Below are 112,506 nucleotides of genomic sequence, written 5' to 3'. Positions count from 1 at the left end.
TATTCAACGTAATCATATTAGTTGGGCATTTTTAGTTTGGGCATTTCTCAAAAGGACTGCAAATACAATCGGTAAAACGGTTTACCAAATAAAGTTAGGGCTTTTAGATGACTATATGCAACAACAGCTGTGTTCTCCATCTTTACGATATTTAGAACCAAACATAGCGTAAGTTTTGAGTAGAAAAACTACTTAAATCAAAATTAAATCCTAAAAAAAGAGAGAACATTATGAAAAGTATAGCTCACCATTGGATGCAACAAGGAAAGGGAGAAGCAAAAGCTATTATGGCAAAGAAGATGCTAAAAGAAAGTATACCATTAGATGAAATAATATATTTTACAGGTTTAGACAAAGAAGAAGTTGAGAAGTTAATGTAAGATATAAGAAAAAATTGAAAAAAAATTATTGAGCCTATAAAAGATTTTCTGAACTCTATAACAGATATTAATGGATTAGCTATTAAAGATATTTCTTCAGAGATTGCAGCAGAAAACATTTCCCTTGTGGATGATTTTCATGGCGATCCAGCCGATAGAATCATTGTAGCAAGGGCAAAATGTCTTGCGGCTACATTATTACTTGGGATAAGTTAGGGCATATTAAATCAATATCTATTTAAACATTGTAATTAATAACAATTGATTATTGCCCTAATATCTAATAAAATTCTGTTTTAAAATCAAATATAAAATAATAATGCACAATACTGATGTTTTAATAATAGGAGCAGGACCTAGTGGGTTATTTGCCATTTTTCAAGCAGGAATGTTAGGAATGAAGTGCCATGTAATCGATGCACAAGAGGTTATAGGTGGTCAGTGTATTACACTTTATCCTGAAAAGCCTATTTACGATATACCAGCCTACCCTAAAATTGCCGCAGCAGAGCTAATAAAACAGCTAGAATTACAAGCAGCTCCGTTTAATCCGGTTTATCATTTAAACCAACAAGCAGTAGAGTTAAAGAAAGAAAATGATTTTTTTGAAGTAAAAACCTCAAAAGATATTATTATTAAAAGTAAAATAATCATTATTGCAGCTGGAGCTGGCTCATTTGGTCCTAATAAGCCTCCTCTTGCAAATATTGAAAAATTTGAGAATGAATCAGTTTTTTACTTTATTAATAACCGCAGTAAATTTACAGGTAAAAATATAGTTATAGCAGGTGGCGGTGATTCTGCTGTTGATTGGGCTATTTCTCTTTCTGAAATTGCTAATAAAATATATCTAGTCCATAGGCGGGATAAATTTAGAGCAGCAAATGATAGTTTAAGACAATTAAAAGATATAGTAGAAAGTGGAAAAATTGAGTTAGTCACCGGCTATCAACTAGATTCATTAGAGGGAAATAATAGCGAACTTCAAGCTGTTATAGTTAGAGACTTACAAAATAATACACGGAAGCTAGATGCTAATATATTATTGCCGTTTTTTGGTTTAAAGCAGGAATTAGGTAACTTAGTAAATTGGGGATTTGATATAAAGCTTCACCATATCGAAGTTGATCCTGTGCATTACCAAACTAATATTCCAGGTATTTATGCTATTGGTGATGTCGCTCATTATGATGATAAGCTTAAACTAATTCTTACTGGTTTTGCCGAAGCAGCAAGCAGTCTTCACCATGCTTATGGTAAAGTATTTGATGGCAAGGCTCTACATTTTGAGTACTCAACTACTAAATTTGGAGAAGCAAATAAGAGTGAATAACGTAATTGACGGCAAAGCTTTAGCAAATGAAATATTGAGTGAATTAAAGCATGAAATTCAAAAGCTTAAGGATAAAACAGGAGAATCACCAAAACTGGCAATAGTCTTAGTTGGTGACAATCCTGCAAGTATTATTTATGTCAAAAATAAAATAAAACATGCTAATAAAATAGGTATTGATACGCTGTTATTAAATCTTCCTAATACTATAAAAACAGAAGATTTAATAGCAAAAATCAGTGAATTAAATCTTGATCAAAATGTTTCAGGAATTATAGTTCAGCTTCCTTTACCGGAATCTATAGACAAAAATAAAATTTTATCCGCTATCTCGCATTCTAAAGATGTTGATGGTTTTCATCCTTTGAATATTGGTTATTTACATAGCGGAATTGATAACGGTTTTGTACCCTGTACTGCTCTTGGCTGCCTTGAAGTAATTAAAAAACATGAACCGAATTTAAGCGGTAAAAATGCCGTAATTGTTGGACGCTCAAATATCGTCGGCAAACCTTTGAGTGCATTACTCTTAAAAGAGGATTGTAGTGTAACTATTTGTCACTCTAAATCACAGAATTTAAGTTCTATTACCTCTAAAGCTGATATTGTTGTTGCGGCTATCGGCTCACCTCTAAAATTAACTTCTGAATACTTTAAGCCAGATGCATTAGTAATTGATGTAGGAATTAATAGAATCGGCGGTAATAAAATTATTGGCGACGTCGATTTTGAAAATGTTAAATCTAAAGTCAAATATATTACCCCTGTTCCGGGCGGCATCGGTCCCATGACTATTGCTTTTTTGCTCAAAAACACAGTACAGGCATTTAAGATATGTAACTAAGAATATTGTTGGAAGTCTTCTATGTTATTCCCGCATAAGGCTTACTTGCATAGATCAAGAGTCGTCTGAACTATGCGAATGAAATGAGCGTGGCAATCCAGAGAAAATAATAAAATTGTTATAAAGTTAGCATTTTTTACTGGATTGCTTCGTCAATTACTTCGTAATTTCCTTAGCTCAGACGGAAAAACTGATCCACGCAGGCAATGCATACAAGACTTAAGAATCGTCATTGCGAGAAGAAACTGTAAGTTTCAATGAATTAATTTGTAAACCTTCAGATTTGATCTGACATATTAAGATTGAAATTAGATGAGTTTGTGGGTATGTAGATAACTGAGAAGTTATATATCATATCCATAAACTAAATATAAAAATCAATTAATAGGAAAAATATGTCAAACTATGATCAAAAAATAATCAAACCTAAATTAGGATTATTAGAACTTGCAAAACAACTAGGCAGTGTTAGGCACTGCGTGTAAAGTAATGGGCTATTCAAGAGATAGCTTTTACCGATTTAAAGAACTGTATGAGACAGGAGTAGAAGCTGCACTTACAGATATAAGTCGTAAGAAACCTATACTTAAGAATCGTGTATCAGAACATATAGAACAAGCAGTAATAAATCTTGCTATAGAAAATCCTGCTCTTGGTCAGCTTCGTGCGAGCCAAGAGTTATTGTGAAAATGCAAGGACTAAGTAGAACAAAACCTATAAATTTTCTGCCCAAATTTCATTGGGGGTTTTATAACCAAAAATCTTTCTTGGCATGTTATCAAAACTTACGCTATGTTTGGTTCTAAATATCGTAAAGATGGAGAACGCAGCTGTTGTTGCATATAGTCATCTAAAAGCCCTAACTTTATTTGGTAAACCGTTTTACCGATTGTATTTACAGTCCTTTTGAGAAATGCCCAAACTAAAAATGCACAACTAATATGATTACGTTGAAGACGCTGTTTCCTGCATTGACAACGTTCTATCCCAGTAAGTTGCTTAATTTCTCTGTGCATGCTCTCAATTACCCATCGAAAGCCACACTCATCTTGTGCAGCTTTAGAAGATTTTTGAGTTTTCAAAACTTACGCTATGTTATAGCAAATATGCTAAAAACTCTTATTACACAGCAATGTTTTATAGTGAAGCACTTCATAATATCCCTTAATTCATGGGCATTATATCAAACATAGCGTAAGTTTTGTTTTGTTATTGGTAACAACATACTCAACTCTGTTGGTAGAAACAGTAAATTTAAACAAATTAACATGCTTATTTTTAGCAAAGCCTTTTATATGAATCTCTACTCCATGCCTGATCTCTTCATCTGAAAATGTCAACTCTTTTACAGCTTTATAAGGTTTAGAATCGTGTGTTTTACTAACGTTTCTATTGGCTTTAATAGGGGCATAATAATATTTCCCCAAAGAGTCAACATGTTGCATAATTTTGTGTGTAGAATACCATGTGTCAAAAAGTACTGTTTGAAAAGGAATCTTCTTGCTATAAACAGCATTATTTAACATGTTTAATAGGTGTTCTAGTTTTGTTGCTCCATCATGATCAGGTGCAAAAATTCGATAATCTATTACCCAAAACTTATTAATATCAGGGTTATAATATACCAGACTCACTACTCCTATACCTTTAGTAACTCTACCTGTAGCTCCACTGTACTGCGATCTTGCAATTTCTATTTGCTTCGTATTCCTTTTAATAAAAGTAATCCCCGCCGCAAGCAGCGGGGTATTTTAGAAGAAAGCTAGCTGATGATCCTCATGCAGTTTCTGATATTCCTTGCCTTGGTTTTTTACGTATTTTCCTATCATATTCTCATTTCCATGCTTACCTACCGTACTCGTAAAATATCCATCAGTCCAAAATTCTCCACCCCATAATTGTTTCTTTACCTGTGGACACTGTCTAAATATTTGACGAGCTGTAACACTTTTAATTGTTGTTACTATTTTTGTTACGCTATAGGTTGGTACAGATTGTACCAAAAAATGGACATGATCTTCATCAACCCCTATTTCTAAAAATTTTATTTGATATCTCTTTTCTATCTCTAAACATATTTCTCGTAATACTTGATCAACTGATACGTCAAACACTGCTCGGCGATATTTTGCTGGAAATACCATGTGATACAGCAGTACCGTAACATTATGACTTTTATGTATATATTTGCTCATTCCGCCATATTACGCCGCAAGCGGCGGGGAATATACCCAAAAGAGATTTAAAACCGTATCATCAAATATTGTATATCCATTAGATGAAAAAATAACATCATTCTTGATGTGTTCCCATAACAAAGAAGGTGTATATTTTTCATTCCTTAAAAATCTATTAATAACATCATGACTACATTTCTTTGCATGTTCAGCGTAGTAGGTTAAACTATAATTCTTTTGGCTAACTATTAAAAATTGACAATAATCTGTCCTATTAATTGGTATTGCTTGCAACTTTATCCTCTTTGACATGTTTAATTATTTTTACAATAATTTATCACTTTTTTACTCATAGCGTAAGTTTTGTTATTTAAAATCTCAGCAACATTGTCAAGACCTCTTTGTGTAACGGTAGTAATATCTGTATTTTTAGGTACAATTCTATGAATCATAGAATTCATTTTTTCCACTAATGCTTTTTGTCTAGGGCGGTATGGATCACAAAAGAAAGTTTGAAACCCAGATAGTCTATAGGCAACATGCCCCACAAACTCTTTGCCATTATCCATAGTAATAGTCTTTCTCACACTATTTGGAAGAGTTTTTATCTTTCTTAAAAAACCATTGGTAACTGTTGTAGCTCTCTTGGAGTTATTCAGCACTAAAATAATCTTTTGACTCTTTTTATCCACCAGTGCACCAATATTCATACTTTGATTACCTTTATGAAATGTAAGATCTGCCTCAAAATTCCCTACTTCTACCTTTTTCGTAGCTATTGCATCACGCTGATGTATTGAGATCCTTTGTGGTATAATGATCCTTTGACACCTCTTCCCTCTTTCTTGCCTTTTATATCTTTTAGAAGGTAAATAGCTATATAACTTTAACAAAACTTACGCTATGTTATAGCAAATATGCTAAAAACTCTTATTACACAGCAATGTTTTATAGTGAAGCACTTCATAATATCCCTTAATTCATGGGCATTATATCAAACATAGCGTAAGTTTTGTCTTAAAACAAGTGCTTCACAAACTGCTTGTAAATTTTTATTGAGAGCTAAATATAAAGGTGTGTTTCCGTAATTATTAGGTTTAGCTAATTCCTCATTTTTCATTTTTGGAATTAACTCTAGAGCCTCTAAAGACCTTTCTGATTTTATTGCCTGTATTAATTTATTATATAGCACTGTATCTGATAACTTTTCTTCTACTTGCAATGGAGACGGTGTTTCTGATTTTTTAAAAAGATTTATAATAGATTGCATAATTTATTTATATTAAGTTTTAAAACCTTATTAACTTAAGGTTAATAAAATATTATGAAAGTAGATTTATAAATGCAATAGAAATTTAATTAGGAGTATAAATTTTAGTATTATCTAATTTTGCTATAAATACTAAAAAGCCTTTAGCTAGCGTTAACCGTGATATGTGTGAATTGAAAAAATAAGAGATGGTGGGTTTGAGAAGACTTGAACTTCCGACCTCACGCTTATCAGGCGTGTGCTCTAACCAGCTGAGCTACAAACCCATAGTTAATTGATGTTTATAGGTTTATCATCACACCTGTCAGCAAGCTAGGCTGAATTAACTATAGAATACGAAGTTAGGATAAAAAATTATTTTAACTTCGATAAAATGGTTAAATAATGTGGTGAGCTCGCCGGGATTTGAACCCGGGACCCTTTGATTAAAAGTCAAATGCTCTACCAACTGAGCTACGAGCTCTTAAATATATTTATATACTAGGTATTATTCCCTTGCGGATCAATTCCCCGTCATTGCGAGAAGCGTAGCGACGAAGCAATCTCACGAGATTGCCACGCTCCGAGCAAATGCTCGCAATAACGATTTTTGAAATTAATCAAATATTGATATATTTAAAAATTATGTTTTACTTTATCGCTGAAAAAGGCTAATCTGTCAACAATTATTTTCGGATTTAATTTAAATAAGGTAAATTCATGAAGCATCAAGACGTTGCTATAATCATCCCTTCCCGTCTTAGCTCAACTAGACTTACACGTAAACCTCTACAGCTAATCGGCTCATCTACTTTAATCGAACGTGTATTTAAACAAGTAAATCAAACTAATCTTGAACATATTTATGTTGCGACTGATTCACAGGAAATAGCAAGCATAATTGAAAAGCTTGGCGGAAAAGTTATATTTACCGATAGTAATATTCCAACCGGTACTGACCGCAGCTATGAAGCTTTTAAGTTAATTCCAAATAATCAAAATATTAATTATATAGTTAATATGCAAGGTGATATGCCTTTCATTGAACCGGAATCAATTTTAAAGGTAATAGAATATTTAAAAAATAGCAAATATGATATTGTCACTCCTGTAGTAAAAGTAGAGAAAGATTCAGTAGAAGCTGCAAGTAATGTTACTGTAGCTATTGACTCTCAGGGAAAAGCCATATATTTTTCACGCAGTCTTATTCCAAATGGTGCGGAAGAATTTTTATATCATGTGGGGATGTACGGCTTTCGTAAAAATGCTTTAGAAAGATTCATTGCTCTTGAACCAACGTTTTTAGAGAAAACAGAACGTTTAGAGCAGTTACGACTTCTTGAAAATGGCATGACGATTGGTACATGTTTAGTTAATAACGTCCCTATTTCAGTTGATACACCTGAAGATTTAAGAAAAGCAGTAAAATTTTATGAAAAGAGTAAATTAGTTTAAAGAATGGTGCGTTTTATCTTTATTACAGGCGGAATAGTTTCATCTTTAGGTAAAGGTCTAACTGCCGCTTCTCTTGCAATGCTTTTGCAAGCAAAAGGTTTTAAAGTTTGTTTACGGAAACTAGACCCTTATTTAAATGTTGACCCTGGAACAATGAACCCTCACCAACACGGTGAAGTATATGTTACCGATGACGGGGCTGAAACTGATCTTGACCTTGGACATTATGAGCGTTTTACAGGAGTCCCTGCTTGTAAGTTTGATAATATCACAACAGGAGCTGTATATTCAAAACTACTTAAGGAGGAAAGATTAGGAAATTATACCGGTCTTACAGTACAGGTTATTCCGCATGTTACAAATATAATAAAAGATTTTATACTTTCAAATACTAAAGGTTTTGATTTAGTACTTTGCGAGATAGGTGGTACAGTAGACGATATTGAAGGGTTACCTTTTTTTGAAGCTATAAGACAAATTGGAAATAAGTTAAAAAGCAAACAATGTTTATTCATTCATCTAACTTTATTACCATATGTTAAAACTGCTCGTGAGCTAAAAACTAAACCTACTCAACATTCTGTAAAAGAACTTCGCACTATTGGTATTTCGCCGAATATTTTAGTATGCCGAGCAGAACGCAAAATTGCTAAAAGCGAAATAGAAAAAATAGCTCTATTTTGTAATATAGACCCTGAGTATGTTATTCCAGCAATAGATCAGAAAAATATATATTTAGTACCTCTTGCTTATCATGATTATGGGTTTGACAATAAAATATTAAAATTTTTTAATCTTACTATTGCACCTTCTAAATTAGATAGATGGCATGATATAATTGAAAGATTAAAAGAATCTCATTCAAAAATACGAATCATCGCTATTATAGCTAAATATCATAAATTAAAAGATGCTTATAAATCAGTAATCGAAGCTCTTGACCATGCTGGTATATATCATAAATATAAAGTTGATTTAGTATGGATAAATGCAGAAAATGTAACCAATGAAAATATTTCTAAAAAATTATTAGGTGTTGACGGAATATTAGTTCCAGGCGGATTTGGTGAGCGAGCAACTGAAGGAAAGATTTTAGCAGTAAATTATGCTCGAACTAATAATATACCTTTTTTTGGCATATGTCTTGGGATGCAGCTTGCTGCTATTGAAATAGCTCGTAATTTAATAGGTCTTAAAGACGCTATAACGGAAGAGTTTAAAACAGCTGGTACAAAAATTATTGAAAGAATAAGCAAAAATGATGAGGATTTTAATCCATCAGATATCACAATAGAAAATGTAAAAAAGACTATGCGTCTTGGTTCTTATACATGTAATTTAGTATCGGATAGTATTGCTGCTAACGCATATGGAGAACTTAAAATAAGTGAACGACATCATCATAGATATAAATTTAATAATAATTTTCAAGATATTTTTGAAAAAAATGGCGTAAAGTTTAGCGGATTTTCAGAAGATAAAAAGATTGTGGAAGCAATTGAATTACCTAAACTACAATGGTTTGTAGGAGTACAATTTCATCCAGAATTTAAGTCAAAACCTTTTGAAGCTCATCCACTATTCATTAAATTTATTGAAGCCGCAATTAAATATAATAAAAATAATTAACAATATACTATGACCTTATTTAAAAATCTTGACATAATTTTTATTATAGTCTAGGTTGCATTAGAGTTCTTTAACATTCTATAAAATAAGCTCATAGGTAAATTAATGGACGCCGTGAATTCTAACTTCACCTTTTGGAACAGAGCAAGAAACAGTAAATTTAGGCATATAGTATGGCCGATTAGATCATATGAATTAACCAAATTCATACCTATGGCTTTGTTAATGTTTTTTATTTTACTTAATCAAAACCTAGTTCGCAGTATTAAGGATAGTTTTGTTGTTACTTTAATTAGTACAGAAGTACTTAGTTTTATCAAGCTTTGGGGTGAAATGCCAATGGGTGTTTTATTCGTTATTCTATATTCTAAACTCTGTAATATAATGACTACGGAACAGGTTTTTAGAATAATTACCGGTACTTTTTTGCTTTTTTTTGCTATTTTCGGTTTTGTTCTATTTCCATACAGAGAATTTTTTCATCCTGATCCTGAATTAGTCAAACATTACATAACATTACTTCCATATTTAAAATGGTTTATAATTATTTGGGGACAATGGAGCTTAGTATTATTCTATATTATGGGTGAGTTATGGCCTGTAATAGTCTTTACTCTTTTATATTGGCAACTGGCAAATAAAATTACTAAGATCGAAGAAGCTCCTAGGTTTTACTCATTTTTTACTTTATTTGGGCAAACCAATCTACTAATTTCCGGAATAATAATTATCTATTTTGCTAAAAGCGAACATTTCCTATTGCCATTATTTTCTCATTTAAGTGATACTAATGAAATTCTTTTAAAATCTTTTGTTAGCATTATTTTAGTCTCAGGATTAATTTGTTTAGTGCTGCATAAATTTATTGACAAAACAGTCGTAGAATCAGACAAAAATATTAAATTTAAAAATCAAAGAACAGATATATTGAAATTAAGCTTAATTGAAAGTGCAAAAATAATATTAACTTCTAAATATCTTGGTTTTATTTGTATTCTTTTGATTTCTTATTCGATGAGTATTAGCTTAATTGAAGGACTATGGATGTCCAAAGTAAAACAATTATATCCTGATACAAAAGATTTTATTTCATATCATGGTAAGGTATTTTTTTGGACAGGAATACTTACTTTAGTTAGTGCATTTTTAGGAAGCAGTTTAATCAGATTATGCGGTTGGTTCTGGGGAGCAATTATTACACCTATTATGATGTTTGGAGCGGGCGTGATGTTCTTCTCCTTTACAGTGTTCGAAAATCACTTAAAAAATATCATAGATACACTGGGTTATAGCTCGCCACTAGTTGTTATAGTTTTCATTGGTGGCTTATGGCATGTGCTTGCTAAATCAGTAAAATACTCTCTTTTTGATGCTACCAAAGAAATGGTATATATTCCACTTGATAGCGAAATGAAAACTAAAGGTAAAGCTGCAGTCGATGTTATGGGAACTAAGATCGGTAAATCGATAGGTGCTATTATTCAATTCATATCCTTTAGCGTCTTTCCAAATGCCGTCCATAACGATATAGCTGGTTTATTAATGTTTAGCTTTATTATTGTATGCCTCTTATGGCTATATGGCGTAAAAGTCTTAGCAGAATATTATAACAAGCTAGTAAAACGTTAAAAACATTTTCATTCTGTCGCAGCTCTGCCTGCATGGATCGTTTTCCCCTCTATCACCCCGTAGCTTGTCTAATAGTATCGGACAGTTTTTATTATATCAAAACTTACGCTATGTTATAGCAAATATGCTAAAAACTCTTATTACACAGCAATGTTTTATAGTGAAGCACTTCATAATATCCCTTAATTCATGGGCATTATATCAAACATAGCGTAAGTTTTGATATGTCATTCCTAGCTGCAGCGGGAATCCAGCATAAAGCGAGATAACCTAAGCTTTTAATTTTAAAAACTTACTGCTTTTATGTTTATTTTTCTGGATTCCCGCTTCTAGCTAAGAATGACATATAAGGTCACCTACACCTGAATAAAATATAACATTTTTTTAATAACTGTACGGTACTATTGGCTTGTCTACGGGGACCAGCTAAAAAATGCTAATTTTTATAGTCAAAACTTACGCTATGTTTGATATAATTCCTATAAATTAAAGGATATTATAAAGTGATGCACTGTAAAAACATAGCTTTGTAGTAAGGGTTTTTAGCATATTTGCTATAACATAGCGTAAGTTTTGTAGTATTTTTTATTATTTTTCCTAGATTGCCACGCTCATTTCATTCGCATAGCTCAGACGACTCTCGATCCAGGCAGGCAATGCCTCCCGTGGCTTACTAACTAAGTCCAGCTAAAAATACTAATATTATTAGATCTAAATATTTACTTTTACCTAAACTACACTTTAGATTAAACGCAGCTAATTTAAAGTATAGTATAAATGAACGAGTATATATACCCTGATTATGATTTATTATCTGGAAGCATAATTAAAAAACCAAAAATCTATTTAGTAGATTGGTAATTAATAAAGAATAAAAGTAAGAGGTTTAAAAATTTTATTACCTCTCATTTATTGAAAGCACTAAATTGTTGGAGTGATAGAGATCTTGGAAAACATGAATTATATTTTATCAGAAATAAAAACAAACTTCCCAGCTGTTAAAATGATATATTATGGTTTTTAGTACCAACTTATTTCTTTCTCAGTTTATGCAATGACAGATATTATTGCCGAGGGGTGACAGTTTTCTTTGCCGATAATAAAATAGACATCTAAACAAATTAATTAGTTGCAAAGATGTCTGGGAAAAGAATAACACACCAACAAGTAAAGGTATATATGACATTAAGAAAAGCAGGTTTAAACCAAGTTATTGCATCAGCTAAAGCAGGATTTTCAGAACGTACTGCTAGAAATATAGAAAGAAGAGGGCTACCACAAAAACAATATAAAAAAGTTTCTAAACGTATTAATGATCCTTTAGACAAAGTGTGGGAACCAATTATAGTGCCTTTATTAGAACAAATACCACATTTAACATCATTAACATTATTAGAATATCTACAGGATCATCATCCTGGAGAATATAGCATAAGTCATTAAGGTACTGACAGAGCGAGAGTATCATGTTATAGTAAGCAAATATTAACAAGCATGTAAAGAGATATGGCACGAGCATATGCAATAGAACTAAGACTAAGAGTTATAAAAGCTGTAGAAGCAGGGATACGAATAAGTAAGGTAAGTAAATTATTTAATGTAAGTCGTGATACTATACAAAACTTACGCTATGTTTGGTTCTAAATATCGTAAAGATGGAGAACGCAGCTGTTGTTGCATATAGTCATCTAAAAGCCCTAACTTTATTTGGTAAACCGTTTTACCGATTGTATTTGCAGTCCTTTTGAGAAATGCCCAAACTAAAAATGCCCAACTAATATGATTACGTTGAATACGCTGTTTCCTGCATTGACAACGTTCTATCCCAGTAAGTTGCTTAATTTCTCTGTGCATGCTCTCAATTACCCATCGAAAGCCACACTCATCTTGTGCAGCTTTAGAAGATTTGTGAGTTTTGTTATTGGTAACAACATACTCAACTCTGTTGGTATGAAAATGCAAGGACTAAGTAGAACAAAACCTATAAATTTTCTGCCCAAATTTCATTGGGGGTTTTATAACCAAAAATCTTTCTTGGCATGTTATTTAAAATCTCAGCAACATTGTCAAGATCTCTTTGTGTAACGGTAGTAATATCTGTATTTTTAGGTAAAATTCTATGAATCATAGAATTCATTTTTTCCACTAATGCTTTTTGTCTAGGGCGGTATGGATCACAAAAGAAAGTTTGAAACCCAGATAGTCTATAGGCAACATGCCCCACAAACTCTTTGCCATTATCCATAGTAATAGTCTTTCTCACACTATTTGGAAGAGTTTTTATCTTTCTTAAAAAACCATTGGTAACTGTTGTAGCTCTCTTGGAGTTATTCAGCACTAAAATAATCTTTTGACTCTTTATTATCCACCAGTGCACCAATATTCATACTTTGATTACCTTTATAAAATGTAAGATCTGCCTCAAAATTCCCTACTTCTACCTTTTTCGTAGCTATTGCATCACGCTGATGTATTGAGATCCTTTGTGGTATAATGATCCTTTGACGCCTCTTCCCTCTTTTTTGCCTTTTATATCTTTTAGAAGGTAAATAGCTATATAACTTTAATTTAGCTGCTACTGCAGAAGTGTAAACAAATCTATATATACTTTCTGTACTGATACACAAAGCTGTATTTTTGTCTAGTTTTAACTTTCCGGCTATAGCATCCGGCGACCATTTCTTGCGAATCATAGCATTTTTAATATAATCTAACAACATAGGGTTCTTTTCTATTTTTAATAACTCTTGCTGATACATCCTGTTTTCATATTTTTCCTGAGCAATACAAGGCATATACTTATCTTTTACCTTATTTCTTTTTAGCTCCATACTAATAGTGCTTTTAGACCTCGTAAGATGTTGTGCTATAGCATAAATCATTAAGATACTGACAATTTAATAGTATTAAAAACAGCATCATAAAATGTTTCAAAATCTCCTACAACTTTCCTAATTTCATTTTTTATCTTAAACCAGTAATGCTCTATAGGATTTAAATCAGGAGAGTAAGTTGGTAAATACAATATGGTACAACCAATGGATTCAATTAACTCTTTAACTTTAGAATTTTTATGAAAATTAATGTTATCCATAATAACGGTTTGCCCAGGTTGTAATTCTGTAATTAATACATCCCTAATATAAGTTTTAAAGACCTCTGTATTACAATTACCTTCAAATATTACAGGAGCAATAAGATTACCATTACAAAGACCAGCTATCATACTTATTCTAAATTTATGTTGATACACCTTTTCTCCATAACACCTTTGTCCTATAATGCTCCATCCATACTCTTTGCAAGCATTATCCTCTATTCCAGATTCATCAAGATATACTAATTTGTCTTTTGTGATGGTTTGTATCTTTGCTATAAATTCATTTCTTAATTTAATATCTCTTTTCGGATGAAAATGAGTTTTGTTTATAGCTTAGCCAAGTTTTCTGATTTGTCTTAAAATAGTTACAGATGCAATATTACCCCATTGCTTTGCTAACTCCTTTGATGTTTTATTCATATTAGCTTTAAAAAATTCTTTAAAAGATTCTGAATCTTTTATCTTATGACTATGTCCTTTCTGATAACCAGTTGCTGCTTCTAAAGTACCTTGCTTATCTTTTAATTTTTTCCATTTATATATAGTATCACGACTTACATTAAATAATTTACTTACCTTACTTATTCGTATCCCTGCTTCTACAGCTTTTATAACTCTTAGTCTTAGTTCTATTGCATATGCTCGTGCCATATCTCTTTACATGCTTGTTAATATTTGCTTACTATAACATGATACTCTCGCTCTGTCAGTACCTTAATGACTTATGCTATATCTTATTAATACTGACTCCTAGGTCATACATTCTTTTTATCTCATATCTCTCTTCTCGAGATAAGTGTCTATATTTTCTGTTCATCATTACCTATTGTCATTGTCAATTAAAAAGGGACCAGTAAATTGCACGAAAAAGGAACCACTATATTTAAAAATTTTTATGCCATATTACCTCCAGATTTATAGTTATTAATACGATAACTTTTACCTTTTATGTTTAGTATATGAGCATGATGTACCACTCGATCAATAATTGCATGAGTTAATACTTCATCAGCAAATATTTCATTCCATTTTTCAAAATCCTTGTTTGTGGTAATAATGGTAGATTTATTTTCATATCGTTTAGCAATAATATTAAAAAAGTCTTCTACTGAATGTTTTGGCAATTGCTTAAACCCGAGCTCATCAAGAATTAATAAATCAAACGATAGGAGTAATTTAACCTTTTTGTGATAACTATTATCTGCTCTTGCAATATGTAAATTATAAAGCATATCCGATACCGTAGTAAAATATACAGAGTATTCTCGTGTTAAAGCTTTTAATGCTAGCCCAATGGCAAGATGAGTTTTCCCAGTTCCTGAATCACCTATGAATATTACATTTCCCTTAGTATTAATATAATCACAAGTTGATAAATCACTTATTACTTTGGCATCAACACTTGGTTGGAAATTAAAATCAAAGTCTTCTAAATTTTTAGTTACCGGCAATTTAGCAGCACTTTTACGGCGACGGTAATTATTATCCTTACGGTTAGATTTTTCATCTTCACATAATAGTGATAGAAATTCTTTAAATCCTAGTTTATTATTTTGAGCATAAATAATCCTTTCATTTAAACTATTGACTATACCTGATAATCTAAAGCTTCGTAGGTCATTAAATAAGTTCTGCATTATTACCTCCAAACTCTGGTAATGGTAAGTTTACTGCATTACTATTTAAAATATTCTTAATTTTAGAGTAAGAACTTATACCATAATGTAGTGCTCTATGACAGGCTTTATCTATTAAGTCATCATTGTAAACCTTACGTAAAGAAATGATACCTCGTGCACAACGTTGCCAATCATTCACTCTTGTTTGTTGTAATGATTCTAATAATAAACTGCAATTATTCCCTATCTGCTGCATTTGTTGTTGATAATGTTCACTATATTCTATAAAACCTGGGCATAGACGTTTGTATTTAGCATAATGAGACGGATTAGTGGTAAATATCCCCTTGCCCTCTGTTCTAACGTGTCTTGCTATTAAATCATTTTGTATAGAAAATATTTGAACAAGTTTTGGGGACAATTGTACCATTACCTCACTGTATATATATTTTGCTGGTACAGAGTAATAATTATTATCTATGGTAATATGACAATCTTTTGCTACTTTTCGATTATGCCAAGATGACAAATCAAAAGTTTCTAATGGTAAAGGAATCAAACTACTTCTTTCCTCTTGCTCAAACAGTTCTCTAGGTATTCTCTTAGTAGTACCATGTATTCGGCTATTGGCCTTATTTAACCAATTTGCAAGACCATTTGTTAATTCTTCATATCTATCAAATTTACGACCAGCAAAAAAATTATTTTTAACGTATTTTATTCCCGACTCAACTTTGCCTTTTTCTTGCGGTTGATACACTCGACAAGGAGAAAGTAAAATTCCATAATGATCGGCTAAGCACTTATATTCCTTCTGATATACTGGCTCATAAAAATTGGCATCTACTACTCCAGCTTTAAGATTATCAAGTTTTATTACTTTTGGACTACCAGCAAAATAATTAAATGCATTGATATGACATTGAATCCATGTTTGACAACTTTGATCAAACACTACTTCATAATAATCAAGGCGACTATAGCTTAAACGCATATTAAATACATATGCTTTAACTCTACGCCCTTTAGAATTATACTGTAAGCCTATGTCACCAAAATCTACTTGTGCTTCCTCTCCTGCTAAAGTATGAAAACGAATGCAACTGTTATCCTTAATTTTATATTTTTTGATATAACGGGTCAAAGAAGTATAACTGCTTGTATAACCTTGATTTTTTAACTCCTCAAAAATTCTTATGTAACTCAGATTTTTTTCTAATAACTCAATTATTTTTTCGTGCCAAAAATCCAAAACTGAAGATCGTTCATAGATTGCTGGGGATTCTGTACCAGCCTCTACATAGCGGTTTATTATTTTTCGTACTGTTTTGCGGTCTGTTCTTGTTAGTTTGGCAATATTCCTTTGACTATTGCCTTGTTTATAAAGGGTGATAATTGTTGTATACATATTTATTCTTATCATTGTATCACTAGATATTTACTTGCTTAATTATCTAGTGAATATTGCACATTAACCTTATTAGGTCACACCAACTTCTCTGGTCCCTTTTTCGTGCAATTTACTGGTCCCTTTTATTTTAGCAATGACACCTATTTAAAATCTTATTATTTTAAATAGGTTCTGTTCTACTTACTTATAGTATTTTCAGTATGATTGCTGGGCTGTATGTCAAAGATATTATTGCCCCAATAATATTTGATGGGACATGTAATAAGGACATTTTTGAAACTTATGTACAAGAGATATTGATCAAGGAATTAAAGGCTGGTCAGATAGTAGTAATGGATAATATTAATTTTCATAAAAGTACAAAAGTGAAAACGTTAATTGAATCTGTTGGTTGTAGTATTTTATTTTTACTAACTTACTCTCCTGACTTAAATTCTATTGAGCATTACTGGTTTAAAATCAAGAATGAAATAAGAAAAACTATTTCTAATTTTGAGCACTTTTTTGATGCTGTTTACTATGCTCTTAAAAAAGTCACTACCTTATCGCATTAAGCTATATGTGCTTCTTTTCCAAAAAAAATTTAGATAATAATGAACGTCTAAGGTGAAAAGCAAGTTTCACCTTAGATGAAGTTATTTAATTCCAAATAAAAATAAAGTATATTTTAAAAAATTTCAGACAAGATAAATTTCAAAATAAGTCTACACAATGCAAATTCACTTGTATCAAACTTTATAAAATATGCCGTACCATACTGGTTAATGGTTCTGTGTACAAAGTTTAAATTACTCAAATTAACCACCAAAGAGCATAACGTTGGTGGCCGGGGAGTTAGAAGAACCGTCACAGAACAGTTATAACAACCTTTAGGTTTAAAACCTTGTATATAGCTACTATCTCCCTAACCATGACAAAGTTGAGGAGCATTTTTAAATGGATGATGCTAACCATCTGTGATCAAGGGCTTCTATACCCTAGGATAGCATTACTGCTATCCTTGCAAATGATTCTAGCTAACTTTTCTAAAATGTCAACTATATTTTCTATTAATAATAGAAAATATAAATTATTTTTTAATCTCTTTTGGGTATATTCCCCGCCGCTTGCGGCGTAATATGGCGGAATGAGCAAATATATACATAAAAGTCATAATGTTACAGTACTGCTGTATCACATGGTATTTCCAGCAAAATATCGCCGAGCAGTGTTTGACGTATCAGTTGATCAAGTATTACGAGAAATATGTTTAGAGATAGAAAAGAGATATCAAATAAAATTTTTAGAAATAGGGGTTGATGAAGATCATGTCCATTTTTTGGTACAATCTGTACCAACCTATAGCGTAACAAAAATAGTAACAACAATTAAAAGTGTTACAGCTCGTCAAATATTTAGACAGTGTCCACAGGTAAAGAAACAATTATGGGGTGGAGAATTTTGGACTGATGGATATTTTACGAGTACGGTAGGTAAGCATGGAAATGAGAATATGATAGGAAAATACGTAAAAAACCAAGGCAAGGAATATCAGAAACTGCATGAGGATCATCAGCTAGCTTTCTTCTAAAATACCCCGCTGCTTGCGGCGGGGATTACTTTTATTTAGCTACTTATTTGCAAATAGAAAATATATTTTCGGTAAATGAAGAATTGATAGACGAGGTTTAATTACTCGTCTCTTACTACTAAGACTGATACACTAGAATGACGGACGATTTTAGAGGCATTAGGACCAAGCATATAATCTCTTAGCTGCGGTCTAACTGCTGAGATTATTATTAAATCAGCTTTGATATCATTGGAACGCTTAATTATTTCATCATAAACAGCACCGCTACCTATGTAATAATCGGCTTCAATTTCATCCGGTACATATTGTTTTATAAGCTCTTTTACCTGAGTTTGATATTTTGCTTTCTTTTCTGCAATCCAGTTTTTAGGTAAATAATCTTCGACCATTTTCATACCAAAATCAGAAATCACATATATAAAATGTAGCTTTGCTTGAGAAGCCGTTGCAAACATTAAAGCTTTAGAAAGAAGAGCTTTCACAGATTTTTTATCTGCTAAATCTATAGGTATAAGTATATTTTTAAACATAGTATTGCTATATAATACTCTAATAAATAGTTATTCTCTATTTCTGACCGAATCATGTTTTGGTAACACAAAGTTTTGAGTATCGGCAAAATAGTTAATGTTAATATTGTTCAATAAATAATTAGAAAGTTTAAAACTTGCAACATTTCTATGAAAAGCACCAATAAATTTATCTAACATATTAGAATCTACATCATTTCTAGTTACTAAAATTGCTGATACTTTTACAGTTGTTTGATCATCTGTAATGCCTGGATATAAGCCTTTATGAAGCTCTGCTTTGCGAAAAGCTCTATTTTGTTGTATTAACTCTGCTATTTTATCGTTTTCAATTGAAACAAAATCGATTTCACATCTATTAGCAATTAAATTCACTAAAGTGTTTGGATGTCCAACCATCATGATTATAGCATCTATTTCTTTTTGGCAGAATTTATCGATAGAATCTTCATAGTTAATATCAATATTTATTGGTTCTTTAGCAAAATTATATAGAGAACACATTGTATCATAAGTAATATTGCTGCTGGAATATTCTGGACCACTAGTGATTCTTTTTCCATCAATATCAGCAAAAAGCTTTATTTTGTCCTCATCTTTTACGATAACTGTAAAAAATTCATTGTGCAAATTTAGTAGCTGACGTAGATTTTGCATTTTTCCTTTATCGCTATAATAACCTATCCCATCATATGCTTCTACTGCAATATTTGCCTGCACTAAAGCTAAATTGATTTTACCTTGTTGCAATAATTTTAAATTTTCAATACTACCATTTGTTGCAACAACTTCGCATACTATATTTTCGTTATTTTTTTCATCTCCTATAATTGTTTTGCATAAATCAAGACCTATAGAATAATAACCTTGCAAAATAGAGCCAGTACCAATCTTAAAAACTTTTTGCTTTTGATCAGCATAAATATCACTACATGTAAGAATTATACTAAAAACAAAGCTATATAATACTAATTTAAGGTTATTCATATAATTAATTTGCATGATTTTCAGACTACTGTTCTTCTTTACTATCGCCAAGTTTTAACTCAAGTAAATTAATAGAGCCGATATTTATTCCTTTTTCAGAAAATTCAACATCAAACTTAGCTTTTTCTATATTAGAATAATCAGGATTTAAGTTATCTGATTCTTTAACTACAGCTTCATCGGAAGCTTTATTAACTGCTTTAGCAATAACTGTTTTAATAAACTTTTTAGAAAACATAATATTATTAGGTAATAACTTATCAATAATAGAGTGATAATTTTCAAGCTCAAATGATAACTTACCTTGCGGTAATTTATTAGCAAAAAATTGTAAAGCACCATTTAGATTGATTTTAGAGTTATGATCACAACTAAAAACAAATTTTTCTATATTAAAATTTTGTAAAATAGCAGAATTTTCACCATCTGGGGTAAATTTTAATAAAGCAGCAATATCTAAAGTAGCATTTTTAAAATTAGCTATGTTCTTTTCAGAATCATAATTCATATTTAAAATCAATGAAATATCTTCGCTATCTGCTAGATTTTTCTTAGCAATAAAGAAAGCTAAATCATTAATTTTAAAAATCTCTTCATCATCTTTGAATATTAATAATGATTTATTATTAAGCTGAATCGATTTTATTACTTCTTTTAAATCATCATCTTTCGATATTTTATATAAAGGTTTATTAAATTTCCCTATTCCTTTTATATCCTCTTCACTACGCATATCATAGGTGAATGTTTTATCCCCATAATTATCTACTTCTTTAATAAATGGTCCAAAATTTAAAGTAGCTTTTTTATTACTAAACTTAATATTTAAAACAATATTTTCGCTTGAAAGCTCTTTAGAATTTACATGATCTATTAATTTTACTTTTGGATCTGTTATAGTAATTTTCCAGTGAAACGGATATCCTGAAAATTTAACTGTATTATAGGATATTTTAAGATTATCCGATTCAGAATTTTTAATTAAATTTATTACATTGTTTTTTAAAGTATAAGCAGCAGCAAACCATACTATAGTAAAGGCTAAGAAAACAAAAATAAGTATTTTACGTATCACTTTTTTAATCCATCATTTTATGTTACGAGTAGCAGAAGGAAGACGTACTTTTATACCGTCTAATTTTTCAGTTAAAATAATCTGACACCCTAATCTAGAAGTATCTGTAAGACCAAAGGCTAAGTCAAGCATATCTTCTTCTTCTTCCTTAGGTTTTTCTAATTTGTTGTAAAATTCTTCCTCTAAAATAACATGGCAGGTAGCACAGGCAAGAGAACCTTCGCAAGCACCCTCAAGATCTATGTTATTACTATGAGCCACTTCTAAAATAGAAAGCCCCAGCGGTGCTTCTATTATTTTCTCTTCCCCATTATTTATAATAAATGTAACTTTTACTGTTTTCGATATTATAGACATTATACGTTTTCTTCCTTAGATTTTTCATATAACTTATCTTATAAAGAGGAATTTGTAGGAAACACGGTACGCAGCACCGCAGCGTACACACATAGTACGAGTTACTTTCTTGACGTACAAATTACCTTTAGAAGTAAGTTATTTAATTTGATTGATATTTTTACCTTTCAACAAATCACTAATTACTACATTAATCTTTGTATTTAAAGATTTTTTTGTTTTAGATTTAAAATCTTTAACAGCGTTATTAATTAAAGCACGATCTCGTGTATCTATTGCGTGCCTTATATTATTTAATAAACTACTGATTGTATGCTTTTCATTTTCTGATAGTAAATCTACTAATTCTTTAATAGCATGTTCTATATTAAAAATCAAAGATTCAGCTTCAATAACTGTTTCTTGCAATAATCTTGTAGCATGATCCAGTTTAGCATTTTTATAAGCATTTTCTAAAATTTTATCAACTTCGCTTGCATCAATCCCATAATCCGGCTTTACTTCTATGATATACGAGGTATTACTAATTTTTTCATAAGCAGAAACGGATAATATCCCATCAGCATCAATAGAAAAAGTAACTTCTACTCTAATACTCCCTGCTTTCATAGGAGGAAGTCCCCTTAGCTCAAACCTAGCCAAAGTACGGCAATCTGCTACCATTTCACGTTCACCTTGTAATATATGAAATTGTATGCCAGTTTGATTATCAGCATAAGTTGTAAACTCTTTTATCACAGAAATAGGAATTGGGGTATTTCGCATGATAATTTTTTCAACAATGCCGCCATACAATTCCATACCTAAAGATAAAGGTACTACATCAATCAATAATGAATCGATGTTCGGTGTTGTTAGATTCTCTGCTTGCAGTGCAGCCCCGTATACAATAGCTTTATCAGGATCAATATCTGAAAGAATATTTACTTTAAAAGCTTTATATAATTCCTCCTTAATTAATGTAATACGAGTTACACCACCCACCAAAATAATACCATCTATGTTCGGATTTCCTGCTATTTCCAAACATTCTTTGGCTATATTGATTGTACGACCTATTATAGAGGTAATTAACTGTTCAAATGTTTGTTTATCAAGCGATATATTATTGAACTCAAAATTATCTTGGTTCGATAATGCTTCTTTTGCCTTTTTAGCAAGCTGCAGAGTATTAGTGTTATCAGGTAAATTAAATTTACTGCAAAAATAATCAGCAATGATTTTATCTATATCATCCCCGCCAAGCATATTATTACCATTTGTTGCTATAACCTGAAAAACACCTGCTGTAATATTTAGAATTGATACATCAAAAGTACCACCGCCTAAATCATATACAAGATAGCAACCTTCCTTGTTCTTATTCAATCCATAAGCATAAGCAGCTGCAGTAGGCTCTGCAATCAGCCTTAGAACCTCTAAACCTGCAAGCCTTGCTGCAAGCATCACCTGCCCTCTTGCCGCATCATTAAAATGAGCTGGAACAGTAATAACAGCTTGAGTTACTTCGATTGCAAGCTCTTTTTCTGCTTGTTGTTTCAAATATATAAAAACTTCTGCTGCAATTTCAGCAATCCGCATTTGCTTATTGGCAAAATTTAATTTAAGTTCCTGATTATTTACATCTATATAATCTTTAATTAAAGAAAAAAGAGCAGGAGTATTTAGAATTTCATTTAATGTTTTGCCGAATAACCTTTTAATTGAACGTAAACCTTTATTACTACCTACTATAATATTGTTATTCGTAAATTCTATAGTAGTTGGGATTAATTCTTTATTATCTTTAGTTTGTATAATTTTAACTTTTCTACCAGCTGAAATAGCTATTAACGAGTTAGTAGTGCCAAAATCTATACCCACAGCTATTTTAGCTTCTTGTTTAAATTCTGCTTGCCCTGGTTCTCTAATTTCTATTATTTGCATAATTTCATTTTTTCCTGAAGCTTACTCATCAATGTATGAATATATTTAAGTTTACTAGTTTTGATAGTCGCATCTGATAAATCTTGCTTTTCAAAAGACTCTGCTAGAAAATTTATTTCAGCTTTTTCCATTAACTCATATTTGCTTTTTATTTCTTCTAAACTTTTATATGAGTTAGTATTTTCTATAAGCTCCATTTCATCCCAGAACATACCTAACTCAAAAGCTGAAAGCTTGCTGCGTACTTTCTCATCATTTAAGTTTACGCCATACAAAAGCAACATATATTCAGCACGCTTTAAACTATCTTTAAGGATAGAATAAGCTTTATTTAGGTTTGATGCTATAATAAGATTTTGCTCTTTTTCCTGCAGATTTTTGGCTTTATCAGGATGATATTTAATCTGCATAGCAAAATATTGCTTTTCTAATATCTTCAAATCAATATTATAATTCTGCTCTAACCCTAATAATTCAAAATAATTTTGCACTTTTACTTTTTTGTAATCCTAAACTGCTTTATCATACATTAAAAATATAAAATATACAATTATGGAAATAGATATATTACATTTTGAGAAAAAATACCCAAACTTCATTTTAGCGGGTATAGATGAAGCTGGCAGAGGACCATTAGCCGGACCAGTAGTAGCTGCCGCTGTAATAGTGGATCAAAACAATATTATAGCTGACATTAAGGATTCTAAAAAACTTTCTAAAAAGAAGAGAGAGTTATTATATGAACAGATAACTGCTAATTACATTTGGGCAACAGGTATTATTTCACATACTGAGATAGATAAAATTAATATATTAGAGGCAACAAAAAAAGCTTGTATACTTGCTGCAGAAAGCCTTAGCATCCAGCCAGAAATAGTTTTAGTTGATGGTAATATGCAATTTAGCGATAAAAGATTTATCAGTATCATAAATGGTGATAATTTATCACTATCTATTGCTGCGGCTTCTATTATAGCAAAAGTTACTAGAGATCGATTAATGCTAAAATTAAGTGAAGAATTTCCACAATATTTATGGCATAAAAATTCAGGCTACGGCACAAAAGAACATGCTCAGGCTATAAAAGAATATGGCTTATCCCCTTATCATCGCCTAAGTTTTACTAAAGCTTTATGTAAATAGAAGTTTATTTTTGTATTATTGATTTCATCGAATATGTACCAAATCTTGAAGTATTAAAGGTATACTTCTCAAAAAACAACACGTTATTGTCATAATTAAATATAATCTTTATAATGTTAGTTATTCAAACTAGCAAAAACATTTATGAAAGAATTCCCGAAAAATTATAATTTTATCGAAAGCGAAAAAAAATGGCAACAGATTTGGCAAGAAAAGCAAATTTATGCGTACGATGAGAATATTGCTAAAGATGAAACATTTGTCGTAGATACGCCTCCACCGACTGTTTCAGGACAGCTTCATATCGGACATGTTTACAGCTATACACAGACCGATTTTATAGTACGTTTTCAGCGTATGATGGGAAAAAACATTTTCTACCCTATGGGCTTTGACGATAACGGACTGCCGACCGAAAGACTTGTTGAAAAGCAAAGACAAGTTAAAGCATCTAATATGGGTAGGGAAGAATTTATCAATATTTGTAATGAAGTAGTAGCAAGTGAAGAAGAAAAATTTAGAAGCTTGTTTAACAAAATCGCTTTATCGGTAGACTGGAATTTAGAATATCAAACAATTAGCCCTTTATCTCGTAAAATCTCACAAATGTCTTTTCTTGATTTAGTAAAAAAAGGCGGGGTTTATCGTAATAATCAGCCAATTTTGTGGGATCCAGTAGATGGCACAGCCCTTGCCCAAGCTGATATTGAGGATAAGGAAAAAACCTCATTCATGAACTATATCACTTTTAAAACTGAAGCAAATGATGAGTTTATTATAGCAACTACGAGACCTGAACTATTACCCGCTTGCGTTGCCGTATTCTATCACCCAGACGATAAGCGTTATCAGCATTTAACGGGAAAGTTTGCCGTTACTCCCCTGTTTAATGTTAAAGTCCCGCTTTTAGCTGACCCGTTAGTGCAGCAAGATAAAGGCACAGGTCTTGTTATGTGTTGCACCTTTGGTGATCAAACGGATATTATTTGGTGGAAAACGCATAATCTGCCTCTAAAAACTATTATTACTAAAAAAGGTACGATAGATTTCTCTCATGAAATTGGGATAGATGGCTTAAAAATAAAAGAAGCAAGAAGCAAGATAATAGATATTTTAAAAGAGCAAGAATTGCTTGTTAAGCAAGAAGAGATTACCCAAACTGTTAAATGTGCTGAGCGTTCAGGTGCACCTCTTGAGGTACTAACTGTGCCACAATGGTTTGTTAAAACAATATCGCATAAAGATGATTTATTAAAAAGAGCAAACAAACTAAATTGGCATCCTAAAAATATGAAGATTCGTTTAGATAATTGGATTAATGCCATATCGTGGGATTGGTGTATAAGCAGGCAGCGTTATTTTGGCGTTCCATTTCCTGTTTGGTACTCTAAAAGAATTGGTGAAGAGGGTAAGATTTTATATGCTGATATTTCGCAATTGCCTGTTGATCCTTTAAAGGATTTGCCTGCTGGCTATAGCAAAGATGAAGTAGAGCCTGACTTAGACGTTATGGATACTTGGGCAACTAGTTCTGTTTCGCCGCAACTTTCTACATGGGGTATTTCTGATGAGTTTGCCGTGAATAAGGATAGGCATGATAAATTGTTCCCAATGGATTTAAGACCGCAAGCACATGAGATTATTAGAACTTGGGCATTCTATACTATCTTAAAAGCTCATCTACATCAAAATACTCTACCATGGAAAAATATCATGGTAAGTGGTTGGTGTTTGGCTGAAGATCATAGTAAAATGTCTAAATCTAAAGGGAATGTATTAGTACCGGAAAAATTGCTAGAGCAATATGGTTCTGATGTTATACGTTATTGGTCAGCTAATTCGAAATTAGGAGCTGACACTGCCTATTCAGAAGACATAATGAAAAATGGCAAAAGGCTTGTTAATAAGCTGTGGAATGCTGCTAAATTTGTGTCGCAGCATTTTGATAAATTATCTGATGAAGACAAAAGAGCAAATCTTATAGATGTGAAAGAAAAAATTACTCATGAATTCGATCAGTGGATAATTAATAAGTTAGTAGAGCTAGTAAATAATGCAACAAACGAGTTGCAAAATTATGAATATGCTAATGCTATGCATTTAACGGAAAAATTTTTCTGGTCAGTATTTTGTGATAATTATTTAGAAATCAGTAAAACACGTGCTTATGATGAAGAAAATAAAAACCCTGGCGGACAATATAGCAGTATATTAACGCTTTATCACGTTATGCAAACCCTACTTAAACTATTTGCACCATTTATGCCACATATTACCGAGGAGTTGTATCAAATATTATATAGTGAAAATTCTATTCACATTAAAGGTAATTGGATTAATTATGGTAATTTAAACTACAAAATAGATGCAACACAGCCGGAAGGATTGCTTGAGATTTTAGATCATGTTAGAAAATTTAAAGCTGAAAAGAATCTATCCATAAAAGCAGAAGTACAATTGCTTGAAGTTAGCGGCATTGAATTATCCAAAGAATTGACATTAGATTTAAAAAATGTTACATCAGCAAAAGAAGTAAAATTCAAACCAACAAATGATGAAATTAAAGTCAGTATTCTTACCTAAAAATATTTTAGGCTCTATTCTCTTGCTTTTTGCTATTATATTTTTTTATACTCACGTGCTTGAGCATGATTGGCGTTATAAAGTGCCAACCGATGAAGAAGTAAAAAAATATAGAATTAGTGAGAATACGGCTCTCTCACTCTATCAAATAATGAAAGATACTCATGAATTGTTAACTAAGCACAATATTAATTATTGGATAGACGGAGGCACCTTGCTTGGAGCAGTTCGTCATCAAGGGATAATACCTTATGATGATGATCTTGATATTGGCATAATGCAGGAAGATGAGATAAGGCTACAACAAATATTTCCAGAGTTTCAAAAACTAGGTTATTCTATTTCTCATGACCTAGCTTATAAAATATGTCAAAAAGGCTGCATCGATATTTTTACTTTTCAAAAAGAACAAAATGAATTTATTCATGCTAATATAAAAACACGCACTCAATATCCTAATGATTTCTTTTATGATCATGAATTATTACCTTTAAAAAAATATAAATTTGGTGATATAGAAGTTTATGGTCCCTATAACCCAAAGGAAAATTTAAATAGACAATATCCACGGGAGAAATATGTGGTAATACATCATCCGCACAATTTTCATTTGTTTTTTCTATCAAATATCGAGAGAAAAACTAAATTCATATTAACGCCGGAATTATTAAAACCAGCTAAAGCACTCAAACCACTAAAAAATAGAGTAGATTAATGTTATTAGATGATACACATAAACTAAAATTATTAGAAATAGTAGAGCAAAATCCTTCAGATATAGCATTATTGTTAGATTATTTAAAAGAAAAATTAGACGTTTTACCTAGCGATCTAGAGGGTGAAGATCAAGAAACTTTGAAGTTTTTTGTAATAAAAAGCTTTGCAGATGAAATTTCTAATTTTCAATCAGAAAAAAAACTTGAGAGCGTTAATGAATTACTAGAAGAATTAGAAGAAGCATGGGATGCTTATTTTGATGAAAAATTAAATTATAAAAATGAATATAGCTTAACAATTAAAGATACAACTTATTATACAGAATTAGACTTTAGTGGAAGTGAAGAAGAGATGGTTTGTGACTCTGATAATATTTTATCATCAGAATTAGCTAAACCTGAACTCATTAAGGAATTACCAGAGGTTAGATTTAATTTAGCTCAAGATATTGACCTTAAAAAAGAAATTACTTTAGAACAATTAAATATTTTATTAAAAATATCATTGCTTCCAGAATCCAGTATTGCTTTCCCCACTTTGAACCAATATGTTAAAACATTAGCGATGAAAATCTTTTCTATAGGCGATAGTAGTGCTAATATTTTTAATAATAATTTAGAATTTGCTAATGCAATAATATATTTAACTGATAAATTTAATCAAAATCAGCAAGCTGATTATAACACAGGTCTAACTTTATGCGTCATTGATAGTGAAGTTACCTCTCAAGACATATTACCTCTTAGTGGTGAAGCCTATTAATTTTACCTAAAAATTTTATAAAAAATAATTGCATTATAAATTGCTATAAATCATGATAGTTAATTTTAATTAACTATCATGAGATGTTATGAGCAATAACTTTGAAAAAATATTAAATTACTATAATATAGCATAAGTCATTAAGGTACTGACAGAGCGAGAGTATCATGTTATAGTAAGCAAATATTAACAAGCATGTAAAGAGATATGGCACGAGCATATGCAATAGAACTAAGACTAAGAGTTATAAAAGCTGTAGAAGCAGGGATACGAATAAGTAAGGTAAGTAAATTATTTAATGTAAGTCGTGATACTATATATAAATGGAAAAAATTAAAAGATAAGCAAGGTACTTTAGAAGCAGCAACTGGTCATCAGAAAGGACATAGTCATAAGATAAAAGATTCAGAATCTTTTAAAGAATTTTTTAAAGCTAATATGAATAAAACATCAAAGGAGTTAGCAAAGCAATGGGGTAATATTGCATCTGTAACTATTTTAAGACAAATCAGAAAACTTGGCTATAGCTATAAACAAAACTCATTTTCATCCGAAAAGAGATATTAAATTAAGAAATGAATTTATAGCAAAGATACAAACCATCACAAAAGACAAATTAGTATATCTTGATGAATCTGGAATAGAGGATAATGCTTGCAAAGAGTATGGATGGAGCATTATAGGACAAAGGTGTTATGGAGAAAAGGTGTATCAACATAAATTTAGAATAAGTATGATAGCTGGTCTTTGTAATGGTAATCTTATTGCTCCTGTAATATTTGAAGGTAATTGTAATACAGAGGTCTTTAAAACTTATATTAGGGATGTATTAATTACAGAATTACAACCTGGGCAAACCGTTATTATGGATAACATTAATTTTCATAAAAATTCTAAAGTTAAAGAGTTCATTGAATCCGTTGGTTGTACCATATTGTATTTACCAACTTACTCTCCTGATTTAAATCCTATAGAGCATTACTGGTTTAAGATAAAAAATGAAATTAGGAAAGTTGTAGGAGATTTTGAAACATTTTATGATGCTGTTTTTAATACTATTAAATTGTCAGTATCTTAATGATTTATGCTATATATTATAACCCTGATATTAATAAGTTTTGGGTAATAGATTATCGAATTTTTGCACCTGATCATGATGGAGCAACAAAACTAGAACACCTATTAAACATGTTAAATAATGCTGTTTATAGCAAGAAGATTCCTTTTCAAACAGTACTTTTTGACACATGGTATTCTATACACAAAATTATGCAACATGTTGACTCTCTGGGGAAATATTATTATGCCCCTATTAAAGCCAATAGAAACGTTAGTAAAACGCACGATTCTAAACCTTCAAAACTTACGCTATGTTTGATATAATGCCCATGAATTAAGGGATATTATGAAGTGCTTCACTATAAAACATTGTTGTGTAATAAGAGTTTTTAGCATATTTGCTATAACATAGCGTAAGTTTTGCCTTATAAAGCTGTAAAAGAGTTGACATTTTCAGATGAAGAGATCAGGCATGGAGTAGAGATTCATATAAAAGGCTTTGCTAAAAATAAGCATGTTAATTTGTTTAAATTTACTGTTTCTACCAACAGAGTTGAGTATGTTGTTACCAATAACAAAACTCACAAATCTTCTAAAGCTGCACAAGATGAGTGTGGCTTTCGATGGGTAATTGAGAGCATGCACAGAGAAATTAAGCAACTTACTGGGATAGAACGTTGTCAATGCAGGAAACAGCGTATTCAACGTAATCATATTAGTTGTGCATTTTTAGTTTGGGCATTTCTCAAAAGGACTGCAAATACAATCGGTAAAACGGTTTACCAAATAAAGTTAGGGCTTTTAGATGACTATATGCAACAACAACTGCGTTCTCCATCTTTACGATATTTAGAACCAAACATAGCGTAAGTTTTGGGTAAATACAATATGGTACAACCAACGGATTCAATGAACTCTTTAACTTTAGAATTTTTATGAAAATTAATGTTATCCATAATAACGGTTTGCCCAGGTTGTAATTCTGTAATTAATACATCCCTAATATAAGTTTTAAAGACCTCTGTATTACAATTACCTTCAAATATTACAGGAGCAATAAGATTACCATTACAAAGACCAGCTATCATACCTATTCTAAATTTATGTTGATACACCTTTTCTCCATAACACCTTTGTCCTATAATGCTCCATCCATACTCTTTGCAAGCATTATCCTCTATTCCAGATTCATCAAAATATACTAATTTGTCTTTTGTGATGGTTTATATCTTTGCTATAAATTCATTTCTTAATTTAATATCTCTTTTCGGATGAAAATGAGTTTTTTTATAGCTATAGCCAAGTTTTCTGATTTGTCTTAAAATAGTTACAGATGCAATATTACCCCATTGCTTTGCTAACTCCTTTGATGTTTTATTCATATTAGCTTTAAAAAATTCTTTAAAAGATTCTGAATCTTTTATCTTATGACTATGTCCTTTCTGATAACCAGTTGCTGCTTCTAAAGTACCTTGCTTATCTTTTAATTTTTTCCATTTATATATAGTATCACGACTTACATTAAATAATTTACTTACCTTACTTATTCGTATCCCTGCTTCTACAGCTTTTATAACTCTTAGTCTTAGTTCTATTGCATATGCTCGTGCCATATCTCTTTACATGCTTGTTAATATTTGCTTACTATAACATGATACTCTCGCTCTGTCAGTACCTTAATGACTTATGCTATATTGTTTAAACATCTAAAAAAAAGTGATCTTAATGAACAGAAATTACAAGCAATATACAAAAGACTTACAGATCAGGATATAGATTTTAATAATCCTGAATTAAATAATATTCATACTTATAGTAATTGGCAGGATGTTACTAAATATCTTGCTATGGCTACATTATTAGTTGATTATATTTGTTTTTATTTCCGAGACCCAGAAACTATATTCTGTGAAGATCCTATGTTTTATGCTTCAGTATAGCTTAATGCGATAAGGTAGTGATTTTTTAAGAGCATAGTAAACAGCATCAAAAAAGTGCTCAAAATTAGAAATAGTTTTTCTTATTTCATTCTTGATTTTAAACCAGTAATGCTCAATAGAATTTAAGTCAGGAGAGTAAGTTGGTAAAAATAAAATACTGCAACCAACAGATTCAATTAACGTTTTCACTTTTGTACTTTTATGAAAATTAATATTATCCATTACTACTATCTGACCAGCCTTTAATTCCTTGATCAATATCTCTTGTACATAAGTTTCAAAAATGTCCTTATTACATGTCCCATCAAATATTATTGGGGCAATAATATCTTTGACACACAGCCCAGCAATCATACTAATCCGTGATTTATGTTGATAGACCTTTTCACCATAACATCTTTGACCGATAATGCTCCACCCGTGTTCTCTACAGCTATTATCTTCTATCCCAGACTCATCGATAAATACTAAATCTTGTTTATCTATAGTTTTTAGTTTCAATATAAACTCATTCCTTAGACCAATATCCCTTTTGGGATGAAGAAAAGTTTTTTTTATAACTATAACCTAATTTATTAAGCAATCTTGATATCGTACTTGCAGATACTTTTTGACTCCAGTTATTAGCTAGCTCCATGGTGGTTTTATCAAAATTTAATTCTATAAATTTTTTAAATCCCTCTATGTCTCTTATTATTCTACGATGTCCTGTATGATAACCACTTTTTGCTTTGACATCCCCAGTTTGTTTCTTTAATTTTTTCCACTCTATTATAGTCTTCCTACTAATAGAGTATATCTCTGAAGTCTCTTTTATTGTTTTACCATCTGTTAAACTTTTTATTACTCGTATTCTTAAATCGTATGAATATGCCTTTGCCATAAGTTTTTCATTTAGTATAATCCAACTCATACTATAAGTCACTACCTTATCGCATTAAGCTATATCTATTAAATTCGCAAGGCTTGCTTCATTATTAGTATCGTCTTACTATGGTAATAAAATTACTCAAGATGTTACTGGAGAGGAGTTAAGTAATAACATATTTTTCCAAAATTTTTATTATAATGATGCAGCAAGATTAAATATGGCTATAATCCCTCTAATAATGTTTGAATCGATAAAAGATTTAAAATTTTTAAGTCTTGCAACATTAATAGATGTGCTTACTACTGCTATATCGGATCTAAATGTTGGCAAAGCTATTAGTAATGCCGATCAAATTATTGCCGAACAAACTGCCATTACTATCACTGAAATTAGTAAAACTTTATCTAGCCATAATGCCACATCTTCGAACGAAGATACTCAAATAGACCTATTAGGGGAGTAAATTTTATCACTATCCAATAAAAACTTAAATAACTAATTCTAAAATTAATGTTGCTAAAAGATTTTTAATGTTAGACTCAACATATTAATTATTATTAAATTCAAGGATAAATTATGATTAACTATGATTTAAATACTAATTATACATACTATATGCTGGAAGGGTTAAGAGCACAAATAGCCCCTATGCATTTAGGCATAAAGATTTTGAAAGAAGCATATGAGCGTGAATCATTAGAGGAGAATGGTTTTGCTAGAATCATGCATTCTTACTTAACGCTTTGTGAGCGTATGACTAGAAAATATGAAAAGCCAGAATTTAATATTATTGAAACTACTATTGATAACAAAACCTGTAAGATCAATGAAAAAGTTATATTGAAGAAGCCTTTTTGTGAGTTACGTCATTTTGAAAAATTAGGTTTTAAAAATGCACTACCTAAATTGTTGATAGTAGCACCTATGGCAGGTCACCATGCTACGTTACTTCGCTCAACTGTGCAGGAATTATTACCATATACGGATGTCTATATTACCGACTGGACGGAAGCAAGCTATGTACCGCTTGAAGCAGGTTCTTTTGATATGGATGATTACATTGATTACGTAATGGAGTGTATTAATTTTCTAGGACCAAATGTTCATACTATGGCTGTTTGTCAACCGACTGTACCTCTACTTGCTGCTATTAGTTTGATGTCAAAAGATAATAGCCCAAACGTTCCAAGCTCAATGATTTTAATGGGCGGTCCTATTGATGCTAGAAAAAATCCCACCGCAGTAAATGAATTTGCTTTAAGCAAAAGTTTAGAATGGTTTTGCAAAATTGTTACGATGCAGGTGCCACCTAATTATCCTGGTCATGGTAGAAAGGTATATCCAGGATTTTTACAACTAGCTGGTTTTGTAAGCTTAAATCTATTCCGTCATATAGATTCGCATTTGGAATTATGGCAAAATTTATTAAATTGCGATTATCAAAAAGCTGATCATACTATTAAATTCTATGATGAATATTTAGCTGCTATGGATATGCCGGCAGAATTTTACCTACAAACTATTGATGAAGTATTCCAACAATTTTCACTAGCAAGAGGCAAATTAGTTTCAGAGCAACGTCCTATTGATCTAAAAAATATTACTAAATGTGCATTACTTGGTATAGAGGGAGAACTTGACGACATTGCAGCAGTTGGTCAAACCAAAGCTGCTTTAAAGCTTTGTGCCAATATTCCTGAATCAATGAAGAAATATCATTTACAAAAAGGTGCAGGACATTATGGCGTATTTAGTGGAAGCAAGTTTAAACAGTTTATAGTACCTATTATTAAAAGTTTTATATACAATTTTGATAAAGCTAATTTTAAACAAACTAAAACCAAAATGGTTTAACAAAACTCTAATAATAGTATGTCATACTGCAACTCGATTGCGATATCTTAAGGAATAGTACCGGGGACAGTTTTTATCGATGTCATTCTTAGAAATGGCGGGAATCCAGCATAAAGCGAGATACCTAAGCTTTTAATTTTAAGAAGTTACTGCGTTTATGTTTATTTTTTCTGGATTCCCGCTTCTAGCTAAGAATGACATATAAGGTCACTTATACCTGAATAAAATATAACATTTTTTTAAACTGTCCTGTACTATTATAGCTTAATGCGATAAGGTAGTGACTTATAGTATGAGTTGGATTATACTAAATGAAAAACTTATGGCAAAGGCATATTCATACGATTTAAGAATACGAGTAATAAAAAGTTTAACAGATGGTAAAACAATAAAAGAGACTTCAGAGATATACTCTATTAGTAGGAAGACTATAATAGAGTGGAAAAAATTAAAGAAACAAACTGGGGATGTCAAAGCAAAAAGTGGTTATCATACAGGACATCGTAGAATAATAAGAGACATAGAGGGATTTAAAAAATTTATAGAATTAAATTTTGATAAACCACCATGGAGCTAGCTAATAACTGGAGTCAAAAAGTATCTGCAAGTACGATATCAAGATTGCTTAATAAATTAGGTTATAGTTATAAAAAAAACTTTTCTTCATCCCAAAAGGGATATTGGTCTAAGGAATGAGTTTATATTGAAACTAAAAACTATAGATAAACAAGATTTAGTATTTATCGATGAGTCTGGGATAGAAGATAATAGCTGTAGAGAACACGGGTGGAGCATTATCGGTCAAAGATGTTATGGTGAAAAGGTCTATCAACATAAATCACGGATTAGTATGATTGCTGGGCTGTGTGTCAAAGATATTATTGCCCCAATAATATTTGATGGGACATGTAATAAGGACATTTTTGAAACTTATGTACAAGAGATATTGATCAAGGAATTAAAGGCTGGTCAGATAGTAGTAATGGATAATATTAATTTTCATAAAAGTACAAAAGTGAAAACGTTAATTGAATCTGTTGGTTGCAGTATTTTATTTTTACCAACTTACTCTCCTGACTTAAATTCTATTGAGCATTACTGGTTTAAAATCAAGAATGAAATAAGAAAAACTATTTCTAATTTTGAGCACTTTTTTGATGCTGTTTACTATGCTCTTAAAAAATCACTACCTTATCGCATTAAGCTATATCTTAAGGACACGATTAGGAAATATTCATTTTACTATATTATTATTTTGGTCTTCCCATCTCAATAATAGTTGAATTTTTAAAATCAGTATTTATTAAAAAAGGTACAGTAATATAAGCTTGTATTCTATTATTAGCTACTTCTTGTGCTATACTATCATCAATTGGCTCGCTAAAGCTTTTGCTATATTTAAGAAGCTTCGTAGCAGCTTTTAAATTTACTAAATAACCTGTAGAAGTATAAAAATACCTTTGGGTATTAATTTTTTTAAGATAAGGATTATTATAAATTTTATAAAATTTTTGCCTCGGTAGATGCATCAAAAATAAATAAACTAGATCCCAGTCACTAGGTAAAGATTTGATTATGGTTGAGAATTTCTTATAAAAATTTTCTTCTAATATAGTATCGTCTTCTAAAATTAAGGCATATGGAATATTTTCTTCAACCATTTTAAGCCAAATTTCTCTATGGCTACAATAACATCCAAATTCACCTGCGGTTAAGGTACGATTTAATATCTTACTATTTGCATAATAATTTATATTCTCTGATGGACAAACAATAGCATAATTATTATCTAATGATAAAAGGGAAGGATTATTCTTTAGATCCAAACCAGTAAACTTTTCTCCTTTCTGATTTGCTATAGATACTTCATAACCGTTTACTGCTCTAAATCTTTCATAAGGTAAATTAATATGAATAAATTGTTTATTTATATTATTATATCTATTGGTACTATGATCTAGATTGATTACAAAAATTTTAACATCTTTTTCGCTAATTGGAGTGGTTTTTAACTGATAAGTAATATAGAATAAAGAAATTTCATTTGATCCAAATTTACAAAATATTAATAGACAACTGATTATAATAAATAATATAAAAAAATATTTTTTTATGTAATAAATTTTATTTTTCATTTAATAAAGGTAAAAGTTTTTCTTTTAATTTCTCTTTTATTATAGGGTAATTATTTAAAGAATCAGGTACAATTGAGTTATTATATATTTCACAATATTTTTCGTCATTTTGATCAACAGAAATAATATAGTTATATAGATCTTCTTCTGAAGCAAAATCTTTAGCAAATATTACTGCCTTAGGATTTACGTCTTTAACATAGCTTTCATATGTCTTTTTTCATAAATAATTACAAATTTGCATTCAGATAACCACTCTCTAGTATTTTCTTTAGGTACTACTCTAGATTCACTATTTAAGTGCCTACCTCTGCTTCTTATTCTTTTATATGATGATAGCTTACAAAAAAATTTATCTCTATTTTTTCTGATCAAAAACACTCTCAATTATAAGATCATAATTTTTATGACTATAATAATTTTTCTTAACATTTGAATTATTGATTTATTCTTCTATTTGTTGTGGTTGAGAATTTTCTGCTTCTACCTCAATAATTTCAGATTTGGAAGAAACAATTTGATAGCGTTCGAGGCTTGCAGGTAGCGTTTTATTTCCTGAATCAATACCAAGTTTTTGTATATTCTTAACTCTTGACATAAAATTACGATTAAAAGAAACTGCGAACTTATCATAATTAGTAACCATATTATGCAGATTATTGCCAATTTTTTGAGAATAATCTGCTATAGTACCAATAGAGCTTAATAACTTTCTTACCTCTTCAATGATTATTTTATAATTTTCTGAACGACGATGATCGGTAATTTGAAATTTTGCGAATGACAGCATATTCATAAGCCCACTAGGTCCTACTGGGAAAATACTACAGCCCCAAGCTTTTTGTAGAAAATTAGGATCAGCTGCAATAACTTTCTCAACGGCTTGTTCAGTGGGTAAAAACATCAAAGTAATGACGTTGTTATAATTCTGCTCTTTTTTATTTAAGTCAGCTAAAATATTTTCAGCATAATCTTTATTGGCTAACGACTTTAAATGATAATTCATGGTTTTGCTAAGATTTCCACTATTATCCTGCTCATCAACCAAAAATTTGGAAGCTTTTGAATCAATCACCATCAAATTACCGGACGGCAGAAAAATAAGTGCATCAGGTCTTAATTTAGTACTATCTGAGGTGGTTAAGCCATATTGCATGATGAAATCTAAATTAGAACGTAATCCTGATGATTTTAAGATATTTTCAAGAGTAATCTCAGCAAGTAGCCCTGCCCCAATAGGCGAAAGTAACGACTGTTTGATTAAGTCCACTGTGCTTTTAGACTGCTCAATATCTTTGTTAAGTGTCCCTACCATAGTAATTAAACGCTCAAACTCGCTATTGAACTTTCCGGAAGCTGTAGCAATATTTTTCTCAGCTAGCTCTCTTGCTGCTGTGTTTTCCATTTTATGGATCTCGATAAGCTGCTTGGATAAATCCTTGCCTAAATCAAATAAAGCAGCTTTAGCCGAAGAAAAGGACTCATTGCGTATTTTTTCAGAATCCTTAATAGATTGCTCTTGATATTCTACTCTACATTTTAGCTGCTCGATTTTTTGTAAGTAAGCTATTTTTTCTTGATTAAGTAGCTGATTATTGTTAGAGATTTCTAAATTTTGATCTGTTAAGAATTGTAACTCTGTTTTTAAAGTTTTAGTTTTTATGTAGAACCAAATTATTAAAACTAATAAAATAAGTGCTGTAGTTATGATAGCAGGTATTAAATAAGGCATAAAATGAGGTTAGATTTTTATTAGTGTTTTATGTAATTCTTGTGTAGGCGTGGCTCACTTATGTCATTCCCGCTTAAGCGGGAATCCAGAAAAAAACCATAAATACAGTAAATTTTTAGAGCTAAAAGCTCGATTTTATCTCGCTTTATGCTGGATCCCCGCCTATGCGGGGATAACATTGGGGCATTTTTCGCGTCATACAACAACCTAGGTACAAGTACAGATACTACGCCGGTATGTCTTCAACAGCTGCTTGCTTTTTACTTGTTTTTGCTGTTGGGGTAATAATAGAAGTAATTATTGGCTCTATTAGCCCTTTAACTACATCTTCTGTAATAGTAACACGCTGTTTCTTCAGCTCGGCAACTTTATACATACTATCAAGTAAAAGATGCTCAATTATTGAACGAAGACCTCTTGCTCCAGTTTTTTTAGCTAAAGCTTTTTCAGCGATAGCTTCTAATGCAGAATCCTCAACTATTAACTCAGCTTCATCAAGCTCAAATTGTTTTTTAAACTGCTTCACTATAGCATTTTTTGGCTTAGTTAAAATTGTAACTAAAGCTTCTTTATCTAAATCATCTAAGGTTGTAACGATTGGTAATCTCCCGATGAATTCAGGAATTAAGCCAAATTTTGTTAGATCCTCAATCTCTAAAGATTTAAGAATCTCTCTGTTAATTTTTTCTTTGTCAATATTTACATTTGCTGCAAAACCTATAGAACTATTATTTGTTCTAGAAGTTATGATGCTATCAATTCCCATAAAAGCACCACCGCAAATAAACAAAATATTTGAGGTATCGAGCTGCACAAAATCTTGCTGTGGATGTTTTCGACCACCTTGCGGAGGAACAGAAGCAACTGTTCCTTCCATAATTTTAAGTAGTGCTTGTTGTACGCCCTCCCCTGATACATCTCTAGTAATTGAAGGGTTTTCAGATTTTCTAGCAATCTTGTCAACTTCATCAATATAGATTATACCTTTTTGTGCTTTAGCCACGTTAAATTCAGCAGCTTGAAGTAATCTAAGGAGAATATTTTCCACATCCTCACCAACATAGCCCGCTTCCGTTAAAGAGGTAGCATCAGCCATAGTAAAAGGTACGTCTAAAATTTTAGCAAGTGTTTGAGCAAGTAAAGTTTTACCAGAACCAGTAGGACCAATTAACAAAATATTAGACTTATTAAGTTCAACATCATTATTGCCTGATTGAACATATTCAAGTCTTTTATAATGATTATATACTGCTACTGCTAGAATTTTTTTAGCTTGATCTTGACCAACTACATAATCATTCAAAACTGAACATATTTTTTGTGGAGTCGGGATGGTGGAAGTAATCTGCTTTAACGCAATTTTACTCTCTTCTTCCATTATATCCACACATAAATTTATACATTCATCGCAAATAAATACTGCAGGACCTGCTATTAATTTTTTCACTTCATGCTGCTTTTTACTGCAGAATGAACAAATTAATTCTTTTTTATTAGCTTCTACTACCATCAATTTTTCTTTTTTTTATATGTTTATATACTTATTGTCTATCGTGGTGATGTACTCGCAGGGCTCAATTTTCCGTCATTGCGAGGAGCGTAGTGACAAAGTAATCTTAAGGCATTCTCATAAGATTGCCACGCCACTTTCAGTGGCTCGCAATGACGTTTTTGTCACAAAACCCTACCATACATATAGTAATCTTTATGCTCGTTTGCAACTATTTCATATTTTTTAAGTATTCCCTCACGTACAAATCCACATCTCTCAAGTAAATTAATTGAGCGTAAATTATCTGTAATTACTGTTGCTTGAACTCTGACAATTCCAATATGATCGGCAATTTTCAGAATATTTTTTAAAGACTTTAGCATTATACCCTGCCCCCAATAGCTATAATCCAAATCATAACTGATTTCTGCCTTATGATGCTCTAAATTTATTATATTAAAACCGGCAGTACCAATAAGTTTATTATCGGCTTTAAGTGCAATACCCCAATAAAAACTTCTGTGATTCTTATATAAACTAGACCAATAACGAATTTCTTCCTTAGCTTCCTCTAAAGTTTTTGGTCTATTACTTTCTGTTATATAAATAGCCATTTCAGGCTTACTTATATAATTAAAATAATCCTCAGCATCCACATTTGTCAGCTCTCTTAATATTATATCATCTAAATCGAGCGTAGGAAAGGGGGAGTATAAATATTTTCTATCAATCATAAATATTTTGCAGGGTCTTGTACATTATTCTTTCTAAAAGCATCAAGCCTTATCATGCAGGCAAGGCAAGTGCCACAAGATAAATCATCTTCGCTAGGATCATAGCATGATATGGTATTTTTATAATCTACTCCAAGCCTAAGCCCTGTTTTAATTATCTGATCTTTAGTCATATTAATCAAAGGAGTATGAATAGTAACTCCGCCTATATTGGTTGCTAGATTTGCCATTACTTCAAAGGATTTGATATATTCAGGACGGCAATCAGGATAATTTGCTGAATCGCTAGTATGTACACCTATAAAAATATCCTTAGCACCTATTATTTCGGCAAACCCTAATGCGTAACTTAAAAAGATCGTATTACGAGCAGGTACATAGGTAACTGGCACATCTTCAGGTAGCTCTTTCGTATCGTGATAATGAGGAACTTTTATATTGTCATCGGTAAGAGCAGAGCCGCCGAAAGCTCGTAAATCTATATTAATAATTTTATGCTGCTTGACATTATACTCTTTTACTAGCTCTGTAACTTTCCGTAGTTCAGCATTGTTACGCTGCCCATAACTAAAGCTTATAGCATGAATCTCATAACCTTGCTCTCTCATTATTGCAAGAACAGTAGCAGAATCCGCCCCACCACTAACTAAAATAACCGCTTTTTTCATTGTCTTACCGATAAAGTTAATTTTTGGGCAAATAAAGCATTTAAACTAATTTTTGCTCTAAATGCTTCTAATGCTAAAGCTCTATGGATACGTTTATCTACTCGAATATCAAATTGTCCACTATATTCTTTTCTAGATGGTGCTAAAGGAACAGGTTGATTATGGCTTACATAACTTTCTTTCATTAAAAACCAAGCTTCTTGTAATTCCTGCAATGCTTTTTCAGGTGAATCACCAAAAGCCGATACATTAGGTAATTCTTCAAATTTTGCTAACCAATCCCCATCAATATCTTTAAAAAGCTCTATAGTAAAGCCGTCAAATATATCATTACTTTTCATCTTCTTTACCTTTTTCAAAGTTTAAAAATTGTCGAACTTGATATTCTTTCGCCATATTTCCAACAGTCAGCACAGATAACCTATCACCTCTAGGTGAATACCAAATTTGATGGCTAACTTTTTGTCTATCTTTAATCCAACCACACCCAATCATTAAATTATGAAACTCTGAGAAACTCAACCCTTTAGGATTTTGCTTAGCTTTACTTATAAGTTTTATACGCTGATTCATATTGTAACTATATATAGTTATAAATTGCAAGTCATAATTATTATATTTGTATGCATTACTAAAGCAACAAGTTTTAATTAAATCTATTTTCTATAAATTAACCTTAATTACTCCTAAATATTCTTGACTAAATAGTGATAATAATTTAAAGTCACGCTGTTACTTTGATAACTTATGGCGGGTGTAGCTCAGTTGGTTAGAGCATCAGGTTGTGGTTCTGAGGGTCGCGGGTTCGATTCCCGTCACTCGCCCCATTTTTTACTTTTGTTGCCGCTATTAGCGAGGAACGGAAGAAGTTGTTGGATGGCTTTTATGTCATTCCCGCAGAGGGGAATCCAGCATAAAGCAAGATATATCGAGCTTTTTACTTTAAAACTTGCTGTATTTATATTTTTTCTGGATTCCCGCCTCTGCGGGAATGACATAATTCTTTTCATATGAACACCAAACTTTTATATAGACTGGCTAAAAACTTAAGATTCTATAAAAAAGATTTGATCATTGTTATAATCTCTCTTCTTAGCGTATCGCTTTCACTATTACTAATCGGTAATGTTTTCAGAAATTTAGTTGATCAGGGGTTGGTTTTAGATCATACTGCGGCAGTTGATAAATCCATATTATATATCTGCCTGCTTATTATTATCCTAAGTATTGCTAGTTTTTTCCGCTCATATTTTATTAATAATGTTGCTGAGAAAGTCTCAAGTCAAATAAGAAAGGAAGCCTATAGCAATCTTATTAATTATGAAATTACTGAATTTGAAGAGCTAAAAATCGGCGATATAATCTCACGTCTTACGAGTGATATAGATCAAATATCTAAGCTCATTGTTAATTTCCTATCTTTTTTTATTCGCAATTCAGTGATGTTAGTCGGTAGCATTATTTTAATGTTTTTTGAAAGCTTTAAACTAGCATCAATAGTAATTATTACCATTCCTTTGCTGCTAATTCCCATAATCAAATTTGGTAAACATGTTAAAGCTTTATCAAAAAAAACCTTAGAATCTCAATCACTTTTAGCCTCTGATGTTAACGAAAGCTTTAGCAATATTAAAACCATTCATGCTTTTGGTGGTCAGGCAGCTAAAATCACTGAGTTTAATAATTTACTGCAAGATTATTTGACCTATTCGGCAGCCCGTTTAAAAATTCGTGCTTTGTTTTTTGCATTCTCAATGGCTTTTATATTTCTGGGAGTTACGCTTGTTATTTGGATTGGGGCTTTGGATATAGTAAAAGGTAATTTATCCTCTGGTCAAATTATATCATTTATTTATTATGCAATTATTGCCGGCTTTAGTAGTGGCAGTATTTTTGAGCTATTAAGCGAGCTGCACTTGCCGCTTGCTGCTTTAGAGCGAATAGTTGCCATCATTGATAAATCACCTATAGTTAATCATAATAATTATTCAGATTTAAAGCCCGTTAATTCTATATCGTTAGAGTTTAAAAACGTAAATTTTTCCTACCCATCAAGACCTAATTTAAAAATCCTCAATAACATATCTTTTAAAATAGATTCTACCCAGTTTATCGGTATTGTTGGCAAATCAGGCTCAGGTAAAAGTACTTTGATGCAGCTGCTATTACGCTTTTTTAACCAAGAAAGTGGTACAATTCTGATAAATAACCAAGATATTGCTTTTTTAAACCCTAACGAAATCCGTAAATTAATCGCTTATGTTCCGCAAGAGGCTAGTATTTTTTCTGGTACTATTAAATCAAATATTATGTTTGGTAATGACTCTAGCGAAGAGGAAATAACCAAGATAATAAAAATTACCGGTATAGCTGATTTTGCCGATAAAATTCCTGATGGGCTTGATGCCAAAATTGGTGAAAGAGGTGTTAGGCTATCAGGCGGGCAGAAGCAAAGAATAGCCTTAGCAAGGGCTTTACTACGTAAACCGCAAATTCTGCTTCTTGACGAGGCGATGAGTGCTTTAGATACCGAAAGCGAGCAGAAACTATTAAACTCTATTAGGGATATAATGAAAGGAAAAATTGTTATATCAATCGCCCACCGCATCAGCAGCATAGAATCCGCAGACAATATTTTGATAATAGATAAAGGAGCGGTAGAAGCCGAAGGAACGCACGCTCATTTACTAAAAACCTCCGATCTCTACCGCACTATTTATAAGGAAGTGGATAAATTATAAAATTAAGTATTAAATTATTGCCCTTATGGAGAATATAAGTTATATATTTTCAAGTAATAGTTAATAAGCAGAAAAGTAAATAACATGAGCTTTGAAAATAAATTAGTGATAATTGTAAATAAACAAAACTTACGCTATGAGTAAAAAAGTGATAAATTATTGTAAAAATAATTAAACATGTCAAAGAGGATAAAGTTGCAAGCAATACCAATTAATAGGACAGATTATTGTCAATTTTTAATAGTTAGCCAAAAGAATTATAGTTTAACCTACTACGCTGAACATGCAAAGAAATGTAGTCATGATGTTATTAATAGATTTTTAAGGAATGAAAAATATACACCTTCTTTGTTATGGGAACACATCAAGAATGATGTTATTTTTTCATCTAATGGATATACAATATTTGATGATACGGTTTTAAATAAAAGGAATACGAAGCAAATAGAAATTGCAAGATCGCAGTACAGTGGAGCTACAGGTAGAGTTACTAAAGGTATAGGAGTAGTGAGTCTGGTATATTATAACCCTGATATTAATAAGTTTTGGGTAATAGATTATCGAATTTTTGCACCTGATCATGATGGAGCAACAAAACTAGAACACCTATTAAACATGTTAAATAATGCTGTTTATAGCAAGAAGATTCCTTTTCAAACAGTACTTTTTGACACATGGTATTCTACACACAAAATTATGCAACATGTTGACTCTCTGGGGAAATATTATTATGCCCCTATTAAAGCCAATAGAAACGTTAGTAAAACACACGATTCTAAACCTTATAAAGCTGTAAAAGAGTTGACATTTTCAGATGAAGAGATCAGGCATGGAGTAGAGATTCATATAAAAGGCTTTGCTAAAAATAAGCATGTTAATTTGTTTAAATTTACTGTTTCTACCAACAGAGTTGAGTATGTTGTTACCAATAACAAAACTCACAAATCTTCTAAAGCTGCACAAGATGAGTGTGGCTTTCGATGGGTAATTGAGAGCATGCACAGAGAAATTAAGCAACTTACTGGGATAGAACGTTGTCAATGCAGGAAACAGCGTCTTCAACGTAATCATATTAGTTGTGCATTTTTAGTTTGGGCATTTCTCAAAAGGACTGCAAATACAATCGGTAAAACGGTTTACCAAATAAAGTTAGGGCTTTTAGATGACTATATGCAACAACAGCTGCGTTCTCCATCTTTACGATATTTAGAACCAAACATAGCGTAAGTTTTGTATAGAAAGTTGATAGTAGTTGAGTTTTTACAAAAAAAAGCTACATATTAATTCTTTTTTAAAAAATTAATATCAGTAAAATCATGTATAAAACAAATTAAGATTAAGGAAATTTATTCCTCTAATGCAAAAATTATTTCAGAAAAAGCTAAAGCTAACATAGCTGAGTATGCACATTTATTATTAAATTTTGAAACAAGTTGTAATGATATTTTATATGTAGAAAATGCTGATGCGGCAGTGGAAATAGTTAATTTGGCCCTGTTGCAAATAGGAAATATTAGTATATAAGAATAGGGAATAAATTGTTATAGATAAGCTTTATGAATTTTTTTAAGAGACGTCATTTTAAATACGATATAATAATATGGGCAGTAAGGTGGTACTGTAAGTACGGTATTAGCTATCGAGATTTAGAAGAGATGTTAGAGGAAAGAGGTGTAGAGGTAGATCACTCTACAATTTACCGTTGGGTTCAGTATTATGCCCCAAAGATATTAGATAAATTAAAATGGTGCTGGAAGCCTAAGTCAGGGTTTAGTTGGAGAGTAGATGAGACATACATTAAAGTAAAAGGTAAATGGTCATATTTGTATAGAGCTGTAGACAAATATGGGGATACAATTGATTTTTACCTATCATCTACTCGTAATGCTAACGCTGCTAAGTGTTTCCTAGGTAAAGCCTTGAAATCAATCCCAGAATATTCACATCCGGAAACAATTAATACTGATAAGAACCCAGCTTATAGTAAAGCAATTACTCTACTCAAATCAGAAGGCAAATGCTCACAAGAGTTAGAACATCGGCAGATTAAGTATCTGAATAATATAATAGAATCTGATCATGGTAAGCTGAAACGACTGATTAAACCTACTCTTGGTTTTAAATCAATGAAAACAGCTTATGCAACTATTAAAGGATTTGAGATAATGCGAATGTTTAAAAAAGGAAGATTTGAATTATGGAAATATGGTCAAGGTATTCACGGCGAAATCAGAATTATTACTGAAAATCTATTAGCCTTTTAATACATAACATATTTCACTCCCTTCACAAAATACACCCACAATACCTATTTGCAACAGTGCCGTCAAAAGAAACTTGATGAGCGTGCTGTCCAAAGGCAAGAAAAGAGAAAAATGACAGATAAAAAAATTCATGTGGAGAGATTAAAAGAATCAACTGTAAAACGTGGCAATATAAGTAAATGAAAGATAATTATATCCTGTGAATTTTTAAGTTTTGTTATAATTAAAGCAAAATGATTATAATTTTTAAAATAAATTTTAATACGTAATTAAAGATAAAAAACCTTTAAGTATCAGCTCTTAAGGCTTTTAAAATTAAATATTTATACCGGGTAGTAATAAGTTATAAAATAAAAATAATTTCAAAATTGTAGTTGACAGGTTCGATTATATTGCTTATAACTACACCTATCGAGAGCGACAAATGAAAAAAATCGCAGCTGTTTTTAAAAGTAAATAATTAGATATAGATAGTGACAGTAAACATGTACATATCACAAAAGTGATAATTAAACCTGTCAATTTTTTAAAGTAAAACTGACAGAATCAAACTTGAGAGTTTGATCCTGGCTCAGAACGAACGCTATCGGTATGCTTAACACATGCAAGTCGAACGGACTAATAGGGGCCTTGCTCCAATTAGTTAGTGGCAGACGGGTGAGTAACACGTGGGAATCTGCCCATCAGTACGGAATAACTTTTAGAAATAAAAGCTAATACCGTATATTCTCTACGGAGGAAAGATTTATCGCTGATGGATGAGCCCGCGTCAGATTAGGTAGTTGGTGAGGTAATGGCTCACCAAGCCTACGATCTGTAGCTGGTCTGAGAGGATGATCAGCCACACTGGGACTGAGATACGGCCCAGACTCCTACGGGAGGCAGCAGTGGGGAATATTGGACAATGGGCGAAAGCCTGATCCAGCAATACCGAGTGAGTGATGAAGGCCCTAGGGTTGTAAAGCTCTTTTAGCAAGGAAGATAATGACGTTACTTGCAGAAAAAGCCCCGGCTAACTCCGTGCCAGCAGCCGCGGTAAGACGGAGGGGGCTAGCGTTGTTCGGAATTACTGGGCGTAAAGAGTGCGTAGGCGGTTTAGTAAGTTGGAAGTGAAAGCCCGGGGCTTAACCTCGGAATTGCTTTCAAAACTACTAATCTAGAGTGTAGTAGGGGATGATGGAATTCCTAGTGTAGAGGTGAAATTCTTAGATATTAGGAGGAACACCGGTGGCGAAGGCGGTCATCTGGGCTACAACTGACGCTGATGCACGAAAGCGTGGGGAGCAAACAGGATTAGATACCCTGGTAGTCCACGCCGTAAACGATGAGTGCTAGATATTGGGAGATTTTCTCTCGGTTTCGCAGCTAACGCATTAAGCACTCCGCCTGGGGAGTACGGTCGCAAGATTAAAACTCAAAGGAATTGACGGGGGCTCGCACAAGCGGTGGAGCATGCGGTTTAATTCGATGTTACGCGAAAAACCTTACCAACCCTTGACATGGTGGTCGCGGATCGCAGAGATGCTTTCCTTCAGTTCGGCTGGACCACACACACAGGTGTTGCATGGCTGTCGTCAGCTCGTGTCGTGAGATGTTGGGTTAAGTCCCGCAACGAGCGCAACCCTCATTCTTATTTGCCAGCGGGTAATGCCGGGAACTATAAGAAAACTGCCGGTGATAAGCCGGAGGAAGGTGGGGACGACGTCAAGTCATCATGGCCCTTACGGGTTGGGCTACACGCGTGCTACAATGGTGTTTACAGAGGGAAGCAAGACGGCGACGTGGAGCAAATCCCTAAAAGACATCTCAGTTCGGATTGTTCTCTGCAACTCGAGAGCATGAAGTTGGAATCGCTAGTAATCGCGGATCAGCATGCCGCGGTGAATACGTTCTCGGGCCTTGTACACACTGCCCGTCACGCCATGGGAGTTGGTTTTACCTGAAGGTGGTGAGCTAACGCAAGAGGCAGCCAACCACGGTAAAATTAGCGACTGGGGTGAAGTCGTAACAAGGTAGCCGTAGGGGAACCTGCGGCTGGATTACCTCCTTAAAGACTAAATTTAAGTACATTACTTTAAGTAATTACTTCAGTCCAAATATTTACTGTCACTATCTTTAACTAATTGTTTGCTTTTCAAAAACTTTCCTTATCCCCACATTTATCTATTCTATTAATTTACATTAATCAAAATAATCCATTTCCTGTTTGGTACGCTTTTGAAATAAAATGTAATTAATGTAACATAATAATATTAATTAATATTAAAGGAATAATATATGCATTATTTAGGATATGGTGGTATTTCTCTTGGATCAATACTTGCAATAGTAATTTCATTTAACGTAAACCATTCAATATTATGGGCAATTATTCATGGATTTTTTGGATGGTTTTATGTTGCGTATTATTTATTGTTCAGAAAATAAATTGGTTTCTTGGAATTTTGATTAAAGAGCCATCACCTGCTAATGAAATATCTATATTACTTTAATTTTCTAACTCAAATGGTGCTTTGAATAATACAACACCTAATTGGTTATTGATTGCATGGTGGTTAGCTAATTCTGAAGCAACCGAAATCTTTCCATTATTTAATTCAAATTCCCAATATACTTGGGGTATGCCAGTGTTTACCATTTGCATTTAAATTAGCAAAATCTTTTTTAAAGGTTGCTGAAGAAAAAGTTTTAGTAATTAAACGTCCATTATCAAAAGTTCCAACTGATTCAACAATTTGGGTTATATCAGGGAAACTTTTACGAAAATCGATAAGACCATAATGCAAATCATAAATAGTCTCGATATTAAGTATTGAATGTATAAAATTCCCTTTCCCCTCAACATATTGTGCTACTTTATCCCATGGACTATCTGGCTCAAAAAGTGTATTAATAAAATTAGTTATCATTTTTTTCTGGATGCATAATAATTATTGATTTTTAAATTAATATTTGATATCACTTTTTAAATTTATTAGATACTACAAAACTTGGAGAATGGCAAGGTGATTAATATTGAAAGCTTGTATAAAAAACCTTATGCATTAATTCCTTTTTCGGTTAAAAAAACTCAAATAGAAGAAGCTATAGTTTTTTTTGAATTCCTAAAACTTCCTGAGAATATAAAGCAGCATATAGATTTAAAAATTTCTCCTTTACATCGGAGAGGTGATATCGGTTTTAAGCATCGTAACCCTGAGGATGATATTTATAATGATAGTAAAGATTTTTTTCATTATCCTCCAATTATTGAAAAACACTATTCTAAATTTACAAAACTTACGCTATGTTTGGTTCTAAATATCGTAAAGATGGAGAACGCAGCTGTTGTTGCATATAGTCATCTAAAAGCCCTAACTTTATTTGGTAAACCGTTTTACCGATTGTATTTGCAGTCCTTTTGAGAAATGCCCAAACTAAAAATGCCCAACTAATATGATTACGTTGAATACGCTGTTTCCTGCATTGACAACGTTCTATCCCAGTAAGTTGCTTAATTTCTCTGTGCATGCTCTCAATTACCCATCGAAAGCCACACTCATCTTGTGCAGCTTTAGAAGATTTGTGAGTTTTGTTATTGGTAACAACATACTCAACTCTGTTGGTAGAAACAGTAAATTTAAACAAATTAACATGCTTATTTTTAGCAAAGCCTTTTATATGAATCTCTACTCCATGCCTGATCTCTTCATCTGAAAATGTCAACTCTTTTACAGCTTTATAAGGTTTAGAATCGTGTGTTTTACTAACGTTTCTATTGGCTTTAATAGGGGCATAATAATATTTCCCCAGAGAGTCAACATGTTGCATAATTTTGTGTGTAGAATACCATGTGTCAAAAAGTACTGTTTGAAAAGGAATCGTCTTGCTATAAACAGCATTATTTAACATGTTTAATAGGTGTTCTAGTTTTGTTGCTCCATCATGATCAGGTGCAAAAATTTGATAATCTATTACCCAAAACTTATTAATATCAGGGTTATAATATACCAGACTCACTACTCCTATACCTTTAGTAACTCTACCTGTAGCTCCACTGTACTGCGATCTTGCAATTTCTATTTGCTTCGTATTCCTTTTAATAAAAGTAATCCCCGCCGCAAGCAGCGGGGTATTTTAGAAGAAAGCTAGCTGATGATCCTCATGCAGTTTCTGATATTCCTTGCCTTGGTTTTTTACGTATTTTCCTATCATATTCTCATTTCCATGCTTACCTACCGTACTCGTAAAATATCCATCAGTCCAAAATTCTCCACCCCATAATTGTTTCTTTACCTGTGGACACTGTCTAAATATTTGACGAGCTGTAACACTTTTAATTGTTGTTACTATTTTTGTTACGCTATAGGTTGGTACAGATTGTACCAAAAAATGGACATGATCTTCATCAACCCCTATTTCTAAAAATTTTATTTGATATCTCTTTTCTATCTCTAAACATATTTCTCGTAATACTTGATCAACTGATACGTCAAACACTGCTCGGCGATATTTTGCTGGAAATACCATGTGATACAGCAGTACTGTAACATTATGACTTTTATGTATATATTTGCTCATTCCGCCATATTACGCCGCAAGCGGCGGGGAATATACCCAAAAGAGATTTAAAACCGTATCATCAAATATTGTATATCCATTAGATGAAAAAATAACATCATTCTTGATGTGTTCCCATAACAAAGAAGGTGTATATTTTTCATTCCTTAAAAATCTATTAATAACATCATGACTACATTTCTTTGCATGTTCAGCGTAGTAGGTTAAACTATAATTCTTTTGGCTAACTATTAAAAATTGACAATAATCTGTCCTATTAATTGGTATTGCTTGCAACTTTATCCTCTTTGACATGTTTAATTATTTTTACAATAATTTATCACTTTTTTACTCATAGCGTAAGTTTTGTTTATTAAAAAACATGAAACGCTCAGAATATTTTTAAAAAACGCTGCTCTATTATGGGATATTGTTTATTATACTATTAAAGATATATTAGCTAATTTTGAAAAAGACTATCCAAATACTTTATCCAAAATATTTGATACTGATACACCACACATATTATTAAGGTTTCTCAAATATGATTATTCAGTATCGGGTCAGTATCTTGCAAAGCCTCACTTCGATTCAGGATCATTTACTATCGCAATAGCAGAAAGTAGTCCTGGTCTTCGAATTGGAACAAATAGATAAATCTGAGATTGGCAAGTCTTTTTCAAGATGGGCGATTGTGGTGTTTATTGATGGGCATTCAGTTGAAGCACCTTACCAAGAAGTGAAACTCATAAATTTTTTATAAATATATAACTTTTATGAACCGCATTTTAATTGATTTACCGGAAGTAATTGAAACATCAAAACTAAAGTTACAAATGCCTAAAGCCGGGTACGGAAAAGGCTTATATCAAGCGATGATGGATGGTTATGAGGATTGTGTAAAATGGCTTAATTGGTCTTCGACTCCTCCAACTTTAGAATCGGTTGAAGAGGAATGTCGGAAGCATCTAATATTGTTGACAGATGTGCATTCCCGCCCATTCAATTAGGTTGGTCAGTGCCGCAATTTGGTATTGCATATTTCATAAGAAAAAGTCAAAGATCTAAAGGTTATGCTACTACTGCAACTCATATAATGGCTTTATTGGCTTTTAGAGTTTTGAAGGTTAAGAAGGTTGAGATCCATTGTGATGCAGAAAATTTATCAAGCATGCAAATTCCTTTAAAGCTTGGATTTAAGTGAGAATATTCCCAAAAAGGTGGAATGGTTAAGGCAGGATAATACACTAGCCGAATTAAAGACTTTCTCTATATTTTCTGAAGATGAGCTTCCACATTTAGAAATTGATTTATTTTTCTAAAAAATATAAATGAATCAATATACCAAAGCAGTAGAACTTTTAGTGTTGTTCAATTAGTTCTTTCACTAGTCCTGATAATTCTTCATTAATTTGATCAAAGCAGCTTAACCAAGGAAAGTGTCCTGTGTTATATAATTTGACAATTTTTATATTAGGACGAAACCATTCTTTATCTTCCAGAAATAGTTCAATAGGAAGTAACCTATCATCATGGCTTCCAATAATTAATGTTGGTAATTTACTAGGTATCCAGCTATATTTATACGAGTTATGAAACTTTTGATCACCCCATATTTTGGTTTTTACACTATAGCATAAATCATTAAGATACTGACAAATAAAAGTAATCCCAGCCGCAAGCAGCGGGGTATTTTAGAAGAAAGCTAGCTGATGATCCTCATGCAGTTTCTGATATTCCTTGCCTTGGTTTTTTACGTATTTTCCTATCATATTCTCATTTCCATGCTTACCTACCGTACTCGTAAAATATCCATCAGTCCAAAATTCTCCACCCCATAATTGTTTCTTTACCTGTGGACACTGTCTAAATATTTGACGAGCTGTAACACTTTTAATTGTTGTTACTATTTTTGTTACGCTATAGGTTGGTACAGATTGTACCAAAAAATGGACATGATCTTCATCAACCCCTATTTCTAAAAATTTTATTTGATATCTCTTTTCTATCTCTAAACATATTTCTCGTAATACTTGATCAACTGATACGTCAAACACTGCTCGGCGATATTTTGCTGGAAATACCATGTGATACAGCAGTACCGTAACATTATGACTTTTATGTATATATTTGCTCATTCCGCCATATTACGCCGCAAGCGGCGGGGAATATACCCAAAAGAGATTTAATAGTATTAAAAACAGCATCATAAAATGTTTCAAAATCTCCTACAACTTTCCTAATTTCATTTTTTATCTTAAACCAGTAATGCTCTATAGGATTTAAATCAGGAGAGTAAGTTGGTAAATACAATATGGTACAACCAACGGATTCAATGAACTCTTTAACTTTAGAATTTTTATGAAAATTAATGTTATCCATAATAACGGTTTGCCCAGGTTGTAATTCTGTAATTAATACATCCCTAATATAAGTTTTAAAGACCTCTGTATTACAATTACCTTCAAATATTACAGGAGCAATAAGATTACCATTACAAAGACCAGCTATCATACTTATTCTAAATTTATGTTGATACACCTTTTCTCCATAACACCTTTGTCCTATAATGCTCCATCCATACTCTTTGCAAGCATTATCCTCTATTCCAGATTCATCAAGATATACTAATTTGTCTTTTGTGATGGTTTGTATCTTTGCTATAAATTCATTTCTTAATTTAATATCTCTTTTCGGATGAAAATGAGTTTTGTTTATAGCTATAGCCAAGTTTTCTGATTTGTCTTAAAATAGTTACAGATGCAATATTACCCCATTGCTTTGCTAACTCCTTTGATGTTTTATTCATATTAGCTTTAAAAAATTCTTTAAAAGATTCTGAATCTTTTATCTTATGACTATGTCCTTTCTGATAACCAGTTGCTGCTTCTAAAGTACCTTGCTTATCTTTTAATTTTTTCCATTTATATATAGTATCACGACTTACATTAAATAATTTACTTACCTTACTTATTCATATCCCTGCTTCTACAGCTTTTATAACTCTTAGTCTTAGTTCTATTGCATATGCTCGTGCCATATCTCTTTACATGCTTGTTAATATTTGCTTACTATAACATGATACTCTCGCTCTGTCAGTACCTTAATGACTTATGCTATACTATCTAGGATGACACACAGAAGATATTTTTCGATCTATGCAACAACCCCACCTAAATGATAAAGATATAAAAACTATAGGTAGATGAAGTTTAATTTGAAAAAGAGCGAGGAATCCACAAGACAAAGAACGGTGCGGTAGTTACTTAATATAGTTCGTACCGCAGTACTTGTATTTTTTAAGTTAAACAAGCATGATATTAACGAGAATATAGCTCGACTACTAAATGAACTTCAGGAGTGAAAGGATATCTAACATCAGAAATTGTTGGGACTCTTAGATATTTACCACTTAGTGAATCTACATCAAATGATATATAATCAGGTGTTGTTTGACCTTGCTTGGAAACTGATTCTTGAATAATACCCATTTGTCTTGAAGCTTCTTTAATCTCTATAACATCACCTTCTTTAAGACGCATACTTGCTATATCAGCTTTCTTACCATTTACTTTAATATGACCATGTGATATTAATTGTCTAGAAGAGAAAATAGTTGGTGCAATATTCATTCTGTAAACTATAGAGTCAAGCCTACTTTCAAGTAAACCAATGAAGTTTTCACCAGTATTACCTTTCATTTTTTGAGCAAATCCAAAGATATTTCTAAATTGCTTTTCAGTGATACGACCGTAATGGCATTTTATTCTTTGTTTAGCTTTTAAATGTAACCCATAATCGGAGGTTTTAACCATGGTATTGCGTCCATGTTGACCTGGGCGATAATTTCGGGTATTAAATGCATCTTTACCATCACCCCATAAGCTAATACCAAGTCTTCTACTAGCTTTATATTTAGAACGTACGATTTTTGTCACTGAAAATATCCTTAACTTTTAAATTATAATTACAAAAAAATATATACATTTCTTGCATTAAAGTCAATCGTTGATTTTTACCTTAAAACTTTTTATATTTAGTAAAAAAAATTTTATATGAACTCTTTAACAAAATCAATAAATTTAGATAAAGTTAATTATCCTCAAAGCACAGTTAAAGACTATATTTTACTAATGAAACCACGCGTAATGTCGCTGGTTGTCTTTACTGGCTTTTCTGGAATGTGGCTTGCTCCTAATTCATTGCATCCTTTCATTAATGTAATTGCTTTAATTTGTATAGCCATAGGTGCCGGTAGTGCTGGAGCGATTAATATGTGGTATGATAGGGATATTGATGCCTTAATGAAACGTACACAAAAAAGACCGATAATAAGAGGTGCTATAGAAGCTGACGAAGCGTTATCATTCGGATTGATAATGGCATTCTTTTCAGTATTTTTTATGGCATTATGCGTAAATTTTCTGTCAGCATTATTATTGTTATTTACTATTTTTTATTATATTTGTATCTATACTATGTGGTTAAAGCGTAGTTCTATCCAAAATATTGTTATTGGTGGAGCAGCTGGAGCTCTTCCTCCTGTAATAGGTTATGCTTCTGTAAGTGGCAGCGTGTCTTTGGATTCTATAATATTGTTTCTAATTATTTTTATTTGGACGCCGCCTCATTCTTGGGCTTTGGCTTTATTTTGCAACGATGATTATAAAAACTGTAGAGTGCCTATGATGCCTGTAATAAAAGAAGCTTTATATACTAAGAAACAAATTCTAATTTACAGCGTACTTTTATTTTTGACTTCTCTTATGCCTTTTTTTGTAGGTATGAGCAATATTATATATTTAGTAATTGCTGTGGTACTTGGTTTAGTGTTTTTATATTATTCTATATCATTATTTTATGATAATGCTGATAATAAGCAGGCAAAAAGATTTTTTGCTTATTCGATATTTTATTTGTTCCTCATATTTCTACTTTTAGATTTTTGTCGAGTATAGTTTTTTAATATTTTCTACAATAAAATTAAAATTTATTCATATATTAGAAAATTTTATAAAAAGTAATGAAATTTATAAATTAATGAATGATATAATTTATGATACTGAAGAATGTAAAAAATGGGTAAATAAAAATCCAAAAATTAATGATGCTCTAAGTAAATACCTAAATTTCAAAACAAAATATTCATTAGATTATAAACAAAACTTACGCTATGTTTGATATAATGCCCATGAATTAAGGGATATTATGAAGTGCTTCACTATAAAACATTGCTGTGTAATAAGAGTTTTTAGCATATTTGCTATAACATAGCGTAAGTTTTGTAAAGATAAATTCTTGTGGATACTATCTGATATAGCATAAATCATTAAGATACTGACAATTTAATAGTATTAAAAACAGCATCATAAAATGTTTCAAAATCTTCTACAACTTTCCTAATTTCATTTTTTATCTTAAACCAGTAATGCTCTATAGGAATAAAAGTAATCCCCGCCGCAAGCAGCGGGGTATTTTAGAAGAAAGCTAGCTGATGATCCTCATGCAGTTTCTGATATTCCTTGCCTTGGTTTTTTACGTATTTTCCTATCATATTCTCATTTCCATGCTTACCTACCGTACTCGTAAAATATCCATCAGTCCAAAATTCTCCACCCCATAATTGTTTCTTTACCTGTGGACACTGTCTAAATATTTGACGAGCTGTAACACTTTTAATTGTTGTTACTATTTTTGTTACGCTATAGGTTGGTACAGATTGTACCAAAAAATGGACATGATCTTCATCAACCCCTATTTCTAAAAATTTTATTTGATATCTCTTTTCTATCTCTAAACATATTTCTCGTAATACTTGATCAACTGATACGTCAAACACTGCTCGGCGATATTTTGCTGGAAATACCATGTGATACAGCAGTACCGTAACATTATGACTTTTATGTATATATTTGCTCATTCCGCCATATTACGCCGCAAGCGGCGGGGAATATACCCAAAAGAGATTTAAAACCGTATCATCAAATATTGTATATCCATTAGATGAAAAAATAATATCATTCTTGATGTGTTCCCATAACAAAGAAGGTGTATATTTTTCATTCCTTAAAAATCTATTAATAACATCATGACTACATTTCTTTGCATGTTCAGCGTAGTAGGTTAAACTATAATTCTTTTGGCTAACTATTAAAAATTGACAATAATCTGTCCTATTAATTGGTATTGCTTGCAACTTTATCCTCTTTGACATGTTTAATTATTTTTACAATAATTTATCACTTTTTTACTCATAGCGTAAGTTTTGTACTATTAAATTGTCAGTATCTTAATGATTTATGCTATAAGTCGTGATACTATATATAAATGGAAAAAATTAAAAGATAAGCAAGGTACTTTAGAAGCAGCAACTGGTTATCAGAAAGGACATAGTCATAAGATAAAAGATTCAGAATCTTTTAAAGAATTTTTTAAAGCTAATATGATAAAACATCAAAGGAGTTAGCAAAGCAATGGGGTAATATTGCATCTGTAACTATTTTAAGACAAATCAGAAAACTTGGCTATAGCTATAAAAAAACTCATTTTCATCTGAAAAGAGATATTAAATTAAGAAATGAATTTATAGCAAAGATACAAACCATCACAAAAGACAAATTAGTATATTTTGATGAATCTGGAATAGAGGATAATGCTTGCAAAGAGTATGGATGGAGCATTATAGGACAAAGGTGTTATGGAGAAAAGGTGTATCAACATAAATTTAGAATAAGTATGATAGCTGGTCTTTGTAATGGTAATCTTATTGCTCCTGTAATATTTGAAGGTAATTGTAATACAGAGGTCTTTAAAACTTCAAAACTTACGCTATGTTTGGTTCTAAATATCGTAAAGATGGAGAACGCAGCTGTTGTTGCATATATTCATCTAAAAGCCCTAACTTTATTTGGTAAACCGTTTTACCGATTGTATTTGCAGTCCTTTTGAGAAATGCCCAAACTAAAAATGCCCAACTAATATGATTACGTTGAATACGCTGTTTCCTGCATTGACAACGTTCTATCCCAGTAAGTTGCTTAATTTCTCTGTGCATGCTCTCAATTACCCATCGAAAGCCACACTCATCTTGTGCAGCTTTAGAAGATTTGTGAGTTTTGTTATTGGTAACAACATACTCAACTCTGTTGGTAGAAACAGTAAATTTAAACAAATTAACATGCTTATTTTTAGCAAAGCCTTTTATATGAATCTCTACTCCATGCCTGATCTCTTCATCTGAAAATGTCAACTCTTTTACAGCTTTATAAGGTTTAGAATTGTGTGTTTTACTAACGTTTCTATTGGCTTTAATAGGGGCATAATAATATTTCCCCAGAGAGTCAACATGTTGCATAATTTTGTGTGTAGAATACCATGTGTCAAAAAGTACTGTTTGAAAAGGAATCTTCTTGCTATAAACAGCATTATTTAACATGTTTAATAGGTGTTCTAGTTTTGTTGCTCCATCATGATCAGGTGCAAAAATTCGATAATCTATTACCCAAAACTTATTAATATCAGGGTTATAATATACCAGACTCACTACTCCTATACCTTTAGTAACTCTACCTGTAGCTCCACTGTACTGCGATCTTGCAATTTCTATTTGCTTCGTATTCCTTTTATTTAAAACCGTATCATCAAATATTGTATATCCATTAGATGAAAAAATAACATCATTCTTGATGTGTTCCCATAACAAAGAAGGTGTATATTTTTCATTCCTTAAAAATCTATTAATAACATCATGACTACATTTCTTTGCATGTTCAGCGTAGTAGGTTAAACTATAATTCTTTTGGCTAACTATTAAAAATTGACAATAATCTGTCCTATTAATTGGTATTGCTTGCAACTTTATCCTCTTTGACATGTTTAATTATTTTTACAATAATTTATCACTTTTTTACTCATAGCGTAAGTTTTGTATAAATAATAATACTAATTTTACTCTAAGAATTTTTAAAGGATATATTTTATAACTTAAGAAACATATAAAAGATAAAGTAGCCAAATGAAACATCGAGATGATAAAATTATGATGGATCACCTGAGAAGCACTATATCCAAATGAGTTCTTTAATACTTCACCGCAAGTAATATAAGTGTAATAGAAACATATAGGCCAAGCACAGCTCATTATAAAGAAATATATTGTTGTCTTTCTACTAGGTCTTTGGTTAAAAATTTCATCATGTTTTAGTTCTTTTGTGTCTAAATTGATCTTTTCATATCTTCATAAAAGTCTAGCACTTGCATCTACAAAGTCAGGTGTTTCTCTAAGCTTGGTTCTAGCATAACCACCTATGACTGCGATAGCTGCACCTATCCAAAAAGCAATACGCCAATTCAATCCATGTGTAGTAACTAAAGAAGCTACAGCTAGTGCTGCTGTAGTTCCAATTACTGACGCTACAGCAATAAAAGAAACTAAAGGATATTGGACAGGTGGTTTTGTAATTTCAGTTAAATATAGCTCTGCACCTACTATCTCGCCTACGGATGCCATACCTTGGACTGCACGGCAAACTGTGATTAATACAGCAGCAAAATAACCTATTTGCTCGTAAGTTAGGAGCATTAGCCATCACTATACATGATAAAGCCATTAAGGTAGTTGTCATAATAACAGTGGACTTTCTACCTAATTTATCACCAATTCTTCCGAAGATATATGCTCCTAATGGTCTAAATATAAAGGTAGAGCAAAAAGTAAAAGCAGATAGAAGAGAAGTAACACTAGGCTCATATTTAGGGAAAAATAGTTCATTTAATAATACTGCTAAATGAACATATAGCATTAAGTCAAAATATTCTAAAAAGGTGGTAGTAGATAAAATACCAGCAGCTTCTTTTTGCTCTCTGGTCAAAGTTGTTTGTTCTTTTACGTAACCCAGCATAATTTTCCTACAAAATAAATTGTCAAAACTTACGCTATGAGTAAAAAAGTGATAAATTATTGTAAAAATAATTAAACATGTCAAAGAGGATAAAGTTGCAAGCAATACCAATTAATAGGACAGATTATTGTCAATTTTTAATAGTTAGCCAAAAGAATTATAGTTTAACCTACTACGCTGAACATGCCAACAAGATTTATGGCTGATTGGATTAGGAATAACTATTATCATGTGATAAGACGAGTGGCTGGTAGTGTTGGGATGAATAGTGTGGAGTATACACTAAATGTTAAAAACTAATTTTGCTATATCAAAATATAACACGTTAATAATAATTATACTGCATAAAAAATAATTATTACCTCATAAGTATGAATTATTCTTGACTTAAGTTTTAAGCTTATATAATTATTAGTTATATGAGATGTAGTAATAGAGAACAAAGAAGGAGATTATTACAGAAAAGAAAAAACCGATAGATGCTCATCCTAGCCAAAGTTTGAGCATATACCGGTCAATGAAACAACCCATAAATCAATATGAGGTCATATATGAATATATCACACTATCCTTGTGATGGCAATAATGGTAGAGTATTAGCTGATCATTTGTGTGATTTATAGACATAGTTATAATAAGGATGTAAGCTCAAATGTAATTTAGTTATAAAAAATACCAAAATGGACTCTAAGATTAAAATACGTTTGAGTTGGGTTAAATTATATTAAGAGTCAGGTAATGCAGGGAAAGTGTGTAGTTATTATGGTATTTCAAGATTCACCTTACGTAAATGGTATAAACGTTATGAGTTATTGGGTATTGAGGAGCTGCATTCTTTAAGCAGGAAACCGCATACATTTCCTTTTCAGAAATTAAATGATATATCAGAGCAACAAATACTAGTGTTACGACAAGAGAGGAAATTAGGAGCAAGACGTATTCAGAATGAACTAAAACGTTTACATAACATTTCGTTTTCTACGGCTACTATACATAAAGTCCTGCAGAAACATAATCTTGGTAAGATAAACTTCAAAACTTACGCTATGAGTAAAAAAGTGATAAATTATTGTAAAAATAATTAAACATGTCAAAGAGGATAAAGTTGCAAGCAATACCAATTAATAGGACAGATTATTGTCAATTTTTAATAGTTAGCCAAAAGAATTATAGTTTAACCTACTACGCTGAACATGCAAAGAAATGTAGTCATGATGTTATTAATAGATTTTTAAGGAATGAAAAATATACACCTTCTTTGTTATGGGAACACATCAAGAATGATGTTATTTTTTCATCTAATGGATATACAATATTTGATGATACGGTTTTAAATAAAAGGAATACGAAGCAAATAGAAATTGCAAGATCGCAGTACAGTGGAGCTACAGGTAGAGTTACTAAAGGTATAGGAGTAGTGAGTCTGGTATATTATAACCCTGATATTAATAAGTTTTGGGTAATAGATTATCGAATTTTTGCACCTGATCATGATGGAGCAACAAAACTAGAACACCTATTAAACATGTTAAATAATGCTGTTTATAGCAAGAAGATTCCTTTTCAAACAGTACTTTTTGACACATGGTATTCTACACACAAAATTATGCAACATGTTGACTCTCTGGGGAAATATTATTATGCCCCTATTAAAGCCAATAGAAACGTTAGTAAAACACACGATTCTAAACCTTATAAAGCTGTAAAAGAGTTGACATTTTCAGATGAAGAGATCAGGCATGGAGTAGAGATTCATATAAAAGGCTTTGCTAAAAATAAGCATGTTAATTTGTTTAAATTTACTGTTTCTACCAACAGAGTTGAGTATGTTGTTACCAATAACAAAACTCACAAATCTTCTAAAGCTGCACAAGATGAGTGTGGCTTTCGATGGGTAATTGAGAGCATGCACAGAGAAATTAAGCAACTTACTGGGATAGAACGTTGTCAATGCAGGAAACAGCGTATTCAACGTAATCATATTAGTTGGGCATTTTTAGTTTGGGCATTTCTCAAAAGGACTGCAAATACAATCGGTAAAACGGTTTACCAAATAAAGTTAGGGCTTTTAGATGACTATATGCAACAACAGCTGCGTTCTCCATCTTTACGATATTTAGAACCAAACATAGCGTAAGTTTTGTTCATTTTCATGAGCTGTTACTAACTATTAATCCCAAACTACAGGAAACGGCAATATTAACTTCGCTTGTTCCATTATTACATAAGGTGAGTATCTTTAACCTTGAGTATAATAATACCGATGCTCAGCATATATCAGAGATCATCACTAATTGTTATATCCCTTATCTTTTATCATATACAGCACACAATGACCTTGCTTATCTTTTACAAGATTTATGTTTTAAGCTTCAATATCCTGAAGAACGTAATAGAATTCTTCATTATATACATTGGCTATATCCTGACATAGATAATATAATTCACAATATAGAACAGCAATTCAGAAATATATTTAGAAAACTAAATATAAAAGCGAGCCTAAGCTACAGAATTAAGTCCCCATATTCTATATGGATAAAAACACTTGTTAAAGATATCCATATTACAGCACTTAATGATATTCTGGCTTTTAGAGCAATTGTACCAAATAAAAAAGCATGTTACGATTTGAGTCTTTCTAATTAAGTGTGTAAATTTTTCATAGGGCTTAAATTCTACCTTCAAATTTTATCAAAAAGTGAGCCATAGCTGCGTTCCAGTTTGGAATCGGCATAGCCCATTTCTTGGTCATATAATCAATTGCCAAATATAAGGTCTTAAAAACGGCATTATCATTTGGAAAAACCCGTTTATTCTTGGTAACCTTACGTAATTGGCTATTGACAGATTCTACACTATTTGTTGTGTATATTACTTTCCTTATCGCCTCAGGGTATCCTAGAAAAACCATTAAATTTTCCCAATGAACATACCAAGATTTAGCAATTTGTGGATACTGTTTACTCCATTTAGCTTCAAAAGATTCTAAAGCAAGATGTGCTTCTTCCTCTGTGCTAGCAGTATAAATAGGCTTTAAATCAGCCGCTAATTCTTTTCGGTCTTTATATGATACATATTTTAAACTATTTCTAATCTGATGTACAATACATAATTGATGTTCGGTTTTCGGAAAAACTGCCTCTATCGCCTCAGACATACCGGTTAAATTATCACTGCAAGCAATAAGCATGTCTTGCATACCTCTGTTCTTCATCTCAGTAAAATTACCAAGCCAAAATTTTGCTCCTTCATTTTCACTGATCCACAATCCTAAAATATCCTTCCTGCCAGATAAATCAATACCTAATGCTACATATACAGACTTATTGATAATTCGTTTATCTTGACGTACTTTTACTACTAAACAGTCAAAAAATACTATAGCATATACTCGATCCAATGGTCGGCTTTGCCATATCTTGACATCCTCAATTACATCATCAGTAATTTGACTTATCAAACTTTCGCTAACGTCAGCTCCATACAATTCTTGCATTTGAATCTTAATATCAGATAAGCTCATTCCTTTAGCGTATAACGATATTATTTTATCATCAAATCCTTCAATACGTCTTTGACGCTTTGGAATTAATGCAGGTTCAAATGTACTACTTCTATCCCTTGGAACCTCAATCTCTATAACTCCATTATTTGTTACTAGATTCTTTACATTCTTACCATTACGAACATTATCACTATCAGTATGACAATATTTATCATATCCTAAGTGATTATTCATCTCTGAATGCAATGCCTTCTCTACAAGCCGTTTGGTTAATTGCTTTAATAAACCATCCTCTTTAAGTAATGTTGATATATCTGTATCATTATTTATTAATAAATCTATCGCTTGATTCATTGCTTCATTTTGTTTTTGGTGCATATAATTTCTCCTTTTGTTATATTATATTTTTATATAACCTTTGAGAAATTCCCACACTTATTTGGACAGAGCCTACGATTTTTCTAAATTAATTCATCTACATTATAATACCATAACATCACAGTTTGTTGATTATATTAGATATCCGAAGAATAATGGATATCAATCAATACATTTAGTCATATCAGGTGGTAGTAATAAAGGTAATATTGAACTTCAAATACGCTCTACCACTATGCATAGGCAAACACAATACGGTAGTGCACATCACACTTATAAAGCAAATAAGTATTATGCATCTCGTACTAATAATAATGTTAGTATAATATTATGTAATATTACATTAAGTTATAGTAATAGGATACTCAATGTTGATATAAGCATCGTAACTATTACCAGTAAAATAATCAATAACGTGAGTACTTATAATACTTTTGCTTCATTTACCCACACTCAACATAGTACTCATTTTGTTGTCAATAACACTACAACATGCACATTGTCTCGGACCACCACCCCAGAATATATAACGTATTATAATAATAATTTATCACTTTTGATAAAAGACATTAATACTATACATTACGACTTTTCTCTAAATATAAATCTCCAAAACTTACGCTATGTTTGATATAATGCCCATGAATTAAGGGATATTATGAAGTGCTTCACTATAAAACATTGCTGTGTAATAAGAGTTTTTAGCATATTTGCTATAACATAGCGTAAGTTTTGTCTCAATTTGAGTAACATTTTAGAATATAAATTAGTACCTTTAGCAGTAGTACAGATTCCGGCAAGTAATCTATTATTTGAACATAATAGTGTTTTTATTAATATCACTTACAAACCAATATTAGCTGAATGTGCTTTTCCGGCAACTATAACTTATACAAAGAGACATGAAGATTCCAATATCAGATCAAATAAAAGTAATCCCCGCCGCAAGCAGCGGGGTATTTTAGAAGAAAGCTAGCTGATGATCCTCATGCAGTTTCTGATATTCCTTGCCTTGGTTTTTTACGTATTTTCCTATCATATTCTCATTTCCATGCTTACCTACCGTACTCGTAAAATATCCATCAGTCCAAAATTCTCCACCCCATAATTGTTTCTTTACCTGTGGACACTGTCTAAATATTTGACGAGCTGTAACACTTTTAATTGTTGTTACTATTTTTGTTACGCTATAGGTTGGTACAGATTGTACCAAAAAATGGACATGATCTTCATCAACCCCTATTTCTAAAAATTTTATTTGATATCTCTTTTCTATCTCTAAACATATTTCTCGTAATACTTGATCAACTGATACGTCAAACACTGCTCGGCGATATTTTGCTGGAAATACCATGTGATACAGCAGTACCGTAACATTATGACTTTTATGTATATATTTGCTCATTCCGCCATATTACGCCGCAAGCGGCGGGGAATATACCCAAAAGAGATTTAAGCCACCCTCACCAAAAACAGATATAATTAACACAACATACAATACATTATTTGGCTACCATAAACGATAAAGTTGTTTTGGAACAATATGGTCAAAAGGACTTTTTATCAACTACTATAAACACAAACATTACTCAAATGCTTCCTATAATAACCTTATTAGTAGATCCATCAGAGCTGAATAAGAGAATAAATGATATATCAGATAGTAATAAGGACCAGTTATTACATCTTGGACTTCAACTTGGCTGTGTAGAATCAGTGCCATTATTAATCACACATGGTGCTAATCCTAATGCTACAAATTGTCATGGTGTAATATCATTACACTGTGCTGCTAAGAATGGTAACTTAGATTCAGCGAAATTATTAGCTAAAAATGGTGCTGATGTTAATGCTAAAACTGATCGTATCGAAACACCATTGCACTATGCTGTTAAGTCTGGTAACTTATACTTAGTAAAGTGGTTGATTGAAAATCAAGCTAATATTCATGCTAAAACCGATAATGGTGAAACAGTATTACACTATGCTGTTAGTTTTGGTAGCTCAGATTTAGTATACTTACTAATTGCCTATGGTGCTGATGTTAATGCTAAAACTGATAATGGTCTAACAGCATTACACTATGCTGTTGAGTCTGGTAACTTAGATTTAGTATCTTTGCTAATTTCCCATGGTGCTGATGTTAATGCTAAAACTAATAGTGGTGAAACAATATTATGTTCTGCAGTTGATTATGGTAGCCCAGATTTAGTATACTTACTAATTGCCTATGGTACTGATGTTAATGCTAAAACCGATAATGGTCTAACAGCATTACACTATGCTGTTGAGTCTGGTAACTTAGATTTAGTATCTTTGCTAATTCACAATGGTGCTAATGTCAATAATGCTAAAACAATATTACACTTTGCTGCTAAGTCTGGTAACTTAAATTTAGTAAATTGGTTGATTAAAAATAAAGCTGATATTCATGCTAAAACTAATAATGGCGAAACAATATTACACTTTGCTGCTGAGTCTGGTAACTTAAATTTAGTAAATTGGTTGATTAAAAATAAAGCTGATATTCATGCTAAAACTAATAATGGCGAAACAATATTACACTTTGCTGCTGAGTCTGGTAACTTAAATTTAGTAAATTGGTTGATTAAAAATAAAGCTGATATTCATGCTAAAACTAATAGTGGCGAAACAATATTACACTTTGCTGCTGAGTCTGGTAACTTAGCGTTAGTATCATTGCTAATGGTCTATGGTGCTGATGTCAATGCTAAAAATAATAGTGGTGAAACACCATTACACTATGCTGTTATATTTGATAGCTTAGATTTAGTAATTCACAATGGTGCTGATGTCAATACTAAAAATAATAGTGGTGAAACAGTATTAAACAGTATTATGGAGTTTAACAATTGTAATATTTTAAAATCTTTCATATTAGGTGGTGCAGACATTAATTTAGAAACAATGTTACCAGATGATCAGACAGACAGTATAATCAATTTGTGCGGTGATTTACGTATCAGTTAAATTGTGGAATATAGTGGAAAAAATGTGTGATTTATAGACATAGTTATAATGTAAGATCAAAGTATATGAAGTTACAACTAACTTTTATTCTTTAAACTCCAGTTTCGCAAGAGATCTAATAATAATAAAATCCTTTGATGCTGTTATACCAATAGATGGTTTAACAAGACTCAATAATTATGATGTTGGTATACAAGATAAACAACAATAAAATAACTGTTTTGTTAATAATGAATTTGTTTTTACGGTTCAACAAGATAACTTTTTTATAAAACCAACAGAGTTAACAGGAGATATTGTATCATATACTACTTAAAAAAGTGCCAAGAATAGAGCTATTGCTTATGTTCTCTAAATAATGAGGCAACTCTGTAATGAGGTTTTTAGATAATGGTAAAATAGAGATTGATAACAATGTTGCTGAACGAGCATAGTGGTAGGTATGAAAAACTGGCTTTTTTGTTGGATCATATGCTGGTGGAGAAATCACAGCTGTTATATATATAATCATATAATCAAAAGATATAGGATTACTTGGAAAATTTAGGTAAAAAGTATTGAAAATAATTAATAAGCATTAATGAAAAAGATAGAAGGTTATCAAACAAATTTTGAGATATGTATTTATGCTAAGAAGTTATTAGATAAAGTAATATATTTAAATAGTGTAGTAAAAGTACCACCAGTGGGTGTATTGGAGGTAAGGAAAGCTATATACTATGCTAAGAAATATCATGGTAGTCAGATGCGTCAATCAGGAGAACCATTTTATTCACATCCGATAGAAGTAGCATATATGATATCAGATTACTTATTTAGAACAGATATACTAGTAACTAGTATATTGCATGATACTATAGAGGATACAGAACTTACCAAGGAGAAAATATTACAAGAATTTGGAGAGAATATAGCCAATCAAGTAATGGATTTGACGAGGATTAAGGAGAATGGTATAAAGATTAGTTCTGCTGAAATGGTAGAGATGTTATACAAAGAGAAGAAACATGATGTACTTCTGATAAAGTTATTTGATAGACTGCATAATATACAGACAATAGGTGCTAAATCTCCTGAAAAAGCTAAAAAAATTATAAATGAAACTTTAATAAGTTTTATTGTTTTGATGCCTTACCTTGGAATTTCATCATTAGAAAAACACTTTTATCGTTTATGTTTTAATATTACACATAAAAATATATTAGTGGAAAATACATTATTAACTAGTAATCTTAAGTATAACTTTTGGAGTTATTTTAAACACAACACTGAAGCTATAAATATAATTTAGCATACTACTTGATTATTTATAGAATAGATTATTTTGGTAGTAATTGAAATACTTTATGCTTTAGGTTAATTCTATTAAATGTATATATTACATGAATTTCATTGTTATCAGGACTCATAATAATAGCAGGATATGAATATTCTTCAGACAGGATGTTATTATATTCTATATCCCCTTCAGGATAGATAGAATTTCTAATAGTGATAGGGTGCCAATTTAACCCCTCATCATAGGATGTAGCTACACTTAATACATTTCGTGATTTATGATTATTGATTACTCGATTATATGTAAGTAGTAATGTATCATCACCTAAATTAATGGCATCAATGGCACTATCAGGGTTTAATAAGTTTACTGGTTCTAAATTACTCCAATATATTCCATTATTTATGGATATTGATCTGTGTATGTAAGTAGACATTAAGGAATCAGTTTTTCTAGGTCTTACTAACATTATGATTTTATTTGGTAAATTACTACTAACTAAAGTTGGCTGTATAAAACCTCTGTAACCTTTTTGAAAAATTTGAGGGTTGGATGGTAATATAGGATTACTTAAATTCCATGTATGTAAATCTGATGAATATTCTATATATGAAAAATCATCAATACAACTTTCTCGAGAACACGGAGATAAAATATTATTTTCATAAATTAGTGGCTTATTACGTGCTGGTCCTAGGATACCATGTAATAGTTCTGGTTTTTGCCATGTTAATCCCTGATCATAAGAACGAGATAATATTCCACTCCATGTTCTTGGATAAGGGCCAATTTTACTAAAAATGAGTAACTGATTATTAAAGAAAGTAATTACTGGATTTCCACAACTGGTTATCCCATTATCTTGCTTTAGAGGGATATGATGATCACGGAAATATTGCGGTGAAACGATTCTTTTTGGAGTAGTCCATTGATAATGATTATTACTTTTAAATCCTAAACTGATCCAAATGCTATTATTTTCTTCTGACTTACCTGATTCAGATCGTGTTTTACCAAAAAATGATGTTATTAATTTTTTATCATCAAAAACAAATACGGTCGCAGCATGAACATCTTTTAGATCTGAATTATTTAAAATAAATTCTTCTATTTTTGTTTCTAAAATAAACATGATGTTTTATTTTTTTCTAAATTATTGAAATAATTTAATCCAAGTGTAAATCCTATTATTATTGGAAATAGTATCATTTGTATTCCCCAATGGCCAAAATATTTTGTTAAATATACAAGACCAAAAGATATAATAATATTCATGGAAACAGTCGATAAAGCAAAAATTATACTTGCTGTTCTAAAGCGTTTAAAAACTGGAAAATGTTTTAGAAAAATTGGCATAGCTGGATTGGCACTAAGAAAAAATAACATTACAAATGATTGAATTAAGAACAAATGAACAGAAGTAGTAATATTATTTAGTAAATAAGGACAAATGAGAGCAAAAATAAAAAATATTACTAATTTAATCTTAAGAATTCTTAATGGGTATATAATATAACTTAAATAAGTTAATATTAAATAAGCACAAAAATTTACTATTGCTACAATAAAATTGTGATGAATAACTGCTTCTGCTGTAAAATTAAAAGAATTTTTTAAAATTTCACCACAATAAATATAAGTAAAATAAAAACATATTGGCCAACCACATGATATTAATAATAAAAAGGAGACTGTTTTTAGATTGACCCTTTCATTGTAAATAAGATTATCTTTTAATGGATTATCTGTAGTTTTTTGTATTAAAGTAATATTTTTCTTAACACGACGTTTTGCATCAGCAAATTCAGGAGTTTCCCGTAAAGCAGTTCTGGCAACTGCTCCAACAATTGCTATTATAGTTCCAAGCCAAAACGCTATACGCCAATTAAATCCAAATGAGGTGACTAAAGATGCAACAGCTAAGGCTATCATTCCCCCTAAATTAGCAAATACTGATGTCATTAAAACAATAGGATATTGTATAGGAGGTTTTGTTATTTCTAGTAAGTATAGTTGTGCTCCAACTATTTCACCCATAGAAGATAGACCTTGAATAATACGACATGTTATAACTATCACAGTAGCAATGAGTCCTTTTTCAGCATAAGTTGGGACAAGGGCCATTGCAAGACATGAAGACGACATTAAGAATGTAGTAATAATTACAGTTGCTTTACGACCAATTATGTCACCAACTAAGCCAAAAATTATGGCTCCAACAGGTCTCATCACATAAGTGGAACAAAACGCAAAAGCAGAGTAAATGGCTTGAGTATGAGGGTCTGCCTTAGGAAAAAATAATTCATTTAATAAAACTGTCATATGAACATATAGCATCAGATCAAAATATTCTAAAAATGTTCCAATTGATAATAATCCTACAGCTTTTTTTTGTTCTGTTGTTAATGAAGTAAATGTTCCTTCATTATGTTTAATATATTCTATCATTACTTGACTGTTTTAAATACTATATAATGGTATCAGATGATATACAATTTATCTACTCCTTAATTTAAATATTAAAAATTTTATATATGATATTAATATTAAATTATCTTAATTCGTGATTATCAAAAATATTTTTGCCGATTTTAGTCCACTGATCTTGGATATTAGGATTTTGTATTAATTTTTCTTTTAAAGAAACAAAAGCTCCTAGTAAACTGTTAGTGGGTAAATCATCAAGTTTAGCTTTAACAACTAAGCCGCCGATTTCAATTAAACGACGGGTACGAGCTTTTCTTTCTTGAATTTTAAGTCTTGCTTCTTCAGTAATAATTTGAACTTTTTTTTGTTCTAATTTTAATCTACGTTTTATGACATTATCCATAGAGATAATTTTATTTTTGATTGTTATAATCATCATGAATTATCAATAAATTATGGAAGTCAACATCATAATTATAAGTGCTAAGAAATTCTGCAAATTTTTCTAAAACAAACTAACGTTTGATACAACTTTTAAGCTTGCAAAGTCCAGCATAATAATGAAATAAAGTTTATACCACTAAGTTTAAAGAAGTATTATGTATAAAAATTTTCTTAAGTTTTTTCTTATTGCAGTATCAGTAACTTTAATTACTAACGATATGTTTGCTGTCATAGAGTCAAAAGAAGTGTCCAATGATACTATAGATACTAAGCAGAACGAAGAAAATTTAGGAATTCCTAATGATTTTATATATAAAGGAAAAATTATATCTCCACATTGTATTATTGAAAGAAAAAGCAATATTATTGACCTAGAAAAATGCCATAAAGAACTAGAGAGTAAAAGAGCATATTATGAAGAAATCAGAGATGACAATCTAAGAGAAATAATAAAACCATCTAAAATAATCAGTGATGCAAATGAAATAAGAGTTACAAAGTATCAGATGATATATGAAGATGGTAGAATTGCTTCTGAAGAAAGCTATTGGATAAAATTTATAGGAACTTTTGCCAAAGAGCAATTTGCTATAGCCAATGAAGAGATTTATAATGGTAGGAGCATTTTACCTAATAATTTAGAAATATTTTATTTTAAGCACGACGGTGATCAGTTAATTATAAAGCCTTTAAACCAAGCTAAAAATGAATGGGCAACTATACGTAACGTATACATAAAAAATGGAGTGCTCTATTTTTCTAGGTTACTAAATCATCAACATACATGGTTGTTGATGCAAAAGGTAGCTGAATTGCAAGGAAATGTAAATGAAGACAGATTTGCACGTCTAGAAGCAGAAGACGCATGGGATTTTGATAAAGCTAGCTTTGTGATGCTGGGAGCAGAAAACCCAGAGAATTTTTCTAGTAAAGCCTTTTTTCAGATGCATGAACTAGATATAATGAATTCCGAAAGGGCTTCCTCATCTGCACCGTTATTTTTACCGTCTATACCGTATGAAATTGAATTTTGTTATGTGTGCCGTGGATCTTTTCATGAAGAAGATCTTACTAGAAACCCTATAGAAATTTATGAAGATAAATACTGTAACTCGTTACCATATATTGAGGTTTGGCTTAAATATAAGAAGGAAGAAAAACAAATCTTAAAAGTTGATGAGTTTGCAGCATTTGTTCAAAAAGTTAATGCTGTGTGTGAGAGTTACAAAAAAAAGAATAATACTAAGTAAGAAGATATAGTTAATGCCAAGGATAACAAATTTTTCTTTCTAATTTTATAAATTATGATAAAGGAACTATTAAAACATAATTTAACTCTATTGCTAAAGTCAAATAGTATAGTAAAAGATGCAAAATCTTATGTAGAACAATTTGGTTATGAAGCTGTGCAAGCCATTTAAAATCAAAATATCCCCATACCTAACCGAACCAGCAAACTAAGATCAATAAAAACAAATAAAGATGATTACCATTATTCAAGACCTATAAAGAAGTAGCAGAGAGAAGAGTTCTCTCCTTGTTTGTAAAAAAACAGGGAGAGACGCAATATATAAACCTTACGGTTTATTTTTGCTTGCTGGTTCAAGTGGTTCTGGTTTCAGTGGATGATTTTAAGATTGCATGGTAATGTCAATGATGGATTGAACATTGTTAGAATTAACAAACCATGGCGATACAGTTTGCAAGAATAGAAATAGTAAGTAGGAGTGAAGGTAAAAATGCTTGCCTTAAAGCCGCCTATAATGCCAGGCTGATTATTAAAGATGAGAGAACTAACATCACTTATAATTTTAGCAAAAAAGGCGATAATGTTTATCATGCTGTTTTATTGCCAGATCATGTAGATAAAAGATTCAAAGACTCAAGGATCTTGATGAATGAGGTAGAGCGTACATAGAAAAGACAAAACTTACGCTATGTTTGGTTCTAAATATCGTAAAGATGGAGAACGCAGCTGTTGTTGCATATAGTCATCTAAAAGCCCTAACTTTATTTGGTAAACCGTTTTACCGATTGTATTTGCAGTCCTTTTGAGAAATGCCCAAACTAAAAATGCACAACTAATATGATTACGTTGAATACGCTGTTTCCTGCATTGATAACGTTCTATCCCAGTAAGTTGCTTAATTTCTCTGTGCATGCTCTCAATTACCCATCGAAAGCCACACTCATCTTGTGCAGCTTTAGAAGATTTGTGAGTTTTGTTATTGGTAACAACATACTCAACTCTGTTGGTAGAAACAGTAAATTTAAACAAATTAACATGCTTATTTTTAGCAAAGCCTTTTATATGAATCTCTACTCCATGCCTGATCTCTTCATCTGAAAATGTCAACTCTTTTACAGCTTTATAAGGTTTAGAATCGTGTGTTTTACTAACGTTTCTATTGGCTTTAATAGGGGCATAATAATATTTCCCCAGAGAGTCAACATGTTGCATAATTTTGTGTGTAGAATACCATGTGTCAAAAAGTACTGTTTGAAAAGGAATCTTCTTGCTATAAACAGCATTATTTAACATGTTTAATAGGTGTTCTAGTTTTGTTGCTCCATCATGATCAGGTGCAAAAATTCGATAATCTATTACCCAAAACTTATTAATATCAGGGTTATAATATACCAGACTCACTACTCCTATACCTTTAGTAACTCTACCTGTAGCTCCACTGTACTGCGATCTTGCAATTTCTATTTGCTTCGTATTCCTTTTATTTAAAACCGTATCATCAAATATTGTATATCCATTAGATGAAAAAATAACATCATTCTTGATGTGTTCCCATAACAAAGAAGGTGTATATTTTTCATTCCTTAAAAATCTATTAATAACATCATGACTACATTTCTTTGCATGTTCAGCGTAGTAGGTTAAACTATAATTCTTTTGGCTAACTATTAAAAATTGACAATAATCTGTCCTATTAATTGGTATTGCTTGCAACTTTATCCTCTTTGACATGTTTAATTATTTTTACAATAATTTATCACTTTTTTACTCATAACGTAAGTTTTGTATAGCATAAGTCATTAAGGTACTGACAGAGTGAGAGTATCATGTTATAGTAAGCAAATATTAACAAGCATGTAAAGAGATATGGCACGAGCATATGCAATAGAACTAAGACTAAGAGTTATAAAAGCTGTAGAAGCAGGGATACGAATAAGTAAGGTAAGTAAATTATTTAATGTAAGTCGTGATACTATATATACAAAACTTACGCTATGTTTGATATAATGCCCATGAATTAAGGGATATTATGAAGTGCTTCACTATAAAACATTGCTGTGTAATAAGAGTTTTTAGCATATTTGCTATAACATAGCGTAAGTTTTGTATAAATGGAAAAAATTAAAAGATAAGCAAGGTACTTTAGAAGCAGCAACTGGTTATCAGAAAGGACATAGTCATGAAAATGCAAGGACTAAGTAGAACAAAACCTATAAATTTTCTGCCCAAATTTCATTGGGGGTTTTATAACCAAAAATCTTTCTTGGCATGTTATTTAAAATCTCAGCAACATTGTCAAGACCTCTTTGTGTAACGGTAGTAATATCTGTATTTTTAGGTAAAATTCTATGAATCATAGAATTCATTTTTTCCACTAATGCTTTTTGTCTAGGGCGGTATGGATCACAAAAGAAAGTTTGAAACCCAGATAGTCTATAGGCAACATGCCCCACAAACTCTTTGCCATTATCCATAGTAATAGTCTTTCTCACACTATTTGGAAGAGTTTTTATCTTTCTTAAAAAACCATTGGTAACTGTTGTAGCTCTCTTGGAGTTATTCAGCACTAAAATAATCTTTTGACTCTTTATTATCCACCAGTGCACCAATATTCATACTTTGATTACCTTTATGAAATGTAAGATCTGCCTCAAAATTCCCTACTTCTACCTTTTTCGTAGCTATTGCATCACGCTGATGTATTGAGATCCTTTGTGGTATAATGATCCTTTGACGCCTCTTCCCTCTTTCTTGCCTTTTATATCTTTTAGAAGGTAAATAGCTATATAACTTTAATTTAGCTGCTACTGCAGAAGTGTAAACAAATCTATATATACTTTCTGTACTGATACACAAAGCTGTATTTTTGTCTAGTTTTAACTTTCCGGCTATAGCATCCGGCGACCATTTCTTGCGAATCATAGCATTTTTAATATAATCTAACAACATAGGGTGAAAATACTATAAGTAAGTAGAACAGAACCTATTTAAAATAATAAGATTTTAAATAGGTAATGATGAACAGAAAATATAGACACTTATCTCGAGAAGAGAGATATGAGATAAAAAGAATGTATGACCTAGGAGTCAGTATTAATAAGATAGCACAACATCTTACGAGGTCTAAAAGCACTATTAGTATGGAGCTAAAAAGAAATAAGGTAAAAGATAAGTATATGCCTTGTGTTGCTCAGGAAAAATATGAAAACAGGATGTATCAGCAAGAGTTATTAAAAATAGAAAAGAACCCTATGTTGTTAGATTATCAAAACTTACGCTATGTTTGGTTCTAAATATCGTAAAGATGGAGAACGCAGCTGTTGTTGCATATAGTTATCTAAAAGCCCTAACTTTATTTGGTAAACCGTTTTACCGATTGTATTTGCAGTCCTTTTGAGAAATGCCCAAACTAAAAATGCACAACTAATATGATTACGTTGAATACGCTGTTTCCTGCATTGACAACGTTCTATCCCAGTAAGTTGCTTAATTTCTCTGTGCATGCTCTTAATTACCCATCGAAAGCCACACTCATCTTGTGCAGCTTTAGAAGATTTTTGAGTTTTGTTATTGGTAACAACATACTCAACTCTGTTGGTAGGAACAGTAAATTTAAACAAATTAACATGCTTATTTTTAGCAAAGCCTTTTATATGAATCTCTACTCCATGCCTGATCTCTTCATCTGAAAATGTCAACTCTTTTACAGCTTTATAAGGTTTAGAATCGTGTGTTTTACTAACGTTTCTATTGGCTTTAATAGGGGCATAATAATATTGAAAATTCAAGGACTAAGTAGAACAAAACCTATAAATTTTCTGCCCAAATTTCATTGGGGGTTTTATAACCAAAAATCTTTCTTGGCATGTTATTTAAAATCTCAGCAACATTGTCAAGAGCTCTTTGTGTAACGGTAGTAATATCTGTATTTTTAGGTAAAATTCTATGAATCATAGAATTCATTTTTTCCACTAATGCTTTTTGTCTAGGGCGGTATGGATCACAAAAGAAAGTTTGAAACCCAGATAGTCTATAAGCAAGATGCCCTACAAACTCTTTGCCATTATCCATAGTAATAGTCTTTCTAACACTACTTGGCAGCGTTTTGATCTTTTTTAAAAACCCAGTGGTAACTGTTTTAGCTCTTTTGGAGTTATTCAGCACTAAAATAATCTTTTGACTCTTTTTATCCACCAGCACACCGATATTCATACTTTGATTACCTTTATGAAATGTAAGATCTGCCTCAAAATGCCCTACTTCTAGCTTTTGCATTGCTATTGCATCACGCTGATGTATTGAGATCCTTTGTGGTATAATGATCCTTTGATGCCTTGTCCCCCTTTCTTGCCTTTTATATCTTTTAGACGGTAAATAGCTATATAACTTTAATTTAGCTGCAACTGGAGAAGTGTAGACAAATCTATATATACTTTCTGTACTGATACAACAAGCTGTATTTTTGTCCAGTTTTAACTTTCCGGCTATAGCATCCGGTTGAAAATTCAAGGACTAAGTAGAACAAAACCTATAAATTTTCTGCCCAAATTTCATTGGGGGTTTTATAACCAAAAATCTTTCTTGGCATGTTATTTAAAATCTCAGCAACATTGTCAAGACCTCTTTGTGTAACGGTTGTAATATCTGTATTTTTAGGTAAAATTCTATGAATCATAGAATTCATTTTTTTCACTAATGCTTTTTGTCTAGGGCGGTATGGATCACAAAAGACAAAACTTACGCTATGTTTGATATAATGCCCATGAATTAAGGGATATTATGAAGTGCTTCACTATAAAACATTGCTGTGTAATAAGAGTTTTTAGCATATTTGCTATAACATAGCGTAAGTTTTGAAGAAAGTTTGAAACCCAGATAGTCTATAGGCAACATGCCCCACAAACTCTTTGCCATTATCCATAGTAATAGTCTTTCTCACACTATTTGGAAGAGTTTTTATCTTTCTTAAAAAACCATTGGTAACTGTTGTAGCTCTCTTGGAGTTATTCAGCACTAAAATAATCTTTTGACTCTTCAAAACTTACGCTATGTTATAGCAAATATGCTAAAAACTTTTATTACACAGCAATGTTTTATAGTGAAGCACTTCATAATATCCCTTAATTCATGGGCATTATATCAAACATAGCGTAAGTTTTGTCTTTTTATCCACCAGTGCACCAATATTCATACTTTGATTACCTTTATGAAATGTAAGATCTGCCTCAAAATGCCCTACTTCTACCTTTTTCGTAGCTATTGCATCACGCTGATGTATTGAGATCCTTTGTGGTATAATGATCCTTTGACGCCTCTTCCCTCTTTCTTGCTTTTATATCTTTTAGAAGGTAAATAGCTATATAACTTTAATTTAGCTGCTACTGCAGAAGTGTAAACAAATCTATATATACTTTCTGTACTGATACACAAAGCTGTATTTTTGTCTAGTTTTAACTTTCCGGCTATAGCATCCGGCGACCATTTCTTGCGAATCATAGCATTTTTAATATAATCTAACAACATAGGGTTCTTTTCTATTTTTAATAACTCTTGCTGATACATCCTGTTTTCATATTTTTCCTGAGCAACACAAGGCATATACTTATCTTTTACCTTATTTCTTTTTAGCTCCATACTAATAGTGCTTTTAGACCTCGTAAGATGTTGTGCTATAGCATAAAAGTCATTAAGGTACTGACAGAGCGAGAGTATCATGTTATAGTAAGCAAATATTAACAAGCATGTAAAGAGATATGGCACGAGCATATGCAATAGAACTAAGACTAAGAGTTATAAAAGCTGTAGAAGCAGGGATACGAATAAGTAAGGTAAGTAAATTATTTAATGTAAGTCGTGATACTATATATAAATGGAAAAAATTAAAAGATAAGCAAGGTACTTTAGAAGCAGCAGCTGGTTATCAGAAAGGACATAGTCATAAGATAAAAGATTCAGAATCTTTTAAAGAATTTTTTAAAGCTAATATGAATAAAACATCAAAGGAGTTAGCAAAGCAATGGGGTAATATTGCATCTGTAACTATTTTAAGACAAATCAGAAAACTTGGCTATAGCTATAAAAAAACTCATTTTCATCCGAAAAGAGATATTAAATTAAGAAATGAATTTATAGCAAAGATACAAACCATCACAAAAGACAAATTAGTATATCTTGATGAATCTGGAATAGAGGATAATGCTTGCAAAGAGTATGGATGGAGCATTATAGGACAAAGGTGTTATGGAGAAAAGGTGTATCAACATAAATTTAGAATAAGCAAAACTTACGCTATGTTATAGCAAATATGCTAAAAACTTTTATTACACAGCAATGTTTTATAGTGAAGCACTTCATAATATCCCTTAATTCATGGGCATTATATCAAACATACGTAAGTTTTGTAAGTATGATAGCTGGTCTTTGTAATGGTAATCTTATTGCTCCTGTAATATTTGAAGGTAATTGTAATACAGAGGTCTTTAAAACTTATATTAGGGATGTATTAATTACAGAATTACAACCTGGGCAAACCGTTATTATGGATAACATTAATTTTCATAAAAATTCTAAAGTTAAAGAGTTCATTGAATCCGTTGGTTGTACCATATTGTATTTACCAACTTACTCTCCTGATTTAAATCCTATAGAGCATTACTGGTTTAAGATAAAAAATGAAATTAGGAAAGTTGTAGGAGATTTTGAAACATTTTATGATGCTGTTTTTAATACTATTAAATTGTCAGTATCTTAATGATTTATGCTATACTGTAAGAATGTAAAAAACGGAAAACCATTTAAATAATTTTAACCTAGAATATGCGAAAGAGATATAATATTGATGGTAGATAAGACAAACCTTAGCTTACAATAAAACTGGTTGGGACAGGGGCTCTTCCGAAGCCGAGGCTCTGATAAGTATAGTTTGTAAGTCAGCGAAATCCATCAGGGCCATTATAGTTAGTTGTACTAAAAATAGGCCGGATACATGACTACATTTGTTTTTTTCTTCAGTATTATTTTTTTCTTGCATTATTAGGTAGGTCCATACATGTTGGTTTTCCCGTCATTGCGAGGAAATTATGAAGTAATTGTACATACGCAATCTAGCTAAAAAATGCTGACTTATAGCATTTTTTATTATTTTTTCTGGATTGCCACGCTCATTTCATTCGCTCGCAATGACGGAAAAGCTGATCCATACGGGCAATGCCTTGTCACCTAGCTCACTTGTAGCGGGGTTTTATGTTGCAATTCATATCTAAAGGATACCTAAGGTACAAGCCGCAGTATGACATTAAAGGTTACTGGATTCTATGATGAAGTGCAGCTCGTTAGTAATATAGCTATAATAATTGTAAAATAAATTCTCATTATTCTCCTACGTAAACATCCTAACTATTGGAATATTTGATGGATCGAGTAGTTTTTTCATTTGCGAAAAAGCTTGCACAATATTTTCTACAGAACTATCAATAAATTTATCGGTATTAATATAATTTTCTGATTCATCTTGAATATAAAAAAGAATAGATGACACATAAACTGAAAGCAACAAGCCTCGCTTAGTATAATAATTATAATCAATCGATTTATCACCGGCATATTGCCAAATAATATCACAGCTATGGAATGCAACTTCTGTACCTTGAATAGGATTTAATGCAAAATATGTAGCATTCTTGCTATGAATAATAGGTAATACTGCTTTAATTCTAGTTTTTACTGCTAAGGATATTTTTTCTCTAATTTTATTTGGTACTTCATACTCATTTAAACTTTCTAACGTAATATTATCTAGATAGCTTTCAAAAAATTTTATTATTTCGGCTAATCCATCTGGAAAAAGTACTAAGCCATAACCCTTAGCAAAGCCGCATTTTTCTTCTGCTTCATTAATTATTTTGTCATTCCATTCATTAAATGGTAATAATTCTAATAATGATTGCATGAAGCTTATTTTCTTCGTGTAGTGTTCTTCTTGAATATTCATATTTTTAACCTTGACATTATAACTTATTATATAGATAATATAGCTTGTTACCAATATATATTTATTTTAAGGAGAGTAATTTTAGTGATACTAGTAAATGTTCACGCCGGTAATTGTGATAATACGCTTAAGAATTTTAAGAAGAAGCTACAAAGAGAGCTTTATTTTCGTAAAATGAAAGAACAGCGTTACTACGAACCAAAGTCAGCAAAACGTGTTCGTAAAGCACAAGAAGCAGCAAGAAGAAAAAGAAAGTTTGCTCGTAAAAGAATGTACGAAGATTAAAATTTCTAATTAGTTTCAGGTAAAATAAAAGGCAAGTTATTACTAAATAGCTTGCTTTTTTGTTATGTGTAATGTCATTGCGAGGAGATTACGAAGTAATTGACGAAGCAATCTCAGGAATTTTATACTATTTCATGAGATTGCCACGCTCCTTGCAGTCGCTCGCAATGACGACTCTCGATCCACACAACAAGCCTTACGTCGGAATGATATAAAAGCCACTTAATAATTCCAATTTTTCCTCGCAATGACAGAAAAATACACCCCCCCATAAATTAACGAGCCAATAATAATAACTAACGGCGTTAGAGGAAGATCGAAATAAAAAGAGACAGTAGCAGCACAGAAATTAATAAATAGCGAAATAAAAATTGATATTATAATCATCATACCAGGGCTGCCTACCATAAATCTTGCAATCATAGCAGGAATAAGTAACACAGCTGTCACCATAAGTACTCCAACTATTTTAATTGCAGAAAATACTGATACAGATAAAATAAGTAAAAATAGTAGTTCTATAATATTAACTTTTATGCCTTTAATTATGGCAATATCTCTGTTAATAATTATAAGAAGAATTTTATTATAAAAATATGCAATAAAACATATAATAGCTATAAGCATTATTGTTAGCACAATTAAATCATTAGAAGCTACAGATAAAATATCACCAAACAGTAAATTTACTATATTGTTTTGGGCAGAAGAAAAATAATTAATAATTAAAGCAATAGCTAGCATAGAGCTAGAAATTAAATTAATAACTGCATTTTTCTCAGAATTATTTTGGAAGATAAAAACAAAAATCGAAAAAAGAATTGCAACAATTAGTCCTGAATATATTAACGGAAAATGTGCGATAATACTAATGCTGACTGCAAGAAAGCTACTATGAGCAAGCCCGTCGCCGAAGTAAACATATCTTTTCCATAATGCTATGCAGCCAATGGGAGCAAATATGCAGCTAATTAAAATTAGGGCTAGTATTATTAGTACCATATAAGTATATTATAACTATGTCTTCAGTTAATAAAAACGAATTAGAAAAATTTGAGAAAATCTCTCATAGTTGGTGGAATAAGGATGGGGAATTCGGTATTTTACACCGCATAAATCCTATTCGCCTTAACTATATAATAGAGAAGATAAAATCGCATTACAACGATATTTCTGATTTGGAAATATTAGATGTAGGTTGTGGTGGCGGTTTAATTGCTACTAATCTTGCAATGCAAGGTTTAAATGTTACGGCTATTGATGCTTTGCAAAGTAATATCGATACTGCTTTGGCTTATGCCACAGAAAATAATATTAAGGTAAATTATTTAAAAAGCACTATAGAAGAATTAGAAAACGATAAGCAATATGATGTAGTGATTTGCATTGAAGTTATCGAGCATGTGGAAAATGTTCAAGGATTTATGCTTAATTTAGTAAAGCGTATTAAGCCAAAAGGTATGGCTATAATTTCTACGATTAACCGCACCAAAAAAGCTTATTTACTTGGGATAATAGCAGCTGAGTATATACTCGGATGGGTGCCAAAAAATACCCATGATTATAGTAAGTTTCTAAAACCATCTGAAATTTATGAGATGCTAGAAAATACCAATATAGAAATTGAGGAAATAAAAGGCTTGGTGTATAATTTAGCTAAAGATGAATGGCATTTAAGTGATGATGATATAGAGGTAAACTATTTTGTATATTTGAAGAAAAATGATAACCCGTCATTGCGAGGAGCGTAGCGACGAAGCAATCTCATTAAACATCCTGAGATTGTGCACGTACAAAACTTATAGTTTCTTCTCGCAATGACATCTATGTATAAATAAATGACTAACAACGTAATTACTAGATTTGCTCCGTCACCGACGGGGTTTTTACATATAGGTTCAGCAAGAACGGCTTTATTCAACTATTTATTTGCTAAGCATAATAACGGCAAATTCTTATTACGTATTGAAGATACTGATAAAGAAAGATCAACAGAAGCAGCGGTAGAAGCCATATTTTCAGGACTAAAATGGCTAGGGCTGAATTGGGATGGTGAAGCCGTATTTCAATCTAAACGCAATGATCTTTACAAGCAAGCAGCGTTAAAGTTACTTGCAGAGGGTAAGGCATATTATTGTTTTACGCCTCAGGAAGAAATAGAAAAACAACGGCAAGAAGCTCTAGAAAATAAGAAGCATTTTATTTTTAATAGTAGGTGGCGTGATAAAACTCCTAATACTTACCCAAAAGATATAAAGCCAGTTATACGTTTAAAAACTCCGAGATCAGGCAGCATAACAATTCATGATACACTGCAAGGTGATGTAGTAATTGAGAACTCCCACATTGATGATATGGTACTATTACGTAGTGACGGCACTGCTACTTACATGTTAGCCGTGGTGGTGGATGATCACGATATGGGCATAACTCATATTATTAGAGGTGATGATCATTTAACGAATGCTGCAAGGCAAATCGCTATATATAACGCTTTTGGTTACCATGTTCCAAGCATGACTCATATACCGCTAATTCATGGAGCAGATGGTGCTAAATTGTCTAAAAGGCATGGGGCTTTAGGTGTTGAAACTTATAAGGATATGGGATATTTACCGGAAAGCTTATGTAATTATTTGTTGCGACTTGGTTGGAGTCATGGAGATGATGAGATTATTCCAATGGATCAAGCTATCGAATGGTTTAACCTAGATTCACTCGGTAAATCACCTGCAAAGCTTGATTTTACTAAAATGAATAGTTTAAATAGCCATTATTTAAGAATGCTTGATGAAGATAGTTTAATTGCTAAAATTTTAGAGATATTAAATCGAAATTATAAGATTAGTGAGCAGGAAGTAAATTATATAAAACGTGGTCTACAAGGTTTATTAGTTAGAAGAGAAACCTTACTAGATTTAGCAAATCTTGCCAAAATTTATCTAATAAATACTCCGATTATTTATGAAGAGGAGGCAAAAGAAATAATAGCAAATTGTGATAAAAATTTGCTTAGTAATGTTATAGAAAGCTTAGAAAAACTTGAGCGGTTTGATAAAGAATCAGTGCAGTCTGAATTTAAGAAAATAGCAACAGAAAATAGTTTAAAGCTAAATGAAGTTATGAAACCTGTGAGAGCTTTAATTACAGGTATGGTTGGATCACCTAGCATATTTGAAATTGCTGAAATTTTAGGGAAAGAAAATATTTTAAAAAGGTTAAAAGTAAAATGAAAAATTACATACAGAAAATTATATTTGTTTGTAGCGGGTTATTTGTAATAGCTGGGGTTTTTGTATTATTTAGGGTGGAAAATGTTAATGCTTCAACAGCACCTAAAAAATATGGAGCTTGGAATCTAAACTGTAATGTTAATAATGCACAAAAACAAATTTGCTTTTTATCACAACAAATTAATAATACGGAAAAAGATAAAGAGACAGAAATATTAGCAATGTACCATATTGGTTATTTCAATAGTGAACAAAGCAAAAAAGAATTAAAGCTAATTGAAGTACTACCGCCAAATGTTCAAATTCCTGCCGGCACAGCTATTAATAGTGGCGAGAAAAATATTGCACCAGGAAAATATATAAATTGTACGATAAATAGTTCCCAAGCTATAGCTACTATTACAAAAGATGATATTGAAATGATTTTATCAAATGATAATTATTTAGAGTTTATAACGGCTGATGGTAAACAAGCTAAAATTACATTTATAAAACATGGTTTGAAAGAGGGACTAAAGGTTTTAGAGAGATAAATATTTGATTTATCTGTACTTTATCTGCATAATATAATAATGAACTATGTAGATAAAATGCCGTTATTATGCAGATAAATCTAAAATTTAAACCAAACTATAACATTTACTATTGAAATTTTATTATCTTAAAAATCTGTTATAAAAGTTGAAAATTTATTTATTTATTAAAAGTTTAGGTTGTACTATAGCCTAATTTATGCTAGTTTACCGCATTTGGTTAACTAATAAATTAATAATATGATAAAGTTTTTTAATTTTTTAAAAAAATTCTTTTCTAAGAACAATACACGCTACAATAATTCATCTATTAACTACCACGATGAATTATTTAAAGATAATAATTTTGAAATTTATGAATATCATGAAATTCCATTAAATACTGATTGTTACCTAATGGATGCAAAATATATGCATCAATATGAACAAAATATTTTAAGATATTTTCAAGATTATCATCATGGTAAAAACTATAAACTTATCGGTTTTATTGTTTCTGTAGAAGTAGTGGAGATTAATAACTATAAATTGGTTTCCTGATTCTATAAGTAGATTTCATGGTGTTACAATTAATTTACCAAAAAAAGAAATCATAAAATGTGTTGGTTCTTGGAATTATGATGAGAAACCTCATATTTTTGTTAGAGGAAATTGGTTGGAACATTTGCGTATTAGATATCATTCTATTTTTGGAATGGTTGATGCTATAAATGTAAAAAATGCCTTACGAGAGGAAAAAATTACTTTGGATCAACTTCTGAAGCTTAGAAAAGGAATGGCCCTGTTGCAAATAGGAAATATTAGTATATAAGAATAGGGAATAAATTGTTATAGATAAGCTTTATGAATTTTTTTAAGAGACGTCATTTTAAATACGATATAATAATATGGGCAGTAAGGTGGTACTGTAAGTACGGTATTAGCTATCGAGATTTAGAAGAGATGTTAGAGGAAAGAGGTGTAGAGGTAGATCACTCTACAATTTACCGTTGGGTTCAGTATTATGCCCCAAAGATATTAGATGTAAAACACTACACTTGACCTGACAGACAGAGATTGATTAAGCAGCAAGAGAGCTGTCAGATAAGTAAGAATTAATAGACTTATCTTTAGCAATTTTGATGCTATCCTTGAAAGTTTGCATAGGGGTTTTTCCATAACAAAACTTTCCAGAATGAGGTCTTGCGTTGTTATATTTGTTTAAATATTGATCTAAGTCAATCTGTAAATCCTCTAATGAGTTATAAATCTTCTTACGGAATGCAATATCATAAAACTCATCTTTTAAAGTTCTATGTAATCTTTCGCATATTCCATTAGTTTGAGGAGATCTAGCTTTAGTTTTAGTGTGATCAGTATTTTCAATAGCCAAATATAACTCAAAAGCATGATTTTCTACCTTTCCACAATATTCTGTTCCCCTATCTGTTAGGATTCTCAGTAGCGGTACTTCATGATTATTAAAGAACGGTATTACTTTGTCGTTTAAAATATCAGCAGATGTTATTGCGGTCTTATCAGTATAAAGTTTACAGATAGCAACTCTAGAATAAGTATCAATAAATGTTTGTTGATAGATTCTACCTACACCTTTCATATTACCTACATAATATGTATCTTGTGAACCAAGATACCCTGGATGCTGCGTATCTATTTCACCATGTGCTTCTTTAGTTTGTTTTGCTTTTTCTAGAGCAGCTAGTTGCTCTTCTGTAAGCAAGATACCATCCTGTGCAGATTTAGCTTCTAAAGCTTTGAGTCTTTTCTTTAAAGTCTCGAGATCATTGCGTAGCCAAATAGAGAACGTACCCCACTGGATGATACTATAATACCCTGTTTCAACAAAACTTACGCTATGTTTGGTTCTAAATATCGTAAAGATGGAGAACGCAGCTGTTGTTGCATATAGTCATCTAAAAGCCCTAACTTTATTTGGTAAACCGTTTTACCGATTGTATTTGCAGTCCTTTTGAGAAATGCCCAAACTAAAAATGCCCAACTAATATGATTACGTTGAAGACGCTGTTTCCTGCATTGACAACGTTCTATCCCAGTAAGTTGCTTAATTTCTCTGTGCATGCTCTCAATTACCCATCGAAAGCCACACTCATCTTGTGCAGCTTTAGAAGATTTGTGAGTTTTGTTATTGGTAACAACATACTCAACTCTGTTGGTAGAAACAGTAAATTTAAACAAATTAACATGCTTATTTTTAGCAAAGCCTTTTATATGAATCTCTACTCCATGCCTGATCTTTTCATCTGAAAATGTCAACTCTTTTACAGCTTTATAAGGTTTAGAATCGTGCGTTTTACTAACGTTTCTATTGGCTTTAATAGGGGCATAATAATATTTCCCCAGAGAGTCAACATGTTGCATAATTTTGTGTGTAGAATACCATGTGTCAAAAAGTACTGTTTGAAAAGGAATCTTCTTGCTATAAACAGCATTATTTAACATGTTTAATAGGTGTTCTAGTTTTGTTGCTCCATCATGATCAGGTGCAAAAATTCGATAATCTATTACCCAAAACTTATTAATATCAGGGTTATAATATATCAGACTCACTACTCCTATACCTTTAGTAACTCTACCTGTAGCTCCACTGTACTGCGATCTTGCAATTTCTATTTGCTTCGTATTCCTTTTATTTAAAACCGTATCATCAAATATTGTATATCCATTAGATGAAAAAATAACATCATTCTTGATGTGTTCCCATAACAAAGAAGGTGTATATTTTTCATTCCTTAAAAATCTATTAATAACATCATGACTACATTTCTTTGCATGTTCAGCGTAGTAGGTTAAACTATAATTCTTTTGGCTAACTATTAAAAATTGACAATAATCTGTCCTATTAATTGGTATTGCTTGCAACTTTATCCTCTTTGACATGTTTAATTATTTTTACAATAATTTATCACTTTTTTACTCATAGCGTAAGTTTTGTCAATAACTCTTGGCTCGCACGAAGCTGACCAAGAGCAGGATTTTCTATAGCAAGATTTATTACTGCTTGTTCTATATGTTCTGATACACGATTCTTAAGTATAGGTTTCTTACGACTTATATCTGTAAGTGCAGCTTCTACTCCTGTCTCATACAGTTCTTTAAATCTCTTTTGGGTATATTCCCCGCCGCTTGCGGCGTAATATGGCGGAATGAGCAAATATATACATAAAAGTCATAATGTTACGGTACTGCTGTATCACATGGTATTTCCAGCAAAATATCGCCGAGCAGTGTTTGACGTATCAGTTGATCAAGTATTACGAGAAATATGTTTAGAGATAGAAAAGAGATATCAAATAAAATTTTTAGAAATAGGGGTTGATGAAGATCATGTCCATTTTTTGGTACAATCTGTACCAACCTATAGCGTAACAAAAATAGTAACAACAATTAAAAGTGTTACAGCTCGTCAAATATTTAGACAGTGTCCACAGGTAAAGAAACAATTATGGGGTGGAGAATTTTGGACTGATGGATATTTTACGAGTACGGTAGGTAAGCATGGAAATGAGAATATGATAGGAAAATACGTAAAAAACCAAGGCAAGGAATATCAGAAACTGCATGAGGATCATCAGCTAGCTTTCTTCTAAAATACCCCGCTGCTTGCGGCGGGGATTACTTTTATTCGGTAAAAGCTATCTCTTGAATAGCCCATTACTTTACACGCAGTGCCTAACACTGCCTAGTTGTTTTGCAAGTTCTAATAATCCTAATTTAGGTTTGATTATTTTTTGATCATAGTTTGACATATTTTTCCTATTAATTGATTTTTATATTTAGTTTATGGATATGATATATAACTTCTCAGTTATCTACATACCCACAAACTCATCTAATTTCAATCTTAATATGTCAGATCAAATCTGAATATGCAACGACAGTTTTCTTTGCCGGTTATGGTGGTAGTGTATTGCTCATCCCAATCTCCTTGTTATCTGTTGTATTACTTCAGTTTTAAATTGTTTGAATGTTGTCATCCCTCATTCTTATTAGGATTTAAATCATAATTAAGCATTATAAATAACTCATTTAGAGCATCTTTAGAAGAATAATTCTTATTGCCTTCGTAATGTGTTGTAGCAACTAATTCCTTTATCACTGCCCTTATTGATAACCATACAATTAAATTATCATGTTTTTGCCTATTATAATGTATTGATATCCTTTCAAATTCAGGATAATTAGCTATATCTTCTTCTTCAACATATGGCATGAACATTGCTAATGATTCATTCACCATTGCTTTATCTGGAGAGCTGGCTAATATTTCTTTTCCTACTGCATCATTTAGATTTATCACATGATTAATATTATGAATATTACTATCAAGAAAAATATGATCAAAATTCTGATCTAATAGTTCTTGTATCTCTTGGCTATTCTGGATTACAGTTAGTTTATTAGAATGAGCAAAACTAGTAATTTCCATAATGGTTGGGGGTATGTGCTTTCCTAAAAAATCTATTATGCATACTGCTCTTTGTAACGATTTTAAGTCTAAGTGTAATATAGAGCCTTGCTTAATACATCCAGTTGCTAAGACTACGGGATAACACTCTTCTGGTACATCTTGATAATGTACCTCTAAATTCAAGTTTTTAGCTTCTTTATAATACAATAATACAAAATGCTTTTTACTCTCAAATCCTATACACTTTAGCTTTTTTAAAGCCCTGACTAATATAGCATAAGTCATTAAGGTACTGACAGAGCGAGAGTATCATGTTATAGTAAGCAAATATTAACAAGCATGTAAAGAGATATGGCACGAGCATATGCAATAGAACTAAGACTAAGAGTTATAAAAGCTGTAGAAGCAGGGATACGAATAAGTAAGGTAAGTAAATTATTTAATGTAAGTCGTGATACTATATATAAATGGAAAAAATTAAAAGATAAGCAAGGTACTTTAGAAGCAGCAACTGGTTATCAGAAAGGACATAGTCATAAGATAAAAGATTCAGAATCTTTTAAAGAATTTTTTAAAGCTAATATGAATAAAACATCAAAGGAGTTAGCAAAGCAATGGGGTAATATTGCATCTGTAACTATTTTAAGACAAATCAGAAAACTTGGCTATAGCTATAAAAAAACTCATTTTCATCTGAAAAGAGATAATAAAAGTAATCCCCGCCGCAAGCAGCGGGGTATTTTAGAAGAAAGCTAGCTGATGATCCTCATGCAGTTTCTGATATTCCTTGCCTTGGTTTTTTACGTATTTTCCTATCATATTCTCATTTCAATGCTTACCTACCGTACTCGTAAAATATCCATCAGTCCAAAATTCTCCACCCCATAATTGTTTCTTTACCTGTGGACACTGTCTAAATATTTGACGAGCTGTAACACTTTTAATTGTTGTTACTATTTTTGTTACGCTATAGGTTGGTACAGATTGTACCAAAAAATGGACATGATCTTCATCAACCCCTATTTCTAAAAATTTTATTTGATATCTCTTTTCTATCTCTAAACATATTTCTCGTAATACTTGATCAACTGATACGTCAAACACTGCTCGGCGATATTTTGCTGGAAATACCATGTAGCAGTACCGTAACATTATGACTTTTATGTATATATTTGCTCATTCCGCCATATTACGCCGCAAGCGGCGGGGAATATACCCAAAAGAGATTAAATTAAGAAATGAATTTATAGCAAAGATACAAACCATCACAAAAGACAAATTAGTATATCTTGATGAATCTGGAATAGAGGATAATGCTTGCAAAGAGTATGGATGGAGCATTATAGGACAAAGGTGTTATGGAGAAAAGGTGTATCAACATAAATTTAGAATAAGTATGATAGCTGGTCTTTGTAATGGTAATCTTATTGCTCCTGTAATATTTGAAGGTAATTGTAATACAGAGGTCTTTAAAACTTATATTAGGGATGTATTAATTACAGAATTACAACCTGGGCAAACCGTTATTATGGATAACATTAATTTTCATAAAAATTCTAAAGTTAAAGAGTTAATTGAATCCGTTGGTTGTACCATATTGTATTTACCAACTTACTCTCCTGATTTAAATCCTATAGAGCATTACTGGTTTAAGATAAAAAATGAAATTAGGAAAGTTGTAGGAGATTTTGAAACATTTTATGATGCTGTTTTTAATACTATTAAATTGTCAGTATCTTAATGATTTATGCTATAAATCTTCATTGTGGACCTTATAATATAATCTAGCAGGCATCATTGGCTCATTGGTAGTAGTATAGATTACTGTATCATTATGATCATTAATACAATTAGTTATCATACTATTTATTATCCTCTACTTGTTTTAGTAATGCACTTTTTCTTCTATAACTATCTGATTGAATTTCTAAAATTGTAGCATGATGAATGAGCCTATCAATCGCTGCTACAGTCATAGAATTAGTAGTAAAAATGCTATCCCACTGACTAAAAGGTTGGTTAGCAGTTACAATCATACTACCAGATTCATATCGTTGAGCAATCAACTCAAACAATACATGTGTTTCTCCTTCATCTTTACGTACATAACCAATATCATCAAGGATAATAACATCATACTTATCTAATTTGGTCAGTTCATTTGGTAATCTATACTCTTTACGTGCAGCTTGTAAAAGCTGTACTAGTTTAGTAGTAGATATAAATAATACCTTAACATGTTTCTCCACTAAAGCATATCCTATTGCAGCCGCTAAGTGACTTTTGCCTACTCCAGACGGACCGAAGATTAAAAGATTTTCTGATCTCTTTATCCAGGCAGTATTAAAAGCTAATTCCTCTATCTTAGCTTTATTCAGTGGCTGTACTTGGCTAAAATCAAAAGTGGTTAAAGATTTACCAGGTGGTAAGTGTGCTTTCCTAAGATAAGCTTGTACTTTTTTCCTATGACGTGTCTCTACCTCCTGTTCTAAAAGAATAGAAAACAGTTTATTATAACTCCATCCTTCAATTTGTGCCTTCTCTAAAAAGTTTTCCCATGTCTCAAGTATAGTCAATAATCCTAATTCTTTTAGAAGAATTGGTAAAGTTGCAGAATCATGCATAACAACCTCCTACAGCAAACACAGATAAAAGATGATCATATGTTTGTAGCGAATGTTGTGTTACTCCTATAGGTGGTAATAATGGATTATTACTACAAGATTGAAAACGTATTTGCAATAAACTCAAAGAAGGTATCTGACCTTTAGAAAGAGATGACAGCACCAATTCTCCTAGTGCCAGTTCACAATCATAATCAGCAGCTAACTTTAAAATACCTACCATTAATTTATTCGCATGCTTTGGCTTACAATGCTGATTAATCAAATTCCAAATGTTTTTATATGTCTCATTTGGTAAAATATCATCCCGTAGAATAGAACCACGAAATGCTCCAGACTTCTTTATCAAAGCATTTACTAAATGGCGGTAATTAATACATCTAGATCTTTGCCATTTTTTATTTTTATCAACTCTTACTTTTGCTAGATTTAATACATGATCAGCACCTAAATAACATGCAAGATAACTATCATAAATATGAATCTTCAGTTGCTGACCAATCAAACGTGATGGTACAGTATACATAACTTTTTGTACCGATATAGTACTAGACGTTGTTACCCTTGCAGTGATCTCAGTAAAATCAATCGTTCTTTTTTGAGGTAGTAATTGTAAATAAGGTCGCTCAATATTAAGTTGTGCTTCATGACGGTTATTGTGTTTTTGAACTATCACATCTATAAAATCTTGATATTCTTCAACTGATTTAAAATCATATGAACCACGGAGTAAAAGAGCTTGTTCTAACCTTCTTTTGAGATGCCCATGTGCTGCTTCAACACTGCCATGTTCATGTCCTTTACCTCGATTATTTCTGGTAGCAATCATACCATAATGGATACATATTGCTTCATAACTTTTAGTTATATCTTCTTCACTATTTGAATAGAGATTTTTAAAAGCTGCTGATAAACTATCTGTTCTATGCTCACGTGGGCAGCCACCTAACTTCCATAAAGCATCCTGTAGTGATTGAGATAAAGCAGTAAAGCTCTCTCCACCTTGAATAATTTTCATAAAAGACCAATTGCTATAAGCTAAGCGAAAGTGATATAAAATATGCTGAAATACCTGACCTTTAATTGTAATATTAATACCTTTTAAGACAGTGAAATCTGATAAACATTGATGTCCCGGTTCATGTAACTGACGAAAAACAATTTCTTTCTCCGGACCATGTAGTGCTTTCCACTTACTAACACGTCTTTGCATAGTTCTTAATATACTATCCGGATATTCTCCAGGATGATGATCCTGTAGATATTCTAATAATGTTAATGATGTTAAATGTGGTATTTGTTCTAATAAAGGCACTATAATTGGTTCCCACACTTTGTCTAAAGGATCATTAATACGTTTAGAAACTTTTTTATATTGTTTTTGTGGTAGCCCTCTTCTTTCTATATTTCTAGCAGTACGTTCTGAAAATCCTGCTTTAGCTGATGCAATAACTTGGTTTAAACCTGCTTTTCTTAATGTCATATATACCTTTACTTGTTGGTGTGTTATTCTTTTCCCAGACATCTTTGCAACTAATTAATTTGTTTAGATGTCTATTTTATTATCGGCAAAGAAAACTGTCACCCCTCGGCAATAATATCTGTCATTGCATACACAATACCTATTTGCAACAGTGCCTATCATTTTATGATAGCGATAATTATATTATTTTAGAAGCTTTATTTAAATGTGGTATTAGTGTTAATATCCAAGATAATAAAGATAATACTGCTTTACATTATGCAATATGTAATATTTATTTTATAAGAGAATTAATAACTTATAAAGCTAATCCTTTTGTTTTAAATAAAGCTGGTTTTTCTAGTTTAGACTATTTAAATACGGAAGATTATAATTTAAAGAAAGTAATCATAGACTTTTTATATTGTAAATATCTTGATTTTGCAAAGTTAGTTGAGGATAAAATAATGTTGCTAGGCGATAATGAAACATTAGAAAACATAGATGATAATGCATAAAAATTATTTTGAACAAATAAAAAGACTCCCTCTTACTTTAATTCTACTTATTAGCCTAATTTGTTCTATTGGGTTTATTGTCCTTTATTCTGCTGCAAACAGCAGCCTACAACCTTGGGCACTTAAACAAATTGTGAATTTTTGTATATTCATGCCTATAGCTATAATCATTGCTTTAATTGATTTACGGATTATCTTTAGATTATCTTATATTTTCTATTTTTGCGTACTCGCTTTATTAATTGCCGTAGAGCTTTTTGGCTCAACAGCAATGGGCGGAAAAAGATGGATAGATATTGGGATAGTAAAGCTGCAACCTTCCGAGCCGATAAAAATTGCCATAGTATTGATGTTAGCCCGATATTTTCACTCACTAACAGTTGATGACCTAAGTAAACTTCATAAAATAATTATACCAATTATAGGAGTGTTAGTTCCAGCTTTTTTAATAATTAGAGAACCCGATCTTGGTACAGGCATGATTACCTTAATTGTCTCTAGTATTATATTTTTTGCAGTAGGTTTTAGAATAAAATATTTTATAATACTTGGAGTTACAGCCCTTGTTAGCTTACCTATCGCTTGGAATATGATGTATGATTACCAAAAAAAACGTGTGATGGTTTTTTTAGATCCTGAACAAGACCCGCTAGGTGCTAGCTATAATATTATACAATCTAAAATCGCTATAGGCTCAGGGGGGTTCTTTGGTCTTGGGTTAAATCAAGGCAGTCAAAGTCATTTAGATTTCTTGCCCGAACACCAAACCGATTTTATTTTTGCTACTTTTGCTGAAGAATTTGGCTTTTTAGGCGGTATGTTTTTGCTTATATTATATTTCTCACTTATAACTCTTTCCTTATTAATTGGCGTCAATTGCCGCACTGTTTTTAGCAAATTAATGGTCATAGGTATAACCGCCACACTATTTAGTCATGTATTTATCAATATGGCTATGGTTATGGGATTAGTACCTGTAGTAGGGGTGCCACTGCCATTTATTTCTTATGGCGGTACAATGATGGCATCAATGTTGATGGGCTTTGGGCTTGTTATGAACGCTCAAGTAAATGGGCACACTAACTTAACGAATATATGAGAGTTTAATTTGACTATTATAATGAGCATGTTATAATAGTCATGACCAAATTAACATACTCGTTATAATAGTCACAAATATATTGGACAGTTAGTAGACAAGTATATATGAAAAGAATTTATGAATCAGTTATAAAAGATCATCTACAAGAAAATAGACAAATGGTCTTTATAGAAGGAGCACGTCAAGTTGGTAAAACTACTTTAGCCAAGAAAGTAATAGATAAAAATTATTATTTGAATTGGGATGACGAAAAAGCTCGTGTGCGAATTCTAAAAGGAATAGAAGCTATAGCAGATTTTATCAATTTACATATTCCGGATCAAAATAATCCTACTATTATCTTTGATGAGTTACATAAATTTTCAAAATGGCAAACTTTTTTAAAAGGATTTTTCGATATTTATGATGAACAAGTTCACATTATAGTTACTGGTAGCTCGAAGCTAGGAGTATATAAAAAAGGTGGTGATAGTATGATGGGGAGATACTTTCCCTATCGTATGCATCCTTTATCAGTTGCTGAAGTAATAGAAAATTTTAATACCAAAGAGACAAACTTACCCAAGAAAATATCCCCAGAGCAATTTGAATCCTTATTTAAATTTGGTGGTTTTCCTGATCCATATCTTAAAGGGTCTTTTACATTTTGGAATAGATGGAAGAGAACTAAAAATACTCAACTTTTTAGAGAAGATATTAGAGAATTAACCCAAATTCAAGAATTATCTCAAATGGAAGTCTTGGGAAATTTTTTAACTCATTCTATAGGAGGACTAACATCTTATAACTCTCTTGCAAACAAAATTAAAGTATCAATTCCAACTATCACTAGATGGCTTGAGTCTTTTGAATCGTTTTTTTATAGTTATCGTATTTATCCGTGGTCAAATAACATCCCGAGAAGCTTAATAAAAGAACCTAAAATATATTTATGGGATTGGTCACTTATAGAAGATATAGGAGCAAAATATGAAAATTTTATCGCTAGTCATTTATTAAAATTTTGTCATTTTTGGAGCGACTTAGGATTTGATGAATATGAATTATATTTTGTTAGAGATAAACAAAAAAAAGAAGTAGATTTTTTAGTAACAAAAGGTAAAAAACCATGGATGTTAGTTGAAGCTAAAACCTCTCCAAACCAAGAATTAAGTCCTAATTTAAAATATTTTCAAGAACATTTAAATTGTCCTTTTGCATTTCAAGTAGTGCTGAATATGGAATATAAGGACATTGATTGCTTTAGTTATAATCATCCTGTAATTATACCAGCAAAAACTTTCTTATCACAACTAATCTAAATAAATTTTTTACAACCACTTCTTCTTTTTAAAATATTTATAGGTAATCGCTATAGACATGACCATTAAAAACAATGCTATAGGGTAGCCATAAGGTGATTGAAGCTCAGGCATCATAGTAAAATTCATGCCATAAATACTAGCTATTAAAGTAGGTGGCAGGAAAAATATAGTTACTAATGAGAAAAGTTTAACCATATTATTTTGCTCAATAGCAATCATACCAAGTGCTGCATCTAAGGTTCTTGCGATCTCGCTAGATATAAATTGTGAAAAGTTAATTATTGAATCTACGTCACGAAGTAGAGTATCTAACAAATCTTTGGATGCTTTATTTTGACTTATTTGCGGAGATTTTAAGATATACTGAATCACCATTGTAAGCGAAAATAAACATTCACGACTTTTTGAAAGTAAATCACCTTTCTGCCCTATTTTCTTTAATATTCTTTTATGGTCTATTCGTAAATCATTTAAATTATTATCAAGTATCAAACGCCCATAATCATCAATATCCATACTAACAGATTGCACAACATTTGACAAACCTGTTACCATATTACGAAGTAACATAAACAACATATGCTCTGCTGTATATTTATACGTCAATTGTTTAGCAAATTTATTAATACAATCATTAAACGATGTTAATTCCACATAACGAACAGTTATTAAATAAGATTTATGTAAGATAAATACTATAGAATGTGTTTCTGGAAATTTCTTCTCTTTATTAATAAGCTCTGTAATAGTTAAATATAACGCATCATTTTCCGTATATAATCTTTCTGAAATCTCAATTTGAGATATATCTTTTAACGATGGTATATCTATATTTAATGAATTCTTTATCTCTTCTCTTTCTTCATTTGTAATATTAAATAAATCAATCCATAAAGTTGATTCATTAACAATATACCCTTCTTTTTTTACTATAGCATTATTTTCTTTTAAATATGTGGTGATCATAAACCTTAAGTAACAAATTTTATTATCAAGATTAGCAAAATTCTATTTTTAAAGCAACTTAAAGCTATTATTCATGGCTACTCTCTTCTTTTACTATAGTAAAAAATATGGCACTGTTACAAATAGGTATTGTGGGTGTATTTTGGGCCCTGTTGCAAATAGGAAATATTAGTATATAAGAATAGGGAATAAATTGTTATAGATAAGCTTTATGAATTTTTTTAAGAGACGTCATTTTGTCAACAACGGACGAAAAGTGATACAGATTTTTTCGTATTGCCGGTTGAAAATTGCTACAGTACTATAAAAAATTAACTTATATTCAAATCATATCATAATTCCCTCCTGTTTTTTAATTATTTCCGTTGGTAGAAAGCCCGCTTTCTTTTTATCCTTGAGCCTAAAACTGTCACCTTTAATATTGAGTATGGTGGAGTGATGAAGCAGACGATCAAGGATAGCAGCCGTAAGTGCACTATCCTGAGCCAAACTGGTTGCCATTGCCCAAAAGGTAGGTTGCTTGTAAGTATTACGCTACCCTTTTCATAACGCTTTGCTATAACCTGAAACAACAGACTGGCTTGCTCCTGCTTTAAAGGAAGATATCCAAATTCGTCTATTATAAGTAACTTATATGGCATTATTACTCTTTTTAAATATGGAATTTAGGTTTCCTTGATTTAATCCGGTGAAAATGCAAGGACTAAGTAGAACAAAACCTATAAATTTTCTGCCCAAATTTCATTGGGGGTTTTATAACCAAAAATCTTTCTTGGCATGTTATTTAAAATCTCAGCAACATTGTCAAGACCTCTTTGTGTAACGGTAGTAATATCTGTATTTTTAGGTAAAATTCTATGAATCATAGAATTCATTTTTTCCACTAATGCTTTTTGTCTAGGGCGGTATGGATCATAAAAGAAAGTTTGAAACCCAGATAGTCTATAGGCAACATGCCCCACAAACTCTTTGCCATTATCCATAGTAATAGTCTTTCTCACACTATTTGGAAGAGTTTTTATCTTTCTTAAAAAACCATTGGTAACTGTTGTAGCTCTCTTGGAGTTATTCAGCACTAAAATAATCTTTTGACTCTTTTTATCCACCAGTGCACCAATATTCATACTTTGATTACCTTTATGAAATGTAAGATCTGCCTCAAAATTCCCTACTTCTACCTTTTTCGTAGCTATTGCATCACGCTGATGTATTGAGATCCTTTGTGGTATAATGATCCTTTGACGCCTCTTCCCTCTTTCTTGCCTTTTATATCTTTTAGAAGGTAAATAGCTATATAACTTTAATTTAGCTGCTACTGCAGAAGTGTAAACAAATCTATATATACTTTCTGTACTGATACACAAAGCTGTATTTTTGTCTAGTTTTAACTTTCCGGCTATAGCATCCGGCGACCATTTCTTGCGAATCATAGCATTTTTAATCTCTTTTGGGTATATTCCCCGCCGCTTGCGGCGTAATATGGCGGAATGAGCAAATATATACATAAAAGTCATAATGTTACGGTACTGCTGTATCACATGGTATTTCCAGCAAAATATCGCCGAGCAGTGTTTGACGTATCAGTTGATCAAGTATTACGAGAAATATGTTTAGAGATAGAAAAGAGATATCAAATAAAATTTTTAGAAATAGGGGTTGATGAAGATCATGTCCATTTTTTGGTACAATCTGTACCAACCTATAGCGTAACAAAAATAGTAACAACAATTAAAAGTGTTACAGCTCGTCAAATATTTAGACAGTGTCCACAGGTAAAGAAACAATTATGGGGTGGAGAATTTTGGACTGATGGATATTTACGAGTACGGTAGGTAAGCATGGAAATGAGAATATGATAGGAAAATACGTAAAAAACCAAGGCAAGGAATATCAGAAACTGCATGAGGATCATCAGCTAGCTTTCTTCTAAAATACCCCGCTGCTTGCGGCGGGGATTACTTTTATTATAATCTAACAACATAGGGTTCTTTTCTATTTTTAATAACTCTTGCTGATACATCCTGTTTTCATATTTTTCCTGAGCAACACAAGGCATATACTTATCTTTTACCTTATTTCTTTTTAGCTCCATACTAATAGCGCTTTTAGACCTCGTAAGATGTTGTGCTATCTTATTAATACTGACTCCTAGGTCATACATTCTTTTTATCTCATATCTCTCTTCTCGAGATAAGTGTCTATATTTTCTGTTCATCATTACCTATTTAAAATCTTATTATTTTAAATAGGTTCTGTTCTACTTACTTATAGTATTTTCAATAATAATAACGATTTATAATTATTTATTTTTATAATATTTTTAGATATCAACTCCTTAACAATTCATTAATACTTACTTTAGCTCTCGTATTTTTATCAACCTGTTTTACGATAACAGCACAATAAAGTCCTGGTTTATCTGCTTCTTTATTAGGTAATACCCCTGGCACTACTACAGAGTAGGGAGGTACTCTGCCATAGATAATCTCACCACTATCTCTATAAACTATTTTTGTAGAAGCTCCGATAAAGACACTCATACTAACTACCGCTCCTTCTTCTACTATAACTCCTTCAGCAATTTCCGATCTTGCCCCAATAAAACAATTATCTTCAATAATAACAGGCTTTGCTTGCAGCGGTTCTAACACCCCGCCAATTCCAGTACCGCCTGAAATATGGCAATTTTTGCCGATTTGAGCACATGAACCAATAGTAGCCCATGTATCAATCATTGTTCCCTCATCTATATAAGCACCGATATTGATAAAAGATGGCATAATAACAACGTTTTTAGCAATATATGTGCCGGTTCTAGCAAAAGATCCTGGAACTTTGCGTATGCCTGCCTCTTTAAATTTATCAAGCTCAGCATCGAAAGGGAATTTAGGAGCAACTTTATCATACCAACTATTATAATTATTATTATAAAGCTGTGATTCAGTTGTAATAAAATATAAAAGGATTGCTTTTTTGACCCACTCGTTAACTTGCCAACTATTTTCTTGTCTTTCACAAACACGAATAGTACCTTTATTTAGGCTTTCTATAACATCGTGCAGTATTTTTTTAAATGCTGAAAGTTTTACGGAATCTTGTAATAGCTTGTCCTTTATTTGCCAAGCTTCTTCAATTTCTTTGATGTATGTGAACATAATTTTTAACTATTTTTAGACATCTTCCTAAACTCTACTTCTAGGGGTAATTTGTGCGTCGATCCGGTACTCGAATCCTCACGTATGTTTATATACGCTGTGGTTCTGTATTCCGTGTCTCCTACAAATTTCTCCCTATAAGCGAGTTTAAAAAGATGTCTATTGCTAAAAAGCATAAATAACTTTATCATGAAGTCAAATATAAAAAAATTTACTATGTATATTAGTTGTCCTAATTGTCAAACAAAATTTATTGTCTCAAATAATCAAATAGGTATTAACGGACGACGTGTTAAATGCTCTAAATGTAGGCATATCTGGTATCAAAAATTAGATTATAATACCAGTAAATTAAGTGATTTTGATGAAGATAAATTTGAAGCCGTTAAAACACCTGTTAAAAATGGATATGGTAATCAATTTTCTGCAAACGTACCAGTGATTTTGCCATATATTCCACCTAAGCGAAAATATAATGTTTTTCCATTGTTATGGACTAGCTTCATAATTTTTTGTTTAGCTATATTACTACTAGATAGCTTTAAATCCTTAAGTAAGTATGATGAGCTAAAAATAGAGGAAATTAAATTAGGAAGTTCGCATAATGCTGGTACTATAAAAATGTTTTATAAAATATCTAATAACTCTGATTATTTGATATCTAATCCTTTAATTAAAGTTAGGGCGATGGATGGTAATAATAGAGCTCTAGATGAATATATATCTGTTACAAAACTCAAAGCAAAAATCCCTCCAAAGCAAGATACGTATGTAGAAATGGAAATCAAAGGGCTTCCAGCTGCTTCAAAATATATTGATGTTACTGTAGGAAATAGGCTTGGGTTGTTATTAAAATAGATTTATCATTGCAAGGAAAAATTGAAAATTTTGACGAAGCAATCCAGTAAAATGCATAGCATTTTTATTATTTTTTCTGGCTTCCCACCACAAAGGAATGACACAGAATGCTTTTATGTTACCTAACTAAATTTACCTGAGCCAGGGTTGCTATAGTGGCTGTTTCAGCTCTTAAAATATTCTTTCCTAAACTTATAGAATATGCATTCTTATATGAGGCAAGTAAAGCAATCTCGTCATTGGTAAATCCGCCTTCTGGTCCAATAACAATCGAAATATCGGTAATATTTTTGTTAAGTTTTAATATAGAATTCTCTTCTTTCTCATGTTCGTTTGCATATAAAACAAAATTATTAGTTCTTTTTAGATAATCTTGGATAGAAATAGTAGGCCCTATTACAGGAGGATTTAACCGCTCAGATTGTTCTGTCGCTTCAATAACGCATTTCGTCAAACGTTCAATATTTACAAAACTTACGCTATGTTTGATATAATTCCTATAAATTAAAGGATATTATAAAGTGATGCACTGTAAAAACATAGCTTTGTAGTAAGGGTTTTTAGCATATTTGCTATAACATAGCGTAAGTTTTGTTTACTGATCTAAATTGATATCTTTCAGTAATTAAAGGAACAATTTTAGTGACCCCAAGCTGCGTAGCCATATTTATTGCAAGCATTAACTTATCTTGTTTTATTATAGCTATAACAAGTGTTAAGAAAGGTTCGGCACAAGCTTTCCTTAAACATTCTTGAATGGTAATAGTAAGGTTATTTTTATCTAGTTTAGTAATCTGTGCAAGGAACTCTCCATCCGTGCCATTAAAAACCCGAAATTGATCATTTAACCTAAGACGTAATACAGTTTTAATATAATGGGTGTGATCACTTCCTAATGCTAACTTGATATTTTCAGCTAGATGGTTATTAATATAGATACGATTAAATTTCATAAATTGATATCATGGATAATAAAAAAGATAATATATTAGAAGAAGAAAATTTGCCAAAAGAAAAAGAAATGCCAAAAGAAATTGGCGGGACTAAAGGTCTAGAGCCAACAAGATATGGTGATTGGCAGCATAAGGGTAAAGTAACCGATTTTTAGTTGAATCTAGTTCCTAAGCATATAGTACCGGAAAGTTTTAAAAAAATGTTATATTTTATTCAGGTGTAGGTAATCTTATATGTCATTCTTAGCTAGAAGCGGGAATCCAGAAAAATAAAAGTAGCAAGTTTCTAAAATTAAAAGCTCGATTTATCTCGCTTTACCCTAGATTCCCGCCTATGCGGGAATGACAACGAGGGCGTTTTTTGATCCATATAGGCAATGCCGCCATGGGGGAAGATTATCAGCAAAAGACAACGTCAAATAAAACGAGTATATATTAGTCTCTTCTGTTGCCTAAAAATCTTATTAGATATAAGAAAAGATTTATGAAGTCTAGATATAATGTAAAAGCTGCCATAATAGAAAGCTTTTGTCCTGTTTCATCATTTCCTGCCATGTAATACATAGATTTAATTTTTTGAGTATCCCAAGCAATTAAACCCATAAATACAACTATTCCTATGAGAGAAGTAGCAAAAGCAAGACCTGAACTTTTTAGGAACATATTAACTAATGAAGCAATTATAAGACCTATAAGACCCATTGCACAAAATGATCCAAAAGATGTTAAATCTCTACTTGTGCTATAGCCATATAAGCTCATTGCTCCAAAAACAGAAGCACAAATAAAGAAAGTACGAGCTATTGACTCACCAGTATAGACAAGAGCTAAATATGCAAGAGACATACCAGTTAAAGCAGCATAAACCCAAAATAATATTTGTGCTGTTTGCAAGTTCATACGCCCAAATCCCATAAAGAAATATAAAGCGATACCAAGAGGAGCAAACATTATAAGCGTTCCAAAGCCTGTTTGAAACATTAAATTATATAAAGGCTCAACTGATATAGTTGTTACTGCAGCTACGCCGGTTAGTAATAATGCTAAAGCCATATAATTATATACTTTAAGCATATATTTTCTTAACCCTTCATCAAAAGTTTTGTTTTTAGATGATGAAGCTGTCAAAGTTTTTGTATAATCGATCATAAGAAACCTTAAGATTATGTTTATATAGTATAAATATAGTCCTTTAAATGGGCTTTTTCAAGTGATAATTAATTAAATTTTTATAAAAATCAAGCATAGAATATAAACCAGCTTGTTTATCTTGTAGCCAGATTGCCGCCCTTATTGCCCCATCGGCAAAAGAATTTTTGTTAAGAGCTTCATGCTTCAAAGTGATAGTTTCATCATCGCCTAGAAAAAATATTTCATGAGTTCCGTGTACATTACCGCCACGAAGCGAAGAAATACCAATTTCATTATTTCTTCTTGTTTTATTAACTCTGTTAAATGTTATATTTAGTTCTTTTTCAGTTGTAATCATTTCAGCAAGCATAATAGCAGTGCCTGAAGGAGTATCTTTTTTAGCACGATGATGAGATTCTAAAATTTCGATATCGTAATCGTCCAATATTTTTGTTGCTTCTTTTGCTAAATAACCGAGTAAATTAGCACCTATACTCATATTGGCAGAATATAAAATAGGTAAGGTTTTTGCTGCTTTTTCTAAAAATTTAAACTGTGATGAAGTAAAGCCGGTAGTTCCAATTACTAATTTGGTATCATATTTTAAAGCACTATCAACCAATTTTTCTAATATTTCAGGAGTAGAAAAATCAATTACTATGTCAGAATTTTTACATAAATTATTTAGTTCGTCTAAATCATGGGTGCTATTAAATTTTGCTGAGATTTTACAATCTTTAAAATTAGCTATTCTCTCTAAAATAGTTTTGCCCATTTTACCGGTAGCACCGCTAAGACCTATATTTATAGTCATATTAATTTTATGTAAGATTTATGATTATATATTAAAGGTTTTGAGTCGCTTTTAATAGCAGTATTTATTACTTCCCCAACAAAAATTATATGATCACCACCATCATAAGTAGCATGTTTTAGGCATTCTATATGACAAATAGCTCCATTTATTAACGGACAAGAAGTAGCAGAACCAAGCTCATAGGAAATTGCTGCAAATTTATCAGTATGCGACCTAGCAAAATGTCCTGAGATATCAATTTGGTTTTCTGCTAAAATACTAATGGCAAATTTACTACTTTTTTCAAAACCTTTTATGCTAAAAGAATTTTTATTAAGACAAAATAATATTAATGGCGGTTTTAAAGATACAGAAGTAAAAGAACTAGCAGTAAAGCCAAAAAATTTATTATTTAAATTAGTAGTTATGATTGTTACTCCAGCAGGAAAACAGCTCATAGCATTTTTAAATTGATTTTCTGTTACTGTCCCAGCCATTTTTTCATAATTTTATTGATAGTACCATCTTTTTTCAATGAATCTATTGCTTCATTAATTTCTTTAATTAACCCTGAATGTTTAGACAAGCCTAAAGCAAATTCCGAAGAAAATTCCTCTAAAGTATAGCTTGCTAAATTTAGATTTGCTTCTTGTAACTTTTTATTTTGAAACTCTTCAGAAATAATAGCATCTACGACTTTAGCTTTTAATTCTTCAACTAACATTAAACTATTTGCTAAGGAATGAACTTTAATATTCATTGTTTTAGAAAGCTCTTCAGCTTTTTTTTCTAATATACTACCTAATTGCACACCGATTATTTTGTTATCTAAATCACCAATACTTTGTATATTGTCCTCTAACCTGTATAATACAGCAAATTTTGCTGTAGCATAATTATCGGAAAAGCTGATATATTCCGCACGTTCTGGTGTTACTGAAAGTTCTGCAACTGCAATATCGATATTTTCGCTTACTAAAGCTGCTAACAACCCATTAAAGTCAAAGTTTTTTATGATAATCTTTTTATTTAGACGCTCACCTATTGCCTTAATAATATCTATATCGATGCCAACAATTTCACCATCTTGAATAAACTCATAGGGTGGGTTATCTGCTGAAGTCCCGACAATTAAGGTTGCTTCTTGCTCCTTTTTTTCACAAGAAACTAATAATAAAGATAAAAAAAGTACTTTAAAAAATTTCATAAAAAGTAATAAAAGTAATCCCCGCCGCAAGCAGCGGGGTATTTTAGAAGAAAGCTAGCTGATGATCCTCATGCAGTTTCTGATATTCCTTGCCTTGGTTTTTTACGTATTTTCCTATCATATTCTCATTTCCATGCTTACCTACCGTACTCGTAAAATATCCATCAGTCCAAAATTCTCCACCCCATAATTGTTTCTTTACCTGTGGACACTGTCTAAATATTTGACGAGCTGTAACACTTTTAATTGTTGTTACTATTTTTGTTACGCTATAGGTTGGTACAGATTGTACCAAAAAATGGACATGATCTTCATCAACCCCTATTTCTAAAAATTTTATTTGATATCTCTTTTCTATCTCTAAACATATTTCTCGTAATACTTGATCAACTGATACGTCAAACACTGCTCGGCGATATTTTGCTGGAAATACCATGTGATACAGCAGTACCGTAACATTATGACTTTTATGTATATATTTGCTCATTCCGCCATATTACGCCGCAAGCGGCGGGGAATATACCCAAAAGAGATTAAAATTGAATGTTTTTTATCGTGTATCCTGTCATTGCGAGGAGCGTAGCGAAGAAGCAATCTCAGAAAGCCTTATTAGATTGCCGTGCTCCTTGCAGTCGCTCGCATGACTCTAACCCAGCTTCTCTTTTAAGAGCTGATTCACAAGCCCAGGGTTTGCTTTATCGCCAGTTTTCTTCATCACCTGACCAACAAAAAAGCCAAATAATTTATCTTTACCACTTCTATATCCTTCAACCGAATCAGGATTTTCGCTTATTACTTTATCAATTACAGCATTTAGCACATTAGAGTCTGAAACTTGTACTAGCCCTTGCTCTTCTACAATTTTATCAGCTGCTTTACCGGTTTCAAACATAGTTTCGAAAACAGTTTTAGCAATTTTACCGGATATGGTATTATCTTCTATCAATTTGATTAATTTTGCAAAATCGTTAGGCGTAATTTTACACTCGCTTATTTCGGCTGATGCTTTGTTAAGCTGTCCGAATAATTCATTAATTAACCAATTAGCAAGCAATTTAGGATCACATTTATTCGCTGCTTCTTCAAAATATTTAGCAGCTGACTCATCAGCTACAATTACTTCAGCATCATATTTGCTTAAACCGAATTTGGTTATGTATTTCACTATTTTCTGATCCGGCAACTCAGGTAAACTTTCTTTTAATTCATTTATTAATTCATCAGAAAGAATAACCGGCAATAAATCAGGATCAGGGAAATAGCGGTAATCAGCTGCTTCTTCTTTCGAACGCATCGTTTTTGTCTCACCGCTATCGGCATTAAATAAGCGTGTTTCTTGGATTACAGATTCACCATTTTCAATCAAATCTACTTGCCTTTTAGCTTCAAACTCTATAGCTCTGACAATATTACGAATTGAGTTAATATTCTTAATCTCGCATCTTGTTCCAAGTGGTTCACCTGTACGTCTTACTGATACATTAGCATCACAACGCATAGAACCTTTTTCCATATCCCCATCACAGCTACCAACATAACGAAGCAAGCTTCTTAGCTTTTTAACAAACTCTGCTGCTTCATCGGGTGAAGATATATCAGGTTCAGTTACGATTTCCATAAGCCCAATACCTGCACGGTTTAAATCTATAAAGCTATAATGCGGTGATTGATTATGCATAGACTTACCAGCATCTTGCTCTAGATGCAAGCGATTAATACGGATAGTTTTCAGCTCACCAGTACTTGTTGGTATTTCCATAGTACCATCCTGCACTATCGGATAATAAAACTGAGAGATCTGGTAACCTTGCGGCAGATCGGCATAAAAATAATTCTTACGATCAAATACAGAATACTTATTTACCTTTGCCTTAAGCCCAAGACCTGTTTTAATCGCTTGATGAACACAATACTCATTAAGTACTGGTAGCATACCTGGCATTGCCGCATCAACGTAAGATACTTGTGAATTTGGGCTTGCTGCAAATGTTGTACCGCTGTCTGAAAAAAGCTTAGATTTTGAGGAAATTTGAGCATGAATTTCAAGCCCAATTACATATTCCCATTTTCCGCTACTACCTTCAATATATGCCATAATTAAAATCCTTTCGGCTCAAATTTAATATGTTTACCACCTGACTCTATGGCAGATGCTACTCTTAAAACATTATATTCATCTAATTGCTTACCTATAACTTGCATACCAAGTGGTAGCCCTCTATTTGACAAGCCTGCCGGCACTGAAACACAAGGCAGCCCTGCTAAACTTGCAGGAATGGTAAATAAATCATTTAAATACATAATAGTTGGATCATTTTGTTTTTCACCGATTCTAAATGCTTCTGTTGGAGCGGATGGCAGTAAAATAGCATCTACTTTTGCAAAAGCATTATTAAAATCATCAGCAACAAGCCTACGCACTTTTTGTGCTTTTAAATAATATGCATCCATAAAGCTAGAAGAAAGTACATAAGTCCCGATCATAATGCGACGTTTTACTTCATCACCAAAACCGGACGATCTTGTTATTTCATACATCTCGTCTAGGCTCATATTTTCTTTCTCTACTCTAAGCCCATATCTTACGCCGTCATATCTAGATAAGTTTGAAGAAGCTTCAGCAGGTGCTATAACATAATAGACAGCCACACCATATTTAGCATGTGGCAGAGAAATATCAACTATCTCAGCACCAGCATTCTTAAGCAGCTCTATAGTAGAGTGCCACATCTTCATAATATCAGGTTCGATAATTCCACCCTCTCCAAGACTTAGAGGTACACCTATTTTCATGCCTTTTATAGAACTTCCGATAGCTGGTTGTAGCTGCGGCACTTCCGCCTTAATAGAAGTAGAATCTCTTTCATCAAAACCCATCATAGATTCAAGCATAATAGTGCTATCTAAAACGCTTCGGGTAAATATACCAGCCTGATCAAGAGAGCTTGCAAACGATACCATACCATATCTTGAGCAGCGTCCATATGTAGGCTTGAACCCAACTAAACCAGTAAAGCTTGCCGGTTGACGCACTGAACCACCCGTATCACTACCAAGAGCAGCTGTAGCCATAAAGCCGCTTACTGCCGCAGCTGATCCGCCTGATGAACCGCCAGGCACTAGATCAGCACCATCATCTAAAGCTTTCCATGGGCTAATTACATTACCAAAACAGCTAGTAGTATTTGCCGATCCCATAGCGAACTCGTCCATATTGGTTTTACCGAGCATTACCCCGCCTTTATTAAAAATATTCTGCGTAACACCTGATTCATAATTAGGAATAAACTCTCTTAATATATTAGAACAAGCAGTTGTTCTAATCCCTTTTGTACAAAAAAGATCTTTAGCAGCGAAAGGTATCCCCTCAAGAGTTCTCGGCTGATTCTTGGCATAATTTTGATCAGCCGCTTCTGCTTGTTTTAAAGCTAAATCAAAAGTCTCTGTAACATAAGCATTTAGGTTTTTATGTTTTTCTATTTGCTTAATATGAGCATTAACTAATTCTTTACTGGTAAATTCTTTATTCTTTAAGCCTTTTAGGCTATCTGCTACACTTAACTTATTTAATTCCGTCATATTATTCAACAACCTTTGGAGTAATAAAATATTTCACTTCTTTAGCAAGCTGCCGGCTAGCACCTTGAACATTATCAAATAATTCATTTGAATGGTCTTTGCTTGTAACTTCATCAGGTCGCATTCTTGCTTGCATGTCACAAACAGAAGTTAAAGGCTTAACATCGGTGCAATCTATTTCATTTAGAATATCGATCATATCCATTATGGAGCTAAGCCTGCTAGAGAACTCCTCTACCTTATCTTCCTCAAATTTAAGCCTTGCAAGCTTTGCTATTTTCTTTACTTCTTCTTTTGTAATCATAATTTATTTTGCTTTCTTATATTTTAGTCTCTAATTGTCATTTAATAATTACGTTATTTCCGTACAGTATAATATCAAGTTCAGGTAGGCGAAGATCAACTTCAAAAAGAGCAAGGAATCCACAAGTGCAAGGAACGGAGCGTAGATAAACTACGTGAGTACCGCGCAGTACTTGTAGGATGACATAGCCAATTTTTGAAGTTGATCGAGACTACACAGTCATTATTTCTTGCTCTTTCTGCTTTATCGCCGAATCAACTTTGTTACTATATTCATCAGTTAGTTTTTGTACCTGTTCTGCTAAACTATGATGTTCATCTTTTGCTATAATATTATCCTTTTCCATTTTTTTAAGTTCCTCATTTCCGTCTCTTCTAATATTACGTAATGAAATTTTAGTATCTTCACCATATTTATGAGCAAGTTTTGCAAGCTCTTTACGTCTTTCTTCCGTTAAAGCTGGTATAGGTAGTCTAATTAATTGCCCATCTGATGATGGAGTTAAGCCAAGATTTGCTACTGTAATTGCTTTTTCTACTGATGATACCATAGATTTATCCCAGACCTGCACGTTAATTGTTCGTGCATCTGGAGTTGTCAGAGATGCAACTTGTGAGAGTGGCATTCTATCGCCATAAGCTTCTACAGTTACGCTATCAAGTAAATTAACTGAAGCTCTGCCGGTACGAAGCCCTTTAAGCTCATAATCTAGAACCTTTAAAGCTTTATCCATTTTTTCTTGTAAATTTTTTTTAAGAGTTACTTTATCCATAATTTTTCATCCATGTGTTATTATTTTGGTGTATAAAAGTGGCAGTATTGCTCCACCATTGTCATTCCCGCGTAGGCGGGAATCTAGGAAAAAAGTCTAAATATAGCAATTTTTTTAAAATATAAAAGCTCGATTTATCTAGCTTTATGCTGGATTCCCGCCTATGCGGGAATGACATAGAAGACATTTTCCGAGCCATGCAAACAACCCGTTACTGCTAGGAATGACATAGGAACAATATACTACTCCCCCTCTATCAATGTATATTCCCCTTGATCTTGAACCGCTTTAGCAATGTTACCTTGTTCTCTTATTGAAAATACCATTATAGGTAACTTATTTTCTCTTGCAATGGCTATAGCTGCTAAATCCATAACTTGCAGGTTGTTAGTTATAACATCTTTATAGTTAATAGTGAAATATTTTTTAGCATTCGGATTTTTTTTCGGATCAGAATCATATACACCATCAACTTGCGTTGCTTTTAGCAAAACATCGCAATTCATTTCTATTGCACGAAGTACTGCTGCACTATCGGTTGTACAAAACGGATTACCAGTGCCACCAGCAAAAATTACTACTCGACCTTTTTCCATATGTCTTTTAGCTCTGCGACGAATATATGGCTCGCATACACTCATCATTGGAATAGCTGATAAAACTCTTGTATAGATGTTTAGGCTTTCCATAACATTTTGCAGTGTTAAAGTATTAATAACTGTTGCGAGCATACCTATATAATCAGCTGATGCTCGATCCATACCAACTAATGCTGCATTAATCCCTCGATAAATATTTCCGCCACCAACTACGATGGCAACTTCTACACCTAAAACAATAAGCTCTTTAATGTCTTCAGCAATCTTTTTTATTGTATTATAATCATGACCAAATTGCTTATCACCCATTAAAGCTTCACCTGAAACTTTCAACAAAACCCGTTTATATTTTAAATTTGATGTCATACCCTCACAATTCTTTTAATTTCTTTAACCATTTTACCATTGTGTAAATCATCAATCGATGATTTATCGAGTGCATGCACTAATAACATATTATTATTTATGTCTAATGTTACTGTACCAGGAGTTAAAGTAATTGAGTTACCATATATTATTTCACCGATATCTTTTAATCCTTCTGCATCAACCCATTCAAAAACTGGTTCTACAACTATATTTCTTTGCCAAATTATTTTAATAACTGAGAAAGCTGACTTGCATATTTCCCAAAATAACCAAGGAAAATATAATATAATTGAAATTTTAGTGAACATTAGTGTTTCCTGATAGCTTGATATTTGAAGTAAAAGGGATTAGCAGCATTATAAGTATAAATAATAACGCTATCATATTAAATATATTATTTATTGCAATTACAAATGCATCTGTATTTAGTTTATTAGCCAATAACAAATATGAGGCTTTTTCTGGATTAAATACTTTTCCGCTTAATAATGCGGTATATGAATCTATTTGCTCCATTGCCATTATAGAAGTGGAGGGAATATTTTCTGATAGATATTGCATAAAAATTTTAGTATCATTAGTTAGTATAGTACTAATTACTGCTAGTCCTACCGCTCCTCCAAGGTTACGAGTGAGGTTATAAAGACCGCTTGCATTGCCTACTTTTTCCCTTGGCATATTACCAAGAGCAATATTATTAGTTGGTATGAAGCAAAACATTAAGGAAAGTCCCCTAACGAATTGTGGTAATACAAATTCAGCAAATTTAGAATCAGGTGTGAGAAAGCTATTTAAGTGACATCCAAGTGCAAAGCCCCCAAGTCCTATAATCAACATTAGCCGTAAGTCTACGCCCGCTCCTAACATTCTTCCAGCTAATGGTGCTGATAAAAATTGTGCTATTCCTGTTACCATCATAGTAGCACCAATTTGCAACGTATCATAACCTGCTATGGTAAATAAGAATAATGGTAATATATATACTGCTCCATATAATCCTATACCCATAACAAAAGAATAGAGACAGCCAAACGTAAAATCTTTATAGAGAAATGTTTTTAAATCTAAAATCGGGTTTATAAAAGTTAATTCTCTGATTATTAGTAAAATAAAGCCTAAAGCTACAGCAAAACTTAAAAATAATATTAAATTATCCTCAAGCCAGCCTTTTTTATTACCTTCCTCTAAAACATATTGTAGTAAACCAAGAGTCAAAGCCATAATTGCTATGCCAAGGAAATCAAAATTTTTAAGTAAATTATAATTTGGTTTATCAAAATTCCCATATAAAAAAACTACGCTGCATACAAAAATACCAGGTATGACATTTAGCAAAAACATAAAATGCCATGATAAAATTTCTGTAATATATCCTCCAAGTGTTGGACCTAAAGTTGGTGCTACTGTTACAACAAGCCCAATTAATATAGTAATTTTAGGACGTTGTGATGGCGGAAAAATTATAAAAACAGTACTAAAAACTGTTGGTATCATAGCACCACCAAAAAATCCTTGTAATGCTCTAAAGATAATCATTGACTCAATGTTCGTTGCAAGTGAGCATAATACACTCATAATCGTAAAGCCAAGAGCTGCAATAAAGTAAGAAATCCTAGTGGAAAGTAATCTTGCTAAAAATCCCGTAATCGGAATTATGATAACTTCAGCTATTAAATAAGATGTTTGAACCCAAGAAAGCTCATCACTTGAAGCCGCAAGTCCTGCTGCTATTACGGATAATGAGCTTGCAACAATTTGGATATCAAGCACTGACATAAACATACCGACAACCATACCAAAAAAAGCAAATAATTGTTGCTTAGAAAGAGGAGGGGTAGCTTGAGAATTATCGTTTGACATAATTAAATAATATAGTTTAACTAAATTATATTATAAATTATCATTAACGTATAAGGAATTTTCAAAAATTTACTTTAAAAATTAAATTAACTAGTAACATGCAAATATATTGATTTAGATTTCTTTTGATTCTATAAGTGGAACTTCTATCCATACACCATCATCAAAATCATCTTCATCATCCCACTAATCAGTAAAATTTTTATCTATAAGAAATGTATTAAATATTTCGGTTGTTTCATTTACTTGTCTAAAAATATTTTTTAAATCTCTTTTGGGTATATTCCCCGCCGCTTGCGGCGTAATATGGCGGAATGAGCAAATATATACATAAAAGTCATAATGTTACGGTACTGCTGTATCACATGGTATTTCCAGCAAAATATCGCCGAGCAGTGTTTGACGTATCAGTTGATCAAGTATTACGAGAAATATGTTTAGAGATAGAAAAGAGATATCAAATAAAATTTTTAGAAATAGGGGTTGATGAAGATCATGTCCATTTTTTGGTACAATCTGTACCAACCTATAGCGTAACAAAAATAGTAACAACAATTAAAAGTGTTACAGCTCGTCAAATATTTAGACAGTGTCCACAGGTAAAGAAACAATTATGGGGTGGAGAATTTTGGACTGATGGATATTTTACGAGTACGGTAGGTAAGCATGGAAATGAGAATATGATAGGAAAATACGTAAAAAACCAAGGCAAGGAATATCAGAAACTGCATGAGGATCATCAGCTAGCTTTCTTCTAAAATACCCCGCTGCTTGCGGCGGGGATTACTTTTAT

130 protein-coding genes, 3 tRNA genes, 1 rRNA gene and 20 pseudogenes (2 of these 154 only partly in view) are annotated in these 112,506 nt (G+C 31.8%); 66 read left to right on the top strand and 88 right to left on the bottom strand.

Annotated elements, in window-relative coordinates:
* The 5 genes and pseudogenes from AAGD55_RS05985 to AAGD55_RS05965 form a co-directional block, all read left to right on the top strand.
* On the top strand, positions 1–172 hold the 3' portion of the coding sequence (locus AAGD55_RS05985) for a transposase (RefSeq protein WP_341792465.1). Its footprint begins 359 nt before the window's first position; 172 of the gene's 531 nt are visible here — the last part of the coding sequence; its start codon lies off the left edge, out of view; it ends in the stop codon at positions 170–172.
* A gap of 58 nt (positions 173–230) precedes the next feature.
* Positions 231–380 carry a hypothetical protein gene (locus AAGD55_RS05980; protein ID WP_341792464.1) on the top strand — a complete coding sequence of 50 codons (150 nt, stop codon included), beginning with the start codon at positions 231–233 and terminating at the stop codon, positions 378–380.
* A 319-nt stretch (positions 381–699) separates the two neighbouring features.
* Positions 700–1,713 carry an NAD(P)/FAD-dependent oxidoreductase gene (locus AAGD55_RS05975; protein ID WP_341792463.1) on the top strand — a complete coding sequence of 338 codons (1,014 nt, stop codon included), beginning with the start codon at positions 700–702 and terminating at the stop codon, positions 1,711–1,713.
* The gene (gene folD / locus AAGD55_RS05970; RefSeq protein ID WP_341792529.1) at positions 1,706–2,557 is read left to right on the top strand and encodes a bifunctional methylenetetrahydrofolate dehydrogenase/methenyltetrahydrofolate cyclohydrolase FolD; all 852 of its coding nucleotides are present in this window, start codon (positions 1,706–1,708) and stop codon (positions 2,555–2,557) included. The genes AAGD55_RS05975 and folD overlap by 8 nt, the downstream gene beginning before the upstream one ends.
* 395 nt (positions 2,558–2,952) lie before the next feature.
* Positions 2,953–3,238, top strand: a pseudogene (locus tag AAGD55_RS05965) (helix-turn-helix domain-containing protein); the annotation flags it as partial.
* A gap of 104 nt (positions 3,239–3,342) precedes the next feature.
* Here AAGD55_RS05965 and AAGD55_RS05960 read toward each other — a convergent pair.
* The 8 genes from AAGD55_RS05960 to AAGD55_RS05925 all read right to left on the bottom strand — a co-directional run bounded on the left by AAGD55_RS05960 (position 3,343) and on the right by AAGD55_RS05925 (position 6,467).
* The gene (locus tag AAGD55_RS05960; RefSeq protein ID WP_341792462.1) at positions 3,343–3,639 is read right to left on the bottom strand and encodes a hypothetical protein; all 297 of its coding nucleotides are present in this window, start codon (positions 3,637–3,639) and stop codon (positions 3,343–3,345) included.
* Between the two features lie 96 nt (positions 3,640–3,735).
* The gene (locus tag AAGD55_RS05955; protein ID WP_341792461.1) at positions 3,736–4,191 is read right to left on the bottom strand and encodes a hypothetical protein; all 456 of its coding nucleotides are present in this window, start codon (positions 4,189–4,191) and stop codon (positions 3,736–3,738) included.
* A 117-nt stretch (positions 4,192–4,308) separates the two neighbouring features.
* Positions 4,309–4,752, bottom strand: coding sequence for an IS200/IS605 family transposase (tnpA, locus tag AAGD55_RS05950; RefSeq protein WP_341790826.1), 444 nt, complete (start codon positions 4,750–4,752; stop codon positions 4,309–4,311).
* 9 nt (positions 4,753–4,761) lie between these two features.
* Positions 4,762–5,046 (bottom strand): hypothetical protein, encoded by a 285-nt coding sequence (locus AAGD55_RS05945; RefSeq protein ID WP_341791162.1) that lies wholly within the window; start codon positions 5,044–5,046, stop codon positions 4,762–4,764.
* A 2-nt stretch (positions 5,047–5,048) separates the two neighbouring features.
* Entirely contained in the window at positions 5,049–5,627 is a 579-nt protein-coding gene (locus AAGD55_RS05940; protein WP_341792460.1) for an IS30 family transposase, read from the bottom strand.
* Positions 5,628–5,728: 101 nt separating this feature from the next.
* Positions 5,729–6,004, bottom strand: a complete 276-nt coding sequence (locus AAGD55_RS05935; protein ID WP_341792459.1) for a hypothetical protein — start codon at positions 6,002–6,004, stop codon at positions 5,729–5,731.
* Positions 6,005–6,193: 189 nt separating this feature from the next.
* A tRNA-Ile gene (locus tag AAGD55_RS05930) sits at positions 6,194–6,270 on the bottom strand.
* Positions 6,271–6,391: 121 nt separating this feature from the next.
* A tRNA-Lys gene (locus AAGD55_RS05925) sits at positions 6,392–6,467 on the bottom strand.
* Positions 6,468–6,703: 236 nt separating this feature from the next.
* On the opposite strand from AAGD55_RS05925, the gene AAGD55_RS05920 reads away from it, so the two are divergent.
* From AAGD55_RS05920 to AAGD55_RS05900, 5 genes are all read left to right on the top strand, one after another.
* Complete coding sequence (locus AAGD55_RS05920) at positions 6,704–7,438, top strand: 3-deoxy-manno-octulosonate cytidylyltransferase (RefSeq protein ID WP_341792458.1); 735 nt, start codon at positions 6,704–6,706, stop codon at positions 7,436–7,438.
* 3 nt (positions 7,439–7,441) lie between these two features.
* Positions 7,442–9,067 (top strand): CTP synthase, encoded by a 1,626-nt coding sequence (locus tag AAGD55_RS05915; protein ID WP_341792457.1) that lies wholly within the window; start codon positions 7,442–7,444, stop codon positions 9,065–9,067.
* 105 nt (positions 9,068–9,172) lie between these two features.
* A complete protein-coding gene (gene tlc2 / locus AAGD55_RS05910; RefSeq protein WP_341792456.1) occupies positions 9,173–10,696 on the top strand; it encodes a nucleotide exchange transporter Tlc2 in 1,524 nt (507 codons plus the stop codon).
* Positions 10,697–11,875: 1,179 nt separating this feature from the next.
* The gene (locus tag AAGD55_RS05905) at positions 11,876–12,139 is read left to right on the top strand and encodes a hypothetical protein (protein ID WP_341792455.1); all 264 of its coding nucleotides are present in this window, start codon (positions 11,876–11,878) and stop codon (positions 12,137–12,139) included.
* Positions 12,140–12,202: 63 nt separating this feature from the next.
* Positions 12,203–12,340 (top strand): IS630 transposase-related protein, encoded by a 138-nt coding sequence (locus AAGD55_RS05900; RefSeq protein WP_341792454.1) that lies wholly within the window; start codon positions 12,203–12,205, stop codon positions 12,338–12,340.
* Here the strand turns inward: AAGD55_RS05900 and AAGD55_RS05895 are convergent.
* The 7 genes and pseudogenes from AAGD55_RS05895 to istA (AAGD55_RS05865) all read right to left on the bottom strand — a co-directional run bounded on the left by AAGD55_RS05895 (position 12,320) and on the right by istA (AAGD55_RS05865) (position 16,823).
* Complete coding sequence (locus tag AAGD55_RS05895; protein WP_341792453.1) at positions 12,320–12,658, bottom strand: hypothetical protein; 339 nt, start codon at positions 12,656–12,658, stop codon at positions 12,320–12,322. The two genes, AAGD55_RS05900 and AAGD55_RS05895, sit on opposite strands and share 21 nt — an antisense overlap.
* Positions 12,659–12,677: 19 nt before the next feature.
* Positions 12,678–13,073, bottom strand: a complete 396-nt coding sequence (locus tag AAGD55_RS05890; protein WP_341792452.1) for an IS30 family transposase — start codon at positions 13,071–13,073, stop codon at positions 12,678–12,680.
* Positions 13,024–13,578, bottom strand: a complete 555-nt coding sequence (locus AAGD55_RS05885) for an IS30 family transposase (RefSeq protein ID WP_341792451.1) — start codon at positions 13,576–13,578, stop codon at positions 13,024–13,026. Before AAGD55_RS05885 ends, AAGD55_RS05890 begins: the two co-directional genes overlap by 50 nt.
* A pseudogene (locus AAGD55_RS05880) lies at positions 13,578–14,447 on the bottom strand (IS630 family transposase). Before AAGD55_RS05880 ends, AAGD55_RS05885 begins: the two are co-directional and overlap by 1 nt.
* Positions 14,448–14,523: 76 nt before the next feature.
* On the bottom strand, positions 14,524–14,616 hold the full coding sequence (locus AAGD55_RS05875; RefSeq protein WP_341792450.1) for a helix-turn-helix domain-containing protein: 93 nt from the start codon (positions 14,614–14,616) through the stop codon (positions 14,524–14,526).
* Positions 14,617–14,689: 73 nt separating this feature from the next.
* Complete coding sequence (gene istB, locus AAGD55_RS05870; protein WP_341790851.1) at positions 14,690–15,433, bottom strand: IS21-like element helper ATPase IstB; 744 nt, start codon at positions 15,431–15,433, stop codon at positions 14,690–14,692.
* Positions 15,417–16,823, bottom strand: coding sequence for an IS21 family transposase (istA, locus tag AAGD55_RS05865; RefSeq protein ID WP_341790850.1), 1,407 nt, complete (start codon positions 16,821–16,823; stop codon positions 15,417–15,419). Before istA (AAGD55_RS05865) ends, istB (AAGD55_RS05870) begins: the two co-directional genes overlap by 17 nt.
* Before the next feature lie 200 nt (positions 16,824–17,023).
* Here istA (AAGD55_RS05865) and AAGD55_RS05860 point away from each other — a divergent pair.
* Positions 17,024–17,380: pseudogene (locus tag AAGD55_RS05860) on the top strand (transposase); the annotation flags it as partial.
* A 406-nt stretch (positions 17,381–17,786) separates the two neighbouring features.
* Here the strand turns inward: AAGD55_RS05860 and AAGD55_RS05855 are convergent.
* A complete protein-coding gene (locus tag AAGD55_RS05855) occupies positions 17,787–17,960 on the bottom strand; it encodes a hypothetical protein (RefSeq protein ID WP_341792449.1) in 174 nt (57 codons plus the stop codon).
* Here AAGD55_RS05855 and tnpA (AAGD55_RS05850) point away from each other — a divergent pair.
* Positions 17,953–18,396, top strand: coding sequence for an IS200/IS605 family transposase (tnpA, locus tag AAGD55_RS05850; RefSeq protein WP_341790826.1), 444 nt, complete (start codon positions 17,953–17,955; stop codon positions 18,394–18,396). The genes AAGD55_RS05855 and tnpA (AAGD55_RS05850) overlap by 8 nt on opposite strands.
* Positions 18,397–18,497: 101 nt before the next feature.
* Here the strand turns inward: tnpA (AAGD55_RS05850) and AAGD55_RS05845 are convergent, their stop codons facing one another.
* The 6 genes from AAGD55_RS05845 to hscB all read right to left on the bottom strand — a co-directional run bounded on the left by AAGD55_RS05845 (position 18,498) and on the right by hscB (position 23,765).
* A complete protein-coding gene (locus AAGD55_RS05845; RefSeq protein WP_341792448.1) occupies positions 18,498–18,929 on the bottom strand; it encodes a universal stress protein in 432 nt (143 codons plus the stop codon).
* A gap of 30 nt (positions 18,930–18,959) precedes the next feature.
* Complete coding sequence (locus AAGD55_RS05840) at positions 18,960–19,916, bottom strand: TAXI family TRAP transporter solute-binding subunit (protein WP_341792447.1); 957 nt, start codon at positions 19,914–19,916, stop codon at positions 18,960–18,962.
* Between the two features lie 25 nt (positions 19,917–19,941).
* Positions 19,942–20,991, bottom strand: a complete 1,050-nt coding sequence (locus tag AAGD55_RS05835) for a hypothetical protein (protein ID WP_341792446.1) — start codon at positions 20,989–20,991, stop codon at positions 19,942–19,944.
* Between the two features lie 12 nt (positions 20,992–21,003).
* Positions 21,004–21,339 (bottom strand): ferredoxin family 2Fe-2S iron-sulfur cluster binding protein, encoded by a 336-nt coding sequence (locus AAGD55_RS05830; RefSeq protein ID WP_341792528.1) that lies wholly within the window; start codon positions 21,337–21,339, stop codon positions 21,004–21,006.
* Positions 21,340–21,486: 147 nt separating this feature from the next.
* The gene (hscA, locus tag AAGD55_RS05825) at positions 21,487–23,274 is read right to left on the bottom strand and encodes a Fe-S protein assembly chaperone HscA (RefSeq protein WP_341792445.1); all 1,788 of its coding nucleotides are present in this window, start codon (positions 23,272–23,274) and stop codon (positions 21,487–21,489) included.
* Entirely contained in the window at positions 23,265–23,765 is a 501-nt protein-coding gene (gene hscB, locus AAGD55_RS05820) for a Fe-S protein assembly co-chaperone HscB (protein WP_341792444.1), read from the bottom strand. Before hscB ends, hscA begins: the two co-directional genes overlap by 10 nt.
* A 61-nt stretch (positions 23,766–23,826) precedes the next feature.
* On the opposite strand from hscB, the gene AAGD55_RS05815 reads away from it, so the two are divergent.
* From AAGD55_RS05815 to AAGD55_RS05785, 7 genes are all read left to right on the top strand, one after another.
* A complete protein-coding gene (locus AAGD55_RS05815) occupies positions 23,827–24,417 on the top strand; it encodes a ribonuclease HII (protein ID WP_341792443.1) in 591 nt (196 codons plus the stop codon).
* A 144-nt stretch (positions 24,418–24,561) separates the two neighbouring features.
* The gene (locus tag AAGD55_RS05810; protein ID WP_341792442.1) at positions 24,562–27,000 is read left to right on the top strand and encodes a valine--tRNA ligase; all 2,439 of its coding nucleotides are present in this window, start codon (positions 24,562–24,564) and stop codon (positions 26,998–27,000) included.
* Complete coding sequence (locus tag AAGD55_RS05805; RefSeq protein WP_341792441.1) at positions 26,969–27,715, top strand: LicD family protein; 747 nt, start codon at positions 26,969–26,971, stop codon at positions 27,713–27,715. Before AAGD55_RS05810 ends, AAGD55_RS05805 begins: the two co-directional genes overlap by 32 nt.
* Positions 27,715–28,479, top strand: a complete 765-nt coding sequence (locus tag AAGD55_RS05800; RefSeq protein ID WP_341792440.1) for a hypothetical protein — start codon at positions 27,715–27,717, stop codon at positions 28,477–28,479. The genes AAGD55_RS05805 and AAGD55_RS05800 overlap by 1 nt, the downstream gene beginning before the upstream one ends.
* Before the next feature lie 207 nt (positions 28,480–28,686).
* Positions 28,687–29,557 (top strand): IS630 family transposase gene (locus AAGD55_RS05795; protein ID WP_341792439.1). Its coding sequence is split into 2 segments (ribosomal slippage): positions 28,687–29,013 and positions 29,015–29,557, totalling 870 coding nucleotides; the frame shifts between segments, so codons are not numbered across the junction.
* Positions 29,557–29,862: a hypothetical protein gene (locus tag AAGD55_RS05790; RefSeq protein ID WP_341792438.1), complete on the top strand. Its 306-nt coding sequence runs from the start codon at positions 29,557–29,559 to the stop codon at positions 29,860–29,862. Before AAGD55_RS05795 ends, AAGD55_RS05790 begins: the two co-directional genes overlap by 1 nt.
* Before the next feature lie 96 nt (positions 29,863–29,958).
* Positions 29,959–30,408 (top strand): transposase, encoded by a 450-nt coding sequence (locus AAGD55_RS05785; protein ID WP_341792437.1) that lies wholly within the window; start codon positions 29,959–29,961, stop codon positions 30,406–30,408.
* On the opposite strand, the gene AAGD55_RS12385 is transcribed toward AAGD55_RS05785, so the two are convergent.
* Both AAGD55_RS12385 and AAGD55_RS12380 read right to left on the bottom strand, forming a co-directional pair.
* Complete coding sequence (locus AAGD55_RS12385; RefSeq protein ID WP_410526129.1) at positions 30,348–30,683, bottom strand: IS630 family transposase; 336 nt, start codon at positions 30,681–30,683, stop codon at positions 30,348–30,350. The two genes, AAGD55_RS05785 and AAGD55_RS12385, sit on opposite strands and share 61 nt — an antisense overlap.
* 78 nt (positions 30,684–30,761) lie before the next feature.
* Positions 30,762–31,151 carry an IS630 transposase-related protein gene (locus AAGD55_RS12380; protein WP_410526122.1) on the bottom strand — a complete coding sequence of 130 codons (390 nt, stop codon included), beginning with the start codon at positions 31,149–31,151 and terminating at the stop codon, positions 30,762–30,764.
* A 66-nt stretch (positions 31,152–31,217) separates the two neighbouring features.
* Here AAGD55_RS12380 and AAGD55_RS05775 point away from each other — a divergent pair, with 66 nt between their 5' ends.
* Positions 31,218–31,478 carry a hypothetical protein gene (locus AAGD55_RS05775; protein WP_341792436.1) on the top strand — a complete coding sequence of 87 codons (261 nt, stop codon included), beginning with the start codon at positions 31,218–31,220 and terminating at the stop codon, positions 31,476–31,478.
* Here AAGD55_RS05775 and AAGD55_RS05770 read toward each other — a convergent pair.
* A protein-coding gene (locus tag AAGD55_RS05770; protein ID WP_341792527.1) for an IS630 family transposase occupies positions 31,470–32,361 on the bottom strand; the annotation gives its coding sequence in 2 pieces (ribosomal slippage) (positions 31,470–32,033 and positions 32,035–32,361; 891 coding nt in all). The two genes, AAGD55_RS05775 and AAGD55_RS05770, sit on opposite strands and share 9 nt — an antisense overlap.
* A gap of 226 nt (positions 32,362–32,587) precedes the next feature.
* Here AAGD55_RS05770 and AAGD55_RS05765 point away from each other — a divergent pair.
* The 3 genes and pseudogenes from AAGD55_RS05765 to AAGD55_RS05755 all read left to right on the top strand — a co-directional run.
* The gene (locus AAGD55_RS05765) at positions 32,588–32,812 is read left to right on the top strand and encodes a hypothetical protein (RefSeq protein ID WP_341792435.1); all 225 of its coding nucleotides are present in this window, start codon (positions 32,588–32,590) and stop codon (positions 32,810–32,812) included.
* 113 nt (positions 32,813–32,925) lie between these two features.
* On the top strand, positions 32,926–34,203 hold the full coding sequence (gene phaZ / locus AAGD55_RS05760) for a polyhydroxyalkanoate depolymerase (RefSeq protein WP_341792434.1): 1,278 nt from the start codon (positions 32,926–32,928) through the stop codon (positions 34,201–34,203).
* 322 nt (positions 34,204–34,525) lie between these two features.
* Positions 34,526–35,383: pseudogene (locus AAGD55_RS05755) on the top strand (IS630 family transposase); the annotation flags it as partial.
* A gap of 70 nt (positions 35,384–35,453) precedes the next feature.
* On the opposite strand, the gene AAGD55_RS05750 reads toward AAGD55_RS05755, so the two are convergent.
* The 7 genes from AAGD55_RS05750 to AAGD55_RS05720 all read right to left on the bottom strand — a co-directional run bounded on the left by AAGD55_RS05750 (position 35,454) and on the right by AAGD55_RS05720 (position 41,537).
* The gene (locus AAGD55_RS05750) at positions 35,454–36,338 is read right to left on the bottom strand and encodes a glycosyltransferase family 25 protein (RefSeq protein WP_341792433.1); all 885 of its coding nucleotides are present in this window, start codon (positions 36,336–36,338) and stop codon (positions 35,454–35,456) included.
* 445 nt (positions 36,339–36,783) lie between these two features.
* The gene (locus AAGD55_RS05745; protein WP_341792432.1) at positions 36,784–38,070 is read right to left on the bottom strand and encodes a DNA recombination protein RmuC; all 1,287 of its coding nucleotides are present in this window, start codon (positions 38,068–38,070) and stop codon (positions 36,784–36,786) included.
* Positions 38,071–38,296: 226 nt separating this feature from the next.
* Positions 38,297–39,580 carry an ATP-dependent Clp protease ATP-binding subunit ClpX gene (gene clpX, locus AAGD55_RS05740; RefSeq protein WP_341792431.1) on the bottom strand — a complete coding sequence of 428 codons (1,284 nt, stop codon included), beginning with the start codon at positions 39,578–39,580 and terminating at the stop codon, positions 38,297–38,299.
* A 164-nt stretch (positions 39,581–39,744) separates the two neighbouring features.
* Positions 39,745–40,296: a GNAT family protein gene (locus AAGD55_RS05735; protein WP_341792430.1), complete on the bottom strand. Its 552-nt coding sequence runs from the start codon at positions 40,294–40,296 to the stop codon at positions 39,745–39,747.
* Positions 40,293–40,964 (bottom strand): 7-cyano-7-deazaguanine synthase QueC, encoded by a 672-nt coding sequence (gene queC / locus AAGD55_RS05730; RefSeq protein ID WP_341792429.1) that lies wholly within the window; start codon positions 40,962–40,964, stop codon positions 40,293–40,295. Before queC ends, AAGD55_RS05735 begins: the two co-directional genes overlap by 4 nt.
* Positions 40,961–41,305 carry a type II toxin-antitoxin system HicB family antitoxin gene (locus tag AAGD55_RS05725; RefSeq protein WP_341792428.1) on the bottom strand — a complete coding sequence of 115 codons (345 nt, stop codon included), beginning with the start codon at positions 41,303–41,305 and terminating at the stop codon, positions 40,961–40,963. Before AAGD55_RS05725 ends, queC begins: the two co-directional genes overlap by 4 nt.
* A complete protein-coding gene (locus tag AAGD55_RS05720) occupies positions 41,295–41,537 on the bottom strand; it encodes a type II toxin-antitoxin system HicA family toxin (RefSeq protein ID WP_341792427.1) in 243 nt (80 codons plus the stop codon). The genes AAGD55_RS05725 and AAGD55_RS05720 overlap by 11 nt, the downstream gene beginning before the upstream one ends.
* 177 nt (positions 41,538–41,714) lie before the next feature.
* Here AAGD55_RS05720 and AAGD55_RS05715 point away from each other — a divergent pair.
* The 5 genes from AAGD55_RS05715 (at position 41,715) to AAGD55_RS05695 (ending at position 48,019) form a co-directional block, all read left to right on the top strand.
* Positions 41,715–41,791, top strand: a tRNA-His gene (locus AAGD55_RS05715).
* Positions 41,792–41,974: 183 nt separating this feature from the next.
* Positions 41,975–43,705 (top strand): ABC transporter ATP-binding protein, encoded by a 1,731-nt coding sequence (locus AAGD55_RS05710; RefSeq protein WP_341792426.1) that lies wholly within the window; start codon positions 41,975–41,977, stop codon positions 43,703–43,705.
* Between the two features lie 177 nt (positions 43,706–43,882).
* On the top strand, positions 43,883–44,932 hold the full coding sequence (locus AAGD55_RS05705; RefSeq protein ID WP_341791490.1) for a transposase: 1,050 nt from the start codon (positions 43,883–43,885) through the stop codon (positions 44,930–44,932).
* A gap of 329 nt (positions 44,933–45,261) precedes the next feature.
* Positions 45,262–45,969, top strand: a complete 708-nt coding sequence (locus AAGD55_RS05700) for an IS6 family transposase (protein ID WP_341792425.1) — start codon at positions 45,262–45,264, stop codon at positions 45,967–45,969.
* A 548-nt stretch (positions 45,970–46,517) separates the two neighbouring features.
* A 16S ribosomal RNA gene (locus AAGD55_RS05695) occupies positions 46,518–48,019 on the top strand.
* A gap of 547 nt (positions 48,020–48,566) precedes the next feature.
* Here AAGD55_RS05695 and AAGD55_RS05690 read toward each other — a convergent pair.
* From AAGD55_RS05690 to AAGD55_RS05675, 4 genes are all read right to left on the bottom strand, one after another.
* Positions 48,567–48,878, bottom strand: a complete 312-nt coding sequence (locus AAGD55_RS05690; RefSeq protein WP_341792424.1) for a hypothetical protein — start codon at positions 48,876–48,878, stop codon at positions 48,567–48,569.
* 370 nt (positions 48,879–49,248) lie between these two features.
* Positions 49,249–49,968 carry a transposase gene (locus AAGD55_RS05685; RefSeq protein WP_341792423.1) on the bottom strand — a complete coding sequence of 240 codons (720 nt, stop codon included), beginning with the start codon at positions 49,966–49,968 and terminating at the stop codon, positions 49,249–49,251.
* A gap of 117 nt (positions 49,969–50,085) precedes the next feature.
* Positions 50,086–50,529: an IS200/IS605 family transposase gene (tnpA, locus tag AAGD55_RS05680; RefSeq protein ID WP_341790826.1), complete on the bottom strand. Its 444-nt coding sequence runs from the start codon at positions 50,527–50,529 to the stop codon at positions 50,086–50,088.
* Between the two features lie 9 nt (positions 50,530–50,538).
* Positions 50,539–50,823, bottom strand: coding sequence for a hypothetical protein (locus tag AAGD55_RS05675; RefSeq protein WP_341791162.1), 285 nt, complete (start codon positions 50,821–50,823; stop codon positions 50,539–50,541).
* A gap of 51 nt (positions 50,824–50,874) precedes the next feature.
* On the opposite strand from AAGD55_RS05675, the gene AAGD55_RS05670 reads away from it, so the two are divergent.
* Positions 50,875–51,165, top strand: a complete 291-nt coding sequence (locus AAGD55_RS05670; RefSeq protein WP_341792422.1) for a hypothetical protein — start codon at positions 50,875–50,877, stop codon at positions 51,163–51,165.
* A gap of 298 nt (positions 51,166–51,463) precedes the next feature.
* A complete protein-coding gene (locus AAGD55_RS05665) occupies positions 51,464–51,712 on the top strand; it encodes a GNAT family N-acetyltransferase (protein ID WP_341792421.1) in 249 nt (82 codons plus the stop codon).
* Positions 51,713–52,202: 490 nt separating this feature from the next.
* On the opposite strand, the gene tnpA (AAGD55_RS05660) is transcribed toward AAGD55_RS05665, so the two are convergent.
* From tnpA (AAGD55_RS05660) to rpsD, 3 genes and pseudogenes are all read right to left on the bottom strand, one after another.
* A complete protein-coding gene (gene tnpA / locus AAGD55_RS05660; protein ID WP_341790826.1) occupies positions 52,203–52,646 on the bottom strand; it encodes an IS200/IS605 family transposase in 444 nt (147 codons plus the stop codon).
* Positions 52,627–53,548, bottom strand: a pseudogene (locus tag AAGD55_RS05655) (IS630 family transposase). Before AAGD55_RS05655 ends, tnpA (AAGD55_RS05660) begins: the two are co-directional and overlap by 20 nt.
* 280 nt (positions 53,549–53,828) lie before the next feature.
* Positions 53,829–54,446 carry a 30S ribosomal protein S4 gene (gene rpsD / locus AAGD55_RS05650; protein ID WP_341792420.1) on the bottom strand — a complete coding sequence of 206 codons (618 nt, stop codon included), beginning with the start codon at positions 54,444–54,446 and terminating at the stop codon, positions 53,829–53,831.
* Between the two features lie 117 nt (positions 54,447–54,563).
* Here rpsD and cyoE point away from each other — a divergent pair, with 117 nt between their 5' ends.
* Positions 54,564–55,466, top strand: coding sequence for a heme o synthase (cyoE, locus tag AAGD55_RS05645; RefSeq protein ID WP_341792419.1), 903 nt, complete (start codon positions 54,564–54,566; stop codon positions 55,464–55,466).
* Positions 55,467–55,984: 518 nt separating this feature from the next.
* Here cyoE and tnpA (AAGD55_RS05640) read toward each other — a convergent pair.
* Together tnpA (AAGD55_RS05640) and AAGD55_RS05635 are read right to left on the bottom strand one after the other, a co-directional pair.
* A complete protein-coding gene (gene tnpA, locus AAGD55_RS05640; RefSeq protein ID WP_341790826.1) occupies positions 55,985–56,428 on the bottom strand; it encodes an IS200/IS605 family transposase in 444 nt (147 codons plus the stop codon).
* A gap of 9 nt (positions 56,429–56,437) precedes the next feature.
* Complete coding sequence (locus AAGD55_RS05635) at positions 56,438–56,722, bottom strand: hypothetical protein (RefSeq protein WP_341792418.1); 285 nt, start codon at positions 56,720–56,722, stop codon at positions 56,438–56,440.
* 78 nt (positions 56,723–56,800) lie between these two features.
* Between AAGD55_RS05635 and AAGD55_RS12375 the strand changes: the two genes are divergently transcribed.
* Positions 56,801–56,974, top strand: coding sequence for a hypothetical protein (locus tag AAGD55_RS12375; protein WP_410526121.1), 174 nt, complete (start codon positions 56,801–56,803; stop codon positions 56,972–56,974).
* A gap of 17 nt (positions 56,975–56,991) precedes the next feature.
* A pseudogene (locus AAGD55_RS12370) lies at positions 56,992–57,264 on the top strand (transposase); the annotation flags it as partial.
* Between the two features lie 67 nt (positions 57,265–57,331).
* Here AAGD55_RS12370 and AAGD55_RS05625 read toward each other — a convergent pair.
* The 3 genes from AAGD55_RS05625 to AAGD55_RS05615 form a co-directional block, all read right to left on the bottom strand.
* Positions 57,332–58,381, bottom strand: a complete 1,050-nt coding sequence (locus AAGD55_RS05625) for a transposase (protein ID WP_341792417.1) — start codon at positions 58,379–58,381, stop codon at positions 57,332–57,334.
* Between the two features lie 363 nt (positions 58,382–58,744).
* Complete coding sequence (locus AAGD55_RS05620; protein ID WP_341792416.1) at positions 58,745–59,017, bottom strand: MFS transporter; 273 nt, start codon at positions 59,015–59,017, stop codon at positions 58,745–58,747.
* Positions 58,971–59,309, bottom strand: coding sequence for an MFS transporter (locus tag AAGD55_RS05615; RefSeq protein ID WP_341792526.1), 339 nt, complete (start codon positions 59,307–59,309; stop codon positions 58,971–58,973). The genes AAGD55_RS05620 and AAGD55_RS05615 overlap by 47 nt, the downstream gene beginning before the upstream one ends.
* A gap of 176 nt (positions 59,310–59,485) precedes the next feature.
* Here AAGD55_RS05615 and AAGD55_RS05610 point away from each other — a divergent pair, with 176 nt between their 5' ends.
* The 4 genes and pseudogenes from AAGD55_RS05610 (at position 59,486) to AAGD55_RS05600 (ending at position 61,545) form a co-directional block, all read left to right on the top strand.
* Positions 59,486–59,614, top strand: coding sequence for a hypothetical protein (locus AAGD55_RS05610; RefSeq protein WP_341792415.1), 129 nt, complete (start codon positions 59,486–59,488; stop codon positions 59,612–59,614).
* Positions 59,586–59,708, top strand: a pseudogene (locus AAGD55_RS12365) (hypothetical protein); the annotation flags it as partial. The gene AAGD55_RS05610 and the pseudogene AAGD55_RS12365, both read left to right, overlap by 29 nt.
* Positions 59,709–60,157: 449 nt before the next feature.
* A complete protein-coding gene (locus tag AAGD55_RS05605) occupies positions 60,158–60,493 on the top strand; it encodes a helix-turn-helix domain-containing protein (RefSeq protein ID WP_341791742.1) in 336 nt (111 codons plus the stop codon).
* A 2-nt stretch (positions 60,494–60,495) separates the two neighbouring features.
* Positions 60,496–61,545 (top strand): transposase, encoded by a 1,050-nt coding sequence (locus AAGD55_RS05600; RefSeq protein WP_341790834.1) that lies wholly within the window; start codon positions 60,496–60,498, stop codon positions 61,543–61,545.
* A 534-nt stretch (positions 61,546–62,079) separates the two neighbouring features.
* On the opposite strand, the gene AAGD55_RS05595 is transcribed toward AAGD55_RS05600, so the two are convergent.
* Positions 62,080–63,294 (bottom strand): IS256 family transposase, encoded by a 1,215-nt coding sequence (locus AAGD55_RS05595; protein ID WP_341790928.1) that lies wholly within the window; start codon positions 63,292–63,294, stop codon positions 62,080–62,082.
* A 40-nt stretch (positions 63,295–63,334) separates the two neighbouring features.
* On the opposite strand from AAGD55_RS05595, the gene AAGD55_RS05590 reads away from it, so the two are divergent.
* Together AAGD55_RS05590 and AAGD55_RS05585 are read left to right on the top strand one after the other, a co-directional pair.
* Positions 63,335–63,925 (top strand): hypothetical protein, encoded by a 591-nt coding sequence (locus AAGD55_RS05590; RefSeq protein WP_341792414.1) that lies wholly within the window; start codon positions 63,335–63,337, stop codon positions 63,923–63,925.
* 111 nt (positions 63,926–64,036) lie between these two features.
* Positions 64,037–64,270 (top strand): hypothetical protein, encoded by a 234-nt coding sequence (locus AAGD55_RS05585; RefSeq protein ID WP_341792413.1) that lies wholly within the window; start codon positions 64,037–64,039, stop codon positions 64,268–64,270.
* Here the strand turns inward: AAGD55_RS05585 and tnpA (AAGD55_RS05580) are convergent.
* Positions 64,256–64,699 (bottom strand): IS200/IS605 family transposase, encoded by a 444-nt coding sequence (gene tnpA / locus AAGD55_RS05580; protein ID WP_341790826.1) that lies wholly within the window; start codon positions 64,697–64,699, stop codon positions 64,256–64,258. The genes AAGD55_RS05585 and tnpA (AAGD55_RS05580) overlap by 15 nt on opposite strands.
* On the opposite strand from tnpA (AAGD55_RS05580), the gene AAGD55_RS05575 reads away from it, so the two are divergent.
* From AAGD55_RS05575 to AAGD55_RS05565, 4 genes are all read left to right on the top strand, one after another.
* Entirely contained in the window at positions 64,692–64,820 is a 129-nt protein-coding gene (locus tag AAGD55_RS05575) for a hypothetical protein (protein WP_341792412.1), read from the top strand. The two genes, tnpA (AAGD55_RS05580) and AAGD55_RS05575, sit on opposite strands and share 8 nt — an antisense overlap.
* 7 nt (positions 64,821–64,827) lie before the next feature.
* Positions 64,828–66,285, top strand: coding sequence for an ankyrin repeat domain-containing protein (locus tag AAGD55_RS05570; RefSeq protein ID WP_341792411.1), 1,458 nt, complete (start codon positions 64,828–64,830; stop codon positions 66,283–66,285).
* A 374-nt stretch (positions 66,286–66,659) separates the two neighbouring features.
* Entirely contained in the window at positions 66,660–66,719 is a 60-nt protein-coding gene (locus AAGD55_RS12360; protein ID WP_134820363.1) for a hypothetical protein, read from the top strand.
* A 146-nt stretch (positions 66,720–66,865) separates the two neighbouring features.
* Positions 66,866–67,576, top strand: a complete 711-nt coding sequence (locus tag AAGD55_RS05565; RefSeq protein WP_341792410.1) for an HD domain-containing protein — start codon at positions 66,866–66,868, stop codon at positions 67,574–67,576.
* Positions 67,577–67,604: 28 nt separating this feature from the next.
* On the opposite strand, the gene AAGD55_RS05560 is transcribed toward AAGD55_RS05565, so the two are convergent.
* From AAGD55_RS05560 to AAGD55_RS05550, 3 genes are all read right to left on the bottom strand, one after another.
* Complete coding sequence (locus AAGD55_RS05560) at positions 67,605–68,696, bottom strand: exo-alpha-sialidase (protein ID WP_341792409.1); 1,092 nt, start codon at positions 68,694–68,696, stop codon at positions 67,605–67,607.
* Positions 68,684–70,012: an MFS transporter gene (locus tag AAGD55_RS05555; protein WP_341792408.1), complete on the bottom strand. Its 1,329-nt coding sequence runs from the start codon at positions 70,010–70,012 to the stop codon at positions 68,684–68,686. Before AAGD55_RS05555 ends, AAGD55_RS05560 begins: the two co-directional genes overlap by 13 nt.
* A 103-nt stretch (positions 70,013–70,115) precedes the next feature.
* Positions 70,116–70,394, bottom strand: a complete 279-nt coding sequence (locus tag AAGD55_RS05550) for a conjugal transfer protein TraD (RefSeq protein ID WP_266234755.1) — start codon at positions 70,392–70,394, stop codon at positions 70,116–70,118.
* Positions 70,395–70,590: 196 nt separating this feature from the next.
* Between AAGD55_RS05550 and AAGD55_RS05545 the strand changes: the two genes are divergently transcribed.
* Both AAGD55_RS05545 and AAGD55_RS05540 read left to right on the top strand, forming a co-directional pair.
* A complete protein-coding gene (locus tag AAGD55_RS05545; RefSeq protein WP_341792407.1) occupies positions 70,591–71,685 on the top strand; it encodes a hypothetical protein in 1,095 nt (364 codons plus the stop codon).
* A 437-nt stretch (positions 71,686–72,122) separates the two neighbouring features.
* Positions 72,123–72,350, top strand: a pseudogene (locus AAGD55_RS05540) (MobA/MobL family protein); the annotation flags it as partial.
* 15 nt (positions 72,351–72,365) lie between these two features.
* Here the strand turns inward: AAGD55_RS05540 and AAGD55_RS05535 are convergent.
* Positions 72,366–73,415, bottom strand: a complete 1,050-nt coding sequence (locus AAGD55_RS05535) for a transposase (RefSeq protein ID WP_341791020.1) — start codon at positions 73,413–73,415, stop codon at positions 72,366–72,368.
* Positions 73,416–73,550: 135 nt separating this feature from the next.
* On the opposite strand from AAGD55_RS05535, the gene AAGD55_RS05530 reads away from it, so the two are divergent.
* Positions 73,551–73,691 carry an IS630 transposase-related protein gene (locus AAGD55_RS05530; RefSeq protein WP_341791021.1) on the top strand — a complete coding sequence of 47 codons (141 nt, stop codon included), beginning with the start codon at positions 73,551–73,553 and terminating at the stop codon, positions 73,689–73,691.
* Positions 73,692–73,894: 203 nt separating this feature from the next.
* Here the strand turns inward: AAGD55_RS05530 and AAGD55_RS05525 are convergent, their stop codons facing one another.
* Both AAGD55_RS05525 and AAGD55_RS05520 read right to left on the bottom strand, forming a co-directional pair.
* A complete protein-coding gene (locus tag AAGD55_RS05525) occupies positions 73,895–74,290 on the bottom strand; it encodes an IS30 family transposase (protein WP_341790873.1) in 396 nt (131 codons plus the stop codon).
* Positions 74,241–74,630, bottom strand: coding sequence for a hypothetical protein (locus AAGD55_RS05520; protein ID WP_341792405.1), 390 nt, complete (start codon positions 74,628–74,630; stop codon positions 74,241–74,243). The genes AAGD55_RS05525 and AAGD55_RS05520 overlap by 50 nt, the downstream gene beginning before the upstream one ends.
* A gap of 68 nt (positions 74,631–74,698) precedes the next feature.
* Between AAGD55_RS05520 and AAGD55_RS05515 the strand changes: the two genes are divergently transcribed.
* Positions 74,699–74,977 (top strand): helix-turn-helix domain-containing protein, encoded by a 279-nt coding sequence (locus AAGD55_RS05515; protein WP_341791355.1) that lies wholly within the window; start codon positions 74,699–74,701, stop codon positions 74,975–74,977.
* Here AAGD55_RS05515 and AAGD55_RS05510 read toward each other — a convergent pair.
* The 5 genes from AAGD55_RS05510 to AAGD55_RS05490 form a co-directional block, all read right to left on the bottom strand.
* On the bottom strand, positions 74,957–75,472 hold the full coding sequence (locus AAGD55_RS05510; protein ID WP_341792404.1) for a hypothetical protein: 516 nt from the start codon (positions 75,470–75,472) through the stop codon (positions 74,957–74,959). The genes AAGD55_RS05515 and AAGD55_RS05510 overlap by 21 nt on opposite strands.
* A 19-nt stretch (positions 75,473–75,491) precedes the next feature.
* Entirely contained in the window at positions 75,492–76,193 is a 702-nt protein-coding gene (locus tag AAGD55_RS05505) for an IS30 family transposase (protein ID WP_341792403.1), read from the bottom strand.
* A 19-nt stretch (positions 76,194–76,212) separates the two neighbouring features.
* Positions 76,213–76,377, bottom strand: a complete 165-nt coding sequence (locus tag AAGD55_RS05500) for a hypothetical protein (RefSeq protein ID WP_341792402.1) — start codon at positions 76,375–76,377, stop codon at positions 76,213–76,215.
* A gap of 141 nt (positions 76,378–76,518) precedes the next feature.
* Positions 76,519–76,722: a hypothetical protein gene (locus tag AAGD55_RS05495; protein ID WP_341791510.1), complete on the bottom strand. Its 204-nt coding sequence runs from the start codon at positions 76,720–76,722 to the stop codon at positions 76,519–76,521.
* A 218-nt stretch (positions 76,723–76,940) separates the two neighbouring features.
* Positions 76,941–77,399, bottom strand: a complete 459-nt coding sequence (locus AAGD55_RS05490) for a hypothetical protein (protein ID WP_341792401.1) — start codon at positions 77,397–77,399, stop codon at positions 76,941–76,943.
* A 38-nt stretch (positions 77,400–77,437) separates the two neighbouring features.
* Here AAGD55_RS05490 and AAGD55_RS05485 point away from each other — a divergent pair, with 38 nt between their 5' ends.
* Both AAGD55_RS05485 and AAGD55_RS05480 read left to right on the top strand, forming a co-directional pair.
* Entirely contained in the window at positions 77,438–77,983 is a 546-nt protein-coding gene (locus tag AAGD55_RS05485; RefSeq protein ID WP_341792400.1) for an IS630 transposase-related protein, read from the top strand.
* Positions 77,984–78,084: 101 nt separating this feature from the next.
* Positions 78,085–78,435 (top strand): annotated as a pseudogene (locus tag AAGD55_RS05480) (IS630 family transposase); the annotation flags it as partial.
* A gap of 627 nt (positions 78,436–79,062) precedes the next feature.
* Here the strand turns inward: AAGD55_RS05480 and AAGD55_RS05475 are convergent.
* Positions 79,063–79,674, bottom strand: a complete 612-nt coding sequence (locus AAGD55_RS05475; RefSeq protein ID WP_341792399.1) for a COQ9 family protein — start codon at positions 79,672–79,674, stop codon at positions 79,063–79,065.
* A gap of 84 nt (positions 79,675–79,758) precedes the next feature.
* On the opposite strand from AAGD55_RS05475, the gene rpsU reads away from it, so the two are divergent.
* The gene (gene rpsU / locus AAGD55_RS05470) at positions 79,759–79,959 is read left to right on the top strand and encodes a 30S ribosomal protein S21 (RefSeq protein ID WP_341792398.1); all 201 of its coding nucleotides are present in this window, start codon (positions 79,759–79,761) and stop codon (positions 79,957–79,959) included.
* 222 nt (positions 79,960–80,181) lie between these two features.
* Here rpsU and AAGD55_RS05465 read toward each other — a convergent pair whose 3' ends face one another.
* Positions 80,182–80,961: a metal ABC transporter permease gene (locus AAGD55_RS05465; protein ID WP_341792397.1), complete on the bottom strand. Its 780-nt coding sequence runs from the start codon at positions 80,959–80,961 to the stop codon at positions 80,182–80,184.
* Between the two features lie 17 nt (positions 80,962–80,978).
* Here AAGD55_RS05465 and ubiG point away from each other — a divergent pair, with 17 nt between their 5' ends.
* The 5 genes and pseudogenes from ubiG to AAGD55_RS05440 all read left to right on the top strand — a co-directional run.
* Entirely contained in the window at positions 80,979–81,710 is a 732-nt protein-coding gene (gene ubiG / locus AAGD55_RS05460) for a bifunctional 2-polyprenyl-6-hydroxyphenol methylase/3-demethylubiquinol 3-O-methyltransferase UbiG (RefSeq protein WP_341792396.1), read from the top strand.
* Positions 81,711–81,797: 87 nt separating this feature from the next.
* The gene (gltX, locus tag AAGD55_RS05455) at positions 81,798–83,192 is read left to right on the top strand and encodes a glutamate--tRNA ligase (protein ID WP_341792395.1); all 1,395 of its coding nucleotides are present in this window, start codon (positions 81,798–81,800) and stop codon (positions 83,190–83,192) included.
* A complete protein-coding gene (locus AAGD55_RS05450) occupies positions 83,189–83,725 on the top strand; it encodes an invasion associated locus B family protein (RefSeq protein WP_341792394.1) in 537 nt (178 codons plus the stop codon). Before gltX ends, AAGD55_RS05450 begins: the two co-directional genes overlap by 4 nt.
* A gap of 240 nt (positions 83,726–83,965) precedes the next feature.
* A complete protein-coding gene (locus AAGD55_RS05445) occupies positions 83,966–84,265 on the top strand; it encodes a hypothetical protein (RefSeq protein WP_341792393.1) in 300 nt (99 codons plus the stop codon).
* 303 nt (positions 84,266–84,568) lie between these two features.
* Positions 84,569–84,742: pseudogene (locus AAGD55_RS05440) on the top strand (IS6 family transposase); the annotation flags it as partial.
* Positions 84,743–84,785: 43 nt separating this feature from the next.
* Here the strand turns inward: AAGD55_RS05440 and AAGD55_RS05435 are convergent.
* The 3 genes and pseudogenes from AAGD55_RS05435 to AAGD55_RS05425 all read right to left on the bottom strand — a co-directional run.
* Positions 84,786–85,570 (bottom strand): annotated as a pseudogene (locus tag AAGD55_RS05435) (integrase core domain-containing protein); the annotation flags it as partial.
* Between the two features lie 3 nt (positions 85,571–85,573).
* A complete protein-coding gene (locus AAGD55_RS05430) occupies positions 85,574–86,623 on the bottom strand; it encodes a transposase (RefSeq protein ID WP_341792392.1) in 1,050 nt (349 codons plus the stop codon).
* Positions 86,624–86,660: 37 nt separating this feature from the next.
* A complete protein-coding gene (locus tag AAGD55_RS05425; RefSeq protein ID WP_410526120.1) occupies positions 86,661–86,897 on the bottom strand; it encodes a hypothetical protein in 237 nt (78 codons plus the stop codon).
* On the opposite strand from AAGD55_RS05425, the gene tnpA (AAGD55_RS05420) reads away from it, so the two are divergent.
* On the top strand, positions 86,890–87,333 hold the full coding sequence (gene tnpA, locus AAGD55_RS05420) for an IS200/IS605 family transposase (protein ID WP_341790826.1): 444 nt from the start codon (positions 86,890–86,892) through the stop codon (positions 87,331–87,333). The two genes, AAGD55_RS05425 and tnpA (AAGD55_RS05420), sit on opposite strands and share 8 nt — an antisense overlap.
* A gap of 29 nt (positions 87,334–87,362) precedes the next feature.
* Here the strand turns inward: tnpA (AAGD55_RS05420) and AAGD55_RS05415 are convergent.
* Together AAGD55_RS05415 and AAGD55_RS05410 are read right to left on the bottom strand one after the other, a co-directional pair.
* Positions 87,363–87,492: pseudogene (locus AAGD55_RS05415) on the bottom strand (IS481 family transposase); the annotation flags it as partial.
* 224 nt (positions 87,493–87,716) lie between these two features.
* Positions 87,717–88,439 (bottom strand): hypothetical protein, encoded by a 723-nt coding sequence (locus tag AAGD55_RS05410; RefSeq protein WP_341792391.1) that lies wholly within the window; start codon positions 88,437–88,439, stop codon positions 87,717–87,719.
* Between the two features lie 66 nt (positions 88,440–88,505).
* Between AAGD55_RS05410 and AAGD55_RS05405 the strand changes: the two genes are divergently transcribed.
* The gene (locus tag AAGD55_RS05405; RefSeq protein ID WP_341792390.1) at positions 88,506–88,910 is read left to right on the top strand and encodes an IS630 transposase-related protein; all 405 of its coding nucleotides are present in this window, start codon (positions 88,506–88,508) and stop codon (positions 88,908–88,910) included.
* On the opposite strand, the pseudogene tnpA (AAGD55_RS05400) reads toward AAGD55_RS05405, so the two are convergent.
* Positions 88,896–89,334: pseudogene (gene tnpA / locus AAGD55_RS05400) on the bottom strand (IS200/IS605 family transposase). The gene AAGD55_RS05405 and the pseudogene tnpA (AAGD55_RS05400) sit on opposite strands and share 15 nt — an antisense overlap.
* On the opposite strand from tnpA (AAGD55_RS05400), the pseudogene AAGD55_RS05395 reads away from it, so the two are divergent.
* Positions 89,296–89,895, top strand: a pseudogene (locus AAGD55_RS05395) (IS630 family transposase); the annotation flags it as partial. The pseudogenes tnpA (AAGD55_RS05400) and AAGD55_RS05395 sit on opposite strands and share 39 nt — an antisense overlap.
* Before the next feature lie 121 nt (positions 89,896–90,016).
* Here the strand turns inward: AAGD55_RS05395 and istB (AAGD55_RS05390) are convergent.
* Positions 90,017–90,778 (bottom strand): IS21-like element helper ATPase IstB, encoded by a 762-nt coding sequence (gene istB, locus AAGD55_RS05390; RefSeq protein ID WP_341792389.1) that lies wholly within the window; start codon positions 90,776–90,778, stop codon positions 90,017–90,019.
* Complete coding sequence (gene istA, locus AAGD55_RS05385; protein WP_341792388.1) at positions 90,771–92,261, bottom strand: IS21 family transposase; 1,491 nt, start codon at positions 92,259–92,261, stop codon at positions 90,771–90,773. The genes istB (AAGD55_RS05390) and istA (AAGD55_RS05385) overlap by 8 nt, the downstream gene beginning before the upstream one ends.
* Positions 92,262–92,404: 143 nt before the next feature.
* On the opposite strand from istA (AAGD55_RS05385), the gene AAGD55_RS05380 reads away from it, so the two are divergent.
* From AAGD55_RS05380 to AAGD55_RS05370, 3 genes are all read left to right on the top strand, one after another.
* The gene (locus AAGD55_RS05380; protein ID WP_341792387.1) at positions 92,405–92,758 is read left to right on the top strand and encodes a hypothetical protein; all 354 of its coding nucleotides are present in this window, start codon (positions 92,405–92,407) and stop codon (positions 92,756–92,758) included.
* Positions 92,751–93,857, top strand: a complete 1,107-nt coding sequence (rodA, locus tag AAGD55_RS05375) for a rod shape-determining protein RodA (RefSeq protein WP_341792386.1) — start codon at positions 92,751–92,753, stop codon at positions 93,855–93,857. Before AAGD55_RS05380 ends, rodA begins: the two co-directional genes overlap by 8 nt.
* 107 nt (positions 93,858–93,964) lie before the next feature.
* Complete coding sequence (locus AAGD55_RS05370; RefSeq protein WP_341792385.1) at positions 93,965–95,161, top strand: ATP-binding protein; 1,197 nt, start codon at positions 93,965–93,967, stop codon at positions 95,159–95,161.
* Between the two features lie 9 nt (positions 95,162–95,170).
* Here AAGD55_RS05370 and AAGD55_RS05365 read toward each other — a convergent pair whose 3' ends face one another.
* The 3 genes and pseudogenes from AAGD55_RS05365 to AAGD55_RS05355 form a co-directional block, all read right to left on the bottom strand.
* Positions 95,171–96,130 (bottom strand): magnesium transporter CorA family protein, encoded by a 960-nt coding sequence (locus tag AAGD55_RS05365; protein ID WP_341792384.1) that lies wholly within the window; start codon positions 96,128–96,130, stop codon positions 95,171–95,173.
* A gap of 327 nt (positions 96,131–96,457) precedes the next feature.
* Positions 96,458–96,786, bottom strand: a pseudogene (locus AAGD55_RS05360) (ATP-binding protein); the annotation flags it as partial.
* Between the two features lie 63 nt (positions 96,787–96,849).
* Complete coding sequence (locus AAGD55_RS05355) at positions 96,850–97,644, bottom strand: IS30 family transposase (protein WP_341792383.1); 795 nt, start codon at positions 97,642–97,644, stop codon at positions 96,850–96,852.
* Between AAGD55_RS05355 and tnpA (AAGD55_RS05350) the strand changes: the two are divergent.
* Positions 97,618–98,060: pseudogene (gene tnpA / locus AAGD55_RS05350) on the top strand (IS200/IS605 family transposase). The gene AAGD55_RS05355 and the pseudogene tnpA (AAGD55_RS05350) sit on opposite strands and share 27 nt — an antisense overlap.
* Here the strand turns inward: tnpA (AAGD55_RS05350) and AAGD55_RS05345 are convergent.
* The 3 genes and pseudogenes from AAGD55_RS05345 to AAGD55_RS05335 form a co-directional block, all read right to left on the bottom strand.
* Entirely contained in the window at positions 98,046–98,348 is a 303-nt protein-coding gene (locus tag AAGD55_RS05345) for a helix-turn-helix domain-containing protein (protein WP_341792382.1), read from the bottom strand. The pseudogene tnpA (AAGD55_RS05350) and the gene AAGD55_RS05345 sit on opposite strands and share 15 nt — an antisense overlap.
* Before the next feature lie 109 nt (positions 98,349–98,457).
* On the bottom strand, positions 98,458–99,285 hold the full coding sequence (dapD, locus tag AAGD55_RS05340; RefSeq protein WP_341792381.1) for a 2,3,4,5-tetrahydropyridine-2,6-dicarboxylate N-succinyltransferase: 828 nt from the start codon (positions 99,283–99,285) through the stop codon (positions 98,458–98,460).
* Between the two features lie 5 nt (positions 99,286–99,290).
* A pseudogene (locus AAGD55_RS05335) lies at positions 99,291–99,455 on the bottom strand (palindromic element RPE1 domain-containing protein); the annotation flags it as partial.
* Between the two features lie 46 nt (positions 99,456–99,501).
* Between AAGD55_RS05335 and AAGD55_RS05330 the strand changes: the two are divergent.
* On the top strand, positions 99,502–100,143 hold the full coding sequence (locus AAGD55_RS05330) for an MJ0042-type zinc finger domain-containing protein (RefSeq protein WP_341792525.1): 642 nt from the start codon (positions 99,502–99,504) through the stop codon (positions 100,141–100,143).
* A gap of 118 nt (positions 100,144–100,261) precedes the next feature.
* On the opposite strand, the pseudogene AAGD55_RS05325 reads toward AAGD55_RS05330, so the two are convergent.
* Positions 100,262–100,609 (bottom strand): annotated as a pseudogene (locus AAGD55_RS05325) (RsmE family RNA methyltransferase); the annotation flags it as partial.
* A gap of 130 nt (positions 100,610–100,739) precedes the next feature.
* A pseudogene (locus tag AAGD55_RS05320) lies at positions 100,740–101,096 on the bottom strand (RsmE family RNA methyltransferase); the annotation flags it as partial.
* A gap of 29 nt (positions 101,097–101,125) precedes the next feature.
* Between AAGD55_RS05320 and AAGD55_RS05315 the strand changes: the two are divergent.
* Positions 101,126–101,251: pseudogene (locus AAGD55_RS05315) on the top strand (DUF1674 domain-containing protein); the annotation flags it as partial.
* 280 nt (positions 101,252–101,531) lie between these two features.
* On the opposite strand, the gene AAGD55_RS05310 reads toward AAGD55_RS05315, so the two are convergent.
* Genes AAGD55_RS05310 through tnpA (AAGD55_RS05290) form a run of 5 tightly spaced genes read right to left on the bottom strand, consistent with a single transcriptional unit; the run spans position 101,532 to position 104,717 of the window.
* A complete protein-coding gene (locus tag AAGD55_RS05310) occupies positions 101,532–102,245 on the bottom strand; it encodes a Bax inhibitor-1/YccA family protein (protein ID WP_341792380.1) in 714 nt (237 codons plus the stop codon).
* Positions 102,246–102,288: 43 nt separating this feature from the next.
* Entirely contained in the window at positions 102,289–103,041 is a 753-nt protein-coding gene (gene dapB / locus AAGD55_RS05305) for a 4-hydroxy-tetrahydrodipicolinate reductase (protein WP_341792379.1), read from the bottom strand.
* Entirely contained in the window at positions 103,038–103,520 is a 483-nt protein-coding gene (locus AAGD55_RS05300) for a flavin reductase family protein (protein ID WP_341792378.1), read from the bottom strand. Before AAGD55_RS05300 ends, dapB begins: the two co-directional genes overlap by 4 nt.
* On the bottom strand, positions 103,505–104,230 hold the full coding sequence (locus tag AAGD55_RS05295) for an ABC transporter substrate-binding protein (RefSeq protein ID WP_341792377.1): 726 nt from the start codon (positions 104,228–104,230) through the stop codon (positions 103,505–103,507). Before AAGD55_RS05295 ends, AAGD55_RS05300 begins: the two co-directional genes overlap by 16 nt.
* Positions 104,231–104,273: 43 nt before the next feature.
* Positions 104,274–104,717, bottom strand: coding sequence for an IS200/IS605 family transposase (gene tnpA, locus AAGD55_RS05290; protein WP_341790826.1), 444 nt, complete (start codon positions 104,715–104,717; stop codon positions 104,274–104,276).
* Here tnpA (AAGD55_RS05290) and AAGD55_RS05285 point away from each other — a divergent pair.
* The gene (locus AAGD55_RS05285) at positions 104,710–104,874 is read left to right on the top strand and encodes a hypothetical protein (RefSeq protein ID WP_341792376.1); all 165 of its coding nucleotides are present in this window, start codon (positions 104,710–104,712) and stop codon (positions 104,872–104,874) included. The two genes, tnpA (AAGD55_RS05290) and AAGD55_RS05285, sit on opposite strands and share 8 nt — an antisense overlap.
* Positions 104,875–104,876: 2 nt before the next feature.
* On the opposite strand, the gene gatB is transcribed toward AAGD55_RS05285, so the two are convergent.
* The 7 genes from gatB to AAGD55_RS05250 all read right to left on the bottom strand — a co-directional run bounded on the left by gatB (position 104,877) and on the right by AAGD55_RS05250 (position 111,713).
* Positions 104,877–106,325 (bottom strand): Asp-tRNA(Asn)/Glu-tRNA(Gln) amidotransferase subunit GatB, encoded by a 1,449-nt coding sequence (gene gatB, locus AAGD55_RS05280; RefSeq protein ID WP_341792375.1) that lies wholly within the window; start codon positions 106,323–106,325, stop codon positions 104,877–104,879.
* Between the two features lie 2 nt (positions 106,326–106,327).
* Positions 106,328–107,809 (bottom strand): Asp-tRNA(Asn)/Glu-tRNA(Gln) amidotransferase subunit GatA, encoded by a 1,482-nt coding sequence (gene gatA / locus AAGD55_RS05275; RefSeq protein ID WP_341792374.1) that lies wholly within the window; start codon positions 107,807–107,809, stop codon positions 106,328–106,330.
* 1 nt (position 107,810) lies between these two features.
* Complete coding sequence (gene gatC / locus AAGD55_RS05270; protein ID WP_341788358.1) at positions 107,811–108,113, bottom strand: Asp-tRNA(Asn)/Glu-tRNA(Gln) amidotransferase subunit GatC; 303 nt, start codon at positions 108,111–108,113, stop codon at positions 107,811–107,813.
* A gap of 211 nt (positions 108,114–108,324) precedes the next feature.
* The gene (gene frr, locus AAGD55_RS05265) at positions 108,325–108,885 is read right to left on the bottom strand and encodes a ribosome recycling factor (protein WP_341792373.1); all 561 of its coding nucleotides are present in this window, start codon (positions 108,883–108,885) and stop codon (positions 108,325–108,327) included.
* A gap of 242 nt (positions 108,886–109,127) precedes the next feature.
* A complete protein-coding gene (gene pyrH / locus AAGD55_RS05260) occupies positions 109,128–109,850 on the bottom strand; it encodes a UMP kinase (RefSeq protein WP_341792372.1) in 723 nt (240 codons plus the stop codon).
* Positions 109,847–110,161 carry a monovalent cation/H+ antiporter subunit E gene (locus tag AAGD55_RS05255; RefSeq protein WP_341792371.1) on the bottom strand — a complete coding sequence of 105 codons (315 nt, stop codon included), beginning with the start codon at positions 110,159–110,161 and terminating at the stop codon, positions 109,847–109,849. The genes pyrH and AAGD55_RS05255 overlap by 4 nt, the downstream gene beginning before the upstream one ends.
* Entirely contained in the window at positions 110,151–111,713 is a 1,563-nt protein-coding gene (locus AAGD55_RS05250) for a DHA2 family efflux MFS transporter permease subunit (RefSeq protein ID WP_341792370.1), read from the bottom strand. The genes AAGD55_RS05255 and AAGD55_RS05250 overlap by 11 nt, the downstream gene beginning before the upstream one ends.
* A gap of 314 nt (positions 111,714–112,027) precedes the next feature.
* Here AAGD55_RS05250 and tnpA (AAGD55_RS05245) point away from each other — a divergent pair, with 314 nt between their 5' ends.
* On the top strand, positions 112,028–112,471 hold the full coding sequence (gene tnpA, locus AAGD55_RS05245; protein ID WP_341790826.1) for an IS200/IS605 family transposase: 444 nt from the start codon (positions 112,028–112,030) through the stop codon (positions 112,469–112,471).
* Here the strand turns inward: tnpA (AAGD55_RS05245) and AAGD55_RS05240 are convergent.
* A protein-coding gene (locus tag AAGD55_RS05240) for a hypothetical protein (protein ID WP_341792369.1) crosses the window boundary here: on the bottom strand, positions 112,457–112,506 show its 3' end. Its footprint extends 157 nt past the window's final position; 50 of the gene's 207 nt are visible here — the last part of the coding sequence; its start codon lies off the right edge, out of view; its stop codon occupies positions 112,457–112,459. The genes tnpA (AAGD55_RS05245) and AAGD55_RS05240 overlap by 15 nt on opposite strands.

Source organism: Rickettsia endosymbiont of Gonocerus acuteangulatus (genome assembly GCF_964026435.1).
Lineage (GTDB): Bacteria > Pseudomonadota > Alphaproteobacteria > Rickettsiales > Rickettsiaceae > Rickettsia.
This window is presented reverse-complemented; position numbering and strand designations above follow the sequence as displayed.

Bases quoted from the DNA above. Each gene is read 5' to 3' on its own strand.
- AAGD55_RS05980 (WP_341792464.1), top strand. From the start codon at position 231: ATGAAAAGTATAGCTCACCATTGGATGCAACAAGGAAAGGGAGAAGCA.
- AAGD55_RS05975 (WP_341792463.1), top strand. From the start codon at position 700: ATGCACAATACTGATGTTTTAATAATAGGAGCAGGACCTAGTGGGTTA.
- tnpA (WP_341790826.1), bottom strand. From the start codon at position 4,752: ATGAGCAAATATATACATAAAAGTCATAATGTTACGGTACTGCTGTAT.
- AAGD55_RS05945 (WP_341791162.1), bottom strand. From the start codon at position 5,046: ATGTCAAAGAGGATAAAGTTGCAAGCAATACCAATTAATAGGACAGAT.
- AAGD55_RS05935 (WP_341792459.1), bottom strand. From the start codon at position 6,004: ATGCAATCTATTATAAATCTTTTTAAAAAATCAGAAACACCGTCTCCA.
- AAGD55_RS05920 (WP_341792458.1), top strand. From the start codon at position 6,704: ATGAAGCATCAAGACGTTGCTATAATCATCCCTTCCCGTCTTAGCTCA.
- AAGD55_RS05915 (WP_341792457.1), top strand. From the start codon at position 7,442: ATGGTGCGTTTTATCTTTATTACAGGCGGAATAGTTTCATCTTTAGGT.
- tlc2 (WP_341792456.1), top strand. From the start codon at position 9,173: ATGGACGCCGTGAATTCTAACTTCACCTTTTGGAACAGAGCAAGAAAC.
- AAGD55_RS05905 (WP_341792455.1), top strand. From the start codon at position 11,876: ATGACATTAAGAAAAGCAGGTTTAAACCAAGTTATTGCATCAGCTAAA.
- AAGD55_RS05900 (WP_341792454.1), top strand. From the start codon at position 12,203: ATGGCACGAGCATATGCAATAGAACTAAGACTAAGAGTTATAAAAGCT.
- AAGD55_RS05885 (WP_341792451.1), bottom strand. From the start codon at position 13,578: ATGATTTATGCTATAGCACAACATCTTACGAGGTCTAAAAGCACTATT.
- AAGD55_RS05875 (WP_341792450.1), bottom strand. From the start codon at position 14,616: ATGATGAACAGAAAATATAGACACTTATCTCGAGAAGAGAGATATGAG.
- istB (WP_341790851.1), bottom strand. From the start codon at position 15,433: ATGCAGAACTTATTTAATGACCTACGAAGCTTTAGATTATCAGGTATA.
- istA (WP_341790850.1), bottom strand. From the start codon at position 16,823: ATGTATACAACAATTATCACCCTTTATAAACAAGGCAATAGTCAAAGG.
- tnpA (WP_341790826.1), top strand. From the start codon at position 17,953: ATGAGCAAATATATACATAAAAGTCATAATGTTACAGTACTGCTGTAT.
- AAGD55_RS05845 (WP_341792448.1), bottom strand. From the start codon at position 18,929: ATGTTTAAAAATATACTTATACCTATAGATTTAGCAGATAAAAAATCT.
- AAGD55_RS05840 (WP_341792447.1), bottom strand. From the start codon at position 19,916: ATGAATAACCTTAAATTAGTATTATATAGCTTTGTTTTTAGTATAATT.
- hscA (WP_341792445.1), bottom strand. From the start codon at position 23,274: ATGCAAATAATAGAAATTAGAGAACCAGGGCAAGCAGAATTTAAACAA.
- AAGD55_RS05815 (WP_341792443.1), top strand. From the start codon at position 23,827: ATGGAAATAGATATATTACATTTTGAGAAAAAATACCCAAACTTCATT.
- AAGD55_RS05810 (WP_341792442.1), top strand. From the start codon at position 24,562: ATGAAAGAATTCCCGAAAAATTATAATTTTATCGAAAGCGAAAAAAAA.
- AAGD55_RS05805 (WP_341792441.1), top strand. From the start codon at position 26,969: ATGATGAAATTAAAGTCAGTATTCTTACCTAAAAATATTTTAGGCTCT.
- AAGD55_RS05800 (WP_341792440.1), top strand. From the start codon at position 27,715: ATGTTATTAGATGATACACATAAACTAAAATTATTAGAAATAGTAGAG.
- AAGD55_RS05790 (WP_341792438.1), top strand. From the start codon at position 29,557: ATGATTTATGCTATATATTATAACCCTGATATTAATAAGTTTTGGGTA.
- AAGD55_RS12380 (WP_410526122.1), bottom strand. From the start codon at position 31,151: ATGGCACGAGCATATGCAATAGAACTAAGACTAAGAGTTATAAAAGCT.
- AAGD55_RS05775 (WP_341792436.1), top strand. From the start codon at position 31,218: ATGACTTATGCTATATTGTTTAAACATCTAAAAAAAAGTGATCTTAAT.
- AAGD55_RS05765 (WP_341792435.1), top strand. From the start codon at position 32,588: ATGTTTGAATCGATAAAAGATTTAAAATTTTTAAGTCTTGCAACATTA.
- phaZ (WP_341792434.1), top strand. From the start codon at position 32,926: ATGATTAACTATGATTTAAATACTAATTATACATACTATATGCTGGAA.
- AAGD55_RS05750 (WP_341792433.1), bottom strand. From the start codon at position 36,338: ATGAAAAATAAAATTTATTACATAAAAAAATATTTTTTTATATTATTT.
- AAGD55_RS05745 (WP_341792432.1), bottom strand. From the start codon at position 38,070: ATGCCTTATTTAATACCTGCTATCATAACTACAGCACTTATTTTATTA.
- clpX (WP_341792431.1), bottom strand. From the start codon at position 39,580: ATGGTAGTAGAAGCTAATAAAAAAGAATTAATTTGTTCATTCTGCAGT.
- AAGD55_RS05735 (WP_341792430.1), bottom strand. From the start codon at position 40,296: ATGATTGATAGAAAATATTTATACTCCCCCTTTCCTACGCTCGATTTA.
- queC (WP_341792429.1), bottom strand. From the start codon at position 40,964: ATGAAAAAAGCGGTTATTTTAGTTAGTGGTGGGGCGGATTCTGCTACT.
- AAGD55_RS05725 (WP_341792428.1), bottom strand. From the start codon at position 41,305: ATGAAAAGTAATGATATATTTGACGGCTTTACTATAGAGCTTTTTAAA.
- AAGD55_RS05720 (WP_341792427.1), bottom strand. From the start codon at position 41,537: ATGAATCAGCGTATAAAACTTATAAGTAAAGCTAAGCAAAATCCTAAA.
- AAGD55_RS05710 (WP_341792426.1), top strand. From the start codon at position 41,975: ATGAACACCAAACTTTTATATAGACTGGCTAAAAACTTAAGATTCTAT.
- AAGD55_RS05705 (WP_341791490.1), top strand. From the start codon at position 43,883: ATGTCAAAGAGGATAAAGTTGCAAGCAATACCAATTAATAGGACAGAT.
- AAGD55_RS05700 (WP_341792425.1), top strand. From the start codon at position 45,262: ATGAATTTTTTTAAGAGACGTCATTTTAAATACGATATAATAATATGG.
- AAGD55_RS05690 (WP_341792424.1), bottom strand. From the start codon at position 48,878: ATGATAACTAATTTTATTAATACACTTTTTGAGCCAGATAGTCCATGG.
- tnpA (WP_341790826.1), bottom strand. From the start codon at position 50,529: ATGAGCAAATATATACATAAAAGTCATAATGTTACAGTACTGCTGTAT.
- AAGD55_RS05675 (WP_341791162.1), bottom strand. From the start codon at position 50,823: ATGTCAAAGAGGATAAAGTTGCAAGCAATACCAATTAATAGGACAGAT.
- AAGD55_RS05665 (WP_341792421.1), top strand. From the start codon at position 51,464: ATGTCGGAAGCATCTAATATTGTTGACAGATGTGCATTCCCGCCCATT.
- tnpA (WP_341790826.1), bottom strand. From the start codon at position 52,646: ATGAGCAAATATATACATAAAAGTCATAATGTTACGGTACTGCTGTAT.
- cyoE (WP_341792419.1), top strand. From the start codon at position 54,564: ATGAACTCTTTAACAAAATCAATAAATTTAGATAAAGTTAATTATCCT.
- tnpA (WP_341790826.1), bottom strand. From the start codon at position 56,428: ATGAGCAAATATATACATAAAAGTCATAATGTTACGGTACTGCTGTAT.
- AAGD55_RS05635 (WP_341792418.1), bottom strand. From the start codon at position 56,722: ATGTCAAAGAGGATAAAGTTGCAAGCAATACCAATTAATAGGACAGAT.
- AAGD55_RS12375 (WP_410526121.1), top strand. From the start codon at position 56,801: ATGATTTATGCTATAAGTCGTGATACTATATATAAATGGAAAAAATTA.
- AAGD55_RS05625 (WP_341792417.1), bottom strand. From the start codon at position 58,381: ATGTCAAAGAGGATAAAGTTGCAAGCAATACCAATTAATAGGACAGAT.
- AAGD55_RS05620 (WP_341792416.1), bottom strand. From the start codon at position 59,017: ATGGCATCCGTAGGCGAGATAGTAGGTGCAGAGCTATATTTAACTGAA.
- AAGD55_RS05615 (WP_341792526.1), bottom strand. From the start codon at position 59,309: ATGCTATATGTTCATTTAGCAGTATTATTAAATGAACTATTTTTCCCT.
- AAGD55_RS05610 (WP_341792415.1), top strand. From the start codon at position 59,486: ATGTCAAAGAGGATAAAGTTGCAAGCAATACCAATTAATAGGACAGAT.
- AAGD55_RS05600 (WP_341790834.1), top strand. From the start codon at position 60,496: ATGTCAAAGAGGATAAAGTTGCAAGCAATACCAATTAATAGGACAGAT.
- AAGD55_RS05595 (WP_341790928.1), bottom strand. From the start codon at position 63,294: ATGCACCAAAAACAAAATGAAGCAATGAATCAAGCGATAGATTTATTA.
- tnpA (WP_341790826.1), bottom strand. From the start codon at position 64,699: ATGAGCAAATATATACATAAAAGTCATAATGTTACGGTACTGCTGTAT.
- AAGD55_RS05565 (WP_341792410.1), top strand. From the start codon at position 66,866: ATGAAAAAGATAGAAGGTTATCAAACAAATTTTGAGATATGTATTTAT.
- AAGD55_RS05560 (WP_341792409.1), bottom strand. From the start codon at position 68,696: ATGTTTATTTTAGAAACAAAAATAGAAGAATTTATTTTAAATAATTCA.
- AAGD55_RS05555 (WP_341792408.1), bottom strand. From the start codon at position 70,012: ATGATAGAATATATTAAACATAATGAAGGAACATTTACTTCATTAACA.
- AAGD55_RS05550 (WP_266234755.1), bottom strand. From the start codon at position 70,394: ATGGATAATGTCATAAAACGTAGATTAAAATTAGAACAAAAAAAAGTT.
- AAGD55_RS05545 (WP_341792407.1), top strand. From the start codon at position 70,591: ATGTATAAAAATTTTCTTAAGTTTTTTCTTATTGCAGTATCAGTAACT.
- AAGD55_RS05535 (WP_341791020.1), bottom strand. From the start codon at position 73,415: ATGTCAAAGAGGATAAAGTTGCAAGCAATACCAATTAATAGGACAGAT.
- AAGD55_RS05530 (WP_341791021.1), top strand. From the start codon at position 73,551: ATGGCACGAGCATATGCAATAGAACTAAGACTAAGAGTTATAAAAGCT.
- AAGD55_RS05515 (WP_341791355.1), top strand. From the start codon at position 74,699: ATGATGAACAGAAAATATAGACACTTATCTCGAGAAGAGAGATATGAG.
- AAGD55_RS05490 (WP_341792401.1), bottom strand. From the start codon at position 77,399: ATGATACTCTCGCTCTGTCAGTACCTTAATGACTTTTATGCTATAGCA.
- AAGD55_RS05485 (WP_341792400.1), top strand. From the start codon at position 77,438: ATGGCACGAGCATATGCAATAGAACTAAGACTAAGAGTTATAAAAGCT.
- AAGD55_RS05475 (WP_341792399.1), bottom strand. From the start codon at position 79,674: ATGAATATTCAAGAAGAACACTACACGAAGAAAATAAGCTTCATGCAA.
- AAGD55_RS05465 (WP_341792397.1), bottom strand. From the start codon at position 80,961: ATGGTACTAATAATACTAGCCCTAATTTTAATTAGCTGCATATTTGCT.
- ubiG (WP_341792396.1), top strand. From the start codon at position 80,979: ATGTCTTCAGTTAATAAAAACGAATTAGAAAAATTTGAGAAAATCTCT.
- gltX (WP_341792395.1), top strand. From the start codon at position 81,798: ATGACTAACAACGTAATTACTAGATTTGCTCCGTCACCGACGGGGTTT.
- AAGD55_RS05450 (WP_341792394.1), top strand. From the start codon at position 83,189: ATGAAAAATTACATACAGAAAATTATATTTGTTTGTAGCGGGTTATTT.
- AAGD55_RS05445 (WP_341792393.1), top strand. From the start codon at position 83,966: ATGATAAAGTTTTTTAATTTTTTAAAAAAATTCTTTTCTAAGAACAAT.
- AAGD55_RS05430 (WP_341792392.1), bottom strand. From the start codon at position 86,623: ATGTCAAAGAGGATAAAGTTGCAAGCAATACCAATTAATAGGACAGAT.
- tnpA (WP_341790826.1), top strand. From the start codon at position 86,890: ATGAGCAAATATATACATAAAAGTCATAATGTTACGGTACTGCTGTAT.
- AAGD55_RS05410 (WP_341792391.1), bottom strand. From the start codon at position 88,439: ATGACTTATGCTATATTAGTCAGGGCTTTAAAAAAGCTAAAGTGTATA.
- AAGD55_RS05405 (WP_341792390.1), top strand. From the start codon at position 88,506: ATGGCACGAGCATATGCAATAGAACTAAGACTAAGAGTTATAAAAGCT.
- istB (WP_341792389.1), bottom strand. From the start codon at position 90,778: ATGCATGATTCTGCAACTTTACCAATTCTTCTAAAAGAATTAGGATTA.
- istA (WP_341792388.1), bottom strand. From the start codon at position 92,261: ATGACATTAAGAAAAGCAGGTTTAAACCAAGTTATTGCATCAGCTAAA.
- rodA (WP_341792386.1), top strand. From the start codon at position 92,751: ATGCATAAAAATTATTTTGAACAAATAAAAAGACTCCCTCTTACTTTA.
- AAGD55_RS05370 (WP_341792385.1), top strand. From the start codon at position 93,965: ATGAAAAGAATTTATGAATCAGTTATAAAAGATCATCTACAAGAAAAT.
- AAGD55_RS05365 (WP_341792384.1), bottom strand. From the start codon at position 96,130: ATGATCACCACATATTTAAAAGAAAATAATGCTATAGTAAAAAAAGAA.
- AAGD55_RS05355 (WP_341792383.1), bottom strand. From the start codon at position 97,644: ATGACTTTTATGTATATATTTGCTCATTCCGCCATATTACGCCGCAAG.
- AAGD55_RS05345 (WP_341792382.1), bottom strand. From the start codon at position 98,348: ATGATGAACAGAAAATATAGACACTTATCTCGAGAAGAGAGATATGAG.
- dapD (WP_341792381.1), bottom strand. From the start codon at position 99,285: ATGTTCACATACATCAAAGAAATTGAAGAAGCTTGGCAAATAAAGGAC.
- AAGD55_RS05330 (WP_341792525.1), top strand. From the start codon at position 99,502: ATGTATATTAGTTGTCCTAATTGTCAAACAAAATTTATTGTCTCAAAT.
- AAGD55_RS05310 (WP_341792380.1), bottom strand. From the start codon at position 102,245: ATGATCGATTATACAAAAACTTTGACAGCTTCATCATCTAAAAACAAA.
- dapB (WP_341792379.1), bottom strand. From the start codon at position 103,041: ATGACTATAAATATAGGTCTTAGCGGTGCTACCGGTAAAATGGGCAAA.
- AAGD55_RS05300 (WP_341792378.1), bottom strand. From the start codon at position 103,520: ATGGCTGGGACAGTAACAGAAAATCAATTTAAAAATGCTATGAGCTGT.
- AAGD55_RS05295 (WP_341792377.1), bottom strand. From the start codon at position 104,230: ATGAAATTTTTTAAAGTACTTTTTTTATCTTTATTATTAGTTTCTTGT.
- tnpA (WP_341790826.1), bottom strand. From the start codon at position 104,717: ATGAGCAAATATATACATAAAAGTCATAATGTTACGGTACTGCTGTAT.
- gatB (WP_341792375.1), bottom strand. From the start codon at position 106,325: ATGGCATATATTGAAGGTAGTAGCGGAAAATGGGAATATGTAATTGGG.
- gatA (WP_341792374.1), bottom strand. From the start codon at position 107,809: ATGACGGAATTAAATAAGTTAAGTGTAGCAGATAGCCTAAAAGGCTTA.
- gatC (WP_341788358.1), bottom strand. From the start codon at position 108,113: ATGATTACAAAAGAAGAAGTAAAGAAAATAGCAAAGCTTGCAAGGCTT.
- frr (WP_341792373.1), bottom strand. From the start codon at position 108,885: ATGGATAAAGTAACTCTTAAAAAAAATTTACAAGAAAAAATGGATAAA.
- pyrH (WP_341792372.1), bottom strand. From the start codon at position 109,850: ATGACATCAAATTTAAAATATAAACGGGTTTTGTTGAAAGTTTCAGGT.
- AAGD55_RS05255 (WP_341792371.1), bottom strand. From the start codon at position 110,161: ATGTTCACTAAAATTTCAATTATATTATATTTTCCTTGGTTATTTTGG.
- AAGD55_RS05250 (WP_341792370.1), bottom strand. From the start codon at position 111,713: ATGTCAAACGATAATTCTCAAGCTACCCCTCCTCTTTCTAAGCAACAA.
- tnpA (WP_341790826.1), top strand. From the start codon at position 112,028: ATGAGCAAATATATACATAAAAGTCATAATGTTACGGTACTGCTGTAT.